This window comes from Stenotrophomonas nitritireducens (assembly GCF_001700965.1).
Classification (GTDB): domain Bacteria; phylum Pseudomonadota; class Gammaproteobacteria; order Xanthomonadales; family Xanthomonadaceae; genus Stenotrophomonas; species Stenotrophomonas nitritireducens_A.
The window spans coordinates 2,395,515-2,510,857 of the sequence record NZ_CP016756.1; the positions used below are offsets into that span (position 1 = coordinate 2,395,515).

Consider the following 115,343-nt stretch of genomic DNA (forward strand, 5'->3'; position numbering starts at 1 on the left):
GCCAAGTGCATGTTCCGCCCCCTTGCCTGAGGCAAAGGAAGGGAGAACACCGGGTGCTGCAGGCATCGGAACAGCTGCCAAGTGCAAACTCGATCCCCTCCCTTTGCCGCAGGCAAGGGGAGGGCTAGGGAGGGGTGCCTTTGCTTCTGCTTCTGTCTCTGTTTTTGTTCTTGCTTCCACTCTTGCGGATTGTCCTGCTCTCGCTTCTGCAGCAACCAGCAACAGCAAGCAACAACAGCAAGCAACAACAGCAAGCAACAACAGCAAGCAACAACAGCAAGCAACAACAGCAAGCAACAACAGCAAGCAACAACAGCAAGCAACAACCAGCCTCACCCCACCCGCCGCACCCCTTCAGCCCCACCCTCAGCCGAATAACGGAATACCGAAACCGCCTCCGCCAACGCATCAGCCTGCTGCTCCATCGAGCGTGCCGCGGCACTGGCTTCTTCCACCAACGCCGCGTTCTGCTGGGTGGTTTCGTCCATCTGCACGACGGTATGGTTGACCTGCTCGATGCCGACCGACTGCTCCTGCGAGGCGGCGGCGATGCGCGCGACGATGTCGCTGACCTGCTGCACCGAGCCGACGATCTCGCTCATGGTGCTGCCCGCCTGCGCGACCAGCGCGGCGCCGTCATCCACCTTGCCCATCGAGTCGACAATCAACTCCTTGATCTCGCGCGCGGCCGTGGCCGAACGCTGTGCCAAGCTGCGTACCTCTGAAGCCACCACCGCAAAGCCCCGGCCCTGTTCGCCGGCACGTGCGGCTTCCACCGCGGCGTTGAGCGCCAGGATATTGGTCTGGAAGGCGATGCCGTCGATCACGCCGATGATCTCGGCAATTCGTTTGGACGACAGCTCGATCGCGCGCATCGTCGACACCACCTGGCCGACCACATCACCGCCGCGTACGGCCACGTCCGCCGCGCCCACCGCCAGTTGATTGGCATGGCGGGCCGAGGCGGCATTCTCTCGCACGGTCGAGGTCAGCTCTTCCATCGAAGCGGCGGTTTCTTCCAGATTGGCCGCCTGCTGTTCGGTGCGTTGCGACAGGTCGTCGTTACCTGCGGCCAGTTCGCGTGCGGCGCTATTGATTGCCAGCGAGCACTGCTTGATCTGGCCGACGATGCCGGTCAAGCGCTCGGCGGTGAGGTTGGCATCCACCTTCATCGCCTCGAAATCGCCGGCATAGTCGCCCTGCACGCGGTGATCCAGATCACCGGCAGCCAGCGCAGAAAGCATCGCGCGCAGCTCGCCGGTGGTGGTGGCAACCACTTCCAGCAGCTGGTTGATGCCGGTGGTCAGGGTCTGGATGAAGCCGGCCTCGCTTACCGACTGCAGGCGCTGGTCCAGGGCGCCGGCGGAAGCGGCCGCGACGATGTTGGCCACGCTGTTTTCCAGCTGCAGCTCCTGGGTGCGGTCATGCCACTCCACCGCAAAACCACTGCGGCTGCCGTCGGCGTTGAATACCGGTGTTACCACCTGGCTGAAATGCACCGGGCCGATCGTGATCTGGCCGTTGTGCACCTTCTTCAACTGGTCGAGCATGCCGCGGATGCGTGCCGGGTTGGCGTGGAAGCGATGGATGCTGCTGCCGATCAGGGTGTCGACGTTGAAATCCGGGAAGGCCTTGCGCAGTGTGTCCTGCTGGTTTCGCAGCAGGGCGACTACCGAGCGGTTCACGTAGCGGATGATGTGCTCGTTGTCGGCAATCATCATGCCGGTGCGCGAGGCGTCCAGCGAGGCGCGGATCTGGGTGTTTTCCCGGTTCAGTGCGTCTTCCTGGCGGTGGCGTTCGCCGAGCTGGTTGCGCATGCGCAGTACGCCCTCGGCCAGGGTGCCTGGCGCAAACCGTGCCCCGCCAACGTCGGTGTGGTGGTCACCGCTGGCGATGGCATCCACCATCGTCTGCAGCTGCGCCGGTGACGCGCCCAGGATCAACACCTGGCGCCGCAGCTGCACCGCCATCGCACTGATGAAGGCGGTTTCGACCAGCACGTACAGCGCATGCAGCGCCACCGTGCCGGCGCTGCCGCCGGCGGCGAAGGCGTGCACCGGCAGGCCGCGGGCCTGCATCCAGTAAAAGGCCAGGTGATGCACGGTTATCGCCGTCGCGGCAACCACCACCGGTATCCAGTCGCGGTAATACAGCAGCAGCGCGATCACCACGAACACGCCGAAGTGCATTTCCAGCAGCCCGTTGGCCTGCTCGATGGTGGCTGCGACCAGCACCATCAACATCAGCGCGACGGTGATCCGGCTGCGCAGGCTGCCCGGCGCCAGTTTGATCTGCACTGCCATCAGCACCAGTGCCGGCACGGTAGCGACGAACAATGGCAACCAGCGTCCCGACCACAGCGCCAATGCCAGCGACGACAGGCCGAGAATCAGGCCGAAGTACAGGAACAGGCGGTCCGCGGCGCGGGCCAGCTGCATGTAATAGGCATCGGAAAGGGGTGGCGCGGCGAGGGGATGAATGGACATCGGGAACTCCTGTTCAACAGGAACAGCGGGGAGAAAAAAGCGGGACGAGGCTGTGGTCAGCCGGCGCAACGAGGGGCAACACGCTGCGGGCAGCGCGGCGGTGATGGGCCAGCGCACTGCGCGGCCGTGAGGCAATGGGGAGCAGGGGGCGACGTAGTGCCATCAGCACACGCCGCCCGGCTGGGCGCGGTTGCTCCGACGTAAAGCGGCCGCTGCGTGCTGGCCGGTGTCCGGCGTAGTGCGTGTGCGGGTGGGCCGCCAGTGCTGGTCGCCGCAGTCGCCCTTCCCACCACGCGCGGACTCCGGTTTCTTCACCGCCGGGGCGGTGGCCGAACACGACGGCGTTGCGCACGGTCCCGGCCGGCGAACGCGCGAGCAGGACCAGGCCGGTGATCAAACCGGGCCGGAGGGCGGGGCAGGGGAGCATGCGATGGTGGGGCGCGCAGCACCCGTCGCGGGGCTGCGGGACATCTTCTCGGTTACGGCAACACCAGCTTATCGGCTGGCGGAGCTACTACTGAACCCGATAGTTCAACTATCGGGTTTTATTTTCAGGTGGCGTCAGGCAATTCCGCGATGAAGTCGCGAATCATTGCGGCGACCGCTTCGGCCTGGTCCATGTGCACGTGGTGATGGCCGGGCAGGGTGTGCAGGCGGCCGTCGCGCAGCAGCGCTGCACGCTGGCTGCGTTCGGGTTCCGGAAAGTAGGCCTGGGCCGGCGTGGCGTAGATCACCTGCGCCGGGCAGAGGATGGCGCTGACCACATCGCAGACCTGTTCCTCGGTCATGCGGATGGCGGTGGGCAGCATCAGCCGTGGATCGCTGCGCCAGCTCCAGCCTCCGTCGACGGGTTTGACCCCGCGTTCGACCAGCAGCCGCGCCGAGCCCTCGCTGAGCTGGTTGACCATCATCCGCGCGCGTACCGGTGCGCTCAGGTCGGGAAAGACCCGCAGCTGCTTGGCATCCAGCTTCAGCATTGCGTCCACATAGGTGCGCAGGCGCTGCACGGTTTCCCCGGCCGGTGCGGTCAGCCCGCCCAGCGCTTCGATCGACACCAATGCCTGCACCCGGTCTGCGGCCACCGCCGCCACCAGGCTGGCAATCGCCGCGCCCATCGAGTGGCCGAGCAGCACGAAGCGGTCCCAGCCCAGCGCATCGGCGATGGCCAGGGTCTGCACGATGGCCTGCGGCGTGGTGTAAGGCGTGGTCAGCGGCAGGTGGTCGCTGTAGCCGTGGCCGGGCAGATCGACCATCACCAGGTCCAGCGTGGGCAACTGCGCGGCCAGTGGCAGAAAGCTGGCCGCGTTGTCGAGCCAGCCGTGCAGGGCGAGTACCTTCAGGCCAGCGGGGTTGCCGGCACGCAGGCCGGCGATGCGCACACCGTCGAGCTGCAGTTCAAACGGGGTTGCCTTCATGCCGGCTGTGCCGACGCCAGCGCCGCCAGCGCGGCGGCATGTGCGGTGCTGTCATTGAGGCAGGGGATGTAACGCATGCGTGCGCCGCGCGCGGCCAGGGTTTCGGTAAAGCCGATCTGCACTTCTTCCAGGGTTTCCAGACAGTCGGTGGCAAAGCCCGGGCAGACCACGTCCAGGGTCTGGATGCCGCTCTCCGCCAGTTCCCACAGGCGCGGTTCGGCATAGGGTTGCAACCAGCGTTCGCGGCCGAAGCGCGATTGATAGGTGAGCTCCCACTCGCTGCTGGCCAGTCCCAGGGCGGTGGCGATGGCCTGGGCGCTGGCGGCGCAGCGCTGCGGATAGGGGTCACCGGCATCGGCCACGCGTTGCGGGATGCCGTGGAAGGAGAACACCAGCTTGCCGCCACGGCCGTGCTGCGCCCAGTAGTCGGCAATGGAGGCGGCGACGGCGGCCACCCAGCGCGGGTCTTCGGCGTAGTCGCGGATGGTCTGCACCAGCACCTTCGGATTGCGCGCCTGCCATTGCTGCACGCGGTCTTCGATGGAGGCGGTGGTGGTGGTCGAGTATTGCGGGTAGAGCGGCAGTACCACGATCCGCTGCATGCCTTCGGCGGCCAGGGCGTCCAGTGCTTTCAACAGGGCCGGTTCGCCGTAGCGCATCGCCTCGCGCACCCGCCAGTGCGGCAGTTGCTGCTGCATGGCTTGCGCCAGGCGGCGGCTGTAGACCGCCAGCGGCGAGCCTTCCGGCAGCCACACCTGCGCGTACTTCTGTGCCGAGCGGCCGCTGCGCAGCGGCAGGATCAGCCCGTACAGCAGCGGCTTCCACAGGATGGCGGGGATCGACACCACGCGCGGGTCGCTGAGAAATTCGGCCAGATAGCGCCGCACCGCAGGAGCGGTCGGGGTCTCGGGCGTGCCTAGATTGACCGCGAGCAGCGCGGTAGTGGGTGCGTCGGACATCCGGGCATTTTCGCAGGTATGCGCGCAGAAGGGAGGTAGTGCCGAGCCATGCTCGGCAGGGGGCTTTACCGGCCAAGGCCAAAAGCCACCCCTCCCCAGCCCTCCCCTTGGCTTCGCCAAAGGGAGGGGGCGGTTCCTGCATATCCGCCCCCATTCCCCCTCTATTCATAGCCGCACTACTAATTTCAGGCACTTGCGCTATCTTCCTACGCATCGACCTACGGAGTTACCCATGCGCCGCCTGCCGTGCCTTGTTCTGCTGCTGTCCGCGAGCCTGTTGTCCACCACTGCCGTGGCCGGTCCGCAGGAAGATCAGCGCGCCCGCAATGCGGTGCGGGTGCTCAATGAAATCCAGGACATCCCCGAGCAGGCCATTCCTGACAAGCTGCTCGATGAAGGCCGCGCCATCATCGTCATTCCGGACACGATCAAGGCCGGGCTGGTGCTGGGCGGGCGCCGTGGTCATGGCCTGATGTCGGTGAAAACAGCCGATGGCAGCTGGTCCAATCCCGTATTCATCAAGCTCACCGGCGGCAGCATCGGCTTCCAGGCCGGCGTGCAGTCCTCCGACGTGATCCTGGTGTTCCGCAACGATCGCAGCCTGGACAACATCGTCAACGGCAAGTTCACCCTGGGTGCCGATGCCGGCGTCGCTGCCGGCCCGGTCGGTCGCAGCGCGGCGGCGGCCACCGATGGCCAGCTCAAGGCTGAAATCTGGTCCTGGTCGCGTGCCCGTGGCCTGTTTGCCGGCGTGGCGCTGGACGGCGCGGCCCTGCAGATCGACGATGCCGCCAATCTGGATGCCTACGGCCAGAACACCACGCCGCGCATGATCCTGGAAGGACGCCTGACGACCGCGCCGTCGTCCGATGTGGTCGCCTTCCGCGACCGCCTGGAAGAATCCACCTATGCCGCGCGTGAAAAGCGCGGCACGCAGGGCAGCGCGGCGCCGGTTGCAGCCAGTGCCGCGCGCAGCGATGCAGTCAGTGTTCAGGCTCCGGCCGCCGCCACGGCCGTCGGCAGCGACACCGCGACCACCGCGCCGTTGCAGCACGTGCCAGCCGAACCCGCGCCACAGCAGGGCTTTCAGCCGGTTTCGGAAGGTGAAATCCGGACCGAAAGCCTGGACGGCGGCAACTGACCTTTGGCATAGCGATCAGGCAATACCTTGTGCGCTATGCTCAACAACCTCCACATAGATAACGCGAGCAGATCATGGGCAGTTTCAGCATCTGGCACTGGTTGGTCGTGCTGGTCATCGTGCTGCTGGTGTTTGGCACCAAGCGGTTGACGAGCGGCGCCAAGGATCTGGGCAGTGCGGTCAAAGAGTTCAAGAAGGGCATGCGTGACGAGGACAAGCCGGCTGCACAGCTGAGCGACGAATCGCGCGATGCCGACAAGAGCGCCGAAAAGCAGGCCGAGCACGAGCGCGACGCGCGCTGATTCCGGGCGCACGACGTGTTTGATATCGGCTTCAGCGAACTGCTGCTGATCGCAGTGGTGGCCTTGGTGGTCCTCGGCCCGGAACGCCTGCCCAAGGCAGCGCGGTTTGCCGGGCTGTGGGTGCGCCGTGCGCGCAACCAATGGGATTCGGTCAAGCAGGAACTCGAGCGCGAGCTGCACGCCGAAGAGATCAAGCGCAACCTGCAGGATGTGCGCCAGTCGATGCAGCAGGCCGAGTCCGGGCTGCGTGATCAGGCCGGGCAGGTACGCGACGAGGCCGATGCGTTCAAGCGCGCGGTGGAGTTGCCCGAATCGGCTGCCGAGCGGGTGATCGAGCCGCGCACCCTCACTCCCGTGGTGGCGGATGAATCGGCCGCGCAGGCCGTGCAGCCGGTGGCTGCGCAACCCGCCGCCGGCAGTGACGAGGCCGCGCCCGGCGAGGCCGGGTTCAACCGCAGCATTCCGCTGGGCGATGTGCCGGCGCTGGATGGGCAATCGGCGGCCAGCCCGGAGCGGACCCCATGAGTGCGGATTTCAACGAAAGCAGCCTGATCGAGCACCTGATCGAACTGCGCTCGCGGGTGATGCGCGGGTTGCTCGGGCTGGGTGTGGTGCTGCTGGCGCTGATGCCGTTTTCGCGCACCCTGTACACCCATCTGGCCACGCCGCTGATCTCGCAGCTGCCGGCCGGGCAATCGATGATTGCCACCAACCCGGCCGGTGCGTTCTTCGCACCGCTGAAGCTGACCTTCTTCGCCGCCCTGTTCGTGGCCGTGCCGTGGCTGCTGTACCAGGCCTGGGCATTCGTCGCGCCGGGCCTGTACGCGCGTGAAAAGCGCCTGGCGGTGCCCTTGCTGGGCTCGGCGGTGGCGTTGTTCTACATCGGTTGCGCATTCGCCTACTTCCTGGTGTTGCCGGCGGTCTTCCATTTCCTCACCACGTTCCGCCCGGAAGTGATCGCGATCACGCCGGACGCCAACGCCTACCTGGATTTCGTGCTGGCCATCTTCTTTGCCTTCGGTGCCAGCTTCGAGCTGCCGGTGGCGATGGTGATCCTGGTCCTGCTGGGCTGGGTGACGCCACAGCAGCTGCGTGAGGGCCGCGGCTATGCGGTCGTCGGCATTTTCGTGCTGGCCGCGGTGCTGACCCCGCCGGATGTGGTGTCGCAGCTGATGCTGGCCATTCCGATGTGTTTCCTTTACGAGCTGGGCATACACGCGGCGCGCTGGCTGCAGCCGCGCGACCAGGGCAAGACCGCCGCGCCCTGAACCAGCGCAGGCAGGCAGCTGCCCGCAATCTGCGCTATTTTCCGTGAATAGAGGCCGCGCGGATGGCAGGCGTGGTGGCACCCCGGGGGACACCTGCATGACGCAACAGAAAGAAAGCTGGATCAACAACGTGCCGCTGCTGACCAAGATGCTGGCGGCCTTCGGTCTGGTGTTCCTATGTTTCCTGGCCGCCAGCGTGGTCAGCTACCGCACCTCGGGGCAGGACGACGATGCACGCCGCCGCGAAGGCGTGCAGATCGAGGTGATCCGCCAGGTCGAGGACGCCATCCAGTCGGTGCGCATGCAGCAGATTGCGATCCGCAACTACCTGCTGGGCGACGGCGAGCGGCACCTGCAGACCATGAACCAGCAAGCCCAGCGCCGTGATGCGGCCTTGGCCGCGGCGCTGGTCGCCGCCGGTACCGGGCCGATGGCCGAGCGACTGCGGCGGGCGCAGCTGCAGGCACGCGATTGGGACAGCAGCGTCGCCTCGGTGCTGCGTCCGGCCATCACGGCGCAGCCGCTTGCCGCAGTGGACCAGCTGCATGCGCTCAGCAACGGTGGCCAGGGCAATGGGCTGGCCGAGGCGCTGGATGAAATCTACGACGCCGAAGTGACCCAACTGCTGAGCGACCGTGGCCAGATGAGCGACTGGATCGCCCGCGCACACCGGATTTCGCTGGTGCTGCTGGTGATGGGCTTCCTGATCATCATCGGTACCTTGTGGATGATCTCGCGCCTGGTGGTCAAGCCGATCAACCGCCTGACCGACAAGATGACGCGCCTGTCCAACGATGACCTGGACGTGGAGATCGACAACCTGCAGCGCAAGGATGAGGTTGGCGAGATGGCGCGCGCGATGGACGTGTTCCGGCGCAACTCGCTGGCTGCGCGTGACGCCAACTGGGTCAAGTTCGGGGTCGGCGAAGTGGGCGCTGAACTGCAGACCGCGCAGACCCCGGACGAATACGCGCAGGCACTGGTGTCGCAGATCGCACCGCGTATCGATGCGCCGATCGGTGTGTTCTTTGCCTGGGACGAAAAGCAGCAGAAGCTGCAGCTGCAGGGCAGTTATGGTTTCCAGCGACGCAAGCACCTGGGCCTGCAATACGGGCTGGGCGATGGCCTTATCGGCCAGGCTGCGCTGGAGCGCAAGCGCATCAGCGTGCAGCAGGTGCCGGATGAATTCTTCGGTGTGCACTCGGCATTGGGCGAGGCGCAGCCGCGCCATCTGCTGGCGGTGCCGCTGTTGTTGAAGGGGCGCCTGCTGGGGGTGTTCGAATTCGGCACCTTCGGCCATTTCAGTGCCACCCAGGAAGCCTTCATCGACAGCGTGCTGCCGACCGTGGCACTGGGCCTGGACAACATCCGCCGCGCCGAGGAAACCCAGCAGCTGCTGGATCACACCCGCGCCCAGGCCGAGGAGCTGCAGCGCTCGCAGGTGGCCTTGCAGACCCAGGAAGAAGAGCTGCGCGCCACCAACGAAGAGTTGCAGGGCAAGACCGTCGAACTGGAGGAGCAGGCCCAGCGCCTGTCCGCGTCCGAAGAAGAACTGCGCGTGCAGGCAGAAGAACTGCAGGCCTCCAACGAAGAGCTGCGGCAGAAGACCGAGGTGCTCAACGAGCAGAAGGACGTGCTGCAGGTATTGCAGCGTGAGACCGAATTCAAGGCGCAGGAGCTGGCGCGCGCCAGCCAGTACAAGACCGATTTCCTGGCCAACATGTCGCATGAGCTGCGCACGCCGCTCAACAGCTTGTTGATCCTGTCCAAGGAGCTGGCCGAGAACGAAAGCGGGCACCTGGACGTGGAGGAAGTGGAGGCCGCCGCGGTCATCCACGATTCCGGCTCCAATCTGCTGCGGCTGATCAACGACATCCTCGACCTGTCCAAGATCGAGGCCGGCAAGATGGACGTGCACCGCGAGGAAGTGAAGGTCGATGCCATCACCCGCGAGGTGACCCGTCACTTCCGCCACATGGCGATGGAAAACCGGCTGGAATTCTCCATCGATGTCGATGCATCGATGCCCGAGGCACTGGTCACCGACCGTTCCAAGCTGCAGCAGGTGCTCAACAACCTGCTCGGCAACGCCTTCAAGTTCACCCGCGAAGGTTCGGTCACGCTGCGTCTGGCGATGGCCGATGCGGCCATGCTGACCCGCATCGGTGCCGCCAGCGACGAGCTGCATGTGGCGCTGACCGTGCGCGATACCGGCATCGGCATTCCCGAAGAACGCCTGGAGTCGATTTTCGAGGCCTTCGAACAGGTCGATTCCAGCACCAGCCGCCATTACGGTGGCAGCGGGCTGGGCCTGGCTATCGCGCGGCGCCTGGCGCAGTTGCTTGGTGGCCAGCTCGTAGTCGACAGCGAGCAGGACAAGGGCAGCAGCTTCAGCCTGGTGCTGCCGCTGCTGTCGGCCGGCCTCACCAATGCCATGGCCGCCAGCCAGGCGGCCGGCGAATACCGCCCGGCGCCCACCCCGGGCCCGGCGCGGGTCGCCACCGCGCAGCTGATCGACTGGATTCCCGATGATCGCCACGCCATCGCCGCCGGCGAAACGGTGATCCTCACCGTCGAAGACGACCCGGCCTTCGCCCGCATTCTGGTCGACCTGATCCGTCGCAAGGGCCACCGCGCACTTGCCGCCGCCGATGGCGAAAGCGGCCTGGAACTGGCGCGCCGCTACCGCCCCACCGGCATCCTGCTGGATGTGATGTTGCCGGGCATGGACGGCTGGTCGGTGCTGCAGCATCTCAAGCATGATCCGGTCACCGCGGCCATCCCGGTGCACTTCATTTCCGCTGTGGATGAGGCCGCCAAGGGCGTGGCGCTGGGCGCGGTCGGTTACCTGACCAAGCCGGTGGACCGCAAGGCGCTGGTGGCCGCGTTCGACCACCTGCTGGATGTGGCCGGCAAGATCGTACGCAAGCTGCTGCTGGTGGACGACGACCCGGATTCGCGGCTGGCCTTGACCCGCCTGCTGCAGGCCGACAATGTCGACATCGATCAGGTCGCCTCGGGTGAGGAAGCGCTGGAGCGCATCGCCACCCACAGCTATGACTGCATCGTGCTGGACCTCAACCTCGGTGGCATCTCCGGCATCGAATTCCTGGAGAAGGCAGCGACGCTGGTGGCGGTGCCGCCGGTGGTGATCTATTCCGGCCAGGACCTGAGCCGCGAGGACAGCCTGAAGCTGCGCCAGTACACCGACAGCATCGTGATCAAGGGCCAGCGTTCGCCCGAGCGCCTGCTCGACGAGGTGAGCCTGTTCCTGCACAGCATCGGCTCGCGCGGCGCCAATGCCACGCCGTCCGACGACAACAATCTGGGCGGCCGCCAGGTGCTGCTGGTCGATGACGACATGCGCAATCTGTTTGCCCTGTCCAAGTCGCTGCGCGCGCGTGGAATGAACGTGTCGATGGCCCAGGACGGCTACAAGGCGCTGCAGCAGCTGCAGGAAAACCCGTCCATCGAGCTGGTGCTGATGGACATCATGATGCCGGGCATGGACGGCTACGAAACCACCCGCGAGATCCGCAAGCTGCCCGAATGGAACAACCTGCCGATCATCGCGGTGACCGCCAAGGCCATGCATGGCGACCGCGACAAGTGCCTGGATGCCGGCGCCAATGATTACCTGACCAAACCGGTCGACCTGGACAAGCTGTTGTCGATGATGCGCGTATGGCTGCAAAAGTAGCGCCCACCACCGCCCCGACCAGCCGTGACGAGGTGGACGACATCGAGGTGGATGCCTTCATCCACGCCATGTCGCGCCGCCACGGTTACGACTTCAGCGGCTACGCGCCGTCGTCGCTGAAGCGGCGCGTGCTGCAGCTGGTGCAGACCCTGGACGTGGCCCATGTCGGCGAGCTGACCGCGCGCGTGCTGCGTGACGACGAGATGGTGCCGCAGGTGATCGCCAAGCTGTCGGTGCCGGTGTCGGAGATGTTCCGCAACCCGGCGGTGTTCCGCAAACTGCGCGACGAAGTCTTCCCGGTGCTGGCCTCCTACCCGCAGATCAACATCTGGCAGGCCGGCTGCGCGCACGGGCAGGAGGTCTATTCGCTGGCCATCCTGCTCAAGGAAGCCGGCTTGTACGACCGCTGCCAGATCTACGCCACCGATTTCAGCGACGAAGCCCTGGCCAAGGCGCAGGAAGGCATTTTTCCGATCCGTGATGCAAGGCTGTATTCGGAGAACTACCTGGCCGCCGGTGGCCGCCACACGTTGTCCGACTATTACCATGCCCGCTACGACTTCATGAAGCTGGATGCACGCTTGAAGGAACGGGTCACCTTTGCCAACCACAACCTGGTCTGCGACGGGGTCTTCTGCGAGGCGCAGCTGATCCTGTGCCGCAACGTGCTGATCTATTTTTCCGACGCGCTGCAGGACCGGGTGCTGGGCCTGTTCCGCAACAGCCTCAGCCGCGGTGGTTTCCTGTGCCTGGGCAACCGCGAGTCGATCCGGTTTGCCCCCAGTGCGCGTGATTTCGCCCCGATCGACGCCGAGCTGCGGCTGTACCGCAATACCGCGGGGCTGCTTTGAGAACCGCTTCCGGGCTGCCACCACAGGCAATTGTGGTTGGCTGCTCGGCCGGCGGGCTGGCGGCCCTGCATCAACTGTTGGGCGGGCTTTCGGGCCCGCTGCCGGTGCCGATGGTGCTGGTCTGCCACAGCGGTTCGGAAGACATGCGGGTGTTCTGCGAGCTGCTGGCCAGCCGCAGCGGGTTGGCGGTCAGCGAGGCCGAAGAACGCCAGCAACCGGAACCTCATCACATTTACGTGGCGCCCTCCGGCTATCATCTGCTGCTTGAACGGACCGGCCGTTTCGCGCTGAGCGTGGATCCCAGGGTGGCGTTTTCGCGCCCGTCGATCGATGTGCTGTTTGAATCCGCCGCCGAAGTATGGGGGGAACACCTCATCGCGGTGCTGCTGACCGGTGCCAACTCCGATGGCGCCGAGGGCTGTGCGCGGGTGCGCAGGGGCGGTGGTACGGTCATCGTGCAGGACCCCCATACCGCGCAGGTCCCGGTGATGCCGCGCGCCGCGCTGCAGCTTGGCGGTGCCGATCATTGCCTGCCGTTGCCTGATATTTCCCTTTTGCTGGAAGCCTTATGTTCGTAGCCAAGCCGTCCCCGCCGCCGCGCCCGAAGATCCTGGCGGTGGATGACAACCCCGCCAACCTGCTGGTGATCCGGCGGGTGCTGGCCAAGCTCGACGTGGAAGTGGTCGAGGCGGCATCGGGCAACGATGCGCTCAAGGCCACCCTCGACGACGAGTTCGCGCTGGTGCTGCTGGACGTCTACATGCCGGACATCAACGGCTTTGAAGTGGCCGAGATCCTGTCGCAGGAAGAATCCACCCGGCAGACCCCGATCATCTTCGTCACGGCTACCTATGCCGATGACGTGCATCGGCTGAAGGGCTATGGCTTCGGCGCGGTCGACTACATGGCCAAGCCGCTGGAAGCGACCATCCTGCTGTCCAAGGTGCAGGTATTCCTGGAACTGTACCGGCACCGGGTGGCGCTGCGTGACGCGCTCAGCGAGTTGTCCGCGCGCAACCGCCAACTGGAAATCGAAGTGGAGCAGCGCAAGCAGATGGAGCAGGAAATGCGCCATCTGGCCATGCACGACATGCTCACCGGCCTGCCCAACCGCGCCTTGTTCATGGACCGGCTGGAGAGCGCGCACCACCGTGCGCAGCGCCATGGCGGCATGTTCGCGCTGGTGTACGTGGACGTGGACCGCTTCAAGGAAGTCAACGACACCTGGGGTCATGCTGCCGGCGATGCGGTGCTGATCGAGCTGTCCGCGCGGCTGCGCGGTGCATTGCGCGAGAACGACACCGTGGCCCGCCTGGGCGGCGATGAGTTCGCCCTGGTGCTGGAAGAACTCGATGACATCAACGACGCCCATCGCCTGATGGAGCGGGTGACGCAGTCCCTGCAGGCACCCATGCACTATATGCGTGATGGTGAAAATCTCACCCTGGCCATCGCGGCCAGCATCGGCGTGGCTGCCTACCCCGCGGATGGCGCCGAGGTGGATGCCCTGCTGCATGCGGCCGACCAGGCCATGTACATGATCAAGCGCAGCCGGGAAGAAGCCAGGAGCTAGAAATCAGGAACGAGAAGTCAGGAACCAGAAACAAGTGAGAGCAACAGCAAAGCAGCAGCTCGCGCGGTGTTGCGTTTACTCGTTCCTCGTTCCTAGCCCCTCGTTCCTAGATACTTCATGCTTCAAACACGTGACCGCTGCAAAGCGCAGACGGGAAGAAGTCAGGAACGAGAAGTCAGGAACCAGAAACAAGTGAGAGCAACAGCAAAGCAGTGGCTCGCGCGCTGTTGCGTTTACTCGTTCCTCGTTCCTAGGCCCTCGTTCCTAGATACTTCATGCTTCAAACACGTGATTGCTGCAAAGCGCAAACGGGAAGAAGTCAGGAACTGGAAGTCAGGAACCAGAAACAAGTGAGAGCAACAGCAAAGCAGCAGCTCGCGCGCTGTTGCGTTTACTCGTTCCTCGTTCCTAGGCCCTCGTTCCTGGCTACTTCATGCTTCAAACACGTGACCGCTGCTTACCGGCGGCGGGGTCGGGCCAGCGGCGCTGGCCGGGGCCAGCATCTGCTTCCACGCCGCGTATACCGCACCGGCGAAGACCGGCATCAGCACGGCCATCAGCAGCAGCTGGGCAATCGCCATGGCCACCACCTGGCCGGCAATCAGGCCAATGATCAAGGCCACGATGATCACCGCGAAATAGATCGCGAAGATGGCGATGAACGCCAACACGAAGAACACCAGCATGGCCGGCAGGTTGTGCAGGCTTGCACGCAGGCTTTCGCGCAGCGCGTGCATGCCACCGGCGCGTTCGAACATCACCTGCGGCGGCATCACGAACAGGGCCAGGGTCAGCGCGACAAAGCTGGCCAGCAACAGCAGCAGCCACAGCAGGATGCGGCCGGCCGGCAGGGTCGCCACCAGCGCCTCGATCTGCGCCGGATCCGGTTGCGCTCCGGACTGGCTGAGCTCATTGATCTTGACCATCACCACCGACAGCTGTTGCAGGCCGTCGGTGCCAACCAGCACCAGCAGCAGCGTGCCCAGCAGCAGCGCGGCAAACAATTGCGGCAGCAGGGCCACCAGCAGTTGCGGTGCGCGCCCTTCCTGCACACCCTGCAGCAGGTGCGAAGGCTTGGCGACGCGGCCTTCGTCGACCTCGCGGATGGCCCACAACAGGCCACCCATGAACAACGGCCCGGCCAGCAACAGCAGCAGCTGCACCACCGTGCCCAATGCCGGCACCAGCATCGACAACGACAGCACCAACGAGGTGCCGACGCCCCACAGGATGCCCAGCGAACCCAGCGCCATGGGCGCACGCTTGAGCAGGCCGAAGCCGGTCAGCAGCCATTCCGCACCGGCCGAGGCAGGTACCTTGCGAATCTCGCTCATTGCAATTCCGAAACGGGGGAGGGCGCAGGCAACAGGCCGGCGCTGTGCGGATTATCGCCTGAAACCCGGCTCGGGTTTATGAGGACAAAGTAACGGGGGGCTGGGCGGCTTCGCCCCCTCCCTTTGCCGCAGGCAAGGGGAGGGCTGGGGAGGGGTGCTGCCGTCGGTAGTGCCGAGCCATGCTCGGCAGAGGCTTTACCGGTAGAGCCCCTTGCCGAGCATGGCTCGGCACTACAGGAGCCGGTTACACACCATCAGCTTCGCGGCTGACGCCGCTCCCACAGGCCCGCAGCCCCGACCGCCTCAGTGCGCTTCGCGCCGCACATGCCGCACAAAGCGGCGCAGCAGCTGGCGGGCCAGGGGGGCGGCGGTCACTTCGCGGGCGACGCTGCGGGCGCAGCCGCCGTGGCGGGCGATGCAGTCGGCGCGGGCGCGCACGTAGCCGCGCATGTGGTGGGTGGCGAATTCGGGGTGGAACTGCAGGCCCCAGGCCTGCTCGCCCCAGCGGAAGGCGTGGCAGTTGTCCTGCACCGAGCGGGCCAGCACGGTGGCGCCTTCAGGCGCGCGCAGTACCGTCTGCAGGTGGGTGGCGTGGGCCGGGAAGCTGGCCGGCAGGCCGGCGAACAGCGGGTCGGCCGCGGCCGGGGCTTCCAGTTCCAGTTGGATGGTGCCGGACTCGCGCCCGGCCGGGTTGTAATCGACCTGCCCGCCCAGCGCATGAGCCAGCAGCTGGTGGCCGTAGCAGATGCCCAGCAGCGGCATGCCGGCATGGGCGGCGTCGCGCAGCCAGTCGGCGCTGCGCTCGCTCCAGTCGGCGCGGTCGGTGACGAAGGCAGCCGAGCCAGTGACTATCGTGGCGGAAAAATCGCCGCGGTCGGGCAGCTGCTCGCCGCGCTCGACGTTGACCACCACGGTGTCGGCTTCTTCCAGGCCGGCGGCGACGCGGATCCAGTGCGGAAAGCGGCCATAACGGCGCAGGGTCGGGAATGGTTGCCCGGTTTCAACGATCAAGAACGGCTGGGGCTTCATTCCGAGGGCGGCAGGACAGACAGGACTTCCTCGATTGTAGTCAGCCCTGCGGCTACCTTTTCAAGACCCGTGCGGCGCAGGGTACGCAGCCCTTCAGCAGCGGCGGCTTTGCTGAATCCGGCCAGATCCATGTCGCGGGTGATCAGTGCGCGCAGCCGCGAACCCAATGGCAGCAACTCATACAGGCCGATCCGGCCCATGTAACCGGTGCGCCGGCACTCCAGGCAACCGACCGGGGCATATGCCGTGACCACATCTGGTAATGCGTCATGGGCATGACGCAAGGGTGCCCAATCGGCGTCGCTCAAGGTGTCTGGCACTTTGCAGTGCGGGCACAGGGTACGCACCAGCCGCTGTGCCAGCACGCCGTTGACGGTAGAGGCGATCAGGTAATGCGGCACGCCCAGGTCGAGCAGGCGGGTGATCGCCGAGGGCGCATCGTTGGTATGCAGGGTAGACAGCACCAGATGGCCGGTCAGCGAGGCCTGCACCGCCATCTGCGCGGTCTCCAGGTCGCGGATTTCGCCGATCATGATGATGTCCGGGTCCTGCCGCAGCAGGGTGCGCACACCGGCGGCGAAATCCAGATCGATATTGGTCTGCACCTGCATCTGGTTGAATTCGGGCGCGATCATTTCGATCGGGTCTTCCACCGTGCACACGTTCACATCCGGCGTGGCCAGCCGCTTGAGCGTGGAATACAGGGTGGTGGTCTTGCCCGAGCCGGTGGGGCCGGTGACCAGCACGATGCCGTGCGGGCGAGCCACCAGCTCGTGCCAGCCGGCGGCTTCTTCCGGGCTGAAGCCGAGCTGCTCGATGCTCTTGAAGGCCGAGTCGGGGTCGAAGATACGCATCACGCACTTCTCGCCAAAGGCGGTGGGCATGGTCGACAGGCGCATTTCCACCTCGCGCCCGCCCGGTGAACGGGTCTTGATGCGGCCATCCTGCGGGCGCCGGCGTTCGGCCAGGTCCATGCGGCCCAGCACCTTGATGCGGCTGACCACGGCGGTCATCACCGACGGTGGCAGCTCGAATACCTTGTGCAGCACGCCATCGATGCGGAAACGCACCCGCCCCATGTCGCGGCGCGGCTCCAGGTGGATGTCGCTGGCGCGCTGTTCATAGGCGTATTGCAGCAACCAGTCGACGATGCTGACCACATGGTGGTCGTCGGCATTGACGTCGCCGGCGCGGCCCAGTTCCACAAGCTGCTCGAAGCTGGGCAGGCCGCTGCTGTTGCTGCCGTCGCGGTTATCGCTGCGGGCGTTGCGCACCGAGCGGGTGACGCCGAAGAACTCCATCGAGTAGCGGTGCAGGTCCAGCGGGTTGACCAGCACCATGTCGATGCGGCGCCGGCTCAGATGCTGCAGGTCGGGCACCCAGTCGCGCGCCATCGGCTCGCTGGTGGCCACCAGCACGCGCTCGCTGTCCACCGCCAGCGGCAGGATGCGGTGGCGGCGGGCATAGGCGTGGGAAACCACGGCGGTGGCGCCGGCCACGTCGACGCGGGTTGGGTCGATGCGCAGGTAGCGGCTATGGGTACGGTTGGCCAGCCACTCGGTCAGCCGCTCCAGGCTGAGCTCGCCAGTACCCTGTGCGGCGGCCAGTTTCAGGTTGGCCAGCAGCACCAGCGGGTGGACTTCGCTGGCATTGCGCGCACCCTGGGCGGAAAAGCGGATCCGCTCCTGGTCATGCGCGGCGACCAGCCCGTCGGCCAGCAAAGCACCGGCGATATTGGAAAACTGCAGCCTTCCCGGGGCGATAGCCACCTGCGGTGATGGTGCCTGAGAGCCCTCTACAGCCGCGTTTTCCACCCCAAACCCCTTGCTGGCGCGGCCATCGCGCGGTCGGTCGCTATACTAACGCACCCCTTACGTACGGCTCAGGCAGCATGTCCGCGACTCCCCCCGTTTCGATAACTTTCCAGGGACTGATCCAGACCCTCAACGATTTCTGGGCGAAACAGGGCTGTGTCTTGATCCAGCCGCTGGACCTAGAAGTGGGCGCCGGCACCTTCCATCCGGCCACCTTCCTGCGCTCGATCGGCCCGGAAAGCTGGAATGCCGCCTACGTGCAGCCCTCGCGCCGTCCCACCGATGGCCGCTACGGCGAAAACCCAAACCGCCTGCAGCGCTACTACCAGTACCAGGTGGCGATGAAGCCGAGCCCGGACAACATCCAGCAGCTCTACCTGGATTCGCTCAAGGCGCTGGGCATCGACCCGCTGGTGCATGACCTGCGCTTCGTCGAGGACAACTGGGAATCGCCAACCCTGGGCGCCTGGGGCCTGGGCTGGGAAATCTGGCTCAACGGCATGGAAGTCACCCAGTTCACCTATTTCCAGCAGGCCGGCGGCCTGGAATGCCGGCCGGTGCTGGGCGAAATCACCTACGGTCTGGAGCGGCTCTGCATGTACCTGCAGAACTGCGACAACGTTTACGACCTGATCTGGACCTACGGCCCCGACGGCACTCCGGTCACCTACGGCGATGTCTACCACCAGAACGAGGTGGAACAGAGCACCTACAACTTCGAGTACGCCGACGTGGAAGAAATGTTCCATCGCTTCGACGCCTGCGAGAAGGAAGCGCAGAAGCTGGTGGAAGCCGGCCTGCCGCTCCCGGCCTATGAACAGGTCTGCAAGGCCTCGCATTCGTTCAACCTGCTGGATGCGCGCCGCGCCATCTCGGTGACCGAGCGCCAGCGCTACATCCTGCGCGTGCGCACGCTGTCGCAGGCGGTGGCCAAGCTGTACGAGGCCAAGCGGCTGGAAGCGGTCGCAGCGAAGAGCGCAGTGGCATGAGCTTTGCCGGAATCGAGGGCCTTGCCAGTGTTGGCTACGTGAACTTCCTGGCCGGTATCGGGCTCGCCGCATGGGCGCGCGCAACCGGTCGCAGTGCGGTTCTCTGGCTGATCTTTGGTTGGGTGCTTGCTCCGGTCGCAGGCTTGGTGATGGTGTTCCTGCAACGACGCCCTGCGCCGGCATCTGAAGTTTCCGTATTCCCCCAAACTGGGCGCAGCGACCTGTTGTCGGTGCGCAAGGACGTCATATGAGTGAGATGAAACCGCTGCTGATCGAACTGGGCGTGGAAGAGCTGCCGGTCAAGGCGCTGCCGGGCCTGGCGCAGGCCTTCTTTGATGGCGTGATCGATGGCCTGGCCAAGCGAGGCGTGGCCTTCGAGCGTGGCGATGCCAAGCCGCTGTCCACCCCGCGTCGCCTGGCCGTGCTGTTGCCGGGCGTGGAAACCGAGCAGCCCGAGCAGCATTCGGAAGTGTTCGGCCCGTACCTGAACATCGCGCTGGACGCCAATGGCGCGCCGACCAAGGCGCTGCAGGGCTTTGCCGCCAAGGCCGGGATCGACTGGACCGCGCTGGAGCGCACCACCGACGCCAAGGGCGAGCGCTTCGTGCTGCGCTCGGTTACCCCGGGCGCGCAGACCGCCAGCCTGCTGCCGGAGATCCTGCGCGAAGCCATCGCTGCGATGCCGATCCCCAAGCCGATGCGCTGGGGCAACCACGACTACGCCTTCGCCCGCCCGGTGCATTGGCTGGTGCTGCTGCACGGCAATGACATCGTGCCGGCCGAGCTGCTGGGCCTGAGCTCGGACCGCTTCAGCCGCGGCCACCGCTTCATGGCCGACAAGCAGGTGTGGCTGAGCACGCCGAACGACTACGTTGAATCGCTGAAGGCGGCCAATGTGCTGGTCGATGCCGACGCACGCCGCGAGCGCATCATGGTCGAGGTCAATGCCGCAGCCGCCCAGGCCGGCGGCGTGGCCCGCATCACCGACGACAACCTCGAGCAGGTGGTCAACCTGGTTGAATGGCCGGCGGCGGTGCTGTGCAGTTTCGAACGCGAGTTCCTGGCCGTGCCGCAGGAAGCGCTGATCGAGACGATGGAGATCAACCAGAAGTTCTTCCCGGTGCTCGATGCCGGCGGCAAGCTGACCGAGAAGTTCATCGGCATCGCCAACATCGAATCCAAGGACGTGGCCGAAGTTTCCAAGGGCTACGAGCGGGTCATCCGCCCGCGCTTCTCCGATGCCAAGTTCTTCTTCGACGAAGACCTCAAGCAGGGTCTGGTGGCGATGGGCGAAGGCCTGAAGACCGTTACCTACCAGGCCAAGCTGGGCAGTGTGGCCGACAAGGTGCAGCGCGTCAGCGCGCTGGCGCAGGTGATTGCGCCGCAGGTGGGCGCCGACCCGGTGCAGGCCAAGCGTGCCGCCGAGCTGGCCAAGAACGACCTGCAGTCGCGCATGGTCAACGAATTCCCGGAACTGCAGGGCATCGCCGGTCGTCACTACGCTGTTGCCGGTGGCGAATCGCCGTCGGTGGCGCTGGCCATCGACGAGAGCTACCAGCCGCGCTTTGCCGCCGATGACATCGCCCTGTCACCGCTGGGGAAGGTGCTGGCCATTGCCGAGCGCCTGGACACCCTGGCCGGCGGCTTTGCCGCAGGCCTGAAGCCGACCGGCAACAAGGATCCGTTCGCCCTGCGCCGCAACGCGCTGGGTCTGGCCCGCAGCATCATCGAGTCGGGGTTTGACCTGGACCTGCCGGCGCTGCTGGCCACGGCCAACGCCGGCCTGGCCGAGCGCAAGGTGCAGGCCGATGCCGGCGAGTTGCACGACTTCATCGTCGACCGCCTGAAGGGCTATTACGCCGACAAGGGCGTGCCGGCCACCCACTTCAACGCCGTTGCCGAACTGAAGCCGGCCTCGCTGTACGACTTCGACCGCCGCATCGATGCCATCGGCACCTTTGCCCAGCTGCCGGAAGCCGAGGCACTGGCCGCGGCCAACAAGCGCATCCGCAACATTCTGCGCAAGGCCGATGGTGAGATCCCGGGCAGCATCGATCCGGCGCTGCTGCGTGAGCCGGCCGAGAGCGAGCTGGCCGAAGCGGTGGTCGCCGCCATCGACGACACCGGCACCGCGCTGGCGCACAAGGACTACGTGGCCGTGCTCGGCCGCCTGGCCCGGCTGCGCCCGCAGGTGGACGCGTTCTTCGACGCGGTGATGGTCAACGCTGAAGACCCGGCACTGCGTGGCAACAGACTGGCGCTGCTGCGCACCCTCGGCGACCGCCTCGGCAGCGTGGCGGCGATCGAGCACCTGTCCAACTGACGCATGGACACCGGCGCCTCCTGGCAGTCCGCTCAGGCCGCTCTGGCCCGGCGTGACATGCCGGAGGCGCGCCGGCATCTGCTGGCAGTGCTGGCGCAGCAACCCGCGCATGCCTATGCGCGGGTGATGCTGGCCGGCACGGTATTGGCGCAGGGCCGGCTGCGTGAGGCCGTGCAGCAGCTGCAGCAGGCTGCCGCCATCGATTACCGCGACCCTGCATTGCTGTTGCGCGTGGCGCAGGCGCTGCTGCGGGTAGGCGACAGCGAGAGCGTGGCGCGCTTGATGCGCAATGCCTGCGTTGCCCAATGCAATGACAGCCCAACCCTGGCGGCATTGGCGCATGTGCTGCAGTCCTTGGGGCTGCATGCCGATGCCCTGCGGCTGATGCAGCGCGCCGCCGCACTTGGCTTCAACAACCCGGATTTCCAGTACTTCCTCGGCGTGCAACTGCAGTTCAACGGTGAGCTGGACGCGGCCGAGCAGGCGCTGACGCGCTGCCTGGAACTGCATCCCGGCCATGGCCGCGCCGCATTGACGCGCGCACGACTGCGCCGCTGGCATGCAGACGACAACCACCTCGATGGCCTGCGCAGGCAACTGCAGGTGGCTGCAGCCGATAGCGAAGATGCGGCCGCGATGTGGTTCGCGCTGTACAAGGAACTGGAAGATCTGGGTGAGTTCGCACAAGCCTGGGACGCACTGCGGCAGGGCAATGCGGTGATGTGGCGGCGCCTGCGTCATGACCGGATGGCGGACCGCTCCCAGCACGAGGCGATGGCAAGGCTGGCAGCAGCGGGCACCTTCAACGCGGCCGGCGCAGCGGAACAAGATGACGGCGCGCAGCCGATCTTCATCATCGGCATGCCGCGCTCGGGCACCACGGTACTTGAGCGCATGCTCGGCAATCATTCGCAGATTGCCTCTGCAGGCGAACTGGGTGACTTCGCCCAGCAGCTGCGCTGGGCTGCCGATCAGGCCGGTCGCGCGCTGCTGGATCCGGCCTTGCTGCAGGCGCTGCCAACGCTGGACTACGCCGCGGTTGGCGAGGGGTATCTCCGGCAGACGCGTTGGCGTTTGAATGGCCAACGGCGCTTCATCGACAAGCTGCCGCCCAACTACCTGCTGGCCGGCCCCATCGCGCGCGCGATGCCACAGGCGGTGATCGTCTACGTCAGGCGCGATCCGATGGCGGTGTGTTTCTCCAATTACCGCGCCATGTTTGGTGATTCCTATGGCTACAGCTATGACTTCGACGCCCTGGCTGCGCACCACGCGGCGCATGCGCAGCTGATGCAGGCCTGGCAGCAGCATCTGCCCAGGCGCGTGCTGGAGATCGACTACGAAGCGATGGTGGCCGACCCCGATGCAGCGCTTGCACGGGTGCTGGAAAGCTGTGGCCTGGCGCCTGAGCAGGGTGGCAGCGACCTGACCCGCAATGCCGCAGCGACCGCGACCTTGAGCAGCGTGCAGGTGCGCGAGCCGGTGCACGCGCGCAACGTCGAGGAGTGGCGGCGCTATGCCGACCAACTTGCGCCACTGCACGAACGGCTACAGGCGGGCGGATGAAACAAGAGCGGCCGTAGCCGCTCCTGTTCCCCTTTCCATTTCCTCTTTTCGTTGCCGGATGACGTTACTGGCTGCGACCAAACCGCCAGTTCATCTCCAGCATGTACGAGCGGCCATAGCCGTTGTAGTTGAAGATGTTGTAGTACGGATAGCTGGTATAGGTGCGATCACGCGGTGGCCGCTCGCCGGTGAGGTTGTTGGCGGTGACGCTCAGTGAGACATCGTCAGTCACCGCATAGTCCACGGTCAGGTTGAAGGTGGTCCATGCCTTGACCTTGCCGGCATCATCAGCGGCATAGCCCTGGGTGGTGTCCTGCGCGGCGAAGTTGGGCGTGCGCCCGTAGCGGATGCCGTACAAGGTGGTGGTCCAGTCACCCATCTGCCAGCCCAGCGTGCCGCTGAAGATGTTCTTGAACTCGGAGGAGTAGTACGGATCGCGCAGCAGATCGATCACCGGGTCCTCCGGGTACTGCTGGCTTTCGTGCTTGAGGGTGACGTTGTAGCGGGCGCCCAGCATGAAGCTGCCCCAGCTGTCGGTGGCCCAGCGATAGTCCAGGTTGGCGGTGACGCCGCTGACGTCTTCCTTGGCGACGTTGATCGGGTTTACCGCCACCGTGTTGATCTGGTTCGGCTGGGGTGCATTGGGCCCGGCGCGGCCGATGCGTTGCAGGGCATCAACGCAGGTGGGCGAGCTGGCATCAAGCTGGCCTTGCCGGCATGCCGATTCATTGCGCAGCAGCAGGTCCAGGTCGAGGTCGGCGACCTTGTTGTCGATCTTGATACGGTAATAGTCGGCGCTGACCGTGAAGCTGCTGTTGGGTGACCAGACCACGCCGCCGCCCCAGGATTTGGCGGTGATCGATTTCAGGTCGCCATTGCCGGAGCGTGAGCCGCGCACCTGCTCATCGTTGAGCGTGCATTGGCTGATCGGCACGCCCGGCTGCTCGGTGGCGCAGCGGTAGTAATCCGGCACGAACGTATAGAAGCCGCTGTCGCCGGCAAATACGTAGGCCATGTCCGGCGACTTGAACGCGGTGGCGTAGTTGGCGCGGAACAGCAGCGCATCTATCGGGCGGAACTCCAGCGCGGCCTTGTAGGTGGCGCGTGAATCGCTGCCGCCACCGTCGTTCTTGTAGTCATCGTAGCGGCCGGACAGGCTCGCGGTGAGCTTGCTGAAGATTGGCACGCGCAGTTCCACCGCTGCCGCCCAGTTGTCACGCTTGCCCTTGCCCTGGGTGCCGCTGAGGCCCCAGAACTGGTCGCTGACCACGCGGGAGTCGGTGGGATTGGTCCATGACTGCTGGCCGGCCTGCAGCACGCCGGCAAAGCCGACATCGCCGGCGGGCAGGGTGAACAGCGAGGTGTTGGTGAACTGCAGGTTGACGTTCTGCGTCCAGGTCTTGGACTTGGTGCGGATCTCGCCCTGAAAGCTGCGGTACTGCTCAGGCGTCAGCGCCTGGTAGAAGCCAGCATCGTTGGGCTCGTAGATCGGGTAGCCGTAGTACTCGCCCAGCTGCGGGCCGAGGAAGTGTTCGCGGAAGAAGTCCTCCATCTTGTCCTTCAACGGCCACCACTGACGGCTGTCGATCTGGTATTCGGAGCGCGCGTAGTAGGCGTTGTAATCCCAGCTCGACTGCCCGACCGGACCCTTGATGCCGATGGCGATGTTGTAGGAGTCGGCGGTCTGGCGCTCGTTGTTGAAATTGAGGTCGCCGGTTTCCTCCGGCGAGAAGATGCGTTGATAGCTTTCCAGGTCGCCGGTGAGGCCGTTGAAGATGTAGCCGCTGGTATCCAGCGATGGCTGCCAGAAGCGCGAGCCCGAGTTGCTCTCGTTCTTGGTGCGGTTCATCAGCAAGGTGGCGTAGATATCGGTGCTGTCGTTGAGCGCGTAGTTCAGGTTGGCGTAGCCGGCCGCGCTGCGTTCCTTGTTGAGGATGGTCGAGTAGCCCGGCTCATAGCGGCTGCCGCAGTAGTTGCCGCGGCCCGGGCGGGTGTCATAGATGGTGGTACCACCAAACAGGCCGGCCAGCGGTGCGCAGGCCGCCGCACCCGGATCGATATAGGCGCCATTGCTGGCGTTGTGCACAAAGGTGCGGCTGCCGTAACGGGCGGCGGTGTCGGGGTTGTCGTTGGTGGAGTCGAAGTGCTTGCGGTTGAAGCCGTAGATCGGGTCCTGGTTGCTCAGCTGCAGGCCGGCGGTCAGGTCGAGCTTGTCCCAGCTGTGGCCGCTGGTCAGCTGGAAGCGCTGGTTGCCGCCGCCACCGCCGTCGTAGCCGCCGATGCGGAAACTCATCTCGGTGCCGTCCAGTCGCTTCTTCAGGATGATGTTGACCACACCGGCGATCGCGCTGGAGCCGTAGACCGAGGACTGGTTGCCCGGCGCGATGTCGATGCGTTCGACCATGGAGGTCGGGATGCTGGCCAGGTCGACGAAGTTGCTCTGGCCGTTGTACAGCAGCGGGTAGTCGGCCATCGGCCGCCCGTCGATCAACACCAGGGTGAAGCCGGGGTCCAGGCCGAGCAGGCTGATCGGCTTGGCCGCCGAGGTGAAGCCGCCGGAGAACTGGCTGTCCTGCACCGCACCGGTAGCCAGCGGCTGCGAGCGCAGCACCTCGTAGACGTCCTTGAAGCCCTGCTTCTGGATGTCCTGGGCGGTAATCGAGGTGACGGGGGTGGCGGTTTCGATCTGTACCTGGGGGATCAGCGAGCCGGTGACGGTGATCTTGTCGAGGGTCTCGACGTTCCGCTTGCTGGCCTCGTCTTGGGTCTGGGCGAACGCAAAGGACGTGTACGCGGCAAGGGCGGTGCACACGGCCGTACTCAGGAGTTGTCGTTTCATCATGGGTACCTGGACTTGTGGAAGTGCCTGGCCCAGTCAACCGGTCGCTCCCTGCAGGAGCGCACTAACCCGGGACAGCTACACCACGTGTTCTAGGAACCGGAGCGGCTGGGTGTTTACGATAATTTAACTGTACCCGTCAACGTGGCGTGATGATCGGCACACTTCGGCAGGGCGGCTGGCCGCCGCTGGGGGCAATGGGCGGTGCCGAGCGATCGCTGGGCTTGCGGCAGCCATGCCGCCTCGGGCGCAGCGCGCCATTCGGCCAGCTCGGGCCATCCCCGCTCCGCATGGGCAGCCATGCGTGCGCCGACGGCGCAGCTTCCGATTACCAAGCACCAGCTTGGCGGCGTGGCCGGTCGATTACCTGTTCGATCCTCGATCGTCCAAAAATCTGCAAAGCGAGTCGATCGCTTTGCGGGCCGGCAAGCAGATCTACAGAGCACGCAGCGCGCCAATGTAGTGCCGAGCCATGCTCGGCAAGGGCGTTACCGGTAGAGCCTCTGCCGAGCATGGCTCGGCACTACAGGGATGGCGGAATGAGGGTCGTGTGATTTTGCGGGTCATGTTCGGACCGGTATGCTGACGCGCATGCAGCTATCTCGAATCACCCCGCTCCTTCTGTTTCTGGCATTGCTGGCAGCAGCTCCGCTTGCCCATGCCCGTGGCACAATCGAAAAAGTCCAGATCAAGGGTCTGGACAAGGGTGATGACGCCGAGATGATCGAAAATATCGAGGTTTCACTCTCGGTCTACGATGCGATCGGCAAGGTGCAGGGCGAATCGCGCTTGGAATACCTGCTGTCGCAGGCCGAGCGGCAGACGCGCACGGCGCTGGAGCCGTTCGGCTTCTACAACCCCAAGATCACCGTGGAAGCGCCGCGCACCGGCGATACCCTGCAGGTGCTGATCCAGGTCGACAAGGGCGAGCAGATCAAGGTGCGTACCGAGGAACTGGCCATCACCGGCCCGGCTTCGCGCGATCAGTACCTGCAGGAAGACATTGAGGCCTTCCAGCCCAAGACCGGCGAGGTCTTCGATTCGGTCAACTACGAAGCCAGCAAGATCAAGATCACCCGGCGCCTGGCCGAGCGTGGTTATTTCGATGCCGATTTCACCCAGCGCAAGGTGGAAGTGACGCGTGCCGAGAACGCCGCCGACATCTTCCTCACCTGGGACAGCGGCCGCCGCTACAACATGGGCCCGATTTCCTTTGAGCAGGATTATTTCCGCCCGGACTTGTTCGAGCCGCTGGTCTACTGGGAGCAGGGCAGCTACTGGCATGAAGGCAAGCTCGACCGCCTGCGCGAGTCGCTGACCAAGCTCGACTACTTCAGCGTCATCGACATCCAGCCGCACCCGGAACAGGCCGATGAAAGCGGCGAGGTACCGGTCAACGTCAAGCTGACCCGCGCCAAGCGCACCATCTACACCGCCGGTCTGAGCTACGGCAGCGAGAGTGGCCCGGGTGTGCGCGGCGGCGTCGAGCGTCGCTACGTCAACCGGCGTGGGCACAAGCTCACCACCCAGCTGGACTACGCGCAGAAGCGCAAGAGCTTCATCACCAGCTACCGGGTACCGGGTTTCCGTTGGCTGGATGGTTGGTATACCTATGCGGTCAGCGCCTACGACGAGCAGACCGACTACATCGACCTGCGCAACATCAAGCTGATCGCCAGCCGCAGTGGCGAGATCAACGAGCACTGGACCGCCATCGTGTCGATGAACGCCCTGCGCGAGCGCTGGCGCTACAGCTCCGGCGATGCGTTCAACGCAGCGGTCTACAACTATTCAACCCTGGTCTACCCACAGCTCACAGCCGACTACGTCGATGTCGATGACAAGAGCTTCCCGCGCCGTGGCCTGAGCGGCAATGCCACCATGCGCGGTGGCATCGAAGGCGCCGGCTCGGATACCAGCTTCATCCAGGCGGACGCCACCTTGCGCTGGTATATACCGGTGGGCGACGCGGATCGCCTGATCCTGCGCGGGCAGGCCGGCACCACCTGGACCAGCGATCTGGTCTCGATGCCGCCCAGCCTGCGCTACTTCGCTGGTGGCGACCGCTCCATCCGCGGTTATGCCTACCGAGAGGTCGGCCCACGCACGCCGGCGCCTGACAAGTTCGCACTCGGCGCCAAGAATCTGGTGGTCGGCTCGGCCGAATACGAGCATTACTTCGGTGGCGGCCCGTGGGGCGGCGCGGTGTTCGTCGACACCGGCAGCGCCTTCGACAACACCATTGATCTGCACACCGGCGTTGGTTTCGGCGTGCGCTGGAAATCGCCGGTTGGCCCGGTCCGCATCGATATCGCGCATGGCTTGAACAGCCCCGATTCGCAGTTCCAGCTCTACCTCAACATCGGAGCGGACCTGTGAGCCGCCGTCCCGACGAGGTGAGCGCGGAAGAACGCGAAGCACGCATCGCCGAGCTGCGGGCCAAGCGCAAGGCGCGCCTGCGCACGCTGGCGATCCGCAGCGGCATCACCATCACCGCGCTGGTGCTGCTGGGCCTGTTTGCCCTGTATTGGCTGTTGCAGACGGTGGCCGGGCGCGAGGTATTGCTGGCCCAGGTGGTAGCGCGGCTGCCGGCGGGTTCCTCGCTGACCTGGAGCAAGGCCGAAGGCCCGCTGGCCGGGCCGCTGATCCTGCACGACCTGGATTTCCGCTACAACGACCTGCATTTCACTGCCGCCCAGGCCTATCTGGATCCGGACATCCGCCCGCTGCTGGGCCGCAAGCTGCGCCTGGATGCACTGCGCATCAGCGACGCCACGCTGGAACTCGGCCCCTCCGAAGACAAGCCGTTCGAGCTGCCGCGCTGGCCCGACGTGCTGCCGGCCATCGAGCTGCCGCTGGCCCTGCAGGCCGACACCATCGTGATCGACGGCCTGCGCATCACCCAGCTGCAGCAACCCATCATCGACATCACCCGCGTGCGCGGTGGGCTGGAAGCGGCCAGTGGCGAGTTCACCGCCAGCCAGCTCAAGGTCAACAGCAACCTGGGTGATTTCCGCATCGACGGCCATTACCTGCCGCGCGAGGATTACGCCACCGACCTGACCGTGCGCGCGCTGATGCCGCCGCGTCCGGGCCAGCCTGCGGCACGCCTGGGCCTGGTCGCTCGCGGTGACCTGGCGCATATGGAAGTCGCCATTGCAGGTTATGCGCCCAAGCCGCTGCACATCAGCCTGGTCCTGGACGGCCGCACCGATCCGATATGGAACGTGGCCGCGCGCAGCGAGCAGCTGGACATCGGGCAAGTGGTACCGGCGCAGTTCCTGGCCGACGCCCCGGCACCGCTGGCGCTGGATTTCACAGCACGCGGGCGCGGTGGCCAGGCCAAGCTGCAGGGCCGCGTACGCCAGGGCGAGAACGAACTGGTGCTGGCGCCGTCCAACGTCGCCATCGAGAACCAGGTGCTGACGGTCGCACCGCTGGTTGCCGAAGCCTTCGGCGGCACCGTGCGGCTGCAGGGCACTGCGGATTTCAGTGATGCGCAGAATCCCGGCTTCCACTTCGCGGTGGTGGCCAACCAGCTCACCTATACGCCCGAGCCGGATCCTAGTTCGCCGGACAGCACGCCGGTGCCACTGCACCTGAAGGAAGCGCGGCTGGGCGTGGCCGGCAACCTCAAGAACTGGGCCGCGGTCGGCAAGGCCGATGTGTCGCGCGAAGCACAGGACGCCAACCTGGATTTCGATGTGCGTGGCAACGACCAGCAGGCACGCATCGAACGGCTCAAGGCGACCACCCCCGGTGGCGCGATGGAATTGAAGGGCTCGGCGGCGTGGGCGCCCGAGCTGGCCTGGGATGTGGAAGCGCGCCTTGCCAAGTTCGACCCGGGCTATTTCGCCCCGGGCTGGGAAGGCAACCTGTCCGGCACGCTGGCTTCCAAGGGCAAGCAGTTGCCGGCGGTGGCTGGCAGCACCCACATGAGTTTTGAAGCCACCCTGGACGTACCGCAGATCAACGGCATGCTGCGTGGCCGCCGGGTTGATGCACGCGCAAAATTGGCGCTGCAGGGCAACCAGGGCGAAGGCAATGTGCGGCTGGTGATGGGCGACAGCCAGATCGAGGCCAAGGGCAAGGTGGGTGACCGCCTGGACGTGGATGCGCGGCTGACGCCGCTGCATCTGTCCGATCTGCTGCCCGGTGGCACCGGCAGCCTGGCCGGCACCGTGCAGCTGCGCGGCACGCCCAGCCAGCCGGACATCAGCGCCGATCTGCGCGGCAACGGCCTGCAGTGGGACGACTGGAAGGCGCAGCAGATCAGCATCACCGGTCGCCTGCCCTGGCGCGGCGACAGCGGCGCATTGCAGGTCCACGGCAGCGCGGTGCAGGTGGGCATGCTGCTGGACCAGGTTAACATCAATGCGCGCGGCAGCGTGCAGAACCTGCAGCTCGATGCCGATACCCGCAACGAACTGGGCGCGGTGGCACTGAGCGGCAGCGTGCGGCAGCAGGGCCAGGCCTGGCGCGGCGAGCTGGCATCGCTGCGCATCGCGCCGGTCAAGGGTGCGCCCTGGCAGCTGCTGCAGCCGGCGGCGTTCAACGTGCAGGGCAACAACTTCAGCCTGTCCGAAGCCTGCCTGGGCGCGGACACCGGCGGTGCCCTGTGCGTCGCCGCCAACTGGCCGCGCGACGGCCTGCAGCTGCGCGGTGACGCGCTGCCGCTTGCGCTGGTGCAGCCCTGGTTGCCGCCCAACGAAGGCCGCCGCATGTACCTGCGCGGCGACCTCACCCTGGATGGCAACATCCGCCCGCGTGGCAATGCCTGGGAAGGCGCCTTCAAGGTGGCCTCGGCCGAAGGCGGCATCCGCCTGGGCGACAACGCGCGCGGCGAACTGGTGCGTTACGACAACTTCTCGTTGAACGTGGACATGCTGCCCAACAGCATCAAGGGCTACCTGGGTGTCGGTTTCAAGGGCGACGGCTTCATCGACGCCAAGGTGCAGACCGGTTGGGAGCCCAACGCGGCGCTCACCGGCGAGCTGTACATGAACATCGCGCGGCTGTACTGGCTGGAGCTGTTCTCGCCCGACCTGGTCCGGCCCCAGGGCTTGATCGAAGGCCACGTCAGCCTGCGCGGCACGCGCTCGCAGCCGACCTTGGGCGGCGAAGCCAAGCTCAGCGATTTCACCGGCGAACTTCCCGCGCTGGGCCTGACCCTGAGCGAGGGCAAGGGGACCTTCACCGCCCAGCCGGATGGTTCGGCGCGCATCAGCGCCTCGGCCAAGACCGGTGGCGAAGGGACATTGCAGGTGGACGGTGGCCTGTCCTGGTTTGGCGATGCGCAGCCGCTGCAACTGCATATCCATGGCGACAAGGTGCTGCTCGCCAATACCAGCGAACTGCGTGTGGTGGCCAATCCGGACCTGAACTTCACGCTGGCCGGTACCGCGATGGAACTGCGCGGCAGCGTGCACGTGCCCGAGGCGGACCTGGACCTGGAACGCTTGGATCGCGGCACTTCGTCGTCGGAAGACATCGTGGTGCTGGACCCGGTGGATCCGGAAGAAGGCCCGTCCTCGCCGCTGGACATGGACCTGACCGTCAGCCTTGGCGACAAGGTCAAGATGAGTGGCTTCGGCCTGAAGGGCGCGTTGACCGGGCGCATGCAGGTGCGCGCACGCCCGGGCCGCGAAATGACCGCCAACGGCGGCCTCGAAGTCAGCGGCCGCTACAAGGCTTACGGCCAGGACCTGACCATCACCGATGGCCAGCTGTTGTGGAACTACGGCGTGGTCTCCGACCCGCGCATCAACATCAAGGCCGAACGCGCGATTGGTGATGTCACCGCCGGCATCACCGTCACCGGCCGCGCGCAGCAGCCGAGGGTGGATGTGTGGTCCGATCCGGCGATGTCGCAATCCGAATCGCTGGCCTATCTGGTGCTGGGGCGCAGCCTGAGCATGGCCAGCAGCGACCAGGCACAGCAGGTCAACGCGGCCTCGGCGGCCTTGTCGGCGGGCAGCGGCCTGTTGGCCGCGCAGGTGGGCGCCAAGCTAGGCCTGGATGATGCAGGCGTCAGCCAGTCGCGCGCACTGGGCGGCTCGGTGATCGGCGTGGGCAAGTACATCACACCCAAGCTCTACATCGGCTACGGCGTCTCACTGGTCGGCAGCGGCTCGGTGCTGACCCTGAAGTACCTGCTGCGTCGCGGCTTCGATATCGAAGTGGAATCGTCCACGGTTGAAAACCGCGGCTCGGTGAACTGGCGCAAGGAGCGTTGAGGTCACGGAGTGTTGTAGGAGCGGCGTAAGCCGCGAAACCAGCACTCCCACCGCAGCCATTGGCGCATAGCGCTGACCGAAGATGCTTCGCCGCGAAGCCACACCTCAGTGGCTTCGCGGCTCACGCCGCTCCCACATGCCCCACTCTTCCGGCAGCCTCCTGACGTAGCCCATGCAGGCTCTGGTTGGCCTTGGTGTGACTGCTGGCGGTTGCCGCTCTTGGCCCGCGCCGCTACTGTCGGCGGCTGTTCTGTAATCCGCTGGAGTTCCGATGACGCGTAAACCGCTTACCGCCGCGCTGGCGCTGGGCATGAGCCTGGCCGCTGTTGCCGCCCACGCCAACGAAGGCATGTGGATGCCGACGCAGCTGCCGGAGCTGGCCAAAACGCTGAAGGAAGCCGGCTTCAAGGGTGATCCGACGCAGTTGGCCGATGTCACCGCGCCGCCGTTGAGTGCGGTGGTACGGGTGGGCGGCGGCACCGGCGCGTTTGTTTCCGACGACGGCCTGCTGCTGACCAATCACCATGTGGCTTATGGCGTTATCCAGTACAACGCCAGCAAAGAGCACAATTTCATTGATGACGGCTTCATCGCCCAAGGCCGCGACGATGAGCGCGCCGCCAATCCCGATTATCGGGTGCTGGTGACGGGGGGTTTCGACAAGGTCACCGATGAGGTGCTCAAAGACGCGCGTGGCAAGACCGGTCGCGGTTACTACGATGCGGTGGAGAGCGCACGCAAGCGCATCGTCGCCGACTGCGAGGCCGAGGGCGGTGTGCGCTGCTCGGTGGCCAATATGTACTACGGCAGCGATTTCTACCGCATCCGCCAGCTGGAGCTGACCGATATCCGCCTGGTCTATGCACCGCCGCGCGCGATCGGCAATTACGGCGACGAAGTCGACAATTTCATGTGGCCGCGCCACACCGGCGATTTCACCCTGCTGCGTGCCTATGTGGGCAAGGACGGCAAGCCTGCGCCGTACAGCAAGGACAACGTGCCTTACCACCCGCCGGCACATCTGAAGATGTCGCTGGATGGTCCCAAGGAAGGCGATTACGCGATGCTGGCCGGTTACCCGGGTACTACTTATCGGCTGCGCACCGCTGGCGAGTTCGCCAACCAGATCGATAGCGTGCTGCCGCGCCGCGTGGAGGTGTTCCAGCAGCTGATCGATGTGATCGAAGCGCAGGGCAAGACCAGTGCCGATGCACGCACCCGCTATGCCTCGCAGTTGCAGTCGCTGAAGAACAACCGCAAGCGTGCCGCCGGTGAACTCGAAGGCCTGCTGCGCAGCGATGCCAAGAGCCAGCGTGCGCAGGATGAGCAGGCGATGCTGGCCAGCGCCGATGGCAAGTACAAGGCGGATATCGACGCGCTGTTTGCCTCGTTGGCGGAGGAGCGCGCAGTTGGCAGCAGCGAATTCCTGGTCACCTTGATGTCCAGCCAGACCCAGCTGTTGCGCTCGGCGCTGCTGCTGGAGCGGCTGCGGGTGGAATCGCTCAAGCCCGACGCCGAGCGTGAGGCCGGTTACCAGCAGCGTGACCAGGCCTTGATTGAAGGCGTGCTCAAGCAGGTGCAGCGCCGCTACGACCCGACCGTCGAAAAAGCCCTGCTCACCGCATTGCTGACCCGCTACCAGCAGTTGCCGGATGCGCAGCGCGATGCGCATTACGACAACCTGTTCGGGCGCACCCCTGCCGAATTGGCCAAGCACTTGGACGAGCTGTACGCACAGACCAAGCTGGGCGACGAGGCGCAGCGCCTGTCGCGCTTCGAGGCCGCGCGCAAAGGCGGTTTCATCGAAGCCGACCCGCTGGTTTCGGTGGCCGCGGCGCTGGTGATGGCCCAGCTCAACGCCGAACGCGACAGCAAGGAGCGCGAAGGCGAACAACTGCGCCTGCGCCCGTCCTATATGCAGGCCTTGTTCGCCTGGCGCGCAAGCCAAGGCAGGGCGGTGTATCCGGATGCCAACAGCACCCTGCGCATCAGCTACGGCAAGGTCGAAGCGCTGCACCCGCGTGATGCGGTCAGCTATGCGCCGGTCACCACCGTGGCCGGCATCGTCGAGAAAAACACCAATACGGTGCCGTTCGACGCGCCCAAGCCGCTGCTGGCGGCCATTGCCAAGGGGGATTTCGGCAGTACCGCCGACCCGGCCCTGAAGACCCAGACGGTCAACTTCCTGACCAACCTGGACACCACTGGCGGCAACTCCGGTTCCCCGGTGCTCAATGCCAAGGGCGAGCTGATTGGCCTGAATTTCGACTCCAACTGGGAATCGGTCAGCGCCAGCTGGTGGTTCGACCCGCGCTACAAGCGCGCGGTGCACGTGGACATGCGTTACCTGCGCTGGCTGCTGGCCAAGGTCTACCCGGCGCCGGCGCTGCTGCAGGAAATGGGCGTGCCGGCGGAGTAAAATCGCAGGCGAGGGGCGGCGCGAAAGTGCCGCCCTTTTCGTTCATAAAACGCCGTGTACCCCCGTTTCAGCGGTAACTGACATTACGCTAAGCTAAAATCCTAGATATACGTGGGCTGTTTACTTGAGCCCGACAGGGAGAGTGTGTGGCATCGGATCTGAACTTTGCGCCTGTTGGCGCAGCCAATCCCATGGCCTTGGCGCCGTTGCGTATCTGGATTGTTGGGAACCTGGAACTGCTGCAGCCGTTGTTGCCCTACGGTGCCCAGATCCAGGCCCTGGACAGCGTCGAAGCGCTGTACCGCGAGTTGGTGATCATCCCCTGCGACATCGTCGTGATCGATACCACACGGGTCCGCACCGGCATGGTCGAGACCGTCGAGCACCTGCGCCGACGTGATGATCTGGGTGTGGTGCTGCTGGTGGACCCGCTTACCCCGCAGTTGATCGCCGATGGCCTGTGGGCTGGCGCCGATGCCTGCCTGCCGCACCGGCCAGACCCCGAGTTCCTGGCGGCCAAGCTGTACAGCCTGCGCCGGCGCCTGCCCGGTGAAGCCGCCCAACTGATGGAAAACGCAGGGCCCGGCGGCGACGCCGCCCCATGCTGGTCGCTGGAATCCGACGGCTGGGACCTGCGCGGGCCCAACGGGCAGGTGTTGGCGCTGACCGAGGCCGAGCGCGCATTTCTCAGTTTGCTGTTCTCCTCGCCGGCTGAAACCGTGGCCCGTGAACGCCTGATCGCCGCACTTACCGACCAGCCCTGGAGCTTCGACCCGCACCGGATCGAAGTGCTGGTGCACCGCCTGCGCAACCGCGTGCAGGCCGCTACCGGCTGTACCCTTCCGGTCCGCGCAGTTCGGGGTGCCGGTTACCGTTTGACGGCCTAGTTCACATTTTTAAATTCAGGGTTGATTCACTGATTTGAAGATGCGCCTGTTCACATTTGTGACAGTCGATATAAGTGAATCCCAAGTTAAATCAACGTGATAGCTGTGTGAGGCGCCATGCCTCAGGTCCGCTGCGCAAGCGAGTGAGAGTTTCCGTCATATAACGGAACTGAATAGGCCCCGGCACGCCGTAAGAATCGCCGCCACCACGAGCACCCCCACGGTGCCGCCTCGGTAGTTCGTTTTTGGGGCGAACTGCCTGACCACACGAATTTTCCCCGGGCTGCCATCTGGCGGCCCGTGCGCGCAGCGTTTGCACGAGGTTTGCACGGTGAACAAGCAATTCAAGCAGGACAGCGACGTCAGTCACTCTTTCGATGTGCCTACAGCGGGACGCCCGTCGCGGAGCTGGCTGCGGAAGGCGTGCCATGGTGGCCTGCGCGGGTTGGCGGCATTGGGATTGATGGCCGGTTTGATGGCAGCAGCACCTGCCGCGCTGGCCTACAACGTCGGCCTGTCCTCGTTCCAGGATTCGACCAGCCCCTGGCTGATGGCCAATGGCGACCCCTCCGGCACCAATGAGGGCAGCAACCTGACGCCGCTGGGCGGCATCGTCGTCTATGACGCGGTGATCGCCAACATCGAGGCCAGCCCTGTTTTGGGCATTGCGGCGGTCTTCGACATGGCGCCGGGCATGACGGTCTACGAAATCCCGTCCAACTGCACCAGCCAGACAGCAACCTCCGGCGCATTGCGCATTGTCTGCACGTTTACCTCCTTGCCTGCATTGGGCACCCAGGCATTCCAGCTGAAGATGGCCACCAGCGGCATGGCCAAGTCGGTCGTCGGCGTGCACGGCGCGGTGGGCCTGGCCAGCCAGGCGCCGACGCTCAATGAAAGTGTGCAGACGCTGGATCCGGCGACGCATGCGTTCTTCCAGGGCGACAGCAATATCAGCAACAACAAGCTGTCCGACAACACCACGTTGACCGATTCGGCCGATCTGGAACTGGTCAAGACCAGCAACCCGGCGGCGCCCGGCAGTGTCATTGGTGGCGGTGAAGTCACTTACACCTTGACCGTCACCAACAAGGGCCCCGGCCCGGCGAGCAATTTCAACGTCCGCGACAGTTTGCCGTCCGGCTTCACTGTGGTCGCCGGCAGTTTCCAGGGAGCGGGAGCAGGGTGGGCCTGGAATGCTGCCACCACCACCGCCACCCATGCCACTGGCTTGGCGGCAAATGCCTCCACCACCTTCAGCTTCAAGGCAAAGGCCGACATCTCGGCCGGTGATGTCACCAACCACGCGCTGGTCACCTCGGTCGGCACCATCGATACGCAGCCGAACAACAACCCGGCCCAGGCTGACACCCGCGTCAGGGCCGGTGCGGACCTGGGCGTGGATATTGCGTGGAGCAAGAGTCCGGCCACCACCGATCAGCCGCTGGATCTGAAGATCACCGTCACCAACAAGGGCCCGGAGACCGTCAACGATGCCGTCATCAAGGGCAGCCTGCCTGCAGGCATGCCGTGGAACGGTGTGGACGTCAGCCAGGCGCCAAGTTGGGCATGCGTCCCCGATGTGGCCGGTGCAGACCCGGTGCTCTTCACCTGTACGCGCCAGCCGGGCTTCAGCAAGTCCGCCAGCGGCGAAGTGATCACCATCAACAGCACGGCGCCGGCCACACCCGGCGATTACACCGCGTCGGCAACGGTGGATTCGGCCCTGCTTGAAGACCCGGTTACCACCAATGACAGCGACAGCGCCACCGTCTCGGTGCTGGCCGATGGTGCCGACCTGGAACTGGGCAAGAGCAAGGTCAACCTGCAATCGTTGACCGATCCCGAGCTGGCACCGAACAAGGTGCCTGCAGGCAATACCGTGGCCAGCGACATGCTGTCGACATTGACGCTGCGCAACAACGGACCGGCCGATGTCATCGGCAACGCCGAGATCCAGGAACTGCTCGCTGAAGGCGAAGAATTCAAGAGTGTCCGCAACGGCAGCTTCGACTGTACCGCCGTACCTGCGGCGTGGAGTAGCGGCGTCCGCCAGTTGGTGACCTGTCGGCTGAAGGCTGCGGCCTATCCTTTCACGCTCGGGCAGACGCAGTCCCTGGAACTGATCACCCGTGCGCGGGAGCTGCCGACAGGCGGCGCCGGCGCTCTGCTGGTCAACAATGCCTGCACCGGAGGCACCATGCCGAACGGCTATGTTGGTTCGGCGATTGCCAATGAACCGACTACCAGCACGGGCGTGAACGCTGACAAGGTCACCGCCAACGACTGCGCCAGTGGTAATGGCGTGGCAGTCACCCAGGGCATCGCCAACCTGAAGGTGAGCAAGGAAACCCGCGCTCCGACCGCCGGCGACCGCGTGCTGAAGGTTACCGACACCGAGATGAGCTACATCATCACGGTCACCAACACCGGCGATGCCACCGCCGGCGTGGTGGTGAACGACAAGATCCCGGGCTGGTCAAACTTCACCAAGGCGTCGGTGACCAACACCGCCGGTTGGGCCTGCACGGCCGCGGAAACCGTCATCTGCCGTTCCAACGCGACGATGATGGCAAGTGGTGCCGTCAACACGATCACCATCAAGCTGACCCATACCGACGACGTTTCACCGGGCTTCCTTGTCGACAGCGTCGGCAAGACTGCCGCGTGCCCGAACGTGCCGCCGGCTGCGACGAACCAACCGCACTTCCATTGCAATACGGTGGGTGTCGGCATCGACGGTACCCAGCCCAACTCCTTGGGCGAAGGTGACTGGACGGACAATTACGCCAGCGACTGGGTCAGTGCCGAGCGCTACGCGAACATGCAGACGCAGAGCAAAACCATCACCACCGGTCGTGATGACGGCCAGGCCGGCGTCAACTCGGTCTACCGCGTCGAATACAGGAATGACGGTCCCTCGGCAGTGCCGGGCGTGGTCATGCGTGACACCTTCCAGCTGCTCGCGGGCGACGCAGGCTTTGTGCTGATCGATGCGAAAACGGCCGGCAATGTGAGCTGCGCTGTTGTCAGCAAGGATGCTGGCATCGTCGAAACCCAGGGGCAGGGCGGCATGTCCTACTCCAACAGCAACGCCGCACTGGAGCAGACCTTGACGGTCGCTTGCCCGGCGACAAACTTCGCCGCAGGCAGCGCGCAGACTCTCAACATCACCATTCGCCCCAACGTCAATACCGGCAACACCGGCCGTCATTTCGACAATACAGGCAATTTCACCATCGCTACCGGTACCGGTGCCGATTACCACGGCAGCGATGCCAATGGTGATTTCATCTACAACAGCAACACCGATGTCCGTGATGACACCAAGGATGCCCAGCTCACTTTCAAGCAGGGCGAGGCTGACCTCGCCGTGCAGAAGAAGGACGTGTTCGACACGTTCAAGGACCCGATCGGCTACGACGGCACCCAACCGGCGAAGAACGTACTGACCTATATGCTGGAGGTCACCAATGGTGGCCCGTCCATCGCTACCAACGTGATTGCCAACGACTGGCTGACCCCGCCGGAAGGCAAGACCGTCAGCTTCGTCGGGGCCTCGGCCACCTCATCGACCAGCGATGCCGCCTACGGCTCGACGCTCTGTGCGGTACAGGGCCCGGCAACCGTGACCGGCAATGCGGCGAAGACCGCCAAGCTGCACGTGATCTGCACCCTGCCTGGCGCGGGATACGGCGGAAACAACGCGTCCGGCGTGATCTCCTCGACCACCGGCCAGAACAAGTCGTACGTCTACCTGCGCTACCGCTATGAAACCGAACCGGGTGCCAGCGGCGACACGGTGAACAACCAGGTCGTGGTCAGTTCTTCGGAGCGCGATCCCCAGGCGGGCAACAACGACGTCACCGAAACCACCACGCTGTACATGACCGCGGACATGGGCGTGGTCAAGACTATGGTCGCCACCGCGCCCAGCCTTGATCCGAGCGTGGCATTGCCCCCCAGCGTTGACGTGGTCAGCATCAAGCAGGATTTCTGGTACGTGCTGACTGCCACCAACCATGGCTCGGGACAGAGCCTTGCCCGCGATCGTGCGAAGGCGAACGGCGGCGGCGGTACCGTCATTGTCGACACCTTGCCTGCGGGTGTGGTGGTCACCGATCCAGCGCAGATCCGTTGGCAGAAGACCGGCCCGGCGTTCACCGGTGCCTCGCAGAACGGCACCGGCCTCTGCACGCTGGCGTCGCGCACCATCACCTGTGAAGTCGGCGATGTGACCTTTGCCAGCGGCAACCTGGGCACCGTGCGCATCATCGTGCCGTCCCGCTGGGACGCGTTGCCGCCAGGCAGCACCGCGCCGCTGGGCACCTCGAACAACACCGCCAAGGTCACCACCGAGCAGATCGATCCGAACCCGGTCAACGACACCACCACCGTTCCGTTGAACGTGGTCAACCTGTCGATTGCCGGCGTCGTGTTCGTGGACAGCAATGGCGGCACCAGCGATGGCATCAAACAGGGCGCCGAAACGGGCATCAACGGCGTCACCATTACCCTGAGCGGCAAGGATTTCAACGGCACGGCGGTGAGCCGCACGCTGACCACCGCGGGCGGTGGCGCATACCGTTTCGACAACCTGCCGCCGTCCGATGCCGCTGGCTACACCGTCACCCAGAGTCACGTGGCCGGTTACAGCAATGGCCTGGTGGCGCCGCCGACCACCGGCAACGATTCGGCAACCTTCAATCCCGGCTCGTACCTGGCTGCGGTGGATTCCACGTATGTAGCCGTGGTTACTCCGGGCGTGGTGGCAAACCTTGGCACCATCGGTACCAAGGGTGCTACGGCAATCAACTACAACTTCCCGAAAGTGCAGGCAGTCACGCTGTCCGGCTATGTCTATGCGGATATCGGCCTGAACAATGTGCGTGATGCGGGCACCGACCCGGCCATCAGCCCGGCCACCGTCGAGCTGCTGGACGCGAGCGGCAACCAGATCGCTTCGAAGACAACCGATGCAAATGGTTACTACGAATTCACCGAACTGCACCCAGGCCTGACCTACAGCCTGCGTGAGCCGTTGCCGGCCGGTTACCAGGATCTGCCCACCGCGATCAATCCGGGCAGGATTGGCGGCGTGCCGTGCACGATCTGCACTACCCAGACCGTTGCGACCAATACCTCGCGCATCGACAACATCAAGTTGGTGGCCGGTAGCGGCACCGAGTTCAACTTCGGCGAGGCGCAGGTGGCATCGGTAGCCGGTGTTGTCTATGTGGACCGCGAAGATCCCACCGGCACTGGTCTGTATGACGGCAACGGCACTTACAACAGTGGCGTGGATCGCGGGCTGGGTGGTGTCCAGATCGACTTGTATGACGCTACCGGTACCACCTTGCTGTCCACGACAACGACCGATGCAACCAGCGGAGCTTATGGCTTCGTCGACTTCAACGTGGCCTCTGGCAAAGTGGTTGCCGGTGCCATGTATCAGATCAGCCAGACCCAGCCGATCGCTCTGCGCAGTGGCAAGGAAGCCACCAGCAATGTGATCAATACCATTCCAGTGCCTGTACTGGGTCTGCGGGCGCAGAACTTCGGTGAGATCGCGGGCAACATCAGCGGCCGGATCTATCTGGATGCCACCAATAATGGCGTCTACAACCCGACCGACGCGGACCTGGACGGCGTAAGCGTCAGCCTGGGCGCCAACACCTTGAACGTGTTTGGCGAAGTAGTAGCTGCGCAGCAGACCGTTGCCGGCAAGTACGTGTTCCGCGACCTGCCCAGTGGCACCTACGCGGTTACCGAGCAGACCCAGCCGCTGTACAACACCGCACCCACCTTGAACGGTGCAACCAACGCCGGCTCCGTCAGTGCCGGTGGTACCGCAGGTCTTGCAACCAGCAAAAGCGTGGTGCCGTCGGCTATCACCGGCATTGCCATCGCTGCCGGTGGTTCCTCGCCGGACAACAACTTCGGCGAGATCCTGCCGGTTTCCGTGGCCGGTACGGTTTTCATGGACGTCAACAACGACGGCGTCATGAGCGGTGCTGCCGAAGTCGGGCTGGACGGTGTACTGATCCAGCTGACGGGTGTGGACGATCTGGGCCCGGTCTCCACCACGATGGTGGTGCCGGTGAATACCGCCAATGGCGGCACCTTCCTGTTTGAAGGCCTGCGTCCGGGCACCTATGTGCTGACCGAGCCGAATCAGCCGACCGGCACCGCCAACGGCATCACTACGGCCGGCACGGTATCGAACATCGCATCCGGCACCGCGACCCCGGTGACCACGCTGCCCAGCGCCATTTCGGCCATCAACCTGACCGAGCCTGGCAGCGCGTCCATCGATAACCTGTTCGGTGAAACGCCGCGCGACAGCAGCATCAGCGGCAAGGTGTGGCTGGATACGAACGATGACGGCATCGTTGGCTCAAGTGAAAACGGCCTGGGCGGGGTGACGGTGACGCTGGAAGGCACCGCTACCGATGGCACCAAGATCAGCGAAACAATTACCACCAATCCAGACGGCAGCTATGCCTTTACCGGCCTGCCGCCGGGCCAGTACACCATCACCGAGCCAACCCAGCCGGCCAATACCGTGGACGGCAAGACCGTGCCCGGCAGCACCGGCGGTACCGCTGGCAAGCAGGGTGATCCGGCGTCGGTGATCAGCACAATCACGCTCGGTGTGACCACCCACTCGGTGGACAACAACTTTGCCGAGCTGCCGTCCGGCAGCATCAGCGGCCGCGTCTTCAACGACAGCAACGACAACGGCGTCATCGAGCCTGATGAAGTGGGTTACGCCAATGTCGATGTGGTGCTGACCGGCACTGACGACATGGGCGTGGCGGTCAACATGACGCTGAAGACCGACAAGAACGGTGCCTACAGCTTCGAAGGCCTGCGTCCGGGCACCTATGCGGTGACCGAACCGACCCAGCCGCCGGCAACGCTCAATGGCTTCACCACGGCAGGCTCCATCGGCGGGCAGCGCGTAGGCATGGCCACCGACAAGGCGACCGTGCCGTCGAAGATCAGCGCGATCACGCTGGCCATCGGCGCGAAGTCGATCGACAACAACTTCGGCGAGATCGGCGATTCGCCGGACATGCTGGTCAGCAAGTCGTCCACCACGGTCAAGTTCACCGTCAACAACGTGGCCACGTACACCATCCGCGTGCGCAACGGCGGGCAGAAGCCGTCCTTCGGCGAGTACATCATCAAGGACCGCCTGCCGGTGGGCCTGAGCTTGGCCGAGATTCCGGCCGGCAATGGCTGGACCTGCAGCGGCGCGGTGGGCGATGCCCGCTTTGAATGCCGCAGCTCGGAAGTGGTCAACGCCGGTGCGACCTCGTTGTCGGACATCACCGTCAAGGCCAATGTCGCGGCGGAAGCGGCCCAGGCCGGCACCGTCAACAATGCGGTATTGATCGAGGGCGGCGGCGAGAACGAGTTCCGCACCCCGACCACCACCGAGCGCAACACCTTTGAAGGGGATGTCAGCACGCTGCCGGTATGCGATACCGCCATCACCCAGAACGTCTGCCGCGTGCCCAACCAGGTACAGCTGTCGGCGTCGGTTGGCGGCACCGTGTGGTTCGACATCGGCAGCGAGGACACCTTGCTCGACGGCGGTGACGAGCGCCTGCATTCGTGGATCGTGGAGCTGGTCGACGCGGCCAGCGGCGTGGTGAGCAAGAACACCACCACCGCCGCCGACGGCAGCTATCGCTTTGGCGACGTGGTGCCGGGGCAGAAGTGGAACATCCAGTTCCGCGATCCGGTCTCCGGTGTGTTGTGGGCATGGCCGGTCAACAAGGAAACCGCCGGTGGCATGGGCGTGGCCTGTGATGCCGACAAGGCCATCAGCGGCAGCAGTGCCTCGGCCTGCCGCATCAGCGAGAACGGCTCCAGCCAGCTGCAGGTCGTGCTGGAAGCCGGTGTGCACATGCCACAGCAGAGCCTGCCGGTGGATCCGTCGGGCGTGGTCTATGACGCCACCACGCGTGATCCGGTGCCGGGCTCGATCGTGACCTTGTCGCCGGTTGGCGTGTGCAATGGCTACGACCCGAAAACCGCAGTGCTCAATGCCATGGCCGGTGGCTACCGCATTGAGGGCAATGCGATCTCGATGACGGTGGGCAGCAGCGGCTACTACCAGTTCATGTTCGGCCCGGCCGCGCCGGCACGCTGTGAGTTCCGCCTGACGGTAACGCCGCCGGGTGGCTACCAGTTCGTGTCGTCGATGATCCCGCCGCAGGACGGTTCACTGTCCCCGGCCGGTGCCGCTGGCAGCAGCCATCTGGTGCAGCCGCAGGCCAATGCGCCGACCGGCGCGGTGGGCACGCCTACCCAGTACTGGCTGAGCCTGTTCTCCGGTTCGGCAACGGCCGGCATCGTGCACAACCACATCCCGCTGGATACCGCCGAAGCCACCGGCCTGGTCATCACCAAGACCGGTGACCGCCAGACCGCTGAAATCGGTGACACCGTGCAGTACACCATCACCGTGCGGCAGACCGCCGGCAGTGCGCTGGCCACGGTCAACATCGTCGACACGCTGCCGCGTGGCTTCACCTATATCGACGGCACTGGCCGCGTGGGTGGGCGTGCGGTGGACAACCCGCTGGGCAAGCCGGGCCCGCGCTTGGGCTTCAACCTGGGACCGATCGATGTGGGTGGACAGCTGGTGCTGACCTACCGCGTGCGCGTCGGTGTCGGTGCGCAGCAGGGTGATGGCATCAACCGTGCGCAGGCACATGGCTGCTCGATCACCGGTGGCTGCATTGATCCGGTCGGCATGACGCCGGTACCGGGCTCGATTCCGTCCAACCGCGCCGAGTACCGCGTGCGAGTGACCGGTGGCGTGTTCACCGAGGAAGCCTGTGTGCTGGGCAAGATCTTCGTGGACTGCAACAACAACCACGTGCAGGACCGCGAAGAGCTGGGCATTCCGGGCGTGCGCATGTACTTCTCCAACGGCACCTGGATGATTTCCGATTCCGAAGGCAAGTACAGCTATTGCGGCCTGACCCCGCAGAGCCACACCTTGAAGGTGGACCCGTCCACCTTGCCGGTGGGCGCCCGCCTGACCACCAGCAGCAACCGCAACCTGGGTGATGCCGACAGCCTGTTCCTCGACCTGAAGAACGGTGAGCTGCACCGCGCCGACTTCGTCGAGGGCAGCTGCTCCAACCCGCTCTTGGAGCAGGTGAAGGCGCGTCGTACCCAGGGTGAGGTGCGCGCACCGGAAACCGAAACCGGGCAGTCGCAGCTGCGTTTTGACAGCAAGCCGGTCCGTGCGCCGCAGCAGGCCACGGACTCGTCCAAACAGGGACCGATCGTGCAACCCCGACCCAACCCGCCGTCCGCGGCGGCTCAGCAGGAGGTGCAGCCATGAGCCGCACCGCCCTGCGCAAGATGCCGCGCGTAAGCCTGCTGGCCTGCGCGCTGGCCACCGCCTCGCTGCCGGTACTGGCCCAGAACGTGGGTAGCAGCAGCCGATTCACGCCGGTCAACGGCGACAGCACCACGCTGTATCCGCGTTCGCTGACCACCCTTGATGCGCCGCCGGAAGTGGTGGCAGCGCGCTCGGGTGAGGTGGATTACAGCCGCAATGCCGGTGTCGACCGTGTCTCGGTGGAAGTGGACCGCGATGGCGTGCCGGCCGATGGCCAGACCCCGGTGCACATCACCGTGCATCTGCTCGGCGCCGACGACAAGCCGCTGGCCGGCAAGTCCTTCGTCACCATCGAGAACAGCGGTGGTCGCATCCGTCTGCCGGGTTCGCGTACCGATGAGTTCGGCCCGGGTGCCAGCGACGCCGACAAGGTGATGCCGGGCGTGCAGCTTGAAGTCGAGAACGGCGTTGCCGAGTTCGACCTGATCGCCCCGCATGATCCGCAGGATGTGTTGCTGCGGATCACTGCCGGTGGCGAAACCGCGCAGGGAACCATTGGCTTCCTGCCGGAAATGCGCGACATGCTCGCCACCGGTCTGATCGAAGGCGTGCTGAACTTCCGCAACAAGTCCAACGCCAGCCTGATCTCGCCGGTGCAGCACAACGATGCGTTCGACCGCGACATCCGTCGCTGGGAGAAGCAGTTCAACAACGGCAAGGCCAGCGCCTCGGCGCGCACCGCGTTCTTCGTCAAGGGGCAGATCAAGGGTGAGTATCTGCTCACCGCCGCCTATGACTCGGACAAGGATGTGCGCGGCCGCCTGCTGCGCGACATCCAGCCGGAAGAGTTCTATCCGGTCTACGGCGACTCCTCTTTGCGTGGCTTCGATGCGCGCTCGGCCGAGCGCCTGTATGTGCGTGTGGACAACAAGCGCAGCTACCTGCTGTACGGCGACTTCCAGACCGGCGATACCCTGGCGACCACCAGCGGCGTTGGCGGCAGTGGCCCGATCCCGCAGCGCAGCCTGAGTACCTACAACCGCACCGCCACCGGCCTGGGCTGGCACTTTGAAAGTGAGCGCGTGCGTACCAATGTGTTCGCCATCGAGGATTCGCTGCGGCAGATCATCGAGGAGTTCCGCAGCCAGGGCAGCGGCCCGTATGCGCTGCGCAACAACGCGGTGCTGGAAGGCAGCGAGCGCGTCGAAATGATCGTGCGTGACCGCAACCAGCCCTCGCGCATTGTTTCGGTCAAGTCGCTGGCACGGTTGGTGGATTACAGCTTCGAGCCGTTCTCCGGGCGCATCCTGCTCAACCAGTTCCTGCCCTCGTTCGACAGCGATCTGAATCCGGTCTCGCTGCGCATCACCTATGAACTCGATCAGCAGACCGAGAAATTCTGGGTGGTCGGCGCCGATGGCCAGTACAAGCTGACCGACAAGCTCGAAGTCGGCGCATCGGCGGTCGAAGACCAGAACCCGTATGCCGAGTTCAAGATGGGCAGCGTCAACGCCGGTTATCGCTTCGGCCAGAACACCATGCTGGTGGCCGAGTTCGCGCGTACCCAGAGCGAGGTCAACACCAACTCGCTCAACCAGGTGACGTCGCAGGGTTTGAAAGATGTCACTGGCCAGGTTGAAGGCGACGCATGGCGCGTCGAGTTCGCCCATGATGGCGACAAGTTCGACGCACGCCTGTTCGGTGCGCGTACCGATCCGGAGTTCAACAACCAGGCCTCGCCGCTGTACGGCGGCCGTGGCGAATACAGCGGCCGCATGTCCTACGCCGTTGGCCCGCGCCTGGAGCTGTACGTTGAAGCCCTGCGCAGTGAAGACCGCAACCCGGATGGCGGCAAGCGTGATGCCGGCGGCGCCGGTGTGCGCATCGGCGCCACCGAGCGCCTGACCCTGGACTTCGGCCTGCGCAGCATCCGCGAAACCATCGGCATCACCTCGCCGTGGTCGAACACCGGTTATGGCCAGCTTTCGGGCCTGACCGGCGGTTTCGCCACCGGTTCGGGCGGCGGCGCGTTGGGCTATGGACAGCAGGCGCTGGACCCGGCCACTGGCTTGATGGTGATCAACAGCGGCAGCAACGGCGACACCATGACCAGTGACCTGCCGGTAGGCACCAAGCTGGAATCGGACAGCGCCCGCGTTGGTATTGGCTACCGCTTCAACGACAAGTTCAGCGGCGGCGCCGAGTACGAACAGAGCGTGAGTGGTGAAGACCGCAACCGCGTTGCCGCCGGCATGGACTACCAGGTGTTCGAGCGCAGCCGCATCTACGGCCGCTATGAAAAGCAGACCGGCCTGACCAGCGCCTACGGCATCACCACCACCGACCGCGAGGCCGATGCGCTGGTGTTCGGTATCGACAGCAGCTACATCCGCGACACCCAGGCATTCTCCGAATACCGCCTGCGTGATGCGGTCAGTGGCCGCGATGTGCAGGCGGCCTCGGGTATCCGCAACAACTGGGATATCGCCAAGGGCCTGCGTCTGAGCAGCTCGATCGAACGCGTCAATGTGGTGGCGGGCGATACCGGCGACAGCACCGGCCTGGCGCTGGCCCTGGATTACAGCGCCAATCCCTTGTGGCGTGGCGCGATCCGTGCCGAGCACCGCATCTCCGAGGACGTGCCGGGCACCACCGATGCCAATGAGGCCTTCAAGACCTCGTTGCTGCAGTTCATGGTTGCCCGCAAGCTGAGCCGCGATTGGACGTTGTTGGGCCGCAATTACCTGCTGGCCACCAACTACGAAGAACGCGGTGACGTGCTGCAGGACCGCTTCCAGCTCGGCCTGGCCTACCGCGACACCGACCGCAACCGGGTCAATGCTTTGATGCGTTACGAGTACAAGCTCGAGCGCGACGAAAGCGGCCTGACCCTGCTCAACGGCAACGTCGTGGATGGCACCAGCCAGGATGTACGCACGCGTGCGCACATCGTCTCCACCCACGCCGACTGGCATCCGTCGCGGCCGTGGTGGCTGACCGGCCGCATTGCCGGCAAGTGGCAGCGCGACCAGTTCGCCTATGGCGACGGCAGCCGCGTCAACAGCAGCTTCAACGCAGTGCTGGTCTCTGGTCGTGTCGTGTACGACATCACCGAGAACTGGGATATCGGCGTGCTCGGTTCCACCTTCCGTGGCCAGTACGGCGCCAACCAGTTCGCCTACGGCATGGAAGTGGGCCGCCTGCTGCGGCAAAACCTGTGGCTGTCGGCCGGTTACAACTGGACCGGTTTTGAAGGCGACAGCGATCTCAATGGCTACGAGTACACGCAGCAGGGCGTCTTCCTGCGCCTGCGCTTCAAGTTCGACGAAGACCTATTCCGCCGGGACCCGGTCCGCTACCGCGACCCGGCCCGCTGAGGACGACACCATGACCGTTATGCAAACCAAGAACCGTCCGCTGCGCTGCGTGCTGGCAGTTGCTGTCTTCGCTGTTGCCGGTACCGCCGGCGCCCAGCAGACCCAGCTCAACCCGCAGGCCAAGCGCATCAGCGACGAAGCCATCCACGCCGATCTGCAGTCCTACGAAGCGACCCAGGGCCGCATCCAGGCATTGAACGATGGCGGTCGCCCGATCCGCGACTACCACCTGTCCAAGGCGCAGTGCTGGCTGGATGTGTCCTTCCACGAATACACCCGCAACGACCGCAGCGCCTTCCCGCAGGAAGCACTGACCGAGTCGGAGAAGCTGATCGTGGACATGGAGAACGGCGTCTCGCCGATCCCCACCGACACCGCCCTGGTCAACGACGCCAAGTACCTGCGTGCCGACCTCTGGCAGCGCCTGAAAGTCATCCACGGCACGCCGGGCTTTGCCTGTGCATCGCAGAAGGTGGCCTGTGGTGAAGTGGAGCTGGTGCACGCCGGCAACGAGTTCAACCAGCAGCAGTGGCGTCACTCCAAGCCGTATATCCAGATCGCCGAAGACCTGGTCAACGAGGCCGAGACTGCAGCCCGCCTGTGCGGCGTCGATCCGGCCGGCCCGGCGGTTGCACCGCTGGCAGCAGGCCCGCTGATCGCCAACGTGCTGTTCGAGTTCGACCGCGACGGCTACAAGGACATCCGCACCTATTCGCTGGAAAGCGTGGACCGCGCTTTGGCCACCATCGGCAACGAGAAGCGTGAACTGGCCGGGGTGACCCTGGTCGGCCATGCCGACCGCATGCAGGGCAATGGCTTCAACTACAACCAGGCGCTGTCCGAGCGTCGCGCCAAGACCGTGCGTGAGTTGCTGATCGGTCGTGGTGTGGCCGCTGACAAGATCCGCTACGAGTACCGCGGTGACACCCAGCAGGTGCAGCAGTGCGACGGCGTCAAGCCGCGTGCCGCACTGCTGGAATGCCTGCTGCCGAACCGCCGCGTGGAAGTGCGGTTCGAGCTGGCGCAGTAAGGTTTAGTTTGAAGTGCTGATCGACAACGCCCCGGCAACGCCGGGGCGTTGTTTGTTTGGGGGAGCCAAACACGCGTCGCCAACCGTGCATGCGCCAGGCTTTGCCCCCTCCCTTGCGCCGGAGGCGCAGGGGAGGGCGGGGGAGGGGGAGGCGAGCGCAGCTCGAAGCTTTGTGCTTCAGAAAGTACGTGGCGTGCCAAACGACAAGCGCGTCAACCGCCATCGCGAACAACACCCCTCCCCAACCCTCCCCTGTGCTGCGCACAAGGGAGGGAGCCAAGCCGCAGCCGAAGTAATCTCCTCGCGCTCGCAATCTGCCCCCGCCCTTGCGCAAGGCGCAGGGCAGGGCGGGGAGGGGTAGACGAGCGCAGCTCGAAGCTCCTTAGCTTTGGACAGCTCGAGTACGTCGCTCGCCAAGTCCGCCCAGCTGCCTCAAGAAGCCCCGATCCATCGGAATGGCTACACTGGCCCGGCTAAGTCGCATGGGAACTACCCTTGGTCTCCAGCTGGATCCTGCTCCTGGTCTCACTGTGCTACGCCGCGCTGCTGTTCGGCGTGGCCTGGTGGGGTGACCGCCGCCCGCTGTATCCGGACCGCCCGTGGCTGCGCCCGGTGGTCTACAGCCTGGCGTTGGCGGTCTATTGCTCGTCCTGGACCTTCTACGGTGCGGTCGGCTCGGCAGTGCGCTATGGCATCGGCTACCTGCCTATTTATCTTGGCCCGCTGCTGCTGCTGATTTTCGGCTGGCGCATCATCGAGCGGCTGGCGCTGATCGCGCGCAGCGAGAACGTGGTCTCCATCGCCGACTTCATTTCCTCGCGCTTCGGCCGCTCGCGGCGGCTGGCCGCGCTGGTCGCGTTGATCGCACTGATCGGCGTGGTGCCTTATCTGGCCTTGCAGTACAAAGCCGTCGCAATGAGCCTGCAGGTGCTGACCGGTGATGCCGCCGGCAAGGGCCTGCTGACCGATCCGGCGCTGTATGTGGCGCTGCTGATGGCCTTGTTCGCCATCCTGTTCGGCACCCGCCAGGTCGATGCCACCGAGCACCATTACGGCATGATGCTGGCCATCGCGGTCGAGTCGCTGATCAAGTTGCTGGCGATGGTGGCCATCGGCATATTCGCCTACGTCTGGCTCACCGACCGTGGCGATTCGGTGGTGCAGTCGGCACGCGCCTTGTTTGAAGGCATGCCGCCGGTTGGCTTTGTATCGCAGACATTGCTCAGTTTTCTTGCATTGATCTGCCTGCCGCGCCAGTTCCACGTTGCGGTGGTCGAATGCGGCAATGCCGGCGACGTACGCCGTGCGCGCTGGATGTTCGGCGGCTATCTGGTGCTGATCTCGTTGATGATCGTGCCCATCGCCACCGCCGGTGCGGCGCTGTTCGGCACCGGCCTGGCCTCGGACGACACTCTGGTGCTGGCCTTGCCGATGTCCGCCGGCAGCACCACCCTGGCGCTGATTGCCTATGTGGGCGGCTTCTCCGCCGCCACCGGCATGGTGATCGTGTCGTCGATCGCACTGGCGACGATGATCAGCAACGACCTGGTGATGCCGCTGCTGCTGCGCCGCAGTGGCGACCACAAAGAGGCTGCCAATGTCGCCTCGCGGGTGCTGTGGATTCGGCGCATGGCGATCGTGCTGCTGGCGCTGGTGGCCTATGGCTATTACCGCGGCAGCAATGACGACACCATGCTGGCCGCCTATGGATTGATGGCGTTCGCGGCGGTGGCGCAGTTCGCGCCGGGCCTGCTCGGTGGCCTGTACTGGCGCGGTGCGAGCCGGCGCGGTGTTGAAACCGGCATGTTGGTCGGCTTCCTGGTCTGGGCTTATACGCTGCTGTTGCCGGCGCTGAGCCACGGTGGCTGGTTGGATGCCAGCCTGCTGACGGAGGGGCCATTCGGCATCGGTTGGTTGCGACCACAGCAGTTGTTCGGCCTCACCGGTTGGGACCCGCTGACCCACGGCACCTTCTGGTCGCTGCTGATCAACACCGTGACGATGCTGGTGGTGTCGATGCGCTGGCGCCCTGATGTGGCCGAACGCCTGCGTGCGGCGCCGTTCCTGGATCCCTATGCCAAGCGCCCGGTGGTGGCGGGCGACTGGCCGGCGCACGTCAAGGTACGCGATCTGCTGGCCCTGGCCACGCGCGTGATCGGCGACAACCGTGCGCGGCGCTCTTTCGGCGAACAGGCGCAGTTGCTGGATCGCGAATTCCAGCCGGCCGCCGCCGCCGACCGCGTCTGGGTGCAGTTCACCGAGCGTTTGTTGGCCGCCTCCATCGGTGCCGCCTCCGCACGCCTGCTGCTGACCAGCCTGCTGCGCGGCTCGGGTATGGACCTGGGCGAAGTGGTGGCGGTGCTGGACGAGGCCGGGCAGGAACTGCGCTTCAATCGCGAGATTCTTTCAACCACGCTGGAGAACATCAGCGCCGGCGTCAGCGTGGTCGATCCGGAAATGCGGCTGACTGCATGGAACCGCCGTTATCAGCAGATGTTCGGCTATCCGGACGGCATGCTTTATGTGGGCCGCCCGGTTGCCGACCTGATCCGCTACAACGCCGAACGCGGTGAACTCGGCTCGGGTGACACCGAGGTGCAGATCAATCGCCGCATCGGCTATATGCGTGCCGGTTCGCCGCACGTGTTCGAGCGCACCGGTGCCGATGGCAAGGTGATCGAGCTGCGCGGCCAGGCATTGCCCGGCGGCGGTTATGTCACCAGCTACAACGACATCACCGATTTCAAGAACGCCGAGCAGGCGCTGCTGGAAGCCAACGAGAACCTGGAACAGCGCGTCGCCGAGCGGTCGCAGGCGGCTGAAGCGGCGCAGCAATCGAAGACGCGCTTCCTTGCCGCCATCAGCCATGACGTATTGCAGCCACTGAACGCGGCGCGCCTGTTTGCCTCGGCGCTGCGCGACAGCCTGCACGAAACCGACGAGCAACGGCATCTGGCCGAGCGTGTCGATGCCTCCCTGCGTGCGGCCGAAGAGCTGCTCGATGGCCTGCTGGATGTGTCACGCCTGGATGCAGGCGGTTTGCGCCCGACCATCACCGAGTTCGATGCCAGCGTACTGGTGCGCGAACTGGCGGCGCAGTACACGCCGGTGGCGGCGGGCCGTGGCCTGCGCCTGCACGTGTTCGCGCGCGCCGCCTGGGTGCGCAGCGACCGCCGCCTGTTGCGGCGCGTGCTGCAGAACTTCATGGCCAATGCACTGCGTTACACCCGTAGCGGCCGCATCGTGCTGGCGTTGCGCGTGCGCGGTGATGAGGTTGAACTGCAGGTGTGGGATACCGGCCCGGGCATCCCCGAGCACCATATGCAGCAGATATTCAAGGAGTTCCATCGCTACCAGCAGCCCTTCGACTGGGGCGAGCAGGGCCTGGGCCTGGGCTTGTCGATCTGCCAGCGCATCTCGCGCCTGCTCGACCACGGCTTGAACGCACGCAGCCAACCCGGCCATGGCAGCATGTTTTCCATCACCTTGCCGCGTGTGCCTACACCCACGGCGCCGGTGCCGGCCCCGCGTCAACAGACGGCATTCGGAGGCGATGACTCGCTGGCCGGCATGCGTGTGCTGTGCGTGGACAACGACCAGGAAATTCTCGACGGCATGCGTGCCTTGTTGGGCCGCTGGAAGGTGGAAGTGATCGCCGCCAGCACGGTTGACATGGCGCTGGAGAAATTGAGCGAGCAACCCGATGTGATGCTGGTGGATTACCACCTGCACGACCGGCTCGACGGCCTGGATACCCTGGTCGCCCTGCGCGAAGCCGCGCAACGGCCCTTGCCGGGTGCGCTGCTGACCGCCGATGGCCGGGACGAGCTCAAGCGCATGGCCCGCGAGCGCGGCTACCGCGTACTGACCAAGCCAGTGAAGCCTGCCTCACTACGCGCCTTCCTCACCGCGTTGAACGATCCACGCCGCCGCTAGCAGCCGAAACGGTAGTGCCGAGTCATGCTCGGCAGAGGCCTTACCGGTAGTGCCTCAACGCAGCATCGCTGCGCTCTGCCAAAACCACCCTCACCCCAACCCCTCTCCCGCAGGAGAGGGGCTTAAAGCGGAGTGCCGAGCCGTGCTCGGCAGAGGCTTCACCGGTAATGCCCCAGCGCAGCATGGATGCGCTCTGCCAAAACCACCCTCACCCCAACCCCTCTCCCGCAGGAGAGGGGCTTAAAACGTAGTGCCGAGCCATGCTCGGCAGAGGCTTCACCGGCAATGCCTCAACGCAGCATCGCTGCGCTTTGTCAAAACGACCCTCACCCCAACCCCTCTCCCGCAGGAGAGGGGCTTAAAGCGGAGTGCCGAGCCATGCTCGGCAGAGGCTTCACCGGTAATGCCCCAGCGCAGCATGGATACGCTCTGCCAAAGCCACCCTTACGCCAATGCCTCTCCCGCAGGAGAGGGGCTTAAAGCGTAGTGCCGAGCCATGCTCGGCAGAGGCTTCACCGGTAATGCCCCAGCGCAGCATGGCTGCGCTCTGCCAAAGCCACCCTCACCCCAACCCCTCTCCCGCAGGAGAGGGGCTTAAAACGTAGTGCCGAGCCATGCTCGGCAGAGGCTTCACCGGCAATGTCCCAGCGCAGCATCGCCGCGCTCTACAGGTTCGCGGCTTACACCGCTCCCACAACCTCGGCTGCCGCATGCAGGTGTTCGTACAGGATCGCGCAGCCGATGACGATCAGGATCACACCGCCGATGATTTCCGCGCGCTTGCCGACCAGTGCGCCCAAGGCGCGGCCGAGCATGATGCCGATGGTGACCATGGTCATCGTGCACAAGCCAATCACCAAGGCCACCACGCCGATATGCACATCCAGGAAAGCCAAGCCCACGCCGATGGCCATTGCATCGATGCTGGTGGCGAAGCCGGTGGCGGCCAGCGTCCAGAAACTCTTGTGCTGCTCGCCGGCCTCGTCGTTGGCGCTGTCAGCCTCGGTTTCGTCGTCGGGTTTCAGGCCGGCAATGATCATGTGCGCGCCGAGTACCCCCAGCAGGCCGAAGGCGATCCAATGATCGAAGGCCTGCACGTACTGCGACGCGGCGCGGCCCAGCAGCCAGCCGATGATAGGGGTGATGGCCTCGATGACGCCGAATATCAAACCTGCACGCAGCGCATCAAGCAGGCGTGGTTTGCGCATGGCTGCGCCCTTGCCGACGGCTGCCGCGAAGGCGTCGGTGGACATGGCGAAGCCGATCAGAACAATGGAGAGTGGTGACATCAGGATTACCGGGTCGGGCGGACACAAACGGCACACGCCGCGCCCAACCGTAGTTGCGCACGCATGCCGCTGGTCTCGCCAACCGGGTCTGGCTGCCCACACCACGGCGCAATGGCCGAGTATGTTGATGTGGGCGCTTCCATTGCTGGAAGCAGGCTACTCCCCAAGGGAGCGCGGATTGTAGCAGCAAGCTGCGGCGGTGGCAGGTCGTCCGGCTTGTAGGAGCGGCGTGAGCCGCGAAACCGGTGGATTCTGGGTGCCGGACACAACGCTATTCAGGAAGCTGGCTGTTGGGGGGGAGTTCCGCAAGCACGCTAGCTGCAGGTTCAGTGGTTTCGCGGCTTACGCCGCTCCTACAAAGACCGGGGGTTCATGCAGCGCTGTATGGCTGGCTGTTTGTGGGAGCGGTGTGAGCCGCGAAGCTGATGTATTCGGGTCGCCTGACACAGCGCCATTCATGAGTCTGGCTGTTTGATGATTGCCTGGAGAGACCATCTGCTCGCCATCTGCAGGTGCGGTTGCTTCGCGGCTTACGCCGCTCCTACAAAGACCGGGGGTTCATGCAGCGCTGTATGGCTGGCTGTTTATGGGAGCGGTGTGAGCCGCGAAGCTGATGTATTCGGGTCGCCGGACACAGCGCCATTCATGAGTCTGGCTGTTTGATGATTGCCTGGAGAGAAGGCCAGCCCGCTATCTGCAGGTTCAGTTGCTTCGCGGCTTATGCCGCTCCCACAAACTGCGGGGCTTGCCTTGCCTCGGCGCTCAGTCTTCTTCCGGCGGCAGCACGATGGCGTCGTCGTCGATGGCCAGCTTACCGGCCATCAGCACCGCCTGGGTGCGGTTGGTCACGCCGAGCTTGCGCAAGATGGCGGTGACATGGGCCTTGATGGTGGCCTCGGAGACGCCCAGGTCGTAGGCGATCTGCTTGTTCAAGCGGCCCACGCCCAGCATCTGCAGCACGCGGAACTGCTGTGGAGTCAGCTCGCGCAGGCGCTGGCCGACTTCGCGTTCTTCATTCGGGGTGGGCGGCACGTTGTGCGCCTCGGCCGGCGCCCAGCGCTCGCCATCGAGGATGGTGCCCAACGCATGGCCGATGGTGTCCGAATCGGCGGACTTGGGGATGAAACCAAAAGCGCCATGATCGAGTGCGCGCCGCATCACGGTGGCTTCCTCGCGTGCGGACACCACCACGATGGGCAGCTGCGGGTGCAGCGAACGCAGGTGCACCAGCGCGTTGAAACCTTGCGCGCCCGGCATGTTCAAGTCCATCAATACCAGGTCGGCGTCGGGGTGCTGCTCGGCGAGCGCGTACAAGGCCTCGACGCTATTGGCCTCCAACAGCTGCACGCCGGGTATGACGCGTTGCACCGCGCCCTTCAGGGCTTCGCGGAACAGCGGGTGGTCATCGGCAATGAGCAGGGTAGGCATGGGGGCAGGAACTAGGGGACAGGAAAGTAGGAACCAGAGAGAGCTGGAGCGGTGGAGCGGTGGAGCAGGAACTAGGGGCAGGAAAATAGGAACCAGAGAGAGCTGAAGCCGTGGAGCGGTGGAGCAGGAACTGGATGAAGCGGTGGTGCAGGGAACAGTCAGAGCCTACTCCCCGCACGAACCAGGAGCGAGCGGGGCCTGCTTTGGCCCGCACTCGTTCCTGGTTTCTGTTCACTGGTTGCTGGCCTTATCTGACCTTGCGCTCTTCCACCAGCGAGGCGACCACCGACGGATCGGCCAGCGTCGAGGTGTCGCCGAGCTGATCAGGCGCGTTCTCGGCGATCTTGCGCAGGATGCGGCGCATGATCTTGCCCGAGCGGGTCTTGGGCAGGCCCGGCGCCCACTGCAGGTGATCAGGCGCGGCGATCGGGCCGATCTCCTTGCGCACCCATGCCACCAGTTCCTTGAGCAGCTCATCGGTCTGCGCTTCGCCGGCAATCAGGGTGACGTAGGCATAGATGCCCTGGCCCTTGATCTCGTGCGGGAAGCCGACCACAGCCGCTTCGGCCACCTTCGGGTGCGATACCAGTGCGCTTTCCACTTCGGCCGTGCCGATGCGGTGACCGGAGACATTCATCACGTCATCGACGCGGCCGGTGATCCAGTAGTAACCGTCTTCATCGCGACGGCAACCGTCGCCGGTGAAGTAGCTGCCCGGGTAGGTGCGGAAATAGGTGTCGATGAAACGCTGGTGGTCACCGTAGACGGTGCGCATCTGGCCCGGCCACGAATCGCGGATGATCAGGTTGCCCTCGGTGGCGCCTTCCAGCGCTTCGCCATCGGCGCTGACCAGCGCCGGCTGCACGCCGAAGAACGGCAGCGTTGCCGAACCCGGCTTCAGGTCGGTTGCACCCGGCAGCGGCGAAATCAGGATGCCGCCGGTTTCGGTCTGCCACCAGGTGTCCACGACCGGGCAGCGTGCATCGCCCACTACGTCGTAATACCAGCGCCAGGCTTCCGGATTGATCGGCTCACCGACGCTGCCGAGCAGGCGCAGGCTCTTGCGCGAGGTGCGCTTGACCGGCGCTTCGCCATCGCGCATCAGCGCACGGATGGCGGTGGGCGCGGTGTAGAAGATGGTGACCTGGTGCTTGTCGATCACCTCCCAGAAACGCGAAGTGTTCGGATAATTCGGCACGCCTTCGAACATCACCGAGGTGGCGCCGTTGGCCAGCGGCCCATAGACGATGTAGCTGTGGCCGGTGACCCAGCCGACGTCGGCGGTGCACCAGTAGATGTCGTCCTCGCGCAGGTCGAACACCGCTTCATGGGTATAGGCTGCATACAGCAGGTAACCACCGCTGGTGTGCAGCACGCCCTTGGGCTTACCGGTGGAGCCGGAGGTATAGAGGATGAACAGCGGATCCTCGGCGTTCATGCGCTCCGGTTCGCACTCGGTCGGCTGGGTGTCGACCACATCGTGGAACCAGCGGTCGCGCGGTGCCTGCATGTCCACCGCGCCGCCGGTGTGGCGCACCACCAGCACGGTTTCAACGGTGTTGGTGCCGGGCAGCTTCAGCGCGGCATCGACGTTGGCCTTCAGCGGCACTTTCTTGCCACCGCGCAGGCCTTCGTCGGCGGTGATGATCAGCTTGCTGGCGCAGTCACCGACGCGGTCGGCAATGGAGTTGGCGGCAAACCCACCAAACACCACCGAATGGATGGCGCCGACACGGGCGCAGGCCAGCATCGCCACCGCCGCATCGACGATCATCGGCAGGTAGATGGTGACGCGGTCACCCTTCTTGATGCCGAGATTGCGCAGGGCGTTGCCCAGGCGGCAGACGCGCTCATGCAGCTCGCGGTAGGTGACCTTCTGCGCCGGGCTGTCCGGGCCATCGGGCTCGAACAGGATGGCGGTCTTGTCACCGCGCGTGGCAAGCTGCCGGTCCAGGCAGTTGACGCTGACATTGAGCTCGCCGTCCTCGAACCACTTGATGCGGAAATCGTCGAGCTTGTAGCTGACGTTCTTGATCCTGGTCGGCTTCTTGAACCAGTCCAGCCGCTCGGCGGCCTTGGCCCAGAACACATCGGGGTTTTCGACCGATTCGCGGTACAGCTGCTGGTACGTGTTCTTGTCGATCCGTGCCTTCGCGGCGAATGCGGGATCAACGGGATATACATCAGTCATGGCAACCCTCACCTTTGCACTTGTAACCAATGAATGAGCCATGTCGTGGGACAGGGCCGGACACCCCAAGTGTGCCGCATCCACCCCACGTCGCGCTGCATCTTCTGTTAGACGATGGTCGAACAGACGCCTGCTTACGACTAATGGCGAATAGCCGCACGCCGCCCTCGCCGCGCACGCTGGCTGCGACCGTGCAACCGGTGCGGCCCGTTCGCCAGCCTGGAGAGAGGCAGTCCCAATGAATCGAAACATCTTGAAAACGGCCCGCCGGCCGCTCGCCGCCGCGCTGTTTGTCGCGCTGGTTGCGCCAGGTATGGCGTTCGCTGAAACCGCCAAGGAAAAGGCACTGGAAGCGCGTGTAGCCGATCTTGAACGGCAGGTGCAGCTGTTGCTGTCCACCCAGCAGCAACAGCAGGGCGCCATTGCCCAGACCCAGAGTGAAGTGGTGCAGGTGCGCAGTGCACAGGCCGAGCGCGTTGCCGCGCCGGCGGTGCCGGCCGGCAAGCAGCCGATCCAGATCACCACCATCACCCCGGGCGCGGCGCCGGGCACCACCTTCAAGGTGGGCGGCTTCATCAAGGCCGATTTCCTGGCCACCCGTACCGGTGACGGCCAGCTGGCCGACGATGCCACCGGCCGCGCGCTGTACCTGCCGGGGCAGACCCCGGTGCACGGCGCAGGCGGCAGCGGCAAGGCATCGTCCGTGGATTACAACGCGCACGCCAAGTTCTCGCGCTTCAACCTGGGCGTGGACCATGTGGCCGACAACGGCGACAAGGCGGGTGCGTTCCTGGAGATGGATTTCTTTGGCAACTCACTGGGCAACCAGACCGCCACCAACACCTATGGCGTCACCGTCCGCCACGCCTACATGTACTGGAACAAGTGGCTGGCCGGCCAGACCTGGTCCAACTTCATGGATGCGGCCTCCATTCCGGAAGCCGCTGACTTCGTCGGCCCCACCGATGGCGTGGTGTTTGTGCGCCAGGCGCAGATCCGCTACACCACCGGCGGCCTGAGTGTTGCCCTGGAAAACCCGGAAACCACCACGCTTACCGGCGCCTACAACCCGGTGACCGGCAAGTGGAACGTGCCGGGGGTGGCCAACTCCGACCGTGGCTCGATGCCCGACCTGACCGTGCGTTACGGCTGGAAGGGTGACTGGGGCACCTTCGGTGTGGCCGGCCTGGTGCGCCAGCTCAAGCTCGACAACCAGCTCACCGGCGCCGACGCCAGCAAGGTGGGCGGCGGTGTCACCGTCGGCGGCAAATGGCTGATGGGCGATACCGACACCCTGCATTACCAGCTGACCGGCGGCGAAGGTATTTCCCGCTACATCGGCCTGGGCATCACCGCCGATGGCGGCTATGACGCCCTGCGCGACGAGATCGACCCGACCGGCGTGATTGCCGGCTACGTGGGTTGGCGCCACGCCTTCACCCCGAAGCTGCGTACCAACCTGATCTACGCACGCAGCGACTACGACAACGATGCCTCCATCACCGGCGACCTGGTGACCAAGAGCGTGCAGTCGATCCGCGGCAACATCTTTTACACCCCGATGCCCAAGGTCGATGTCGGTGCGGAGTTGATGTACGGCGTACGCGAGATCGAGAACGGCAAGAAGGGCGATATCAGCCGCGTGCAGTTCACCACCAAGTACAGCTTCTGAGCCATACGTTGCCGGCGGTGTGCAACCGCCGGCAACGCGCCTGAAAACGCAGCACGCCCCATCTCCCTACCCCCACGGGGAGCACTCATGTGACCGTCAAGGCATGTTCCGCATGCCGTGGCGTTCGTATTCCCAACACCTGGAGAATTCCGATGAATGCTTCCGTCGATCCCCGTGTAGAGCGGATCGCCTCCAACCCGAAGTACCAACGGTTGCGCAGCACGCGCAACAAGCTGGGCTGGTTCCTGACCATCCTGATGTTGCTGGGTTACTACGGTTATATCGGCCTGATCGCCTTCGACAAGGCCTTCCTGGCCACGCCGATCGGTGCCGGCAAGATCACCACGGTCGGCATCCCGATCGCGTTGGGCTTGATGGTGTTCACCATCGCCATCACCGGCTTCTACGTGCGCCGTGCCAACAAGGAATTCGACAAGTTGACCGAAGAGATCGTGGAGGAAGCACAATGAACCACTCCGTCCTCCGATCGGGCGCGCTGCTCGGTCTGCTGATCGCCAGCGGTGCGGCCATGGCCGCCGGTGGCGACATCGGCCAGACCGTGCGCCAGCCCACCAACTGGACCGCGATCATCATGTTCGCGACCTTCGTGCTGTTCACCCTGGGCATCACCAAGTGGGCTGCCGGCCGCACCAAGTCCGCGTCCGATTTCTACACGGCCGGTGGCGGCATCACCGGTTTCCAGAATGGCCTGGCCATCGCCGGTGACTACATGTCGGCGGCCTCGTTCCTGGGCATCACCGCTGCGGTGATGACCAATGGTTACGACGGCCTGATCTACGCGCTGGGCTTCCTGGTGGGTTGGCCGATCCTGACCTTCCTGATGGCAGAGCGCCTGCGCAACCTCGGCCGCTTCACCTTTGCCGACGTCGCCGGCTACCGCTTCCAGGCCAAGCCGATCCGCATGTTCGCGGCCTCCGGCACGCTGGTGGTGGTGCTGTTCTACCTGATCGCACAGATGGTTGGCGCCGGTGCGTTGATCAAGCTGCTGTTCGGCCTGGACTACTGGATCGCAGTGGCGCTGGTCGGCGTGTTGATGATGGTCTACGTGCTGTTCGGCGGCATGACCGCAACCACCTGGGTGCAGATCATCAAGGCCTGCCTGTTGCTGTCCGGCGTGACCTTCATGGCCGTGATGGTGATGTGGCACTTCAACTTCAGCTTCGAAGCGCTGTTCAGCGAGGCGGTGCGGGTCAAGACCCAGATCGCGGCCAACGGCGGCAAGAATGCGGAGGAAGCGGCCAGTACCGGCTTGGCGATAATGGGGCCTGGCGGCTTCGTCAAGGATCCGATCTCGGCCATCTCCTTCGGCATGGCGCTGATGTTTGGTACCGCCGGCCTGCCGCACATCCTGATGCGCTTCTTCACCGTTCCCGATGCCAAGCAGGCGCGCAAGTCGGTGCTGTGGGCAACCACCTGGATCGGCTACTTCTACATCCTGATCTTCATCATCGGCTTCGGTGCGATCGCACTGGTGCTGACCAACCCGGAGTATGCGGACCCGGTCACCGGCACCATCCAGGGCGGCCCGAACATGGCAGCCGTGCTGGTCGGCAAGGCCGTCGGCGGCAACCTGTTCATGGGCTTCATCTCGGCCGTGGCGTTCGCCACCATCCTGGCCGTGGTCGCTGGCCTGACGCTGTCCGGTGCATCGGCGGTGTCGCATGACCTGTATTCCACGGTCATCAAGAAGGGCAACCCGGAGCCGGGTTCGGAGCTGCGTGTGTCGCGCATCACCACCTTGGCATTGGGCGTGATCGCGGTGCTGCTGGGTATCGTGTTCGAGAAGCAGAACGTGGCCTTCATGGTGTCGCTGGCCTTCGCCATCGCCGCATCGGCCAACTTCCCGGTACTGATCCTGTCGCTGCTGTGGAAGGACTGCACCACCCGCGGCGCGGTGATTGGTGGCTCGCTGGGCCTGGCCTCGTCGCTGATCCTGACCCTGCTGTCGCCGTCGGTATGGGTGGACACGCTGGGCAATGCGGCCGGCAGTGCGCCATTCCCGTACACCAGCCCGGCGTTGTTCTCGATGACGATTGCCTTCGTCAGCATCTGGTTCTTCTCGATCACCGACAAGAGCAAGAATGCACAGGCCGAGCGTGCCGCCTACCCGGCACAGCAGGTGCGTGCGGAAACCGGCATTGGTGCGAGCAAGGCTTCGTCGCACTGATTGGATAAGTAGTGCGTAATGCAAAGGCCGCCTCCGCAAGGGGGCGGTTTTTGTTTGATGCGAAGAGAACCCTTCCCAACCCTCCGCTGCGCGTTGCGCAAGGGAGGGGGCAAAAGCGGCGCGCACGGGGGGCTGACAGGTCACGCGCTTCGCTTCCTTCCGTGCGCAACGCGCAGCGGAGGGTTGGCGAGAGGTAGCAGCTCCACCGCCTTCGCTCCCGACGGCGCGCAGCCCATCACGCAAGCCCAGCAAGCTTCGCTTCACCTCCCGTCGCGGCTCGGTTTACAGTGGCCGCTGACCTTGGGGAGGCACCATGGATCCACAGACCGACGGTTCGACCAATCTGCAGCGGCAGCTGATGCAGCTGCGCGAAGCCTGGCAGCAACACAAGCCGGACTACGACCAGCGCCGCGACGATCTGCGCCGCTTGCGTGCGGTATTCAAAACGCGCATTCCGGCGATGACCGAGGCCATCGCCGCCGATTTCGGCCACCGCTCCAGACACGAATCGGTGATTGCCGATGGCATGACCGTCACCGGTGAAATCGACCATCTGCTCTCGCACCTGCGTGGCTGGATGCGGCCGGAGCGGATTGGCGTGGGCTGGCGCTTCTGGCCGGCGCGGGCGCAGGTGCGGCCGCTGCCGGTGGGCGTGGTCGGGGTGATTTCGCCCTGGAACTACCCGGTCAATCTGGCATTGGTGCCGCTGGCCACCGCGATTGCCGCCGGCAACCATGTGATGCTCAAGCCGTCGGAACATACGCCGAACAGTTCTGCCTTCCTGCAATCGCTGCTGGCCGAGGTGTTTCCCGCTGATCGCGTGGCGGTGGTGCAGGGTGACGCCGGCGTGGCCTCCGCGTTCTCGGGCTTGCCGTTCGACCATCTGGTGTTTACCGGCTCCACCGCGATCGGTCGCAAGGTGATGGCTGCCGCCGCGCAGCACCTGACCCCGTTGACGCTGGAGCTGGGTGGCAAGTCGCCGGCACTGATCGCCGCCGACTATCCGCTGGACGGCGCCGCCGCACGGCTGGCCACCGGCAAGTGGTTCAACGCCGGGCAGACCTGCATCGCGCCGGACTATGTGCTGATCGACGAGGGCCGGGTAGATGCACTGGTTGCCGCGTTGCGTGCGCAGGTGCAACTGCGTTATGGCGATTTCAGCGATGCGGGTGATTACAGCCGCATCATCAACGAGGGCCAGTACCAGCGCCTGCAAGGCTATGTGGACGATGCGCGCGCGCGCGGCCTGCAGGTGCTGCCCTTGGCCGACATCGATGCGGAACGCTCGCGGCGCGAGCGCCTGTTCCCGCCGACCTTGATCCTGCAGCCGGGTGATGACGCCACGGTGATGCAGGACGAGATCTTCGGGCCAATCCTGCCGATCCGCAGCTATCGCTCGCTGGATGAGGCCATCGCCACCATCAATGGCCGTGACCGTCCGCTGGCCTTGTATCCCTTCAGCCATGACAAGGCGACGGTGGAGAAGATCGTCGGCCAGACACTGGCCGGTGGTGTCACCGTCAACGACACCTTGCTGCACTTCGCGATCAACGGCCTGCCATTTGGTGGCATTGGGGCCAGCGGCATGGGCGCGTACCACGGCAAGGCCGGGTTTGATGCGATGAGCAAGCGCTTGCCGGTGCTGTGGCAGACGCGGCGCGCGGGCAGTGATCTGCTGCGTCCGCCGTATTCCAGGGTGGCGCGTTTCATCGAGATGATTTCGCGCTGAGGTAGAAAATCCGCAGCCCGGCACAGGGGGCCGGCTGCGGTGACACCGGCACGAGGGAGAGGGAGCCGGGTGTCGAAAAGATTGGTGAAGCCTGAAGTGTGAAGCCTGCAAAAAGCATGCGATCTGAAAGCCCCTCTACCGTTCACGGGAGAGGGGTTGGGGTGAGGGCGCTCTTAAAGCACGTGGAGCAAAAGCTTTTAAAGCTCTTAAAGCTCTTAAAGCTTCCCCTCATCCGGCCTTCGGCCACCTTCTCCCGCAGGCGGGAGAAGGGAGTGGTCAGGCGTTTTCTATATCTGCTGGCTTCGCTCAGCCGCCCAGCTCATCCGCAATCCGCTGACGCAGGGTCTGCAGATCCTTGGCAAACGCTTCAATACCGGTAGCCAGCTTTTCCGTAGCCATCGGATCGACCGCCATATCGGCATCAAACTTCGCTTCATCAATCGCCGCCACGTTCACTGCTTCGGCAGCACCGGCCACCAGCTTGCGCGGCAGCTTGCCGAAATCAGCGTCCAGCTTCTCCAGCAGGTCCGGCGAAATCGTCAGACGGTCGCAGCCGGCCAGCGATTCAATCTGCGCGGTCGAGCGGAACGATGCGCCCATCACCACCGTGCTGGAGCCGCGGCGCTTGAACTCGGCAAACACGCCGCGCACGAACTGCACGCCCGGGTCTTCGTCGATGCTGGCCGGGGTTTGGCCGTTGGCCACGTACCAGTCCAGGATGCGGCCGACGAACGGCGAAATCAGGAAAGCGCCGGCTTCCGAACAGGCCAAGGCCTGGGTCGGGTTGAAGATCAGGGTCAGGTTGCAGTCGATGCCCTCGGCCTGCAGCACGCGGGCGGCTTCCACGCCGGCCCAGGTGGCGGCAATCTTGATCAGCACCTTGTCGCGCGGCACGCCGGCCGCTTCGTACATGGCGATGAATTCGCGCGCCTTGGCAATCGTCGCCTCGGTGTTGTGGGCCTGGTCGGCATCCACTTCGGTGGAAACACGGCCCGGCACCAGCTCGGCCAGCATCGTGCCGACGCCGACAGTCAGCCGATCAACCACGGCGTTGGCAACAGCTTGCTTGTCACCGGACTGGGCCCGGCCCCACTGCAGCTCGCGCTCGATCAGGCCGGCATAGACCGGCAGGTCGAGGGCTTTCTTCACCAGCGTCGGGTTGGTGGTGCAGTCGACCGGGCGCAGGCGCTTGATGGCGTCGTAATCACCGGTGTCGGCAACGACGACGGACAGTTCGCGCAGCTGCGCGAGCTTGGATGCATTGCTCATGATCTGCTCCGGATCAGGCGGGGGTATCGCCATCATCGACGGCGGCGATGACAGCGGCGGTGTCCTGGTCGAAGGTCGGCGCAGCGAAGGGCTGCGGGCCGGGGGTGCGACCAAACACGATGGGACGGGTGATGCCGCGGTAGCTGCCCAGCAGCGGGTGCGGCAGCGTGGTGATCATTTCCTCGGCCAGCACCTGCGGGTGGTCGAACATGTCTTCGACCTTGCGCGCGGCCGCGCACGGCACGTCCTCGCCAAACAGGGTTTCCCACTCCAGCGCGCTGCGTGCGGCCAGCGCGGCGTGCAGCTTGGCCAGCAGTTCGTCGGAATGTTCGGCGCGCTTGCGCACGGTGTCGTAACGCGGATCGCTGCCCATTTCCGGCAGGCCGATCTTGTCGCACAGCGCCTGCCAGAAACGCGGCGTATTGGCCGAGATGTAAAGGTGGCCACGCGCGGTCGGGTGGATGCCGGTGACACCACCCGAGCGCATGTCGCGGCCCACGCCTTCCGGCTCGCCTTCGGCCCAGATCATCCGCGCAGACTGCATGGTCAAGGCGCTGCGCAGCAGCGATACGCCCACATACTGGCCTTCGCCACTGCGTTCGCGTTCAAACAATGCCGAAGACACACCGGCGGCCACCAGCGCCGCGGCGTAGTAGTCAACCACCGAGCCGTACAGGATCTCCGGCGCGCCGCCGGGCTTGCCCTGCATCGCGCACATGCCGGTCATGGTCTGCAGCACCTGGTCGTAGCCGGCCTTGTCCTTGAGTGGACCACCCTCGCCATAACCGGTGACCGCGCAGTACACCAGGCGCGGGTTGATCTTGTTCAGGCTTTCGAAGTCGATGCCAAGGCGGGCCGGAACGCTGGGGCGGAAGTTGTGCACCAGCACGTCGGCTTCGCGCACCAGGCGCATCAGCACCGCGCGCTGGTCGGTTTCCTTCAGGTCCAGCACCACGCCGCGCTTGGAGCGGTTCACGCCGAGGAAGGCGCGGCTTTCCGCTTCCAGCGTGGACGGGTACTTGCGCAGGTTGTCACCAACCGGCGGCTCCACCTTGATCACTTCGGCGCCCTGGTCGGCCAACAGCGTGCAGCCGTAGGGACCGGCGATATAGGCGCTCAGGTCCAGCACGCGCACGCCGCTGAGCGGGCCGCGGGCGCCTTCGCGCTGGGCGATGTCGAACGGTGATGGGTTGTGACTTGCTGACATGGGCTGCACTCGAATCCTTGATTGCAGTTTCCTCCCGGTGGCTGGGAAGAAACATATCGTGCGGGTATTTTCAGCGAGGACAAAAAACAGGTATCGCCTTGTCATCGCCTTCATCATTGCCGCTGTCCGCACCGTGCAGGGTGCCAGACAGCGGCGAGACAGGCTTACTGCGGTGCCAGTGACAGCCAGCTCAGGCGCCACACATCGTGTTCGCGGCCACCACAGCGGTAGTACGGCTCGAACACCAGCGGTGCGCGGCATTCCAGCTGCATCGTCACCGTAGCGCCTTCACCGGCGTCTTCGCCCACCTGCAGCCAGCGCGACGGATCACCTGCAGGCAGCTTCACCGTTTCATCGGTCTTGAAGCCGTCGATCAAACCGGTCGCATACACCAGCGGGCCGTAGCTCAGGCCGACGTATTCCCAGCGCAGCACTTCCTGCGCCACCGGCGAACCGTCCGGTGCGCGCGATTCCTGCACGTTGATGTTGGCCGCACGGTGCAGCTGTGGCTGCATCGGCAGCTGCAGGCTGACCAGATCACCGGCCTGCCACTGGTGCTGCAGCTGCACGTAGCCATCGGCACCGGCCTGCACCGGCACGTTGACGCCATTGACCTGGATGCGCGCATCCTCTGCCCAGGCCGGAATGCGCAGGCCGATGCCGAAGCTGGCGCTGTGCTCGGGGCTGACGCGCAGGCTGATCTCGCCACTGAACGGATAGCGGGTCTGCTGCTGCAGCACCACCGCGCCGGCATCGGCATGGTTGAGCGTGGCTTCGCCGGGGCCGTACAGGTTCACCCGCAGGCCGCCGTCGGCGGCGATGCCATAGGCGATCTGCGGCAGCTCTTCCACCGCCATCGCGCCGGAGGATTTGCAGCAGCGCCAATACGTGGTGTGCACGCGCTTGCCGTTGGGGAAGGTGTAGTAACACCAGTCCTCGCCGTTCGGCGCCATCGCTGCCAGCAGGTCGTTGTAGGCGGTGCGTTCCAGCTCGTCGGCATAGCGTGCGTGGCCACTGATGGCCAGCAGCTCGCGGTTGAGCTGCATCCACGCCAGCACCGAGCAGGTTTCCACATAGGCCTGCGGGAAGAACGTGCGCGGTGCGTTGAACACTTCGCGTGAGCGATGCGCCACGCCGCCCCACGGGCCGCCACCCAGGGTCAGGTGCTGCTCGCGGATGTTGTTCCACAGATTGTCGATGGCCAGCTTGTAATCCGCCTTGCCGGTGGCCTTGTACAGCTTGGCCAGGCCGACCAGGTTCCACGACAGCTGGTAGGCCTTGCCTGTGGCGATGAAGGCCGCGTCTTCGTTGGCGATGCCCTTGTCGAGCAAGGCCAGGCGCGGGTTGGCGTTGGCCTGCTGCAGGATCTTTTCGGCCAATGCGAGATAACGCGGCTCGCCGGTGACCAGGTACAGGTCGGCGGCCGGGTCCAGCAGCACCGTCGCCGACATGCCGTGGTGGTTGCCCAGGGTGGTGATGTCGATGCCAGATTCCAGCGCCTGCCAGCACAGGTCGGCGATGCGCCGCGCGGCTTGCAGGTAGCTGTCGTCACCCAGCGCACGCCAGGTTTCGAGGAAGCCGAGGATCAGGTAACTGTGGGTCCAGATGTCCCAGGTGCGCAGCGCCGGTTCGCCGTTCCAGCTTTCAGGCTTGGGCGGCTGCGGCACGGTGAAGCGGCGGTCGGCGGCGTAGTTGCCCAGATAGCCATCCTCGTCCTGCTGGCTGATCAGCCAATCGGCGACGCGGCGCAGATTGGCTTCCAGCTCGGGCTGGCTGCCTTGCGCCACTGCGCGTGCGGTGGCCGACAACCACTTGCCGGCGTGCTCGCCGTACCAGTCGCCTTCCTGGTTCTGCTGCTTGTGGGCCTGGCCGAAGATGCTGATCGACGGGCTGTGCTCATCAACGATGAAGTGGCTCAGGCGGCCGCTGCGGTTGGCTGCCAGCATCTGCCCGAACATGCCATCGAGCTTTACCGCCGCCGGTGCGATCAACTGCTGGCCGCTGCTGATGGCCGCACTCATGCCGCGTCCACCACGCAGCGGAAGCCGAGCATGCCGCTGCGGTCCTTGGCCGGTGCCATCAGCAGGTATTTGCCGTGCTGGTCCAGACGATAGGCCTGCGGGAAGTACCAATGCGAGGTCTGCGGCTGGTAGCTGGAGCCGCCGCGCAGGATCGCCGCACGGGTGTGCTCGTCGCTGAATTCATCGGTCCACTGCCACACATTGCCGACCAGATCCTCGACGCCGAACGGGCTGGCGCCCTGCGGATGTGCATCGACATCGGCCGGTGCCAGCAGGCGGCGGCCACGGTTGACCTGCGGCACACGGGCGGCATCCCAGTCGTTGCCCCACGGATAGCTGCGGCCATCGTTGCCCTGTGCGGCGTACTGCCATTCCCATTCGTGTGGCAGGCGCTTGCCGGCCCACGCGGCGTAGGCGCGTGCGTCTTCCAGCGACACCCAGATCACCGGTTTGTTGTCCCAGCCGGCACGCGGTGCGCCATCCACCCAGTGTGCGAGGAAGTTGATGTCATCGGCCGGGTGATAGCCAGTGGCGTCGATGAAGGCCTTGAACTGCGCGTTGGTGACCGGATGGCGGTCGATATGGAACGCGTCCATCTGCATCAACTTGCGGTGATGGCGACGCGGGCAGTCTTCCCACGGGAACTGCACGTCCTGGCCAGCCCAGTTGAAGCCTTCGATTTCCACACCGCCAACGGCGAACACGAACTCGCCGGCCGGGATGGTGACCATGCCGGCTGGTGCTGTGGCCTGTACGGTGGTGGCGGGAATCTCGCGCAACTGCTGCGGGATCGCCTTCCATGCGCCGGAGAAACTGTTGAGCGGCTGCGTGGCGCGCTTGGCGGCGGCAATCAGGAAGGCATCCAGACCCTCGACAGCAGCGCCCGGCTGCACGCTCAGCACCGCGCCAAAGCCGCGGGCTTCCATCGGCAGCTCGATGATGGCCAGGCCATCACGCACCGCCGGCGACAGCTCCACGCCGTGCCAGACATCGTAGTAACGGGTGCCGTCGACATGCGGCAGACCAATCTGCTCGCCATTGACTGCGTATTCGTTACGGTTGATCAAGGTGTGCAGGCACAGGCCGTCGACCGGGAACTTGCTGGCGAAGATGCCGCCCTGGTAGCAGACCTGGTAGGGCTCCCACTCCATCGCGACAATCAGCGCCGGGAACTGGCGGTAGATCGCGGCGATGCGGCGCAGGGTTTCGCCATCGCGCGCGGTGAACTGGTTCCAGATGCCCCAGATGTTTTCCCAGGCGTTGTAACCGATGCCGTTGAAGAAGCAGTACTGCAGGTCGTGGTTGCGGTTTCGCCCCCAGCGGTTCTCGTAGTTGACCATGTGGCGCGGCTCCAGCCACTTCCACTTGGACACCGGCGGCACCGGGCCATCGGGTGCCTTCTTGCCCCAGCTCTGCACGTTCCAGATCAGCTGCTCTTCGGAGCTGATGGTGGATTCGGGCTGCACCACCACCGGGTTGCCGTTGGCATCGCAGGCGTCGAAGAACGCGCGCGGCACGCCGTTGAAGGTGTCACCGTTGATGCCGTCGGCACCGGTGGCCTTGATAATTTCAGCCAGGCCATCCCAATGCGTCACGCCCGGATCGCGGGTGCCGTGATCCCAGGGCTTGGCCGGCAGGAACACGCGCACGCCACGCTTCTGGAATGCCTTTACGGCAGCGGTCAAACCTTCGAGGCCGCCCGGCAATGTGTGCGCCAGATCGAACTGGTTACGGTCGTCGATGCCGATGTTCGGGTAGATGTACCAGATCAATACCGAGTCCAAACCGCCGAAGCGTTTGATCAGATCGTCCAGGTACTTGTCGACGGTGTACTGCGCGGTTTCCACGTCGAAGAAATAGCGGTCCTCGACCATCATCTGCGCGTGCACGAAGTTGCGCTGCGCCCATTGCAGTTCCGGGCGGCGGTAATTCACATCGGTATAGCCGATGCGCACCAGGTGTTCCTGGCGCCAGTCCTTCAGCTCGGTCAACCAATCCGCAGCGCTGGCATTGGCGTCGATCATCCAGCTGCCGATATCGGCGAACGGCCACGCCGGTGCCTTGCCCGGGGTGGGCAGGTAGCGGCCGGTGGTGACGTGCGAGAACTTGTACTCGGTATGGATCGCCTCACGCCCGTGATCGGGGGAATCGTTGTCGTAATCGGGTGCGGGGTAGGGCGAAGTCATGGCAGTCATCCAACAAAAACGGGGAGGGCGTAACAGTTACAGCGCGCACCATGCCGCAAGCGCGGCATGGGCGTCGGTGCCGGGCAGGCGGCTTGCGTCTTCCAGCAGCGCCTGCACTTCGGCATGTGCGGGAATGCTTGATTGTGCACCCAGGCGGGTGCAGGCCAGCGCGGACGCGGCGCTGGCAGCAAGCAGCGCCTGCTGCAGCGGCGCGTCCTGCGCCAAACGCGCGATCAGCGTGCCGCAGAAGGTGTCACCGGCGGCGGTGGTATCCAGCGGTGAAATCGAGAACGCCGGTTGCAGCAGGATCTGGCCATCGATGCGGGCCAGGCAGCCACGCGCACCGAGGGTGACGATCACGCAGGGCACATCCAACCGGGCCAGGCCGCTGGCCAGATCCGGCGGATTGCCCGCCACCACGGCCAACTCGCCTTCGTTGACGATCAGCATGTCCAGCAACGCCAGCAGCTCGGCCGGCAACACCTGCGCCGGTGCGGCGTTCAAGGCGACTTTTACCCCGGCTGCGCGTGCGGCGGCGGCATAGGCCTGCACGGCAGCCAACGGCGATTCCAGCTGCAGCAGCAGCCACTGCACGCCGTCGAGCGATGGCAGGTGCGTGGGCAGCAAGGCCATGTTGGCGCCGGGTGCGACGGTGATCGCGTTCTCGGCATCGTCGGACAGGCAGATGAAGGCGGTGCCGGTAGGCAGCTGCGCATCGCGCACGGTGTGCAGCGTCACCCCGGCAGCGTTCAACGAGACCTCGATCGGCTTGGCGAAGTCATCATCACCCAAGGCCAGCAGCATCTGCGTGGCGGCGCCACCGGCGCGCGCGCAGGCCACGGCCTGGTTTGCACCCTTGCCGCCGGGGAAGGTGCGGAACTCACGGCCGAGCACGGTTTCGCCCGGTGCCGGCACATGCGCCGCACGCACGACGAAATCAAGATTGGCCGAGCCGGCGACAAGAACGGTGGAGGTCATGGAATGGCCTGGTAAACGAGGTTGTAGAACGGGGTAGCCAGCGAGGGCAGGCGTTTGTCGCCTTCGGGCAGGTATTGCAGCAGCACGATGGCGATCAGTTTTTCGCTGCGATCCACGGTGAAATAGGTGGACGCTGCACCGGACCAGCCGAACTGGCCCACGCTGCCCAAGCGGCCGCGCAGTGCCGGATCGGTGACCACATAGCCACCCAGGCCGAAGCCTTCGCCGTCGCTGAAGCCCTTGATGGCCGGCGTGAAGCCACCGAGCTGGTCAGTCATCATCAGCTCCACGGTCTTGCGTGAGAGCAGGCGCACGCCGTTGCTTTCACCATTGCCCAGCAGCATGCGGGCGAACTTCAGGTAATCGGCGGCGGTGGAATACAGGCCGCCGGCGCCGCTGTCATAGCCTTTCAGGCGCACGCCGGGGCTGCGCGCGCTCAGTGTGTCGGCGATGTGCAGCGTGCCATCGGCAGCACTGGTTGGCAGATCGACCACGCGTGCGCGCTGGTCCACGGCCACTTCGAAGCCGGTCTCACTCATGCCCAGCGGCTGGAAGATGTGCTGCGCCAGGAACTGTGCGAACGGTTGCCCGCTGACGATTTCCACCACGCGCGCCAGCAGTTCGGTGTTGCTGCCTTCGTAGTGGAAGTGGGTGCCGGGCGCATCGGCCAGCGGCAGGGTCGCCAGGCGTGCGGCGACATCTTCCAGCGAGGTAGCGCTGTCGACGTCGGCGCGGTTCAACAACGCGGTGGCGACGGCATGCCCGTCCGAATCCGCAGCCAAACCGCTGGTATGGGTAAGCAGGTGGCGCAGGGTGATCGCGCGCGTCGCAGGCGCCAGCAGCGGGTGTGCGGCATCGCCACCGGTGACTACCTGACGGTCGGCGAAGGCGGGGATGAAGCGCGACAGCGGGTCGTCCAGCGACAGCTTGCCCTGTTCCAGCAGCATCAGGATCGCGGTGGAGGTGACCGGCTTGGTCATCGAGTAGATGCGGAAGATGCTGTCTTCGCGCATCGGCCGGGTGCGGGCGATGTCGGCATGGCCCCACTGGCCGTGGAATTCAGTGCGGCCGTTTACTTCGACCAGCGCGACTGCGCCGGGATAGCTGTTGTTGATGGTTGACTGTGCGAGGAAATTGTCCAGGCGTTGCCAGCGGTCATTGTTGGTGGCGTTGGCGCTGCTGATGCAGGCCAACCAGGCAGCGGCGCCCAGCAACAGGCCGCGCGCGATGTGGCTGGGGCTGTTGTTGCGGAACATGGGCAAGCCTCCGTTTTCAGGGTCTTGGGCAGCAAGCGTTGTAGGAGCGGCGTCAGCCGCGAAGCAGGCAAAAGTAACGGCTACGAAGCGGCTGCAATTGCTGGCCCTGCGGGAGCGGCTGTTGCCCTGGCTTCGCGGCTGACGCCGCTCCTACAGCTATCAAACCAAACGGCGCCACAGTTGCCTGTGGCGCCGTTTGTCACACGTGGATCAGAACTTGAAGGTGTGGGTCAGCGACACCATCCGGCCGCGGCCGGAGAAGTAGTTCTGCCAGCCCGGCAGCTGCGACCAGGTCAACACGTACTGCTTGTCGAACAGGTTCTCAACGCCCAGTGCCAGCTGGCCGTAACGGCCGATGTCGTAGTTCACGCTCAGGTCCCACAGCGCATAGCCATAGGTGTTCTCTTCGTTCTTGTAGACCGCGTTGGTAGCCGGATTGACGAAGGTCTCACGCAGGTCGCGGCTGAAGGTCTTGCTCACACCCAGCGTTGCATTGAGGTTGTCGGTCGGGGTCCAGGTCACCGAGGCATTCACCTTGTCCGGCGAGATGTCCAGGATGCCCATTTCCTTCTTCAGGCCCGAGCCCGGGTAGTACTGGGTCTGGCCACGGATGCGCGAGTACAGGAAGCTGGCCTTCCACTGCTCGTTGAAGGTCCAGGCGCTGTTCAACTCGAAGCCTTCGATCTCGACCGGTGCACGGGTCAGGATGAAGTCGTCGGTGGCCTTGTCGATGGTCAGGGTGGAGCCGAAGTCCGAGGTCGAGCGGTACACGGAGGCACCGATCTGGCCCTGCGCGCCACGCCAGTTGAAGCCGATTTCCTTGTTCTCGGTGATCAGCGGCTGCAGATCAGCGATGCAGGACACGGCCTTGCACGGGCTGCTGGCCTGGATGTTGCGCAGCGGAATGCCGACGTTGGCGATGCCGAAGCCTTCGGAGTACGAAGCGAACACCGACCACTGGTCGGTGATGCGCCAGATCGCACCGAAGTTGGGCATGTTGGCCTTGTAATCCATCTTGCCGCCCTGCACCGGGGTGTGGTCGCGGAAGGCAACGGTGGTGTAGCTGTCGATTTCCAGCTGGCCGTCTTCGCGGCGGATGCCGGCGTCCAGGGTCACCGGGCCGATATCCCAGCTCAGCTGCGCGTACGGCGCAATGCTGGTGTACTTCATCGGCGGCACCCACAGGCGGTTGGTCAACGCCAGGCGCTGCTCGGCGGTGTCTTCCACCAGGTCCAGGCCGGCACGCAGGCGCAGGCCTTCGACCTTGAACAGCTCGCCGTAGGCATAGCCGAAGCGCAGGCCCTTCTTCTCGCTGTTGATTTCCGACTGGTCCCAGATGCGCAGGGCGTCATCGGTCGGGGCCGGCTTGGTCAGCTGGCGGTCGTCGCCGTTCTCCGGCACGTAGCGCATGGCTTGCTCGGCCCAGTACGCGTCAACGCTGAGGTCGCCGCCGAAGAAATCGGCGTTTGTGTACTTCACCGCGAACTGTTCGAAATCATTGAACTCGGCCAGTGCACCGGCGATGGAGCCCTTTTCAGCGGTATTGGTGGTCGGCTTGGTGCAGCCGTCATCACCGGCACGGCAACCTTCCACCGGAATGTAGTTGTGCTTGCCGCCGATGTGGAAGTTGCTGTAGCTGGCCTGGATGCGCTGCATCTGGCCTTCGCCGAAGTTGTAGCCACCCTTCATGAACAGGTTCTTGCTGTACGAATCGGACAGCGAACCGGAGGTGTTCAGGCCAACGCGGCGGCCGTCGCCGTCATAGGAGATGCCACGGTCGATGTAGGCGCCGCTGATCAGGTAGTCGACCGCGTCGCCCTTGAAGGCGTGGGTGACGCCGATCTTGGACTGTGCGCTGTCGTCCTTGAACTGGCTGCTGTAACGGGTGGTGACGGTGGTTTCGTGGCCAGCCACGTCCGGGTTCTTGGACAGGTAGTTGATCACGCCACCGGCGCCGCCGATGCCTTCAGCGGCGGACGGGCCGTTGATGACTTCGATGCGGCCGATCACGCCCATGTCGGTGAAGGTGCCGTTGCGGCTGCCTTCGCGCAGCGGCGAACCCTGTGGCACGCCGTCGAACAGGCGCAGCGCGACGCGACCGCGCAGGGTCTCACCGGAGTTGCTCATCGCCTGCGAGGATTCGGAATAGCCCGGCACCATGCGTGCGAGCACGGCGGTGGCGTCTTCGGTCAGGTTCAGCGTGCGCTGCACCTGCTCCGGGCTGATCAGGGTGACCGCACCGGGGACCTTGTCGATGGCGACCGGGGTGCGGGTACCGGTGACGATCACCTGGTCCAGCGTGGTGGCGGCGTCGCCGGTGGCGGCATCCTGTGCAAAAGCGGGGCTCATCGCGCTGGCGAGCAGCACCGCGCTGATGGCGGCCGAAAGTGGCTTGATCATGTTGTTCTCTCCCCCAGGTTTGAATGTGTGACGCAACCGGACTGGGAGCCGACAACGCCAGAAAACGGTGGGGACTAGCGCCCCTTTGATTCTGTCGTTTACCGGCGTCAGCACCCGCGAAAGCGGGCGCCGGGCGCAGCTCCGACGTTGGGCGAAGCCTAGGCGGCGCCCCGGCGCGATAGAAGCGCACCTGTGTATGTTCAAAGCCTAGGGTTTGTTGCGATTGGCGTTTGAACCGGTAGTGCCGAGCCATGCTCGGCAGGGGGCCTTGCCGGAATGTGTCCGGCACACGGCGTCCGGGGTAGGAGCGGCGTAAGCCGCGAAGCCAGGGTTGAATCAGAGGCGGAAGGGCCAACCCCTCCCCAACCCTCCCCTTTGCTGCGCAAAAGGGAGGGAGCGGTAGTGCCGAGCCATGCTCGGCAGAGGCCTTACTGGTAATGCCCCAGCCGAGCATGGCTCGGCACTACAGGGAGATCGCCCCTGCCGATCATCGGCATTGCGCTCAATCCGTTGGCTGCAACAGCGCCGTGCGCGCCTCGTCCAGCAGCACATTGACTTGGCGCAGGCGCACCGAGGCGCGTGACCAGACCATGCCGATACGGCGCGGCTCGCTGGCTTCTGGCAGGGGCAGGCGCACCACCGAGATGCCTTCCGGCCACGGCTTGGCCCAGTCCGGCACCAGCGACACACCCAGGCCGCGATCAACCATCACCGCAATCGCGTTCAGGGCGTTCAGTTCGAACCGTTCGCGCGGCACGATGCCCGCCTTGCGCAGGTATTCGTCAGCCTGGCGGCCGCCCCATTCGTGACGGTCATAGCGGATCAGCGGTTCCTCGCGCAGCAGCTGGTGCGGGTCGGCACCGGCCATGCGTGCCGGCGCCAGCACCACCAGCGGCTCTTCGCGAAGCAGCTGCCAGTCGCAGGTCTTGGGCAGCGAGAACGGCGCCTGCAGCACCATCGCCGCGTCCAGGTCGCCCGATTCCACTGCGCCGTACAGGTCGGCCGAATAACCAGGCTTGATGAAGACGTTGATCTCGGGGAACTTGGCCACCATCCGCGCCAGGATGTCCGGTACCAGTCCGCCCAATGCAGTGGGGCAGGCGCCCAGCCGCAGCTCGCCGGCCATGCCGCTTTCATTGGCGACGCTGCGCAGATCCGCCACGCCGCGCAGCAGATCGCGCGCGCGCTGCAGGATGCGCGCACCTTCTTCGGTGACGCTGACGGTGCGCCCGGCGCGGGCGATCAGCGGTGCGCCCAGCTCGCGTTCCAGCGTGCGGATCTGCTGGGCGACGGCGGCCGGGGTGATGTGCAGCAGGCGGGCGGCCGCGGCCATGGAGCCACGGTCGACCACGGTAACAAAGGTATTGAGAAACTGGGTTTCCACGCGATTAGACCTCTCAGCTGCGCGCCAAACTACACCAGCGGGCGCGCCGGCGCGATGCGACCAAGGTCCTCGGCTTTGCCGAATCTGTCTTCACGCCGCTGCGGTTCAGGTCCGCAGCGGCATGCGGGCAGGTTTTCACACTGCGTCCTGCTTGTAGATGGTCAGGCCCTTCAGCGAGCGGTTCGGCGCTGGGAAGAACAGGCTGGCCACATAGCCGATCACGATGCACAGGAAGATCGAGATGGCCAGGTAGAAGTACGGGTGGACCAGATCCATTGACCAGCACAGCAGGGTCAGCGCGATGCTGCCAGCCACGCCAATCGCCACACCCTGCGAATTGGCGCGGCGGGTGAACATGCCCAGCGTGTAGGCACCAGCGAAGCCACCACCGAGCAGGCCGGCCAGTTCGATCGAGACGTCGAACAGCGAGTGGATGTCGTAGCGGCTCATCACCAGCGCAATGCCGATGGCGATCAGGCCGACCAGCACGCCGATCCATTCGGCGAAGCGCACGCTCTGCTTGGGCGTCGCATCCTTTTTCAGCTTCTCGTAGAAGTCGACCGAGGCCAGCGTAGAGACACTGTTGATGATGCTGGACAGGGTCGACATGGCAGCGGCGAAGATGCCGGCGATGATCAGCCCGGTGACGCCGGCCGGCAGCTCGGCGGCGATGAACAGCGGGAAGGTCGCGTCGATCGGCAGCAGCGGATTCATCCGCTCCGGGTTGTCGCGGTAGTAGACCCACAGCGCGGTGCCGATGCCGTAGAAGATGAAGCCGCCGGGGATCATCATCGCCGCGAAGGTCCATACCGAACGGCCGGCTTCCTTGTCGGACTTGGTCGACAGCACGCGCTGCATCAAGACCTGGTCCTTGGGGAAGGTGAGCACCACGTCGAACAGCACCAGGAAGATGAAGCCCCAGACGGTGGCCTTGGTCAGGTCGAAGCTGAAATCAAACAGCTGGGTCTTGTTCTCGGAAGCGGCCGCGGCCAGGAACTCCGGCACGCCGCCGTTGATCTGGTAGAGGATGAAGCCGATGGCGAAAATGGCGCCGCCGAACATCACGAAGACCTGCACGAAGTCGGTCCAGATCACCGCCTTCATGCCGCCCATGGTGGTGTAGATGATGGTGAAGATACCCATCAACATGATGCTCCACGCCACATCCAGACCGGTGATGGTGGAGATGGCCAGCGCCGGCAGGAACAGGATCACGCTCATCCGGCTGCCGATCTGCATGACGATGCACAGCGCGCTTGCGAGCATGCGGATGGCCGGGTGGAAGCGGGTTTCCAGATAGGAGAACACGCTCATCAGGTCCAGCCGGCGCAGCAGCGGCACGATCCAGATCGCCACGAAGATCAGGCCCGCCACCGCGATCAGGTTGTTGGTCAGGTACTGCCAGTTGGTTTCAAAGGCCTTGGCGGGGATGGCGATGAAGCTGATCGAGCTGGTATTGGTCGCGTACAGGCTCACGCCCGCCGCCCAGAACGGAATGCTGCGGCCACCGACGAAGAAGTCCGAAGTGGTGCCGTGTTTTTCCTGGAAATAGAACCAGGCGCCGATGCCGAGCATGGCGGCCAGGTAGACCACGATCACCGCCCAGTCCAGCCAGCGCAGCAGGTGCTTGCTGCCCTCTACTTCAAACGTATGCACGCTGCCATCGGCCGCTGCCCAGGCCAGGCCGGTGCCCCAGGTGGTGGTGCTCAACGGGGCAGTGGCTTCTGTATCGGGCAGGTCCAGCCAGGCACTGGTGATGCTGTGGAAAGTACGCGCGTGGCTGTTGCCGTCGGCGTCGCGTACCTGCATCAGCAGATGCGCCTGGCCGAGCGAGCGCAGCGAGCCGGGTACTACATCGCCGCCGATCGCCGGCAGGTTCTGCCAGCCCTTTTCCGCGCTCCAGCGCAGCAGTTGTTGCGCCCCGTTGTTGCCGACGACGACATACAGCGCCGCTTTCTGGCCCTGCATGGCGACCACGGCGGCGGCCCCGGGCCATACCGGCTGCGGTTGCCATTGCGCGGCCGTGGCCGGCTTGCGGTACAGCTGGGTGACGCCGCTGTCGTCCACACCGGCGACGAACAACGTGCCGTCCAGCGCCGCAGCCTGGGCGTTGGCCAAGCGCGTCGGCAACGCCAGCGCCGCGCCCTTGGCCAGGTTCTCGCCCTTGAGTGTGAGCTGCTGCAGCTGATCGCTGTGGCTGGCGTCCGGTCCAGTCAGCAGCCAGGTGCTGGCGCCATTGCGCACGACACCCTGCACGAGCTCGTTGCCGATGCCGCTGGCAGGCGTCCACGCCTTGCCATCTTTGCCGAGCAGCCAGGCATGCTCGCCGGAACGGGCCAGCAGGCGGCCGTCGACATCCAGCAGCTGTTGAACGGGCTGGGCATCGGGCAGCGCCGGCAGCGTGCCGGTCTTTACCGAGGTGAGGCTGTCACCGGCCAATGCCGTGCCGCTCAGCGCCAACAAGGTGGTGACGACAAGCAGGCGGAAGCCGAGCGAGAAGCGATGCGACAGCGCGGCGAGCGCGGTGGCCAAGGGCTTGGGCATGGATGGAATCCCGGTAAAGAACAGTGTGGCGACGAACCGCCAGGTGGAAAAATCAGGCGCGTTGGGCGCCGGCGAGCAGGGCTTCGGCCCGGCGCAGATAGGGCACATCGATCATGCGTCCCTCGAACAGGAACGCACCGCGGCCCTGCCCGCTGGCCTCGCGCGCGGCCGCAACAATACGCTGTGCCTCGTCCAGTTCGGCCTCGGGCACGCTGAAAATCACGTTGGCCTGGCCGATCTGGCGCGGGTGGATGCAGCTCTTGCCGATGAAGCCCAGTTGCTGCGACAACACCGCCTCGACGCGGAAACCTTCCGCATCGGCCACGTCCGGCCAGGCACCGTCGCAGGCGAACACGCCGGCTTCGGTGGCCGCCATTTTCACCGCGAACAGCACCGCATGCACATTGGCCGGGGTGCGGGCAATGCCATTGGGCGCGAACAGATCACCCAGCCCCAGCTGCAGGCCGGCCACGCGCGGGTGCGCGGCGGCCAGTTCAGCGGCCAGGCGCAGGCCGCGCGGGGTTTCGATGTTCAGCAGCAGGCCGATCGGGCGGGTCACGCCATTGGCGGCCTCGGCCCGTTCCAGTGCAACGACAACCTGCCGCACCTGCGCGGCCGATTCCACCTTGGGGATATTCAGCAGCCAAACCCCGGGCAGCGCCATCGCGGCCAGATCGGCGGCGAAGTGCGGGCTGTCAGTGGCATTGGTGCGGACGATCAGCAGCTTGTTGCTGGCAATCACATCGGTGCGGGCGAGGAAGCTGGCGAGGTTATCGCGCGCCGCCTGTTTGCCGGCCTCGGGTACGGAATCCTCCAGATCGAAGGACAGGGCATCGGCCGCACTGGCCAAGGCCTTGTCGAACAGTTCCGGACGTGCGCCGGGCACAAACAGCTTGCTACGCATGGCTTCCCCTCACTTTGAAGGGCAGTCTGCGCGAATCGGAAGGCTGAAAAAGTGTATTCCCCGACATTCACCCGATAGGTTTTGTTGTGGTTTGCGGGGTTTGGCGGGATGGTGGAAGTACTCAACAAGGCGTCTAGCCGCACGCTGTCCCTTCCCCCGCCAGCGGGGGAAGGTGCCCGAAGGGCGGAAGGGGGGCGCTTTTGACGTTGCTTGTGCTATTGCCGACAAGCCAAGGCAGCGGGAGGGCCAAAGCCAAAGCCAAAGCCAAAGCCAAAGCACCCCTCACCAACCGCCCCTTGGCCTACGGCCAAAGGGAGGGAGCAGATTGCCGCGGCACCCGGCGATGCCAGCCCGCAAGCAATACCTCAGAACCCCAGTGCCGTCCCCTCTCCCGCCTGCGGGGGAGGGTGCCCGAAGGGCGGGTGGGGGGAGCTTTTGATCTTGCTCATGCTGTTGCTACAAAGCCAAAGCACCCCTCCCCAACGCGCCCGGCCCGAAGGCACAGCCTTCGGTCGCTCATCAGGCCGCGCGCCAGTGGCGCACAAGCAGGCCTTCTTCACCCCCTTGGCCTGCGGCCAAAGGGAGGGAGCAGATTGCCGTGGCATCCGGCGATGCCAGGCAGCAAGCAATACCGCAGACCCCAGCGCCGTCCCCTCTCCCGCCTGCGGGGGAGGGTGCCCGAAGGGCGGGTGGGGGGCGCTTTTGATCTTGCTCGCGCCCCAAAAGCCAAAGCCCCCACCCCAAGCCTCTCCTGCGCTGGCGCGCCATAGAGGGGGCCGGCGCTGAGCGACGCTGTGGATCTCAGAGCACTACGGCCTCTTGGACCTGACCATCACGTACAGAAATCAATAGTTCCACGGGCTTTTCGTTCTCCAGCATCAATGAATCAAATTCGCGCTGAAGTTGCAGGGCGTCCTGCTGAAGTGGAGGCAGTGTTGCCATCTGGATGATCTTGAGGGTTTCGCGGCTGGCCTGCAGTTCAATGCGGCTGTCGCCATATGCGGAGAATGCTCCAAGATGCGCGTTAAGCGCAGTCTCGATAAGCCCGGCAAGCCCATGCTCGCCCAACATCTGATTGAGGTCCTCCCGGATCGCCTTTTCGCGAACCTTCACTGTGAGCGCGGTGCCCGGGAAGCTGCACAGCAAACGGCACGCCATCATGCGCGCCGCCAGACAAAGCTTCCATTGATTGGCAGACTCCTGGAACTCAGTCTGCAACTCGATCAGCTTGTCGCGGAATGTCCCCATTCCGAACTTTCCTTCATCCTTCGCGTTTTTGACCTGGTCAAGAATGGCGTCAAGCTCGGCCTTCAAATGCTTCTGCTTGGCAAGAAGCTCCGACTCGTAGTCCTCCAGCTTCTGTTCAATAGCCGGCCTCAAGTCGCCCTCAAGAACCACGGGGGCCACCTGCTGGAGGTACTCGATGGCGCCCTTCATGACACTGTCACGTTCCAGCTTCTGGAAGCTGGCGATCTTATCCACGTCCTTCTTGATCTGGTCCAGTCGCGCGCTGATATCCGCCAAATGCTTCTGTGCAAGCGCGAAGGAGGCGACGTTGAATAGGGCGCCAGCATTGACTACATCGCTGATGTTGCCCTCAAACAAACGAGCATGTTCGGTAATGTGCTTGCCATCGTGGCTGAAGCCGCGGAACCCGTTGCCATCCCGCGCGAGTTGCAATGGGCCGTTGATAACGACCTTCATATAGTTTTCGCCGCTGATCGCGTTGGCGGCCAATGCGGTCGGGGCTGCCTGCATCAACGAGGAAAGCCGGCTGATGCCCTGCTTTTTTGGATTGATTCTGCGGCCATGTGCCGGCATGCCAGTGATGGCGGCCTGCATTATCGAAATTGCATGCTCGCCGTGGCCGTCCTCCACTACCAGGGATTCAGTGGTAGGAATTTCCAATGGTTCGAAGGCCTTGCCGGCAGTGCCCGGCTCAGCTATTGCTTCGTTAGACTGTTGAACAAGCCGCAAGCGAATAAGATGATTGATACAGGGCAGCGTTACACGGTGAGAAGAAACCATGTTGTTCAGCTTGCCCTTCATGCTGGGTGGAAGCTTGCTCGCTGCTACCTTGCCTACAGCAAAGCCGAGAAGGCCACCTATGGCTCCACCCGCTCCTCCACTTGCGTTTTCCACGGGGCTTGAGTTCTGGTGTAGCGCTGCAGTATCGAAATCGCTGCTGCAAAGAAGTTGAGCGAGTCGCAGCAACCCTGCTTTTCCATCAAGCGCCGTATTTGCAGCTGAGAACGATGCTTCACACTCAAGGGTGGTCGCAATTTTTTCCTGGTCTACCGCAGTTCCGTGCTCCCAAAGTATCTTCAACTGCTGGCGCAGAAGGGTCTCCTCCAGTAGCTGCACTTTCTTGTCTTTGGGACCGGTATGGCCGAGATAGGTGAGCGTGTCCTCAAGCAGTTGCTCATACGATATACCAGAGCCGCGAACCACATTGGCCAGGGCATTGCCACCATAGTGTTGAAGCTCGGCGACCAATACCTCGGCGGCGCCTCTGGTCAACGTGTCGTGCTTCAGAATCGTCTGGCATAGCTTTTTGACAGCGGACCCGGTAGCCAGCCGCCCATCCTCGCCATCTGTCAGGTTGAACAGAAGTCCGCGAACATCGCTGGGCAATGCTGCCAAGATTCGATCGACGAGGTAATCGTTGCCGCAGATGTCCAGCGATTGCGTAGTGCTTTCCATGCTCATGGTGAATTCTCTTTACGTGAGTCGTGCCAGTGACGGAGCTGCGGTGAGCGCGACGCTCACCACAGTTGCCGACATCAGTAATCTTCAGTTGGAGCCAGACGGCTGGTCGTTCGCGCTGGTCTTGGCCATCGCGGCCTTGATCAGCGACATCAGGCCTTCGGAACGTTGCGCATAGAATCCATCGAAGTCGTCGCTGCGCATGGCTGCACTTGGAATGCCATGGCTTTGAAGCACGGCATCCATCTCGGTGTCGCCGAGCTGCACTTGTTTGTCCTGCTGCAGGGAACTGAGGTACTGCGAGGGTGCCGCGCCGCCAATCTTGCGGTTGGCGCGGTAGGAGATCGCGGTCTTGTTGATGATGGAGTCGTATACCTTGGCTTCGATGCCCTGCTTGATGCACCAGTCGCGCGGGAAGATGTGGTGGATGTCCAGCGCCACATCATCGGCATCCAGTTCGCGGATGCTGGACTTCCAGTAGAAATCCTTGGCACCACCGCGTTGGACCAGAACATTGACCCCTTTGTAGGCCGCGCTTTGGCGGCTGCGCAGGGACTTGAGCCGGTCGGCCTGGAAGTTTGCATCCTGTACGGTGCGCGGCACCTGGCTGTCGTCGTCCAGCCAGGCCAGTACATCTTCAACATCGTTGGCGACGCGGGTTTCCACTGCGCCGCCGTAGAGCTCACCCAGCACGCCGCACCAGTACCAGGAGGCCAGCTTCTGGTAGATGCGCGGCTCGCGCCAGCGGTTGGGCCCAAGTTCGGCCATGACCGCAGCCAAAGGCGCCAGCTGGGTGCGATAGGGAAGGTCGCGGGTCTGCCTGACGCATTCATCGCGCAGGAATCTTGCAGCCTGGACGAAGCCACCTTCCAATGCATCGGCGCGTTGCTTGTAGGCATCCAAGGGCAGCTCCAGCACGGCGGAGCGCTTTGCACTTACCGGCGCGATGCTCTTGCCCTGCTTGTTGGCAGCAATGTCTTCGCGGCGGCGCTGCAAGGTGTGCAGCAAGGTTATCGATTGCAGGAAGTCGGTGTTCTGCACGGTTTCAAGCAGCGCTTCGGCGTTCTTCATGCGCTTGTAGCGTGACGGCGTCTTGCGTTGCGCGCTGCCGTACCAGTCATCGCGCAGGTTGTAGCCGTCGGCGGCATAGCTGGCGGTAACCAGTTCAAACACCGACAGCGGAACGCCGCCGGTGTTGACCTTCTCGAACACCAGGCATACCGCTTCCTTGCTGGTTTCCTTTTTCAGCACGATCAACGGCAGCTGGTACTCGTTATAGGCATCCAGCACGGCGTCCTTGAATTCGAAGAACTGTGCAACCGCGCCAGGATTGTGCTGGTACAGATCCTTCAGCCAGCTCATCGGATCGAGGATGGCTGAGCAGGGGAAGTACAGGTGTTGGCACTCCAGCTCGCGGGTGGACAGGTCCAGATCCAGCTTGCGCTTGAATTCGCTGCGTTGCTGGCGGGTCTCATCGGTGGTGATGATGGCGTCGTCCAGCCGGTCCGGGCCATCCAGGGCGGTGGGGATGTGGATGTAGTAGTAGCGCTGGACGTCGCGTCCCTTCTCGTTGCGGGTCTGCACCGGGCCATCGAGCTTCAATACCTGGGTCAGCGTGGTCAGGCGCTGCTGGCCGTCGAGGATCAGTTGCTCGGGTGCAAGCAGCCCTTGCTCGGGCACGTTTTCCACCGGGCGTACCTGGAAGCGCACCTGGCCGCCGGTCTCCAGCAGCATCACCGCGCCTACCGGGAATGAGCGACCAAGGCTGACCAGCAGGCTGCGGACATGTTCGTCATCCCAGACCCAGCCACGCTGGAAATCCGGCAGCTGGATCTTGCCTTGCACGATGTCTTTGAGCAGCTCTTTGAGCGGCAGTTTGGTGCTGTCGAATGTAGTCATGGTGGCTCCCCTCAGCCTGGTTGATGTGGTTAGTGTGCTGCCGTCTTGCGGCCGCGCTTGGGTTTTGGTTCGGCGGCGCGCTGGGCGGCAATGCGCTCCAATAGCACGCTGGCCGGTTCGTCATTCGGATCCTGCGGTACCAGCTCGCCACGGAAGGCTTTGGCCAGGATGCTTTGGGTCAGCGCGTCGACGCGCTGGCGGGCATCAGCCAAACGGGCTTCTAGTTGGTCGGCGAAGACGAAGAGTTGTTCGACGCGGCGGACGATCTCGTATTGTTCATCGCTAGGAGGAAGGGGAATGATTAGCGGGGCTATGTCGGAATTGTTGATTTGAGGAATTGCAGTTCCGGTATTGAGTTTTGCGAGATCAATGGTCTCGAGCCAGCGGTAGACGTAAAGCACTTCAACGCCGGTTGGGACTATCAGTCCCATTACGTTCAAGTCGACGAATGATTCCTCTTTCAGAATCCTTTTCTTATTCGTCGCGATGGCTCCCCCTCTTTTGGGAAATACAATGGATCCAGCTGGTAAGAGAGCTTTCTCTGAGAAGTCATCCAAGGAGAGATATCGACCAGTTTCATGGAGGTAGAGCTCATTCCCCTTGAGGTTCATCTCTCCAACTTTGAAGTACTTGTGACTTCCCTCGTGGTGCTCTAGGTCTATAGAGGCGGCGATACCGCTTTTCAATCTGCATAGTTCGCCGACAGCGATGCTTTTCCATTCGCGATTGCCATAGTTCTTGCGCCAATTTTCGGTAAGTTTTCCCGATGTAGCTGTTTCAAGCACTGATTCTCGGAAGTGTTTTATCAGTGCAGGCAGGGTGTCAAGGCGGGCCTTGAGGGTGTCCACCTGAGCCAGTAGACCGTCGAGCGCCTGTGCGATGCGTGCTTGCTCAGCTACCGGTGCAACCGGCACCTTCATTCCACCCAGAGTCTTTAGATAAATCCCTTTCTGCGCAGTTCCTTTCGCATTCTTCTCAAAGAAGGATTGGGCTTCCGGAGATTCAAGAAGGTAGCTCAGATACTTTGATGCAATTGCGTCCGGCTTGAGGACTGCCACGCTTCGCTGCAAGGTGAATTTCTGATGCGAATCAAGAGCTATTGCGGTTCGACCAATTGCGCCGACTATAGTTAGTAGTACGTCGCCAGGGGTGATGCTTGTCCGCTTGTCCTCATGGTCGAACGCATCTTGGCTGATCAAACGATATTCGTCGAAGCTTATTTTTCGTGCCTTAATGTTTTTAGCGCTAAGCATCGGCAAGCCCGAGGGCATGCCCGCGGGTGGATTGTGCGATCCATCAGTAATTCGATTGCAAATTGTGTCGAGATCCACGACGCACCAGCTTTCAGGAATTTTCCAGTTCACAGAACAGAGCCCTGATTTGTCATTTCGCCAATTTCCATCCCCAGTACCTGTGCCAACAGTTGCTTCTGCTGATTGGCCTCATCGCCCGCGCCCAAGGCCTGCATCAACGCATCCAGCTCACGCAGCGCCTCGCTCAACTCCGCCATTGCCTGCGCGGCCAGCTCTTCCGGCGGCGGCAGATTTGCGGCATCCACCGCATCGGCATCCTTCAACCAGCTGATATCCAGCGAGTCACCCCGCTCGGCGATCTGGGCGCGGGTAAAGCAACGGAAGCGGCCTTCTTCGCCTTCATCTGCGCGCGGGCTGCCGCCATCGCGGTCAGTACCATAGGCATCTTCAAACGGCTTGAGGTGCGTGGCACCAAACGGCGTGCGCTTGCCAAAGGACGGCATATTGCTGCGCAGGTCATAGACCCACACGTGCTGGGTGCAGCCGGTGTCCTGTTTGGAATTGGTAGCGCTGCCCTTGCGGAAGAACAGCACATTGGTCTTTACACCCTGTGCATAGAAGATGCCGGTAGGCAGGCGCAGGATGGTGTGCAGCTCGCATTTGTCCATCAGGTCGCGGCGCACATCGGTGCCGACACCGGCTTCAAACAGCACGTTGTCCGGCAGCACGACTGCGGCGCGGCCATGTGGTTTCAGGTTGCGGTAGATGTGCTGCAGGAAGGCCAGCTGCTTGTTGCTGGTGACAAACGGCAGGTCGTCACGGCTTGGCCCGCCGCCGCCCTTGGCGGTGCCGAATGGCGGATTGGACAGGATCACATCGGCGCGTGGCAGCTTTTCGCCCAGGCTGCCGAGGCTGCTACCCAGCCGCACCACGCCTTCGTCTTCACCGTGCATGCCGTGCAGCAGGCAGTTCATCAGCGCCAGGCGGCGGGTGCCGGGTACCAGCTCTACGCCGGTATAGGCTTTGTTGCGCTGGAACTTGCGCGCCTTGTCGGTGACCTTGGGGCCATACAGATCATCGTGCTCGGCCTTGATATAGGCGTCGGCGGCGATCAGGAAGCCCGCAGTGCCTGCAGCCGGGTCCTGGATGATTTCGCCCAGCTGCGGTTGGATGCAGCGCACGATGCTGTCGATCAAGGGGCGTGGGGTGAAGTACTGGCCGGCACCGGACTTGGTCTCGCCGGCGTTCTTTTCCAGCAGGCCTTCGTAGAGATCACCCAGCCCGTCCTGACGGGCGGAGAACCAATCCAGCCCGTCCAGGCTCTTGATCAGCTGCTCCAGATGGCGCGGCTCTTTCAGGCGGGTCTGCGCATCGGTGTAGATGGCGGCCACCATCGGGTCGCTGTTCTGGCTCAGGTTGAGCAGCATCTGCTTGTAGAAGGTATGCAGCGGCACGCCCGACTTGCTGGTCAGGTCGGGCCAGCGGGCACCCTTGGGCAGGCGGTGCTCGAAGTTGTCGTTGGACTGGGCCTGTTCGTATTCCATCTTCACGAACAGCAGCAGCACCAGCTCGGTGACGTAATCGCTGTAGTTGATGCCGTCATCGCGCAGGATGTCGCACAGGTTCCATAGTTTGGCGACGATGTCGTTATTGGTCATTGGCTGCCGTCTCCTGACGGAATTGCGTTGCCGGCGTGGCCGGGCAGGTTGATTTGATAACGGGTGCTACGACCGCCGCCGGGCAGGCGCCGCAGGCAGCCCTTGTCCAGCAGGTCGGTCAGGTGGCGGGTAGCGGTGGCTTTGGAGACCTTGGCCACGGCCTGGTATTGGGAGGCGTTGATGCCGTTGGCAAAGCCGCGCTCACCGCCATCGAGCAGGCGGTTGAGTACCTTGGCCTGCTCGGCGCTCAAGGCCTGCTGTGCATGCAGTTGCCAGAAGCGGGCCTTGTCGATCACACGCTGGATGCGGGCCAAGGCCTGCAGCAGGCTGTGCAGCAAGGTTTGCAGAAACCAGTGCAGCCAGGCGCTGATATCCAGGCCGCCGCGCTGGCTGGTTTCCAGAATGCGGTAGTAGCCTTTGCGGTCGTCCAGGATGCTGGCCGACATGGCGTATAGGCGGGCGATGCGGGGCGCGGCCTGGGCCAGGGCCAGATCGGTGATGGCGCGGGTGAGGCGGCCATTGCCGTCGTCGAACGGGTGCAGGGTGACAAACCAGAAATGGGCGATGCCGGCGCGCAGCAGCGGATCCAATGCCGGATCGTCGGTGCTGGCCGCAAACCATGCCAGGAAGTGCTGCAGCTGTTCGTCCAGCCCTTGCCGCGGCGGCGCCTGGAAATGCACGGTCGGCCGATCGATACGGCCGGATACGACCTGCATGGGCTCGTCGCCGCGCAGTTGGCCAATGCGGATCCGCAGTGGCAGCAGGCCGTCGTGGCCGGCAAACAGCAAGGCGTGCCAATGCAGCAGGCGCGGCAGATCCAGTGGTTTGCCCGTATCGCCGGTGGCATCAAGCATCAGTTCGGCCACGCCCTCGGCGCGGGCGCTGTGCGGGGCCGGTTCGGCGGCGTCGGGGATGCCCAGGCGCCGGGCCAGTGAGGAGCGCACCGAGCCGACATTGAGGTTTTCACCCTCGATGGCGGAGGAGGTGACGATGTTCTGCAGCAGGGTATCCAGTGCCTGCCGCCCATCTTCGGGCAGCACCCCGGCCAAGGCGCTCAGCTGGCCTTGGGCCTGCTGGCACTGGCGTAGCAGCGGCGCCAGTGCAGCGTCCTGATGGACAAAGGCTGGCCAGCTCGGCTGTTGCCAGATCCAGAGCGGGGCAGTTGGGGTTGGATTGGAGTCCATGAGCCGAATAATAACGCTATTCGGCTCATATTGTGAGCCGAATAAGCGCCTTCAGCGGTCGGATTCGGCTCACTCGCTCCGGCGCGGGGCTTATGCCACCTGCTCCCATACCGCCTCTTTGAGCTGGTCGATAAGTTGGTCCAGTTCACCGGCAAACACGGTATCGAGCAATTTGACCCCGCCATCCGGTGCGCAGGCGCTCTGGATGCTGTCGCGGTCGATTACCACCTCGGTGACCAGCTGGTTGGCCAGACGCTTGAGCCAGCGTTGCTGCACCGGGGTCCAGTTACGGCGGCTGAGGATGCGGTCCAGCGCCTTGTTGACCCGTTGCTCGTAAGGCAGCAGGGGCTCGCCGATGGCAGCGCGGCGGATGTAGCCGATGATGCCGGCGGCAATGTCGCGGTTGGACTGCTGGCGTTCGGCGCTGTGCAGGTGGGCCTCGCTATAACCTTTGCCGTCCAATAGCAGGCGCACCTCGCGTAGTTGTTCGCGGGTGAGGTCACGCGGGCGGTTGACCACAGCTGCGAGCGCGGCGGACTGGTTGAGCTGGGAGCGGATGAAGTCGTTGAAGCTTTCCAGGTAGTCGTCCGGCTTCTGGTTGTTACCGCCGTAACTCACCTCGCGCACCAACAACTTGTCCGTGTGGTGGGAAATGATGGGGTATTGCTCGCTGGCCAGCAGCGCACGCAGCTCGTCGATCTGTGCTTCCAACGCTGGCAACCGGGTGCTGATGAAGCTGGCGGCCTGCTCTGGACCGAGCGCGTGCAGATGTTGGTGCAGTTTGGCCGGCTCAAGGCCCCAGGCGGTTTCAAGCTGCTCCAGTTGCTTGCGTAGCGGCTCGCGGTTCTGCGCCTTGTGGTTGGCGCGGCGCAGGACGCGCATCAGCTTCTGGCTCAGCTGATCCAGCACATCCTGGGCATGGCTTGGGGCATCGGGACTGGAGCCTGGCTGATGGCTGCGCGGATCCTGCAGCTCGTGCAACAACTGGCCGACGCTGATATTGGGGTCCTTTACCAGCGGCCGCATGGTGTCCACCGGTTCCAAGGCTTCGTATAGGCGTACCGGGTCGTAGATGCGGAACACGGTCTTGCCGATGTCATCGCAGCGGCGGGTGGCGCGGCCCTTCATCTGTTCGTAGAGAATGCGCGAGCGTACCCGGCGCATGAATACCAGGTTGGTAATGGCGGGTACGTCGATGCCGGTGGTCAGCAGGTCGACAGTAATGGCTACGCTGGGCAGGCGTTCGGTCTTGTAGCGGCGGATTACCTTGGCCACATCGTCGGTGCGGCCGGTGATGACCTGCACGGCGGCCTGATTCCACGCCTCGCCATAGACCTGGTGGAAGGCATCGTTCAGCAGGTTGCATACACGTACGGCATGCACCTGGTTGACGCAGAACACCAGGGTCTTTTCATCACCCAGAGGGTCCAGCTCATCTGCCAATGCCTGGCAGATGACCCGGTCAAAATCGGCGGTGATGACGCTGCGGTTGAAGGATTCGATATCGAAGGACAGCTCGTCGTCCAGCTCGGCACTATCTACCTCGCCGGTCAGCGCGTTGACCACCTCGACCAGTTCGCCCTTGTCGAAATGGATGCCGTTGCGGCTGAGCTGGGTTTCGAAGCGGATGGGTGGTTCGTGGTCGATCAGCCAGTCATCGGCTACGGCTTCGCGGTAGCTATAGGTATAGACCGGGCGGCCGAAAATCTCAGTGGTCTGGCGCGCTGGGGTGGCAGTGAGGCCGATCCGGCAGGCGTCGAAGTACTCCAGCACACGCCGATACTGGGACAGGTATTGGGCGTGGTCGCGCAGGGAGAGCTCGCCCTCGGTCATTTCCTGATCAAGGGTGTAACCGCGGTGCGCCTCGTCGACGATGATGCAATCGAACTGATCAATCGGTGGCGGTGCATCGGACTGGAAAATGCGTCGCACCATGGCCTGCACGGTGGCGACCTGCACGCGGGTTTCGGCCTCGGCGGCCATGTCGCCCAGATCGTTGACGTTGTAGATCTGTGACAGGCTCTGGCCCTGCTCCAGGGACATGTCGTCGAAGGCCTCGCGCGCCTGCGTGCCCAAGCTGGTGCGGTCGACCAGGAACAGGACGCGGGTGAAACGCTCGGCCTTGAGCAGGCGGTAGATCAGGCCAATGGTGGTGCGGGTCTTGCCAGTGCCCGTGGCCATTGCCAGCAGGCAATGCCGCTGGCCTGCAGCCAACGCCCTCTCAACAGCCGCAATGGCGTCCTGTTGGTAACCGCGGAGCTTGAGGTAGCCGTAAGGCTCGGTGCTCAGGCGCTGCTCTGCCAGTTCCCGGTCACGCAACATCAGCTCGGCCAGGCCTTGAGGGGTGTGGAACTGCTGCAAAGGACGCTTGAGATTGGCAGGGCTGCGCAGGTCGCGGAACCAGATGCCGGATTGCTCGGCCAGCTGTTTGATCCAAGGCCGGCCATTACAGGCATAGGCAAACGGCACCTGGAACTGCGTGCCCAGACCATCAGCCCAAGGGCCATGGGCGGGGCCGATGCCGGCGAGTTGCAAGGGCGCGGCAATTGGGAACTCGCGGGAATAGCGCTCGGCTTGATCGATGCAGCCGGCAATATTCACCCGCCGGCGCTTGGCTTCGACGATGGCTACCGGCATCAAGCCATCAAACAATACGTAGTCGGCGCAAGCTTTGGCGCTGCGGGTAGGCCACTCGGCAATTGCCATGCAGCGGCCCTTCTCGGGGCGGGTGCCTTTGCTCCAGGTCAGCTGCAGCGAATCTGCCTCCCAGCCTGCATCGCGCAATTGCTGGTCAATCAGGATGCGGGTGAGCTCCTCATCCGGGTCGAACGCGGCGGCGGCCTGGCGGCTGCGTTTGGCTAGTGCGCTGGTTTGCTGTTGGTCGGCGCTGCTGGCCTGTTGCAGGGCGTGCAGCTGTGCGTGGAATTGGATGCGTTCCTGCTCGAACTGCACCTGGCGTTCATCCAGCTGGGCCTTCAGCGCACGGGCCTCCTCATCCATGGCTTCTGCCAAAGCCATGCTCTGCTCGCTCTCTTGAGCGCGGAGTTCACTCAGTTTGCGGCTACCTTCCAGGGCGGTATCACGCTGACGGAGTTCCTGCTCCAAGGTGTCGATCTGGCCGTGCAATGCACGCAGCGCGGCACTTGGGTCGGCCGGGGCAGTGAACGCGCCAGGCCGGAACGTGCTGTCGGCTTTGCCGGAGGCACGGTGGTACCAGACGCTCAGCTCGCGGGCGACACGCAGCCCGTCCATGGCTTCACGGTGCTGGGTGGAAAAGCCATGGGTGGCGCGATTGCCTTCGACTCGTAGGGTATGGAACAGGTTGCGGATGCCCGGATCCAGATCCAGATGCCGGCTGAGTAGCTGGATCAGGTCCAGTTGAGTCGTCTGGGCATCAAATTTGAGGCCAGCTTGTGATGCTAACGCTTGGGCCAACGCTTCGCCGAGCTGGCGCAGCTTGATGAGGGTGGTGTTGGGGTCGGACGCGAAAACCTGCTCGGCGGTTGTCGCCAGCCGCAACAGGACCGGATCGTGTTGGCCGAGGAAGGAGAAATTACCCTGGTTTGCGGACATCCATTTGTCTCCGGGGCTCCCCCCTGGAGCACAGACCTGCATGGTATGCGTTAGCTGGCGCCGCAGCCAGCCAACCACGCCAGCGTATACAGGGAAAGTGTGCGTTTTTGGTAGGCGCCGTCCCCTCTCCCGCCTGCGGGGGAGGGTGCCCGAAGGGCGGGTGGGGGCGCTTTTGATCTTGCTCGTGCTGTTGCTTCAAAGCCAAAGCACCCCTCCCCAACCCTCCCCTTGGCCTGCGGCCAAAGGGAGGGGGCTGATTGCTGCGGTCTTCAGCTTGGGAGGGGCCTTTGTCCCCAGCCCCGGCTAGAATCCCCTCATGAAAATCGCTTCGTGGAACGTCAATTCGCTCAACGTCCGCTTGCCGCATCTGGAACAGTGGCTGGCCGACTTTGCCCCCGACGTGGTCGGCATCCAGGAAACCAAGCTCGAGGACCACAAGTTCCCCGACACGCGCCTGCTGGAGCTGGGCTACCGCAACGTGTTCGCTGGGCAGAAGACCTATAACGGCGTGGCGCTGTTGTCGCGCCATCCGATCGAAGACGTGCAGATCGGCATCCCCGGTTTCGAGGACGAGCAGAAGCGGGTGATCGCCGGCACCGTCAATGGCGTGCGCATCATCAATCTGTACGTGGTCAACGGCCAGGACGTGGGCACCGACAAGTACGCCTACAAGCTGCGCTGGCTGGACGCGGTGCACGCCTGGGTGGCGGCCGAACTGCAGAAGCATCCGCAGCTGGTGGTGATGGGTGATTTCAACATCGCCCCGGATGACCGCGATGTCTACGACCCGGCAGTGTGGAACGGTGACCACATCCTGACTTCCACCGCCGAGCGTGGCGCGCTGCAGAAGCTGCTGGATCTGGGCCTGCACGATGCTTTCCGCCTGCACAATGATGCCGCCGGCATCTTCAGCTGGTGGGATTACCGCGCTGCCGGTTTCCGTCGTGATCTGGGCCTGCGCATCGACCTGACCCTGGTATCCGACGCGCTCAAGCCGCGTGCTGCGGCTTCCGGCATCGACCGTGAGCCGCGTACCTGGGAACGCCCCAGCGATCACGCCCCGGCCTGGGTGCAGCTGGCGCAGGGTTGAAACAACAAGGCCCGGCTGTTGCCAGCCGGGCCAGGGTCGAACCGGCGCCAGAGCGTTTAACGCACGCTTTTGCGGGTAAACAGATTGACGATTGCCAGCAATACCACCGCGCCAACTAGTGACAACAGGAAGGAGCGCACGGTGATTGCGCCATTGATGCTGCCGCCGCTGAAGAAGAAGCCGGCAATCAAGGCCCCGATGATGCCCACCACGATGTTCAGGATGATGCCCTGCTGCGCATCGCGGCGCATGATGATGCTGGCCAGCCAACCCACGACGCCACCAACAATCAGCCAGATGATGATGCCCATGCGCGAACCTCCCTGCCAAAATGCACCCCGTAAGGTGCGGTGGCGACAGTCAACCCGCAATGGCGTTAAGAACGTGTTTGTCTGTGATAGAGCGTGTGAAGCATGAGCCAGGCGGATCGCAACTGGCGGTTTGGTCCGGTCGAGGTCTGGCTGCTGCCGCACACCGCCGGCGCCCGTGGTGAGCCGCAGGCGCGTGAGCTGCTGGCCGGCGTCTTCGGCACCACGCCGCAGGCCTTGCCGCTGACCCGCGATGAGCGCAGTCGCCCTTGGTTGATTGGTGAGCTGGCGCATTACGGCACCGGCTGGAGCCATAGCGGCGGCCATCTGCTGGTCGCGTTGGGCGAGGGTGCGCGGCTGGGCGTGGACTTGGAACGGCAGCGCCCGCGCCGGCAGATGCGCGAGGTGATCCGGCGGTTCTTCCACCCTGATGAGATTGCGTGGCTGCAAGGGTTGGATGACGCTGGCTGCGAGCACTGGTTTTTCCGTGTGTGGTGCGCCAAGGAAGCGCTGCTCAAGGCGCACGGGCACGGTATCTCGTTCGGGCTGGAGAAGCTGCGTTTTGCGCCGGATGCGGACGGCGTACTGCAGCTGGTGTGGTGCGATCCGGGCCTGGGCGATGCCGCCCGCTGGCACCTGCACGAGTGGCAGGCGACCGAGGATTTCCGCGCCGCACTGGCGTGGTACCCCTTGTGAGCAGGAACGAGTGAGCAGGAACCAGTAACCAGAGAAGGCGCTGCGTCTGACCTTGCTCCTTCTCGTTCCTCGTTCCTGCGCCCTAGTTCCTGGCTCTTTGCGATAATCCCCGCCATGAATGACACCACTCTCCCGCGCGAAGTCGCCAGCGACCTCGACCACGGCCTGAAGGCCATGGGCCTGGATGCCGCCTTGGCCCAGCCCCTGTTGGCCTACCTGACCCTGCTGGTGCGCTGGAATCGCACCTACAATCTCACCGCCATCCGCGACCCGCGCGAAATGGTCACCCGCCATCTACTCGATTCTCTGGCCATGGCCGAGCATGTCAGCAGCGGCAGCCTGGCCGATCTGGGCACCGGCCCCGGCTTGCCGGGCATCCCGCTGGCCATCACCCATCCGCAGTTGCAGGTCACCCTGGTCGAAAGCAATGGCAAGAAGGCCCGCTTCATGCGTGAGGCCGTGCGCCAGCTTGGCCTGGGCAATGCCCGCGTGGCCGAATCCCGTGCCGAGGCGCTGGACGAGCCGGGCGCCTATGACAACCTCACCGCCCGCGCCATGGACACGTTGGCTGGCATCATCGAGGTCGGCGGCCACCTGCTGCGCCCCGGCGGCCAGCTGCTGGCGATGAAGGGCGTCTACCCGCACGAAGAGATCGCCCAGCTGCCGCCCGGCTGGCAGGTACTGGAAGTGCGCCCGCTGCAGGTGCCAGGCCTGGTCGGCGACCGCCATCTGGTGGTTGTGGAGCGCAAGTAAGCAGGCGGGGGCGTAGTGCCGAGCCATGCTCGGCAAGGGGCTTTACCAGCCAAAGCTGCCCTCACCCCAACCCCTCTCCCAAAGGGAGAGGGGCTAAAACGGTAGTGCCGAGCCATGCTCGGCAGGGGCTTTACCGGCCAAAGCTGCCCTCACCCCAACCCCTCTCCCGCAAGCGGGAGAGGGGCTTTGAGCAAGAGCGGGGCGGGTAGTGCCGAGCCATGCTCGGCAGGGGCTTTACCAGCCAAAGCCAAAAGCCACCCCTCCCCAACCCTCTCCTTGGCTTGGCCAAAGGGAGGGGGCAGCCGCAAAAGCGGAGCAAATCAGGGCGACTTCCCGGCCCAAAGCCGCCTGTTGCCCGGAAACCGATTTCCGCCTGCGCGCCGCTACCCCCATAATGACCAGTCCAACTTCGCCAACGAGGCTCTCCTGCATGGCTCGCATCATCGCCATCGCCAACCAGAAAGGCGGCGTCGGCAAGACCACGACGGCTGTCAATCTGGCTGCTTCCCTTGCCGCCGCACCCAAACGTGTGCTGCTGGTCGACCTGGACTCGCAGGGCAACGCGACCATGGGCAGTGGCGTGGACAAACGAGAAGTGGCAGCGTCCACCTGTGACCTGCTGCTGGGCGAGAACACTGCAGCCGAGGTGCGTGTCACCACGCCCGAGGGCTTCGACCTGCTGCCAGGCAACATTGACCTGACCGCCGCCGAGATCCAGCTGATGGACCAGAGCGAGCGCGAGCAGCGGCTCAAGCGCGCGCTGGCGCCCATCCGCGATGAATACGACTACATCCTTATCGACTGCCCGCCGGCGCTGTCGCTGCTGACCCTCAATGCGCTGGCCGCCGCCGATTCGGTGATCGTGCCGATGCAGTGCGAGTACTACGCGCTGGAAGGCCTGAGCGCGCTGGTCGAGACCATCGACGCGCTGAAGATCAACCTCAACCCGGCGCTGGAAATCGAAGGCGTGCTGCGCACCATGTTCGACGTGCGCAACAACCTGGCCAATGCGGTGTCGGCGCAGCTGACCGAATACTTTGGCGACCGCGTGTTCCGCACCATCGTGCCGCGCAATGTGCGCCTGGCCGAGGCGCCCAGCCATGGCCAGAGCATCGTCGGCTACGACCGCGCCTCGCGCGGTGGCGTGGCCTACCTGGGCCTGGCCGGCGAGATCATCCGCCGCAACAATGAAAGCAAGCAGCCCTCCCGGGCCGTGGAGGCTGTCTGATGAGTGCGGCGAAAAAGCGCGGTCTTGGCCGTGGTCTTGATGCATTGCTGGGCCCCAAGGGCGCAGTAACCCCGGTCACCGTCGCTGCGGTTTCCGAGCCGCAACCGGGCGAAGTGCTGCGCAAGCTGCCCATCGACCAGCTGCAGCCGGGCAAGTACCAGCCGCGTCGCGACATGGACGAAGGCAAGCTGGCCGAACTGGCCGAGTCGATCAAGGCACAGGGCATCATCCAGCCCATCCTGGTGCGCCAGATCGAAGGCGGCCGCTACGAAATCATCGCCGGTGAACGCCGCTGGCGCGCCTCGCGCCTGGCCGGGCTGGACGAAGTGCCGGCCGTGGTGCGCGAGCTGGAAGACCGCACCGTCATCGCGATGGCGCTGATCGAGAACATCCAGCGCGAAGACCTCAATCCGCTGGAAGAAGCCGAAGCGCTGGCGCGGCTGGTCAGCGAGTTCTCGTTGACCCACGCCGAAGCGGCGCAGGCGGTTGGCCGCTCGCGCGCCTCGGTGTCCAACCTGCTGCGCCTGATCGATCTGCCGATCGGCGTGCGCGTGCTGCTGGAAACCCGCCGGCTGGAAATGGGCCATGCCCGCGCGCTGCTGACGCTGGCGCCGGAACTGGCCACCAAGCTGGCCGAAGAGGCCGCCGAGCAGGGCTGGTCGGTGCGTGAAGTGGAACACCGCGCGCAGCAGTTTGCCGCCGGCAAGGTGCCGGGCGCGCGCAAGGCCAAGCCGTCGCCGAGCGCGCCGCAGGCCGATATCGCATCGCTGGAAACCGAGCTGTCCGAATCGCTGGGCGCCAAGGTGGCGATCAGCCACGGCCGCGGCGGCAAGGGCAAGCTGGTCATCCATTACACCGATCTGGACACGCTGGACGGCGTGCTGGAGCGTCTGCGCGTCCGCCAGAACGGCTGATGCAGTTCTTCCCCAACGAGGTGAACGCAAGGCAATGAACCCCACCAAGGTCGACCGCAATCATCTATTGCGTCTGACCGACCTGCCGAATGTCGGGCCGGCCTGTGAAAAGGATCTCCGTCTGATCGGAATCCGAGTCCCCGCGCATCTGCGCGGGCGTGATGCCTACGATATGTACGCGCAGCTGTGTCTGAAGACCGGCGTGGTGCATGATCCGTGCGTGATCGACGTGTTCCTGTCGGTGCTGCGTTTCATGGGCGGCGAAGCGCCGCAGCCATGGTGGGCGTACAGCAAGGAACGCAAGGAAACCCTGGCCAAGGAAGCGCCGCTCACCATGTGGTGAGGCAGGGGCGATGCTCGTGGCCACCAACCGGAGCAGTGCATGGGCAAGGTAAGCGAACAGATCAGCCCGGGCGGCAGCCGCATCCTCAGCCATGCGCAGGGCAGCGACTTCGCGCCCGCGCGTGGGCATGCCCATGCCGATGCGATCAGCGCGCATGTCGAGCACCATCTCGGGCCGGTTTCGAATGTGCTGCACGAGATCGTCGCCGATACCGTGCAGGTGGATGTGCTGGTGGTGCCGCCGGGCGCGGACTGCCCGAATACCCGTCTGGTCACCTGCGGCATGAGCGCGCTGCCGATGCAGCTGCCCGATGATGTGGACGCCTCGCCCTTTCTGGAGCTGATGCTGACCCTGCCGGGCCACTGGCCGCTGGAGCATGCCCAGCTGCAGGACGAGCGCAATTACTGGCCCATCCGCCTGCTCAAGACGCTGGCGCGGCTGCCGCACAGGCACAACACCTGGCTGGGCTTGACCCATACCGTGCCCAATGGCGATCCGGCGCAACCGTACGCGCCCCGCGTGGCGTTCGATGGTGCGATTCTGCTGCTGGCGCTGTCGGCACCGGAGGATTTCGACACCCTGGTGGTCGATGACGACACCAGCATCGAATTCCTTTCCGTGGTGCCGCTGTACCCGCAGGAGATGGCCTTGAAGCTGCGCGAAGGTGCCGATGCGTTGATCGACCTGCTGAGTGACCACGACATCGGCGATGTCATCGAACCGGGCCGGCACAATCCGGCCCGTGAATACCTGCCTGGAATTTCTGCATGACCATTCTTGTCACCGGCGCCGCCGGCTTCATCGGCGCCTACACCTGCCAGGCACTGGCCGCACGCGGCGAGCGTGTGGTCGGGCTGGACAACTACAACGACTACTACGACCCGCAGCTCAAGCGTGACCGCGTTGCGGCGCTGTGCCCGCAGCTGGACATCCGCGCGCTGGACCTCACCGACCGCGACGGCCTGGCTGCATTGTTCGACGAAGTCCAGCCGACCCGGGTGATCCACCTGGCCGCCCAGGCCGGCGTGCGCTATTCGCTGGAAAACCCGCACGCCTACGTCGAAAGCAACCTGGTCGGCTTCGTCAACATGCTGGAGCTGTGCCGGCACCGTGGCGTACAGCACCTGGTGTATGCCTCCAGCAGTTCGGTCTATGGCAACTCGGCCACGCCGCCGTTCTCCGAAGACCAGCGTGTGGATCAGCCGCGCTCGCTGTACGCCGCCACCAAGGCCGCCAACGAGTTGATGGCCTATACCTACGCCCAGCTATACGGCCTGAAGGCCACCGGCCTGCGCTTCTTCACCGTCTACGGCCCCTGGGGCCGGCCGGACATGGCGCCGCTGCTGTTCTCGCGCGCGGTGCTGGCCGGGCGCAGCATCGATGTGTTCAACGACGGCCATATGCGGCGCGACTTCACACATGTTTCCGACATCGTCGCCGGTATCCTCGGGGCGCTGTCGCATCCCTCCGCCCAGGCCACACCTCACCAGGTGTTCAACCTGGGCAACCACACCCCGGTGGAGCTGGAACATTTCATCGACGTGATCGCCGCCGCCGCGGGGCACCCAGCGCACAAGGTCTACAAGCCGATGCAGCCGGGCGACATGGTGGAAACCATGGCCGATACCTCGCGCGCACAGGCGGCCTTCGGCTATGCGCCGAACACGCCGATCGAACTGGGCCTGCCGCCGGTGGTGGAGTGGTGTCGCAGTTACTTCGGGTCGCGCGCCTGACTCACCTTCCGCTAAGTTGAGGTTTGGAAAATGCGTGACCTTTCTTCAAATGCACAACCTGCGGAACCAGCAATGAACCAACCCAGCCTTTCAGTGGTTGTTCCGGTCTTCAACGAACGTGACAACGTCACCCCGCTGGTCAACGAAATCACTGCCGCCCTGCGCGGCCTGGTCGATTTCGAGATCGTCTATGTCGACGACAATTCCAAGGACGACAGCCTGCAGGTACTGCAGGCGCTGAAGACCGCCAACCCGGAACTGCGGGTGCTGCACCATGTCAGCCAGAGCGGCCAGAGCACCGCAGTGCGCACCGGCGTCAAGGCCGCGCGCGCGCCGTGGATCGCCACCCTCGATGGTGATGGCCAGAACGACCCGGCCGATATTCCCAAGCTGCTGGCCGCACGCGGCGGCGCCGAGGCGCAGGTCAAGCTGTTTGCCGGCTGGCGCGTCAATCGCCAGGATTCGGGCAGCAAGCGTTGGGCCAGCAAATGGGCCAATGCCATCCGCGCGCGCATGCTGCGCGATGACACTCCGGATACCGGCTGCGGCATCAAGCTGTTCGAGCGCGCCGCGTTTCTCGACCTGCCGTACTTCGACCACATGCACCGTTACCTGCCGGCGCTGATGCAGCGCGCCGGCTGGAAGACGGTGAGCGTGCCGGTCAACCACCGCCACCGCACCGCCGGCGTGTCCAAGTACAACAACCTGGGCCGCGCGCTGGTCGGCATCCGTGATCTGCGCGGCGTGGCCTGGCTGATCACCCGTTCCAAGCGCACGGCTGTGGAAGAGGTCTGAGCATGGAGTTCATGAACCAACCGCTGGTGTGGCTGGAGTGGACCGGCCTGCACATGTCGCCGTGGAAGCTGATCGGCCTGACCGGCGCGTTGATGTTCGGCGGCCGCTGGCTGGTGCAGTTCGTGGCCTCACGGCGCGCGGGCAAGCCGGTGATCCCGCGCCTGTTCTGGTACATGAGCGTGTTGGGCAGCCTGATGACGCTGAGCTACTTCCTGTTCTCGTCCAAGCAGGATGCGGTGGGCGTGGTGCAGAACCTGTTCCCGGCATTCACCGCCTTGTACAGCCTGCGCCTGGATATCAAGCACCGTGGCTGGCAACGTGACAAGGCCGGTCACTGAGCGGGCGACTGTGCCCAAATCCGGCGGTTTGCCGCCCGAATCCGTCTAGGTCGGGCGGCGGCTTCAATGCGATGATCGGGGTGAATGAATCACCTGGGGAATACCGATCGTGAAATCGCCGTTGACCGTTGCGCTGCTGCTCACCCTTGGCCTGAGTGCCACCCCTGCCTTTGCCGCCACAGCGTCGGCCCCGGCCACGTTGGCCACGCAAAGCCTCGATGATCAGTTCAAGGCGATCTACGAGAAGGAATGGGCCTGGCGCCAGACCGGCGGCGGTGAAGCCAGCGAGGACAGCGATGCCTCGGCCAACAGCACCAGGCTGCCGGATGTGAGCGCCGCTGCACAGCAGGCGCGGCTGAAGGTGTGGGACGAGGTGCTGGCCCAGCTCAAGGCCATCGACCCGGCCAAATTGTCGGCCGAGAACCAGGTCAACTACGCCATCTACAAATACCAGGTTGAAAGCTTGGCCGAAGAAGTGCGGCTGCGCAGCTACGAGATGCCGTTCAACTCGGATTCCTCGTTCTGGTCCAACCTCAGCTTCATGGCCAGGGGCGAGATGAAGACCGCCACGGAGTACCGCAACTACATCGCGCGCCTGAACGATGTGCCGCGTTACTTCGACCAGCAGATGGTCAACATGCGCGCCGGGCTGGCGCGGGGTTTCAGCGTGCCGCGCGCGGTGCTGGAAGGCCGCGATGTGTCCATCTCGACCGTGGCCGAATTGAAGGACCCGACCGAGTCGCCGTTGTATGAGCCGCTGAAGAAGCTGCCTTCCAGCATTCCGGCCGCCGAGCAGGCCAAGCTGCAGGCCGAGGCCCGGCAGGCCATCAGCGGCAGCGTGGTACCGGCCTTCGGCAAGCTGCTGACCTTCTACCGCGAAGAATACGTGCCGCAATCGCGCACCACTTTGGCGGCCGAAGCCATGCCCGGCGGCAAGGAGTTCTACCAGGCGCAGATCCGCGAATACGTCACCCTGGACATGAGCCCGCAGCAGATCCACGCGCAGGGTCTGTCCGAGGTCAACCGCATCCAGCAGCAGATGAACGCCATCATCGACAAGCTGGGCTTCAAGGGTAAGAGCGAGCAGACCCGCTTCGCCGACTTCCTCGAGTTCCTGCGCACCGACCCGCAGTTCTACGCCAAGACACCGGATGAACTGCTGTGGCGCGCGGCGTGGATTTCCAAACGCGTGGATGGCGTGATCGGCAAGTTCATGACCCTGCCGCGCGCGCGCTTCACCATCGTGCCGGTGCCGCCGGATATCGCCCCGTTCTGGACCGCCGGCCGTGGCGGCATGAGCACCTATTGGCTCAATACGTACAACCTGCCGGCGCGCCCGCTGTACAACCTGCCGGCACTCACCCTGCATGAGTCCGACCCGGGCCATGCGCTGCAGGGCGCACTCGCGGCCGAGCAGACCGGCCAGCCCGAGTTCCGCCGCAGCGCCTATATTTCGGCCTATGGCGAAGGCTGGGGCCTGTACACCGAAAAGCTCGGCATCGACATGGGCATCTACCAGACGCCGTACGAAGACTTCGGCCGCCTGACCTATGAAATGTGGCGCGCCTGCCGCTTGGTGATCGACACCGGCGTGCACCACTACGGCTGGGATCGCGACCGTGCAATCGCCTACCTGCGCGACCACACGGCACTGAGCGAGCATGAAGTGACCACCGAGGTGGACCGCTACATCTCCTGGCCGGGCCAGGCACTGAGCTACAAGCTGGGCGAGATCACCATCGTCAAGCTGCGCGAAAAGGCCGAGAAGGAACTGGGCGACAAGTTCGACATCAAGGGCTTCCACGACGCCGTGCTCAAGCAGGGCTCGGTACCGCTGCCGGTGCTGGAGCAGCAGATCAACGCGTATATCGCCGAGCGCAAAGCGGCGAAATAAGTGCTGTGCCCCCTCCGTAAGTGCTGTGCCCCCTCCCTTTGGCGCAGCCAAGGGGAGGGCTGGGGAGGGGTGCTGTTCGCAGAAATCTGAAGCGACAAGCCAAAGCCACCCCTCTCCCCAACCCCTCTCCCGCAAGGGGAGAGGGGCTTTGATCCAGCAGTTTGAAGCACCGCTCGGAACTGCAGCTTTGCTTCAAGCCCCTCTCCCCTTGCGGGAGAGGGGTTGGGGAGAGGGGTAGCGCCGAAGACGCAATTACCCGCACCCCACCTGAACCACCGCCCCCGCTCTGCGATTGTGTAACCCAAGCAGCACCGGCTAACCTGCGCCGATGCTGCAATCCCTGCGCCACCGCCGCCTTTACCTGTTGCGCCTGCTGATGCTCGCGCTGGTTGGCCTTGGCGTGTTCTGTACCTCGATGGCCGCCGCACTGACCGACATCCACATGCTGGCGCATACCGACATCGGCGCCGATGTGCACGAACACGATGACGCCAAGCTGGCGATGGCCCCGGATGCCGAGGACAGCGCCAACGCGCTGCTGCACGCCCTGGTGCATTGCGTGGACTGCCATGGCCACGGCGGCGTGCTGCCGACCGTGACGCCCGCCTGGATCCTGTCCTCGCCGCCGGGTCAGCAGGCTGTGGTGGCCTTGGGAACGCAAGCGGTCTCGCACCCGACCGAAAGTCTGTTCCGCCCCCCGATAGCCGTTTGACGTCCCGGCCGCTGGCCGAGCCTCACGTCCTACCTGCTATCTGGAGAAACCCATGTGGATGCGCCTGGCGGCTGTTGTCGCCTTTGCGCTGGTGCCGCGCGCGTATGCGCAGGTGCCGGCGTCTGCTGTGCCGCTGACGCTGGACGACGCCATCGTCCGCGTTGCACTTGATCACCCCGACCTGCGCCTGATCGATGCGCAGCGCCCCGTACTTGAAGCCCGCCGCGATGCCGCGCTGCTGCGTCCGCCCATGCAATTGGGTGTCGAACTCGAGAACCTGCTCGGCAGCGGTGATACCCGCGGCGTGCAGGGCGCCGAAGCTACGGTCAGCCTGTCCGGCGTACTGGAACGCGGCGACAAGCTCGACGCCCGCCGCATGCTGGCGCAGGCCAATATCGATGCGCTGGCGCCACAACGTGCCACCGCCAGGCTCGATCTGCTGGCCGAAACCGCACGCCGTTACCTTGCGGTAGCACAGGCGCAATCGGCGCTGCAGATCGCCAATACCGATATCGAACAGCGCCGCCGCGCGGTCGATGCCGCGCGCCTGCGCCTGCAGGCCGGCGCCTCGCCGGAGTCGGTGCTGTTCACTGCGCAGGCGATGCTGGCGCAGGCCGAGCTGGACCGTGACCGCGCTATCGAACAAGCCCGCACTGCGCGGCTGTCGCTGGCCGCGCTATGGGGTGCACGCTCAGCCGATTTCACGGTGGTGAGTGGCGATGCCCTGCAATTGCCGGCGCTGCGGGAGTTCGCGCAGCTCGATGATGAGCTGAAACGCGCACCCGAACTGGCCGAACTGCTCGGCGAGCAGCGCATCCGCGAAGCCCAGCTGCAATTGGTGCGCACGCGCAGCCGCCCGGATTGGAGCTGGCAGGCCGGGGTGCGCAACAGCCGCGCTGACAACGCCACCTCGCTGGTTGGCGGCTTCAGCATTCCGCTCGGCAGCGCCCGCCGTGCCGCACCGGAAATCCGCGAGGCCGAGGCTGACCTCGCGCTGTTGCCTTACCAGCGCCAGGCGCGCCAGCAGCAGCTCTACGCCACCTTGGCCGAGGCCCACGGCCGCTACGTCACCGCACGCCTGGAAGTGCAGCGCATGCAGGCCGATGTATTGCCGCAGCTGCAGAAGGCCGAACGCGCCGCAGAACGTGCATGGCGCGCCGGTGCCGCCAGTTACATGGAGTGGGCACAGCTGCAGGCCATGCGTATCGAGGCGCGCCAGCGCCAGTTGGATGCGGCCATCACCGCACACACCGCGCTGATCGAAATCCAGCGTCTTACCGGCCAGGGCATGTTGGCCACCGATGTAACCGTTGCCGTGGAGAACGCACGATGAGCCGTCCGATGAATGTTGTAGCTGCCGGCGTGCTGGCAATGAGCCTGTTGTTGGTGGGTTGTGGCAGCAAGCCCGAGGCTGGCGCCGCCACCACGGCAGTCGAAGCAGATCACGGCCATGACGAAGAGAAGGCCGGTGTTGAGGCCGCCGGTCACGCCCACGAAGAAGGCGAAGAAGCCGAGGCCGACAGCACCACCATCAAGGCAGCGATGGCTGAACAATCCGGCATCCGCAGCGCGGCCGCGCAGGCCGGCACCATCGCCGATGAGCACGAAGTGCAGGGCCTGCTGACGCCGGTGGATGGGCGCGTGGCGCAGGTGATGGCGCGTTTCCCGGGGCCGATCCGTGCGCTGCGTGCAAACGTGGGTGATCGCGTCAGCGCCGGCCAGACCCTGGCCAGCATCGACAGCAACCTCAGCCTGACCACCTACAGCGTCAGTGCACCAATCAGCGGCGTGGTGTTGTCGCGGCAGGCGCAGGTGGGTGCAGTGGCGGGCGAGGGAACGCCCTTGTTCGAGATCGGTGACCTGTCCGAGCTGTGGGTGGACCTGCATATCTTCGGCAACGACACCCAGCACATCACCGCCGGCGTACCGGTCACCGTCACCCGCATGACCGATGGCGTCAGCCAGAGCACCACGCTGGAACGCGTGCTGCCAGGCACCGCCACTGCAAGCCAGAGCACCGTGGCCCGCGCCAGCGTGCGCAATGACGATGGCCTGTGGCGGCCAGGTGCCGCAGTGAAGGCCCGCATCGTCGTGGCGATGCAGCCGGCAGCAGTGGTTGTGCCCTTGTCGGCCTTGCAGACCATGGAAGGCCGCGATGTCGTGTTCGTGCGCGATGGCGATACCTATACCGCGCGGCCGGTGACGCTGGGCGCACGTGATGCGGGCAAGGTCGAGATCAAGGACGGCCTGCGAGTTGGCGAGCAGGTCGTGGTCGAGCAGAGCTATGTGATCAAGGCCGATCTGGGCAAGGCGGGGGCCGCGCATGAGCATTGATTGCCGTAGCCAACGCGGAGGGCGCCAACATGCTTGAGCGCATCATCCGCAGTGCCATCGCCCATCGCTGGATGATGATGGTGCTTACCCTGGCGCTGATCGCGATCGGCAGCTGGAGTTTCACCCGCCTGTCCATCGATGCCACGCCGGACATCACCAACGTCCAGGTGCAGATCAATACCGCTGCCGATGGCTATTCGCCCTTGGAGAGCGAGCAGCGCATCACCTATCCGGCGGAAACGGTGATGGCGGGCTTGCCCAAACTTGAACAGGTGCGCTCGTTGTCGCGATACGGTCTGTCGCAGGTGACCGTGGTGTTCAAGGACGGTACCGATCTGTACTTCGCCCGCCAGCAGGTAGCCGAGCGCCTGCAGCAGGTTAAGTCGCAGTTGCCCGAAGGCCTGGACCCGCAGCTGGGGCCAATTGCCACCGGCCTGGGCGAGATATTCATGTACACCATCGACGCCGATCCAAAAGCGCGCAAACCCGATGGTTCGGCGTATACCGCCACCGACCTGCGCACGCTGCAGGATTGGGTGGTGCGGCCACAGCTGCGCAACGTGCCGGGCGTTACCGAGGTCAATACCATTGGTGGCTATCAGCGCCAGATCCATATCACCCCGGATCCGGCCAAGCTGCGTGCGTTGGGCTTCACCCTGGATGATGTTGCCGAAGCGGTGGAAGGCAACAACCAGAACATCGGTGCCGGCTACATCGAGCGCAACGGCCAGCAGTTCCTGGTGCGGGTGCCGGGGCAGGTGGCCGGGCTGGAGGAGATCGGCAATATCGTGCTGGCGCGGCGCGAGGGCGTGCCCATCCATGTGCACGATGTGGCCGAGGTGGGCGAAGGTCCGGAGCTGCGCAGCGGTGCCGCCACCCAGAACGGCCACGAAGTGGTGATGGGCACGGTGGTGATGCTGGTCGGTGCCAACAGCCGCGAGGTGGCGCAGGCCGCTGCGGCCAAGCTGGAACAGGCGCAGCGCAGCCTGCCCGAAGGGGTCACCGTCACCGCCAGCTATGACCGCACCGCGCTGGTTGATCGCACCATCCAGACCGTCGCCAAGAATCTGCTGGAAGGCGCGTTGCTGGTGATCGTGGTGTTGTTTCTGTTGTTGGGCAATTTCCGTGCGGCGTTGATCACCGCCGCGGTGATTCCGTTGGCGATGTTGTTCACCCTGACCGGCATGGCACGCGGCGGCGTATCGGCCAACCTGATGAGTCTGGGTGCGCTGGATTTCGGCCTGATCGTCGATGGCGCGGTGATCATCATCGAGAACTGCCTGCGCCGCTTTGGCGAACGCACGCACGCGCTGGGCCGCGCCATGACCCGCGAGGAGCGCTTTGCTGAAACCGCCAGCGCCACCGCCGAAGTCATCCGCCCCAGCCTGTTCGGCCTGGGCATCATCACCGCGGTGTACCTGCCAATCTTCGCCCTGACCGGCGTGGAAGGAAAAATGTTCCACCCGATGGCGATCACCGTGGTGTTGGCGCTCAGCGGCGCGATGCTGCTGTCCTTGACCTTCGTGCCGGCGGCGATTGCGATGTTCCTCGGTGGCCGCGTCGAGGAGAAGGAAAATCGCTTGATGGCCTGGCTGCGTGCGCGCTACGAACCCTTGCTGGCTTGGGTGATGCGGCGCGGACGCTGGGTGGTTGCCGGTGCCTTGGTGTTGGTGATCGGCTGCGGTGTATTGGCAACGCGGCTGGGCAGCGAGTTCGTGCCCAATCTGGACGAAGGCGATGTCGCCATGCATGCCATGCGCATCCCCGGCACCAGCCTGAGTCAGTCGGTGAACATGCAGAAGCAGGTGGAAGCGCGCCTGCAGCAGTTGCCGGAAGTGGACAAGGTGTTCTCCAAGATCGGCACGCCGGAGGTCGCCTCCGATCCGATGCCGCCGTCGGTGGCAGACACCTTCATCATGATGAAACCACGCAAGCAATGGCCGGACCCGCGCAAGCCGCGTGCGCAGCTGCTGGCCGAACTGGAAGCCGCAGTAGAGGAGTTGCCGGGTAACAACTACGAGTTCACCCAGCCGATCCAGATGCGCATGAACGAGTTGATCTCCGGCGTGCGTGCCGACGTGGCGGTGATGCTGTTTGGTGACGACATGGACATGCTGGCGCAGGTAGGCCAGCGCATCGTCGCGGTCGCCGGCAAGGTGCCGGGTGCGGCCGATGTGCGGCTGGAGGAAACCAGTGGCCTTCCCTTGCTGACGGTCACGCCGGATCGCGCGGCCTTGGCCGGCTACGGGCTCAATCCTGGCCAACTGCAATCCACGGTTTCAACGGCGGTGGGCGGGCGTGTGGCCGGGCAGCTGTTCGAAGGTGACCGACGCTTCGACATTGTCGTGCGCCTGCCCGAAGCCATCCGCCAGGACCCGGCGGCATTGGCGGATCTGCCGGTATCGCTGGAACCGGCGCTTGCCCAGGACAGTGCCGACGAATCCAGTCGCGCAGGGGGTTGGCGCAGTGGCGATGCACGCACGGTACCGCTGCGTGAGTTGGCGCGGATTGAAAGCAGCGAAGGCCCGAACCAGATCAACCGCGACAACGGCAAACGCCGCATCGTCATCACCGCGAATGTGCGTGATCGCGATCTTGGTGGCTTCGTCAGCGAGCTGCAGCAGGCCATCGACGCACAGGTCAAGGTACCGGCAGGCTACTGGGTGGAATACGGCGGCAGCTTCGAGCAGCTGATCTCGGCCAGCCAGCGCCTGGCGGTGGTGGTGCCGGTGACCTTGCTGCTGATCTTCGCGCTGCTGTTCTGGGCATTCGGTTCGGCCCGCGATGCAGGCATCGTGTTCAGTGGCGTACCCCTGGCACTGACCGGTGGCGTGCTGGCGCTGGCACTGCGTGGCATTCCGCTGTCGATCTCGGCCGGCGTCGGTTTCATCGCGCTGTCCGGCGTGGCGGTGCTCAACGGCCTGGTGATGATCAGCTTCATCCGCCACCTGCGCGAACAGGGCCGCAGCCTGGACGTGGCCGTGCGCGAAGGCGCACTGGGCCGCCTGCGGCCGGTGCTGATGACTGCACTGGTGGCATCGCTGGGCTTCGTACCGATGGCCTTCAACGTGGGCGCCGGCTCGGAAGTGCAGCGGCCACTGGCAACCGTGGTGATCGGCGGCATCGTGTCCTCGACGCTGCTGACTCTGCTGGTATTGCCGGTGCTGTACCGCTGGCTGCATCGCGACGGCAGGTGACGCGATGGGTTTGTAAGGTTCTCCCTGACATGTGCGTACCGCATGTCTTGGAGGACCGTGCCCAAACTGATAACGTCGCCCTGGCAATGAATGCGAAGGTAGGAACAGGGGAATGGTTCGACGATTTTTGACCGGCACGGAGGCTGTTGTTTCCGCAGCTCCATTGCTGGATCGCAGCCGCGCTTCGGTCGGCACAATGCAGTCGCCGCAGGTGCGGCTGCATTCATTGCGGCAGCCGCGCTCCGCTGAGTACGTAAAGGCTGTGGCCGGATTGGACACAGGCGGACACGTACATGATCGCCAGGCGCTGGATGCCTTGAAGGCGATCATCGACAAGGAGCTTGGGGCACTGGTTGCCGACGAGCAGCTGCTTGGCATCGTGTCGCGTTGCTATCTGGGCTATCCCTACGAGGTGCATACCCTGGCGCTGGGCGGCTTCATCATCGATCACTTCAAGATTGGTCAAGCGCTGCCGCTATCTCTTGAAAGAGCACGGACGCTGGCCTTGCACCGTTCCTATGCGTTCATCGAGGTATACGCAGCACGCATGGTGGCGGTCAGTGAATCCGGAACAACGGCAATCATCGAAGGAACGTAATGAGCGGGCAGAGGATCATTCAGATGGCGGACCTTTCCGCCATCAGCAGCAACCTGCGGGCAATCAATGGCGACATCCAGTCGTTGAGCAACCAGGTGGGCTATGTCCAGTCGAATGTCGAAGACACGCGCGACAGACTGGAGCAGTTGCAGCGGGCATTTGATGCCTTCGTGGCTGCCGATGCCAAGGCCAAGGAACTGGGGCTGGCGGAGACACGCCATGTCAAGATCCGCCAGGAACTGGAGGCGCGGTTTGGCCATCATGGTGAGGTGAGGCGGCAAACGACCGGCATTCTGCAGGCCGCGGACATCAGGCTGGTCCGGCAGGACACGATCCGCGCGGCAACCGAGCAGCTGATGCTGGCAGCACCGGGGTATTGGCTGGCGCCGGCGCTGGTGGCCCTGGCTGCGTGGCTCAACGACAATCGTGATTTGGCCGAGCGTGGTTTGGCCGAGGCGGTACGCCGTGACGATGAAAAGACCAGTCTCCTGTTTGCACTGGTCTGCCGCCGTGCCGGACGTCTCGGTGCGGCCCAGCAATGGATGGAGCGCTATCTGGCGCAGCAGAATCCGGTGCTTCTGGATCGTCAGACGGTGATCTTGATCGACGCCATTGCCGGTGGTGTCTTCGGGTTGGAGACGGCACAGGCTTGCATCAAACGCACTGCGGAGTGGGTGGATGAGCTTTCCCAACGGGCGGGCTTTGTCGAGGAACAACGTACCCAATGGATAGATGCGCTGCGCTTCAAGACGCCCAATGCAGATGATGGCGAACGCTTTGCAGCGCTGAAGGAACACAGTGTGACCTGGCCTGCGCTGCAGGCGTCGCTCAATGGCTGCGCCACCCATGCAGTGGTCACCGAGCATTTTGATGCGGTGTTCTCGGGGCCTGCAAAGGCCACCAACAGTCTTGTCGCCGACGTGGACAGGCTGTTGGAAAAGCTGGTTTCGCATTTTGACGATGATGAACTTCCGCTTCGCCGGGAAGAGGAGATGTGTCGGCTCATCATTTCCGAAAGTGGTGACCGGGCCATTGCGCAGAAGCGCTTTGATCTTCAGGAAAAGACGTTGGAGGAGCAGGTCAGCTTCACCCAGCTCCTGACCAATGCAGCGATGCATCCGGAGACCAGCCATGCATCGCGCGCGACGCAGCGCTTTGCCACGGCACAATCGCGCGACTGGATTCTGGATGCTCATCAGGACTTGACCGCACAGATTCGCGCGCAGGTGCCGGTGGATATCACCCTCAAGGTGTTGGACTGGACGGGAGTGACACGCGACGGCGGCAACCAGCAGGAGTTGGAGGCTGCACTCGGTGCGCATATCGACCAGCAGCTGCAGGCTGCATTGGCCAAGGTGAAACTGGGCGTGTTGCATTGGTTGGGTGTCGGCTTGGCGGCCCTGTTGTTGCTTGCCGGTTTTGGTGCACTGGTACCAATGGCCATGGGTGCTGGCTTGTTGTTGTGGGTGGGCTTTGCCTATAAGAACCTGGATAACGTGCGCGCACGGGTCAAGGCGCAGTTCCAGCAGACACGCGAACACGCGCTGCAGGTATTGAAAGCCTGCATGGCCGAAGTGGTTGAGGTTCGGCGTGAACTCGCCAAGCGCGATGCCCAGGCCGAGTCCTTGCCTGCCCTGCTTGAATCCATCAGTCCGGAGCAGTTCGCCCTGAGCGGACACGACAACACCCGCCGCGTACTGGCGACTGCCTGAGGAATACCGAATGACACGTCAATTGCTTGATGGCACCTTGCCACCGCCGCTGCCACTGGAAGGGGCGGCCCCGCCCCTGCCGAAGTCAGAGTCCGCGCCTGTCACAGCAGTGCAACCGGCCGCACCGGTAATGGACGCACTCGCGGGTGCATTGCCTGGGTGGGACCTGCTGCCTGCCAACGGCTTTGTCCGTCGCCGGCGCTGAGTGGTGTGATGCCGGTTTTGGCTCCCCATACTTATGCCGACTGGAGCATCGCCCTGGAACGGTTCGCGCAAGGTGATGACGATGACGCCGTGTTGCTGTCGATGGCGCAGGGTCGGCTTGACTGGACGCCAGGCGTCGCCACGTTGTTCAGTGAGCGCATTCATGCCGTGCTCGACCTGAGGGTGCAGGCGTTGTCGACGCGACTGGATCGCAGCTTCAGCTACAGCCGGGATGAGGTCGAGGTGGTGCGTGCGCTTCTGGATGCGCGTCGTCACCTTGGGCTGCTTCATAGGTTGGCAAGCGTGCCTGCTTTGCCGGATGTGCTGCGCAAGCACCTGTTGGAGCTGCTCGAAAAGGTCGCCCAGCGGATGCAGCAGTCGCTGGAGGACAGTGCCCGCAGGCAGAATGCCGAGGCATTGCTCAGAACGCTGCGCCACCACGACCTGCGGCATTTCCATTCGAGCACCGTAGCTGCACCGGCCGCCGCCGGCGCATCTGCGAGTGATGCGGCACCCTTGCCAGCGCCGTCGCGACGGCGCTCTTTCCTGGTTTGAAAATGACAGACGCAGTTGAGTTCAAAGCAACATTGACCCGCTACCTGAAGGCGCGGGTGCCGTTCATCTCGATCCGCAGCACCGAGCGGGCACGTGTGTTGGATATCCTGCGCGAAGTGGCGGGGAGCCTGAGTGCTCCCTTCTACGTGCATACGCTTTCGCAGGGCACCCGCGAGCTGGCGACCGGGCGGGTGGTCAACGAGGACCGTTCGGTCATTGGCGCGGTGGATTTCGCAAGCCAGCAGATGGCTCAGCGGCAGAACCTGAGCTTCGTTTTGACCGAGGTATCGGATATGGAGGATGACACCGCGTCCTCAAGGCAGTTGATCGATGTGGTGATGCTGGCTGCCGACCACGGTGGGTCCTTGGTGGTTGTGACCAGCAAGCCGATCTTCGGGCAGTTGCAGCGGCTGGGCATGTCCGCACAGTTGTCGGCACCGAATGAAGACGAAATGGCGGCGATCATCCGCGAGCAGCTCGACCCCTATCGGGGGCAGTTCGTCATTGAGTGGGATGATCAGGACGTTGCCCGCGCAGCGGCGATACTTGCCGGTGTATCGCGGCTGGAGGCGGAGAACATCATTGCCACGCTGCTGGTGAATGGTCGTATCAGCAAAGCCGACATGGTCGAACTGATGTCAGCCAAGGATCGGATTTTCGCCGATATCAGCGGCATTGAGCGGGTCTCGGTGCGTAGTGCGGAGATGACCGTTGGTGGTCTGGGCGGGCTCAAGGCCTGGTTGCAGCGCGAGCGGCCGTTGCTTACGGCGGATCTGCGTGAGCGCGGTATTCGGCCACCACGCGGCGTGCTGTTGGTGGGGGTGCCGGGCTGCGGCAAATCCTTGTCGGCCAAGGCCATTGCGCATGATTGGCAGCTGCCCTTGTACCGCCTGGATCTGTCCACCATCCATGGGCAGTACCTGGGGCAGAGCGAAGGCCGCCTGAAGGAAGCCCTCGCCACTGCCGATCACGTAGCGCCTTGCGTGCTGTGGATCGATGAGATTGAAAAGGGTTTGGCGGGCGCGGGTGGCAATGGCGATGGCGGCACGTCTACCCGCTTGGTAGGTCAGTTTCTGTACTGGTTGCAGGAAGCGCGTACCCGTGTGTTCGTGGTCGCCACGGCCAACGACGTGTCGCGGTTGCCACCGGAGTTGTTGCGCCGCGGACGCTTCGACGAGTTGTTCTTCGTGGACCTGCCTACTGCCGAGGAGCGCCGCGACATCATTGGCATCTATGCACGCAGGGGGTTGCAGGAAGGAGTCCTGGAGGAAGCGTTGCTGGACGAGCTGGTGGAGATGTCCGATGGATTTGCAGGCTCTGATCTGGAGTCAGCGGTACGCGAAGTGGTCAAGGAAGCCTACCTGCGCGGCGACGGCGTGGTTAACGACGAGTTGTTCCGCCGCAGCTTCCAGAACGTGGTGCCACTTTCGCGGACTGCACCGGAGCAGATCGAAGGTATTCGCGCATGGGGCAGGGAGCGTGCGGTGCCGGCATCGGGTGAGCCGATTGGCTCGGGTATCGCCCCCGCGACCCGTCCGCGCCGCGCAGTACTGGCTTAACCACAGCAGGCGTTCGCCCTGGCCTGGCATGTCGGCGACTGGTTCGAAAGCGTAGCGTGCCGTTCTGGTGCCGAGGGCAGCAGAGCGGCATCAGCCTCTCCACCGGAAAATGAATGCGCCGGCATGGATGACTGCCGTGGTAGCACTATGGGCATCGAGCGCACCATTCTTCAGTGATGCCAGCTCCACCCATTGCGGGCAATCAATTTGGTCGCGCTGGTGACGTTTGCCGCTTGCCACTGCTCGGCATCATCGCAGCGCGGCGGCCTGGGAAATTATGGTGCCGCACTCTTTGCGCACTCACCGCCGCAGCAGTACTTCGATCTTCCGCACCGCGTTCGCCACCCCGTTCTCGCTCATCATCTGCCTGCCCAGTGCGGCCGCACGTGCGCGGGTCTCTGCCTGCTCGGCAAACGCCACGGCGGCAACGAGTTCGTCGTGCCGCAGCCGCTTTGCAGACAATGGGGCCGGTGCCACCCCCAATTTCTGCAGCCGGTCGGCCCAGAAGAATTGATCGGCAGCGAAGGGCATCACCAATGATGGAACACCGGCGCGGCAGGCCGAATGGGTGGTGCCGCTGCCGCCGTGGTGGATGACCAGCGCGGCAAGTGGGAACAAAGCTTCATGCGGCACGTGGCCGATGACGTGCACGTTGGCAGGCAATGACTGGGTGGGCTGTCCAGCCCAGCCAGGAGACAGCAGCACGCGGCGCCCATCCAATGCCCTCATCAACGCAGCCAATACCGCTTCGCGGTCGAAGCCCATCATGCTGCCGAAGCCGAGGTATACCGGGGGCTCACCGGCCTCCAGAAATGCCTGCAAGGCCGGTGCCGGTGACCATGCCTGCGCTTCGTCGAGGCGCCATTGGCCGCAGACATGATGGTCGCCGGGCCAGTCGTTGATGGCCGGCAGCAGGCTGGGCGAGATGCCATACAGCATCGGCACATCACGCCACAGCGAACGTCGTGGCGGCATGCCCAGCACCTGCGTGCGTGCCTGGTTGATCGGGCGCCGGAACTGGCGCCAGATCAATTGATTCACCAGTTGGTAGCTCAGCCGGTTGAACGCGCGCGGCACGCGGTTTGGTGGCAGGAACGGCGAGGCGAAGGCCTGGGTGGGGGTGATGGGAATCATGCCGGTGCCGATCAACGGCAGCTGCCGGTGTTCGGCCACGCTCATGCCGATGAAGGCCGCCAGCCCGCCAGTGAGGACGGCATCGCACCCTTCGGCGGCGGCATTGGCCTGGCGCATCCAGCTGGCGGTATGGCGCATGGCGATGCCGGCCAGGCCGCTGCTGGCCGCGCGCATGCCGTTGCCACTGGCTACCAGCGCGGTCACTTCCGATTGAATGTCGCCTTCCAGTCCCTGATGGGGTACGCCCAGGGCTTGTGCACTGCCCAGCGTGCCGGCGTCGGCCAGCAGGATGACCTCGTGGCCGGCATCGATCAGGCCGCGGCACAACATGGCCAGCGGTCGGGTATCGCCTTCGGTGCCATAGGTCAGGGCCAGCAGTTTCATGGTTGCCCTCCATGGGCGCGGTGCCTTGGTCCGGATAAGCGTATCCGCAAGGCAGGCAGCCGGGGGGTGTTGGTGGTTTGCGCGAAATGCGCCGGGGCGCTGCGCTTGGCTGGGCTACAGCAGTTTTCGGCCATTCTGGAACCAAGCCGTGTTACCCGGCTGGTCTGGGCCATGGACGTGGACCCGCTGGGTAGGGTTACCCAGGTCGAGGTGGAAGTGGCCGAAGGGGTGGGTGAGCGCCTGCGTGAACGGGCCATCGCCGCAGGCTACCTGACCCTGTTCCCGCCCGACCCGGGCAGGGCGCTGCCAGGCCGCTGCGCTGGCGCCGCGAGCTGTCTTTTGCCCCCGATTGAGCCATTACTGGGGGCTTGGCTTGCGCTGATGGGGGCTGGCGGGCATAATACGCGGCTCGCTGTGTCCGGAATTCTCCGGATCGGTGGCCGGGAACACGTCATCTGGCCATCCTCGTCGGCGTAACCTTTTGCATCCCATGACGCGTGGCGGGTAACCGCCGGGGCCGCCGTCTTCCTGGCTAAGGAAGTCATCAACATTACCGAGGTGCGCAATGTCCCGCGTATGCCAAGTTTCCGGCAAGCGAGTGCAGACGGGTAACAACGTCTCGCACGCCAACAACAAGACCCGTCGTCGTTTCCTGCCCAACCTGCACGAGCGCCGTTTCTGGGTTGCCAGCGAAAACCGCTGGATCAAGCTTCGTGTTTCCGCGCATGCACTGCGCACCATCGACAAGAACGGCATTGATTCCGTTCTGGCTGAGCTGCGTGCGCGCGGCGAAAAGGTCTGAGGAGTAAACGATCATGGCAGGTAAGCGCGATAAGGTCCGTATGATTTCCTCGGCCGGCACTGGCCACTTCTACACGACCGACAAGAACAAGAAGAACACCCCGGGGAAGATGGAATTCCTCAAGTACGATCCGGTTGTTCGCAAGCACGTGATGTACAAGGAAGGCAAGATCAAGTAATCCTTCGGGGTTGTTTGAGCGCCGTTCCAAGCAGAACCCGCCGAAAGGCGGGTTTTGTGTTTCAGCGGCATGAAAAAAGTTCCCGCTCTGCCAGCATGAATACATGCATTGGCAGCATC

At 64.4% G+C, this 115,343-nt stretch carries 73 protein-coding genes and 1 riboswitch; of the genes, 45 read left to right on the forward strand and 28 right to left on the reverse strand.

Annotation, left to right across the window (positions count from 1 at the left end; all coding sequences use genetic code 11):
* Positions 1–332: 332 nt before the first annotated feature.
* The 3 genes from BCV67_RS20620 to hemH form a co-directional block, all read right to left on the reverse strand.
* Positions 333–2,486 carry a methyl-accepting chemotaxis protein gene (locus BCV67_RS20620; RefSeq protein WP_062170720.1) on the reverse strand — a complete coding sequence of 718 codons (2,154 nt, stop codon included), beginning with the start codon at positions 2,484–2,486 and terminating at the stop codon, positions 333–335.
* A 551-nt stretch (positions 2,487–3,037) separates the two neighbouring features.
* Positions 3,038–3,901: an alpha/beta fold hydrolase gene (locus BCV67_RS10120; RefSeq protein ID WP_062170718.1), complete on the reverse strand. Its 864-nt coding sequence runs from the start codon at positions 3,899–3,901 to the stop codon at positions 3,038–3,040.
* Positions 3,898–4,860 (reverse strand): ferrochelatase, encoded by a 963-nt coding sequence (gene hemH / locus BCV67_RS10125; RefSeq protein ID WP_062170716.1) that lies wholly within the window; start codon positions 4,858–4,860, stop codon positions 3,898–3,900. The genes BCV67_RS10120 and hemH overlap by 4 nt, the downstream gene beginning before the upstream one ends.
* Before the next feature lie 232 nt (positions 4,861–5,092).
* Here hemH and BCV67_RS10130 point away from each other — a divergent pair, with 232 nt between their 5' ends.
* The 8 genes from BCV67_RS10130 (at position 5,093) to BCV67_RS10165 (ending at position 13,695) form a co-directional block, all read left to right on the forward strand.
* On the forward strand, positions 5,093–6,001 hold the full coding sequence (locus BCV67_RS10130) for a lipid-binding SYLF domain-containing protein (RefSeq protein ID WP_062170714.1): 909 nt from the start codon (positions 5,093–5,095) through the stop codon (positions 5,999–6,001).
* A 74-nt stretch (positions 6,002–6,075) separates the two neighbouring features.
* The gene (gene tatA, locus BCV67_RS10135; protein ID WP_062170712.1) at positions 6,076–6,303 is read left to right on the forward strand and encodes a Sec-independent protein translocase subunit TatA; all 228 of its coding nucleotides are present in this window, start codon (positions 6,076–6,078) and stop codon (positions 6,301–6,303) included.
* A 15-nt stretch (positions 6,304–6,318) separates the two neighbouring features.
* Positions 6,319–6,828, forward strand: coding sequence for a Sec-independent protein translocase protein TatB (gene tatB / locus BCV67_RS20515; RefSeq protein WP_231732409.1), 510 nt, complete (start codon positions 6,319–6,321; stop codon positions 6,826–6,828).
* The gene (gene tatC, locus BCV67_RS10145) at positions 6,825–7,571 is read left to right on the forward strand and encodes a twin-arginine translocase subunit TatC (protein ID WP_062170710.1); all 747 of its coding nucleotides are present in this window, start codon (positions 6,825–6,827) and stop codon (positions 7,569–7,571) included. Before tatB ends, tatC begins: the two co-directional genes overlap by 4 nt.
* Positions 7,572–7,668: 97 nt before the next feature.
* The gene (locus BCV67_RS10150; protein ID WP_062170708.1) at positions 7,669–11,271 is read left to right on the forward strand and encodes a response regulator; all 3,603 of its coding nucleotides are present in this window, start codon (positions 7,669–7,671) and stop codon (positions 11,269–11,271) included.
* A complete protein-coding gene (locus tag BCV67_RS10155; protein WP_062170706.1) occupies positions 11,256–12,122 on the forward strand; it encodes a CheR family methyltransferase in 867 nt (288 codons plus the stop codon). The genes BCV67_RS10150 and BCV67_RS10155 overlap by 16 nt, the downstream gene beginning before the upstream one ends.
* On the forward strand, positions 12,119–12,700 hold the full coding sequence (locus BCV67_RS10160) for a chemotaxis protein CheB (RefSeq protein WP_231732408.1): 582 nt from the start codon (positions 12,119–12,121) through the stop codon (positions 12,698–12,700). The genes BCV67_RS10155 and BCV67_RS10160 overlap by 4 nt, the downstream gene beginning before the upstream one ends.
* Entirely contained in the window at positions 12,691–13,695 is a 1,005-nt protein-coding gene (locus BCV67_RS10165; RefSeq protein WP_062170704.1) for a diguanylate cyclase domain-containing protein, read from the forward strand. The genes BCV67_RS10160 and BCV67_RS10165 overlap by 10 nt, the downstream gene beginning before the upstream one ends.
* A 431-nt stretch (positions 13,696–14,126) precedes the next feature.
* Here BCV67_RS10165 and BCV67_RS10170 read toward each other — a convergent pair whose 3' ends face one another.
* The 3 genes from BCV67_RS10170 to BCV67_RS10180 form a co-directional block, all read right to left on the reverse strand.
* Positions 14,127–15,029 carry a BPSS1780 family membrane protein gene (locus tag BCV67_RS10170; protein ID WP_062170701.1) on the reverse strand — a complete coding sequence of 301 codons (903 nt, stop codon included), beginning with the start codon at positions 15,027–15,029 and terminating at the stop codon, positions 14,127–14,129.
* A gap of 303 nt (positions 15,030–15,332) precedes the next feature.
* Complete coding sequence (locus tag BCV67_RS10175) at positions 15,333–16,058, reverse strand: glutamine amidotransferase (protein WP_057629250.1); 726 nt, start codon at positions 16,056–16,058, stop codon at positions 15,333–15,335.
* On the reverse strand, positions 16,055–17,827 hold the full coding sequence (locus BCV67_RS10180) for a GspE/PulE family protein (protein ID WP_156455902.1): 1,773 nt from the start codon (positions 17,825–17,827) through the stop codon (positions 16,055–16,057). The genes BCV67_RS10175 and BCV67_RS10180 overlap by 4 nt, the downstream gene beginning before the upstream one ends.
* 122 nt (positions 17,828–17,949) lie before the next feature.
* On the opposite strand from BCV67_RS10180, the gene glyQ reads away from it, so the two are divergent.
* Genes glyQ through BCV67_RS10200 form a run of 4 tightly spaced genes read left to right on the forward strand, consistent with a single transcriptional unit; the run spans position 17,950 to position 22,750 of the window.
* On the forward strand, positions 17,950–18,861 hold the full coding sequence (gene glyQ / locus BCV67_RS10185) for a glycine--tRNA ligase subunit alpha (RefSeq protein ID WP_062170697.1): 912 nt from the start codon (positions 17,950–17,952) through the stop codon (positions 18,859–18,861).
* Positions 18,858–19,112 (forward strand): hypothetical protein, encoded by a 255-nt coding sequence (locus tag BCV67_RS10190; protein WP_062170695.1) that lies wholly within the window; start codon positions 18,858–18,860, stop codon positions 19,110–19,112. Before glyQ ends, BCV67_RS10190 begins: the two co-directional genes overlap by 4 nt.
* A complete protein-coding gene (gene glyS / locus BCV67_RS10195; protein ID WP_062170694.1) occupies positions 19,109–21,184 on the forward strand; it encodes a glycine--tRNA ligase subunit beta in 2,076 nt (691 codons plus the stop codon). The genes BCV67_RS10190 and glyS overlap by 4 nt, the downstream gene beginning before the upstream one ends.
* A gap of 3 nt (positions 21,185–21,187) precedes the next feature.
* The gene (locus BCV67_RS10200; protein WP_062170693.1) at positions 21,188–22,750 is read left to right on the forward strand and encodes a tetratricopeptide repeat-containing sulfotransferase family protein; all 1,563 of its coding nucleotides are present in this window, start codon (positions 21,188–21,190) and stop codon (positions 22,748–22,750) included.
* Positions 22,751–22,814: 64 nt separating this feature from the next.
* On the opposite strand, the gene BCV67_RS10205 is transcribed toward BCV67_RS10200, so the two are convergent.
* Positions 22,815–25,589: a TonB-dependent receptor gene (locus BCV67_RS10205; RefSeq protein WP_062171939.1), complete on the reverse strand. Its 2,775-nt coding sequence runs from the start codon at positions 25,587–25,589 to the stop codon at positions 22,815–22,817.
* A 579-nt stretch (positions 25,590–26,168) separates the two neighbouring features.
* On the opposite strand from BCV67_RS10205, the gene BCV67_RS10210 reads away from it, so the two are divergent.
* The 8 genes from BCV67_RS10210 to BCV67_RS10245 all read left to right on the forward strand — a co-directional run bounded on the left by BCV67_RS10210 (position 26,169) and on the right by BCV67_RS10245 (position 52,844).
* Positions 26,169–27,968, forward strand: coding sequence for an autotransporter assembly complex protein TamA (locus BCV67_RS10210; RefSeq protein WP_062170692.1), 1,800 nt, complete (start codon positions 26,169–26,171; stop codon positions 27,966–27,968).
* Between the two features lie 44 nt (positions 27,969–28,012).
* Positions 28,013–31,825: a translocation/assembly module TamB domain-containing protein gene (locus BCV67_RS10215; protein WP_062171937.1), complete on the forward strand. Its 3,813-nt coding sequence runs from the start codon at positions 28,013–28,015 to the stop codon at positions 31,823–31,825.
* 271 nt (positions 31,826–32,096) lie between these two features.
* Positions 32,097–34,244 carry a S46 family peptidase gene (locus BCV67_RS10220; protein ID WP_062170687.1) on the forward strand — a complete coding sequence of 716 codons (2,148 nt, stop codon included), beginning with the start codon at positions 32,097–32,099 and terminating at the stop codon, positions 34,242–34,244.
* A 146-nt stretch (positions 34,245–34,390) separates the two neighbouring features.
* Positions 34,391–35,131 carry a winged helix-turn-helix domain-containing protein gene (locus BCV67_RS10225; protein ID WP_062170685.1) on the forward strand — a complete coding sequence of 247 codons (741 nt, stop codon included), beginning with the start codon at positions 34,391–34,393 and terminating at the stop codon, positions 35,129–35,131.
* Positions 35,132–35,462: 331 nt separating this feature from the next.
* Positions 35,463–44,501 carry an SdrD B-like domain-containing protein gene (locus tag BCV67_RS10230; protein ID WP_156455901.1) on the forward strand — a complete coding sequence of 3,013 codons (9,039 nt, stop codon included), beginning with the start codon at positions 35,463–35,465 and terminating at the stop codon, positions 44,499–44,501.
* On the forward strand, positions 44,498–47,878 hold the full coding sequence (locus BCV67_RS20330) for a hypothetical protein (protein ID WP_062170682.1): 3,381 nt from the start codon (positions 44,498–44,500) through the stop codon (positions 47,876–47,878). Before BCV67_RS10230 ends, BCV67_RS20330 begins: the two co-directional genes overlap by 4 nt.
* A 10-nt stretch (positions 47,879–47,888) precedes the next feature.
* Positions 47,889–48,908, forward strand: coding sequence for an OmpA family protein (locus BCV67_RS10240; RefSeq protein ID WP_172837738.1), 1,020 nt, complete (start codon positions 47,889–47,891; stop codon positions 48,906–48,908).
* 495 nt (positions 48,909–49,403) lie between these two features.
* A complete protein-coding gene (locus tag BCV67_RS10245; RefSeq protein WP_062170678.1) occupies positions 49,404–52,844 on the forward strand; it encodes a hybrid sensor histidine kinase/response regulator in 3,441 nt (1,146 codons plus the stop codon).
* 680 nt (positions 52,845–53,524) lie between these two features.
* Here the strand turns inward: BCV67_RS10245 and BCV67_RS10250 are convergent.
* The 3 genes from BCV67_RS10250 to acs form a co-directional block, all read right to left on the reverse strand.
* Entirely contained in the window at positions 53,525–54,133 is a 609-nt protein-coding gene (locus BCV67_RS10250) for a manganese efflux pump MntP family protein (protein WP_062170676.1), read from the reverse strand.
* 7 nt (positions 54,134–54,140) lie between these two features.
* A riboswitch (yybP-ykoY riboswitch) is annotated at positions 54,141–54,305 on the reverse strand.
* 590 nt (positions 54,306–54,895) lie between these two features.
* Positions 54,896–55,561, reverse strand: a complete 666-nt coding sequence (locus BCV67_RS10255; RefSeq protein ID WP_062170674.1) for a response regulator transcription factor — start codon at positions 55,559–55,561, stop codon at positions 54,896–54,898.
* 247 nt (positions 55,562–55,808) lie between these two features.
* Positions 55,809–57,752 (reverse strand): acetate--CoA ligase, encoded by a 1,944-nt coding sequence (gene acs, locus BCV67_RS10260; protein ID WP_062170672.1) that lies wholly within the window; start codon positions 57,750–57,752, stop codon positions 55,809–55,811.
* Positions 57,753–57,990: 238 nt separating this feature from the next.
* Between acs and BCV67_RS10265 the strand changes: the two genes are divergently transcribed.
* The 4 genes from BCV67_RS10265 (at position 57,991) to BCV67_RS10280 (ending at position 63,341) form a co-directional block, all read left to right on the forward strand.
* Positions 57,991–59,424 (forward strand): DcaP family trimeric outer membrane transporter, encoded by a 1,434-nt coding sequence (locus tag BCV67_RS10265; RefSeq protein WP_062170670.1) that lies wholly within the window; start codon positions 57,991–57,993, stop codon positions 59,422–59,424.
* Between the two features lie 152 nt (positions 59,425–59,576).
* Complete coding sequence (locus BCV67_RS10270; protein ID WP_062170661.1) at positions 59,577–59,894, forward strand: DUF485 domain-containing protein; 318 nt, start codon at positions 59,577–59,579, stop codon at positions 59,892–59,894.
* Positions 59,891–61,612 carry a cation acetate symporter gene (locus BCV67_RS10275; protein ID WP_062170659.1) on the forward strand — a complete coding sequence of 574 codons (1,722 nt, stop codon included), beginning with the start codon at positions 59,891–59,893 and terminating at the stop codon, positions 61,610–61,612. Before BCV67_RS10270 ends, BCV67_RS10275 begins: the two co-directional genes overlap by 4 nt.
* 313 nt (positions 61,613–61,925) lie before the next feature.
* Positions 61,926–63,341, forward strand: coding sequence for a coniferyl aldehyde dehydrogenase (locus tag BCV67_RS10280; protein ID WP_062170657.1), 1,416 nt, complete (start codon positions 61,926–61,928; stop codon positions 63,339–63,341).
* Between the two features lie 306 nt (positions 63,342–63,647).
* Here BCV67_RS10280 and BCV67_RS10285 read toward each other — a convergent pair whose 3' ends face one another.
* The 16 genes from BCV67_RS10285 to hsdR form a co-directional block, all read right to left on the reverse strand.
* Positions 63,648–64,610 (reverse strand): transaldolase, encoded by a 963-nt coding sequence (locus tag BCV67_RS10285; RefSeq protein WP_062171932.1) that lies wholly within the window; start codon positions 64,608–64,610, stop codon positions 63,648–63,650.
* A gap of 13 nt (positions 64,611–64,623) precedes the next feature.
* Entirely contained in the window at positions 64,624–65,817 is a 1,194-nt protein-coding gene (locus BCV67_RS10290; protein ID WP_062170655.1) for a CaiB/BaiF CoA transferase family protein, read from the reverse strand.
* A gap of 164 nt (positions 65,818–65,981) precedes the next feature.
* Positions 65,982–67,838: a glycoside hydrolase family 127 protein gene (locus tag BCV67_RS10295; protein WP_062170653.1), complete on the reverse strand. Its 1,857-nt coding sequence runs from the start codon at positions 67,836–67,838 to the stop codon at positions 65,982–65,984.
* Complete coding sequence (locus tag BCV67_RS10300) at positions 67,835–70,024, reverse strand: formylglycine-generating enzyme family protein (protein WP_082746650.1); 2,190 nt, start codon at positions 70,022–70,024, stop codon at positions 67,835–67,837. The genes BCV67_RS10295 and BCV67_RS10300 overlap by 4 nt, the downstream gene beginning before the upstream one ends.
* Positions 70,025–70,060: 36 nt before the next feature.
* Positions 70,061–71,002, reverse strand: coding sequence for a ribokinase (locus BCV67_RS10305; RefSeq protein WP_062170651.1), 942 nt, complete (start codon positions 71,000–71,002; stop codon positions 70,061–70,063).
* Entirely contained in the window at positions 70,999–72,258 is a 1,260-nt protein-coding gene (locus tag BCV67_RS10310; protein ID WP_062170649.1) for a serine hydrolase domain-containing protein, read from the reverse strand. Before BCV67_RS10310 ends, BCV67_RS10305 begins: the two co-directional genes overlap by 4 nt.
* Before the next feature lie 210 nt (positions 72,259–72,468).
* Positions 72,469–74,658, reverse strand: coding sequence for a TonB-dependent receptor (locus BCV67_RS10315; protein WP_062170647.1), 2,190 nt, complete (start codon positions 74,656–74,658; stop codon positions 72,469–72,471).
* A gap of 502 nt (positions 74,659–75,160) precedes the next feature.
* Positions 75,161–76,042, reverse strand: a complete 882-nt coding sequence (locus tag BCV67_RS10320; protein ID WP_062170645.1) for a LysR family transcriptional regulator — start codon at positions 76,040–76,042, stop codon at positions 75,161–75,163.
* 135 nt (positions 76,043–76,177) lie between these two features.
* Positions 76,178–78,586: a sodium:solute symporter gene (locus BCV67_RS10325; protein WP_062170642.1), complete on the reverse strand. Its 2,409-nt coding sequence runs from the start codon at positions 78,584–78,586 to the stop codon at positions 76,178–76,180.
* A gap of 52 nt (positions 78,587–78,638) precedes the next feature.
* Positions 78,639–79,490, reverse strand: a complete 852-nt coding sequence (locus tag BCV67_RS10330) for an HpcH/HpaI aldolase/citrate lyase family protein (protein WP_062170641.1) — start codon at positions 79,488–79,490, stop codon at positions 78,639–78,641.
* A gap of 801 nt (positions 79,491–80,291) precedes the next feature.
* On the reverse strand, positions 80,292–82,199 hold the full coding sequence (locus tag BCV67_RS10335) for a hypothetical protein (protein WP_062170639.1): 1,908 nt from the start codon (positions 82,197–82,199) through the stop codon (positions 80,292–80,294).
* A gap of 84 nt (positions 82,200–82,283) precedes the next feature.
* Positions 82,284–84,095, reverse strand: a complete 1,812-nt coding sequence (locus tag BCV67_RS10340; RefSeq protein WP_062170637.1) for a GmrSD restriction endonuclease domain-containing protein — start codon at positions 84,093–84,095, stop codon at positions 82,284–82,286.
* Positions 84,096–84,124: 29 nt separating this feature from the next.
* Positions 84,125–85,459, reverse strand: coding sequence for a restriction endonuclease subunit S (locus BCV67_RS20095; RefSeq protein ID WP_156455900.1), 1,335 nt, complete (start codon positions 85,457–85,459; stop codon positions 84,125–84,127).
* Entirely contained in the window at positions 85,456–87,006 is a 1,551-nt protein-coding gene (locus tag BCV67_RS10350; protein WP_062170633.1) for an N-6 DNA methylase, read from the reverse strand. Before BCV67_RS10350 ends, BCV67_RS20095 begins: the two co-directional genes overlap by 4 nt.
* On the reverse strand, positions 87,003–88,190 hold the full coding sequence (locus BCV67_RS10355; RefSeq protein WP_062170631.1) for a Fic family protein: 1,188 nt from the start codon (positions 88,188–88,190) through the stop codon (positions 87,003–87,005). The genes BCV67_RS10350 and BCV67_RS10355 overlap by 4 nt, the downstream gene beginning before the upstream one ends.
* 90 nt (positions 88,191–88,280) lie before the next feature.
* A complete protein-coding gene (gene hsdR, locus BCV67_RS10360; protein ID WP_062170629.1) occupies positions 88,281–91,763 on the reverse strand; it encodes a type I restriction-modification system endonuclease in 3,483 nt (1,160 codons plus the stop codon).
* Between the two features lie 316 nt (positions 91,764–92,079).
* On the opposite strand from hsdR, the gene xth reads away from it, so the two are divergent.
* Complete coding sequence (xth, locus tag BCV67_RS10365) at positions 92,080–92,853, forward strand: exodeoxyribonuclease III (RefSeq protein ID WP_062170627.1); 774 nt, start codon at positions 92,080–92,082, stop codon at positions 92,851–92,853.
* A 56-nt stretch (positions 92,854–92,909) separates the two neighbouring features.
* On the opposite strand, the gene BCV67_RS10370 is transcribed toward xth, so the two are convergent.
* Positions 92,910–93,164, reverse strand: coding sequence for a GlsB/YeaQ/YmgE family stress response membrane protein (locus BCV67_RS10370; RefSeq protein WP_062170625.1), 255 nt, complete (start codon positions 93,162–93,164; stop codon positions 92,910–92,912).
* Between the two features lie 102 nt (positions 93,165–93,266).
* Here BCV67_RS10370 and BCV67_RS10375 point away from each other — a divergent pair, with 102 nt between their 5' ends.
* The 18 genes from BCV67_RS10375 to BCV67_RS10460 all read left to right on the forward strand — a co-directional run bounded on the left by BCV67_RS10375 (position 93,267) and on the right by BCV67_RS10460 (position 112,726).
* A complete protein-coding gene (locus tag BCV67_RS10375) occupies positions 93,267–93,857 on the forward strand; it encodes a 4'-phosphopantetheinyl transferase family protein (RefSeq protein ID WP_062170623.1) in 591 nt (196 codons plus the stop codon).
* Between the two features lie 114 nt (positions 93,858–93,971).
* Positions 93,972–94,610, forward strand: coding sequence for a 16S rRNA (guanine(527)-N(7))-methyltransferase RsmG (gene rsmG, locus BCV67_RS10380; RefSeq protein ID WP_062170621.1), 639 nt, complete (start codon positions 93,972–93,974; stop codon positions 94,608–94,610).
* A 430-nt stretch (positions 94,611–95,040) separates the two neighbouring features.
* Positions 95,041–95,838, forward strand: coding sequence for a ParA family protein (locus BCV67_RS10385; RefSeq protein WP_062170617.1), 798 nt, complete (start codon positions 95,041–95,043; stop codon positions 95,836–95,838).
* A complete protein-coding gene (locus BCV67_RS10390; RefSeq protein WP_062170615.1) occupies positions 95,838–96,752 on the forward strand; it encodes a ParB/RepB/Spo0J family partition protein in 915 nt (304 codons plus the stop codon). The genes BCV67_RS10385 and BCV67_RS10390 overlap by 1 nt, the downstream gene beginning before the upstream one ends.
* Positions 96,753–96,786: 34 nt before the next feature.
* On the forward strand, positions 96,787–97,095 hold the full coding sequence (locus BCV67_RS10395; protein WP_057630770.1) for a helix-hairpin-helix domain-containing protein: 309 nt from the start codon (positions 96,787–96,789) through the stop codon (positions 97,093–97,095).
* A gap of 39 nt (positions 97,096–97,134) precedes the next feature.
* The gene (locus tag BCV67_RS10400) at positions 97,135–97,866 is read left to right on the forward strand and encodes a suppressor of fused domain protein (protein ID WP_062170613.1); all 732 of its coding nucleotides are present in this window, start codon (positions 97,135–97,137) and stop codon (positions 97,864–97,866) included.
* Positions 97,863–98,828 carry an SDR family NAD(P)-dependent oxidoreductase gene (locus tag BCV67_RS10405; RefSeq protein WP_062170611.1) on the forward strand — a complete coding sequence of 322 codons (966 nt, stop codon included), beginning with the start codon at positions 97,863–97,865 and terminating at the stop codon, positions 98,826–98,828. The genes BCV67_RS10400 and BCV67_RS10405 overlap by 4 nt, the downstream gene beginning before the upstream one ends.
* 72 nt (positions 98,829–98,900) lie before the next feature.
* A complete protein-coding gene (locus BCV67_RS10410; protein ID WP_062170609.1) occupies positions 98,901–99,623 on the forward strand; it encodes a glycosyltransferase family 2 protein in 723 nt (240 codons plus the stop codon).
* A 2-nt stretch (positions 99,624–99,625) separates the two neighbouring features.
* Positions 99,626–99,961, forward strand: a complete 336-nt coding sequence (locus tag BCV67_RS10415) for a lipid-A-disaccharide synthase N-terminal domain-containing protein (protein ID WP_062170606.1) — start codon at positions 99,626–99,628, stop codon at positions 99,959–99,961.
* A gap of 109 nt (positions 99,962–100,070) precedes the next feature.
* Positions 100,071–101,855: a DUF885 domain-containing protein gene (locus BCV67_RS10420; protein ID WP_062170604.1), complete on the forward strand. Its 1,785-nt coding sequence runs from the start codon at positions 100,071–100,073 to the stop codon at positions 101,853–101,855.
* 328 nt (positions 101,856–102,183) lie between these two features.
* Positions 102,184–102,567, forward strand: a complete 384-nt coding sequence (locus tag BCV67_RS10425) for a hypothetical protein (RefSeq protein WP_062170602.1) — start codon at positions 102,184–102,186, stop codon at positions 102,565–102,567.
* Between the two features lie 52 nt (positions 102,568–102,619).
* A complete protein-coding gene (locus BCV67_RS10430; protein ID WP_062170600.1) occupies positions 102,620–103,900 on the forward strand; it encodes a TolC family protein in 1,281 nt (426 codons plus the stop codon).
* A 38-nt stretch (positions 103,901–103,938) separates the two neighbouring features.
* A complete protein-coding gene (locus BCV67_RS10435) occupies positions 103,939–104,901 on the forward strand; it encodes an efflux RND transporter periplasmic adaptor subunit (RefSeq protein ID WP_428999515.1) in 963 nt (320 codons plus the stop codon).
* A gap of 29 nt (positions 104,902–104,930) precedes the next feature.
* Positions 104,931–108,098 carry an efflux RND transporter permease subunit gene (locus BCV67_RS10440; RefSeq protein WP_062171926.1) on the forward strand — a complete coding sequence of 1,056 codons (3,168 nt, stop codon included), beginning with the start codon at positions 104,931–104,933 and terminating at the stop codon, positions 108,096–108,098.
* A gap of 112 nt (positions 108,099–108,210) precedes the next feature.
* On the forward strand, positions 108,211–108,696 hold the full coding sequence (locus BCV67_RS10445) for a hypothetical protein (RefSeq protein ID WP_156455899.1): 486 nt from the start codon (positions 108,211–108,213) through the stop codon (positions 108,694–108,696).
* A 23-nt stretch (positions 108,697–108,719) separates the two neighbouring features.
* Complete coding sequence (locus BCV67_RS10450) at positions 108,720–110,408, forward strand: hypothetical protein (RefSeq protein WP_197430037.1); 1,689 nt, start codon at positions 108,720–108,722, stop codon at positions 110,406–110,408.
* 213 nt (positions 110,409–110,621) lie between these two features.
* On the forward strand, positions 110,622–111,167 hold the full coding sequence (locus BCV67_RS10455) for a hypothetical protein (protein ID WP_062170592.1): 546 nt from the start codon (positions 110,622–110,624) through the stop codon (positions 111,165–111,167).
* Positions 111,168–111,169: 2 nt separating this feature from the next.
* Positions 111,170–112,726, forward strand: a complete 1,557-nt coding sequence (locus BCV67_RS10460) for an AAA family ATPase (RefSeq protein WP_062170590.1) — start codon at positions 111,170–111,172, stop codon at positions 112,724–112,726.
* Positions 112,727–113,026: 300 nt separating this feature from the next.
* On the opposite strand, the gene BCV67_RS10465 is transcribed toward BCV67_RS10460, so the two are convergent.
* Positions 113,027–114,244 carry a glycosyltransferase gene (locus BCV67_RS10465; protein ID WP_062170588.1) on the reverse strand — a complete coding sequence of 406 codons (1,218 nt, stop codon included), beginning with the start codon at positions 114,242–114,244 and terminating at the stop codon, positions 113,027–113,029.
* 565 nt (positions 114,245–114,809) lie between these two features.
* Between BCV67_RS10465 and rpmB the strand changes: the two genes are divergently transcribed.
* Both rpmB and rpmG read left to right on the forward strand, forming a co-directional pair.
* The gene (rpmB, locus tag BCV67_RS10475; protein ID WP_057630274.1) at positions 114,810–115,046 is read left to right on the forward strand and encodes a 50S ribosomal protein L28; all 237 of its coding nucleotides are present in this window, start codon (positions 114,810–114,812) and stop codon (positions 115,044–115,046) included.
* Between the two features lie 10 nt (positions 115,047–115,056).
* Positions 115,057–115,224 carry a 50S ribosomal protein L33 gene (rpmG, locus tag BCV67_RS10480; protein ID WP_172675037.1) on the forward strand — a complete coding sequence of 56 codons (168 nt, stop codon included), beginning with the start codon at positions 115,057–115,059 and terminating at the stop codon, positions 115,222–115,224.
* The last annotated feature ends 119 nt before the right edge of the window (positions 115,225–115,343 follow it).

What these genes read in the sequence shown, in the direction of transcription:
- BCV67_RS20620 (WP_062170720.1), bottom strand. Translation starts at nt 2,486, where the DNA reads ATGTCCATTCATCCCCTCGCCGCGCCACCCCTTTCCGATGCCTATTAC.
- BCV67_RS10120 (WP_062170718.1), bottom strand. Translation starts at nt 3,901, where the DNA reads ATGAAGGCAACCCCGTTTGAACTGCAGCTCGACGGTGTGCGCATCGCC.
- hemH (WP_062170716.1), bottom strand. Translation starts at nt 4,860, where the DNA reads ATGTCCGACGCACCCACTACCGCGCTGCTCGCGGTCAATCTAGGCACG.
- BCV67_RS10130 (WP_062170714.1), top strand. Translation starts at nt 5,093, where the DNA reads ATGCGCCGCCTGCCGTGCCTTGTTCTGCTGCTGTCCGCGAGCCTGTTG.
- tatA (WP_062170712.1), top strand. Translation starts at nt 6,076, where the DNA reads ATGGGCAGTTTCAGCATCTGGCACTGGTTGGTCGTGCTGGTCATCGTG.
- tatC (WP_062170710.1), top strand. Translation starts at nt 6,825, where the DNA reads ATGAGTGCGGATTTCAACGAAAGCAGCCTGATCGAGCACCTGATCGAA.
- BCV67_RS10150 (WP_062170708.1), top strand. Translation starts at nt 7,669, where the DNA reads ATGACGCAACAGAAAGAAAGCTGGATCAACAACGTGCCGCTGCTGACC.
- BCV67_RS10155 (WP_062170706.1), top strand. Translation starts at nt 11,256, where the DNA reads ATGGCTGCAAAAGTAGCGCCCACCACCGCCCCGACCAGCCGTGACGAG.
- BCV67_RS10165 (WP_062170704.1), top strand. Translation starts at nt 12,691, where the DNA reads ATGTTCGTAGCCAAGCCGTCCCCGCCGCCGCGCCCGAAGATCCTGGCG.
- BCV67_RS10170 (WP_062170701.1), bottom strand. Translation starts at nt 15,029, where the DNA reads ATGAGCGAGATTCGCAAGGTACCTGCCTCGGCCGGTGCGGAATGGCTG.
- BCV67_RS10175 (WP_057629250.1), bottom strand. Translation starts at nt 16,058, where the DNA reads ATGAAGCCCCAGCCGTTCTTGATCGTTGAAACCGGGCAACCATTCCCG.
- glyQ (WP_062170697.1), top strand. Translation starts at nt 17,950, where the DNA reads ATGTCCGCGACTCCCCCCGTTTCGATAACTTTCCAGGGACTGATCCAG.
- BCV67_RS10190 (WP_062170695.1), top strand. Translation starts at nt 18,858, where the DNA reads ATGAGCTTTGCCGGAATCGAGGGCCTTGCCAGTGTTGGCTACGTGAAC.
- glyS (WP_062170694.1), top strand. Translation starts at nt 19,109, where the DNA reads ATGAGTGAGATGAAACCGCTGCTGATCGAACTGGGCGTGGAAGAGCTG.
- BCV67_RS10200 (WP_062170693.1), top strand. Translation starts at nt 21,188, where the DNA reads ATGGACACCGGCGCCTCCTGGCAGTCCGCTCAGGCCGCTCTGGCCCGG.
- BCV67_RS10205 (WP_062171939.1), bottom strand. Translation starts at nt 25,589, where the DNA reads ATGAAACGACAACTCCTGAGTACGGCCGTGTGCACCGCCCTTGCCGCG.
- BCV67_RS10210 (WP_062170692.1), top strand. Translation starts at nt 26,169, where the DNA reads ATGCTGACGCGCATGCAGCTATCTCGAATCACCCCGCTCCTTCTGTTT.
- BCV67_RS10220 (WP_062170687.1), top strand. Translation starts at nt 32,097, where the DNA reads ATGACGCGTAAACCGCTTACCGCCGCGCTGGCGCTGGGCATGAGCCTG.
- BCV67_RS20330 (WP_062170682.1), top strand. Translation starts at nt 44,498, where the DNA reads ATGAGCCGCACCGCCCTGCGCAAGATGCCGCGCGTAAGCCTGCTGGCC.
- BCV67_RS10240 (WP_172837738.1), top strand. Translation starts at nt 47,889, where the DNA reads ATGACCGTTATGCAAACCAAGAACCGTCCGCTGCGCTGCGTGCTGGCA.
- BCV67_RS10250 (WP_062170676.1), bottom strand. Translation starts at nt 54,133, where the DNA reads ATGTCACCACTCTCCATTGTTCTGATCGGCTTCGCCATGTCCACCGAC.
- BCV67_RS10255 (WP_062170674.1), bottom strand. Translation starts at nt 55,561, where the DNA reads ATGCCTACCCTGCTCATTGCCGATGACCACCCGCTGTTCCGCGAAGCC.
- acs (WP_062170672.1), bottom strand. Translation starts at nt 57,752, where the DNA reads ATGACTGATGTATATCCCGTTGATCCCGCATTCGCCGCGAAGGCACGG.
- BCV67_RS10265 (WP_062170670.1), top strand. Translation starts at nt 57,991, where the DNA reads ATGAATCGAAACATCTTGAAAACGGCCCGCCGGCCGCTCGCCGCCGCG.
- BCV67_RS10270 (WP_062170661.1), top strand. Translation starts at nt 59,577, where the DNA reads ATGAATGCTTCCGTCGATCCCCGTGTAGAGCGGATCGCCTCCAACCCG.
- BCV67_RS10275 (WP_062170659.1), top strand. Translation starts at nt 59,891, where the DNA reads ATGAACCACTCCGTCCTCCGATCGGGCGCGCTGCTCGGTCTGCTGATC.
- BCV67_RS10280 (WP_062170657.1), top strand. Translation starts at nt 61,926, where the DNA reads ATGGATCCACAGACCGACGGTTCGACCAATCTGCAGCGGCAGCTGATG.
- BCV67_RS10285 (WP_062171932.1), bottom strand. Translation starts at nt 64,610, where the DNA reads ATGAGCAATGCATCCAAGCTCGCGCAGCTGCGCGAACTGTCCGTCGTC.
- BCV67_RS10290 (WP_062170655.1), bottom strand. Translation starts at nt 65,817, where the DNA reads ATGTCAGCAAGTCACAACCCATCACCGTTCGACATCGCCCAGCGCGAA.
- BCV67_RS10295 (WP_062170653.1), bottom strand. Translation starts at nt 67,838, where the DNA reads ATGAGTGCGGCCATCAGCAGCGGCCAGCAGTTGATCGCACCGGCGGCG.
- BCV67_RS10300 (WP_082746650.1), bottom strand. Translation starts at nt 70,024, where the DNA reads ATGACTTCGCCCTACCCCGCACCCGATTACGACAACGATTCCCCCGAT.
- BCV67_RS10305 (WP_062170651.1), bottom strand. Translation starts at nt 71,002, where the DNA reads ATGACCTCCACCGTTCTTGTCGCCGGCTCGGCCAATCTTGATTTCGTC.
- BCV67_RS10310 (WP_062170649.1), bottom strand. Translation starts at nt 72,258, where the DNA reads ATGTTCCGCAACAACAGCCCCAGCCACATCGCGCGCGGCCTGTTGCTG.
- BCV67_RS10315 (WP_062170647.1), bottom strand. Translation starts at nt 74,658, where the DNA reads ATGATCAAGCCACTTTCGGCCGCCATCAGCGCGGTGCTGCTCGCCAGC.
- BCV67_RS10325 (WP_062170642.1), bottom strand. Translation starts at nt 78,586, where the DNA reads ATGCCCAAGCCCTTGGCCACCGCGCTCGCCGCGCTGTCGCATCGCTTC.
- BCV67_RS10330 (WP_062170641.1), bottom strand. Translation starts at nt 79,490, where the DNA reads ATGCGTAGCAAGCTGTTTGTGCCCGGCGCACGTCCGGAACTGTTCGAC.
- BCV67_RS10335 (WP_062170639.1), bottom strand. Translation starts at nt 82,199, where the DNA reads ATGAGCATGGAAAGCACTACGCAATCGCTGGACATCTGCGGCAACGAT.
- BCV67_RS10340 (WP_062170637.1), bottom strand. Translation starts at nt 84,095, where the DNA reads ATGACTACATTCGACAGCACCAAACTGCCGCTCAAAGAGCTGCTCAAA.
- BCV67_RS10350 (WP_062170633.1), bottom strand. Translation starts at nt 87,006, where the DNA reads ATGACCAATAACGACATCGTCGCCAAACTATGGAACCTGTGCGACATC.
- BCV67_RS10355 (WP_062170631.1), bottom strand. Translation starts at nt 88,190, where the DNA reads ATGGACTCCAATCCAACCCCAACTGCCCCGCTCTGGATCTGGCAACAG.
- hsdR (WP_062170629.1), bottom strand. Translation starts at nt 91,763, where the DNA reads ATGTCCGCAAACCAGGGTAATTTCTCCTTCCTCGGCCAACACGATCCG.
- xth (WP_062170627.1), top strand. Translation starts at nt 92,080, where the DNA reads ATGAAAATCGCTTCGTGGAACGTCAATTCGCTCAACGTCCGCTTGCCG.
- BCV67_RS10370 (WP_062170625.1), bottom strand. Translation starts at nt 93,164, where the DNA reads ATGGGCATCATCATCTGGCTGATTGTTGGTGGCGTCGTGGGTTGGCTG.
- BCV67_RS10375 (WP_062170623.1), top strand. Translation starts at nt 93,267, where the DNA reads ATGAGCCAGGCGGATCGCAACTGGCGGTTTGGTCCGGTCGAGGTCTGG.
- rsmG (WP_062170621.1), top strand. Translation starts at nt 93,972, where the DNA reads ATGAATGACACCACTCTCCCGCGCGAAGTCGCCAGCGACCTCGACCAC.
- BCV67_RS10385 (WP_062170617.1), top strand. Translation starts at nt 95,041, where the DNA reads ATGGCTCGCATCATCGCCATCGCCAACCAGAAAGGCGGCGTCGGCAAG.
- BCV67_RS10390 (WP_062170615.1), top strand. Translation starts at nt 95,838, where the DNA reads ATGAGTGCGGCGAAAAAGCGCGGTCTTGGCCGTGGTCTTGATGCATTG.
- BCV67_RS10395 (WP_057630770.1), top strand. Translation starts at nt 96,787, where the DNA reads ATGAACCCCACCAAGGTCGACCGCAATCATCTATTGCGTCTGACCGAC.
- BCV67_RS10400 (WP_062170613.1), top strand. Translation starts at nt 97,135, where the DNA reads ATGGGCAAGGTAAGCGAACAGATCAGCCCGGGCGGCAGCCGCATCCTC.
- BCV67_RS10405 (WP_062170611.1), top strand. Translation starts at nt 97,863, where the DNA reads ATGACCATTCTTGTCACCGGCGCCGCCGGCTTCATCGGCGCCTACACC.
- BCV67_RS10410 (WP_062170609.1), top strand. Translation starts at nt 98,901, where the DNA reads ATGAACCAACCCAGCCTTTCAGTGGTTGTTCCGGTCTTCAACGAACGT.
- BCV67_RS10415 (WP_062170606.1), top strand. Translation starts at nt 99,626, where the DNA reads ATGGAGTTCATGAACCAACCGCTGGTGTGGCTGGAGTGGACCGGCCTG.
- BCV67_RS10425 (WP_062170602.1), top strand. Translation starts at nt 102,184, where the DNA reads ATGCTGCAATCCCTGCGCCACCGCCGCCTTTACCTGTTGCGCCTGCTG.
- BCV67_RS10430 (WP_062170600.1), top strand. Translation starts at nt 102,620, where the DNA reads ATGTGGATGCGCCTGGCGGCTGTTGTCGCCTTTGCGCTGGTGCCGCGC.
- BCV67_RS10435 (WP_428999515.1), top strand. Translation starts at nt 103,939, where the DNA reads ATGAGCCTGTTGTTGGTGGGTTGTGGCAGCAAGCCCGAGGCTGGCGCC.
- BCV67_RS10440 (WP_062171926.1), top strand. Translation starts at nt 104,931, where the DNA reads ATGCTTGAGCGCATCATCCGCAGTGCCATCGCCCATCGCTGGATGATG.
- BCV67_RS10445 (WP_156455899.1), top strand. Translation starts at nt 108,211, where the DNA reads ATGGTTCGACGATTTTTGACCGGCACGGAGGCTGTTGTTTCCGCAGCT.
- BCV67_RS10450 (WP_197430037.1), top strand. Translation starts at nt 108,720, where the DNA reads ATGGCGGACCTTTCCGCCATCAGCAGCAACCTGCGGGCAATCAATGGC.
- BCV67_RS10455 (WP_062170592.1), top strand. Translation starts at nt 110,622, where the DNA reads ATGCCGGTTTTGGCTCCCCATACTTATGCCGACTGGAGCATCGCCCTG.
- BCV67_RS10460 (WP_062170590.1), top strand. Translation starts at nt 111,170, where the DNA reads ATGACAGACGCAGTTGAGTTCAAAGCAACATTGACCCGCTACCTGAAG.
- BCV67_RS10465 (WP_062170588.1), bottom strand. Translation starts at nt 114,244, where the DNA reads ATGAAACTGCTGGCCCTGACCTATGGCACCGAAGGCGATACCCGACCG.
- rpmB (WP_057630274.1), top strand. Translation starts at nt 114,810, where the DNA reads ATGTCCCGCGTATGCCAAGTTTCCGGCAAGCGAGTGCAGACGGGTAAC.